Origin of the sequence: Streptomyces sp. XM4193, assembly GCF_023072595.1 — a bacterium.
GTDB lineage: Bacteria > Actinomycetota > Actinomycetes > Streptomycetales > Streptomycetaceae > Streptomyces.
The window spans coordinates 228,314-343,656 of sequence record NZ_JALLGK010000003.1; the positions used below are offsets into that span (position 1 = coordinate 228,314).

General features: G+C 70.6%; 90 protein-coding genes, 3 tRNA genes and 1 pseudogene (2 of these 94 running past the window's edge). 49 read left to right on the plus strand and 45 right to left on the minus strand.

Features of this window, described 5'->3' with window-relative positions; all coding sequences use genetic code 11:
• Nucleotides 1–862, plus strand: partial view of a cell wall metabolism sensor histidine kinase WalK gene (locus tag MTQ01_RS12160; protein ID WP_247489559.1) — the 3' portion only. It extends 392 nt beyond the left edge of the window; the window shows 862 of its 1,254 coding nt (coding positions 393–1,254); its start codon lies beyond the left edge, outside the window; its stop codon occupies nucleotides 860–862.
• Nucleotides 863–1,206: 344 nt separating this feature from the next.
• Here the strand turns inward: MTQ01_RS12160 and MTQ01_RS12165 are convergent, their stop codons facing one another.
• From MTQ01_RS12165 to MTQ01_RS12175, 3 genes are all read right to left on the minus strand, one after another.
• Entirely contained in the window at nucleotides 1,207–1,653 is a 447-nt protein-coding gene (locus MTQ01_RS12165) for a hypothetical protein (protein ID WP_247489561.1), read from the minus strand.
• Nucleotides 1,650–1,916, minus strand: coding sequence for a hypothetical protein (locus MTQ01_RS12170; protein WP_247489563.1), 267 nt, complete (start codon nucleotides 1,914–1,916; stop codon nucleotides 1,650–1,652). Before MTQ01_RS12170 ends, MTQ01_RS12165 begins: the two co-directional genes overlap by 4 nt.
• 349 nt (nucleotides 1,917–2,265) lie before the next feature.
• Nucleotides 2,266–2,368 (minus strand) — tRNA-OTHER (locus MTQ01_RS12175).
• 204 nt (nucleotides 2,369–2,572) lie between these two features.
• On the opposite strand from MTQ01_RS12175, the gene MTQ01_RS12180 reads away from it, so the two are divergent.
• The 4 genes from MTQ01_RS12180 (at nucleotide 2,573) to MTQ01_RS12195 (ending at nucleotide 11,863) form a co-directional block, all read left to right on the plus strand.
• The gene (locus MTQ01_RS12180) at nucleotides 2,573–2,944 is read left to right on the plus strand and encodes a hypothetical protein (protein ID WP_159056154.1); all 372 of its coding nucleotides are present in this window, start codon (nucleotides 2,573–2,575) and stop codon (nucleotides 2,942–2,944) included.
• A 3-nt stretch (nucleotides 2,945–2,947) separates the two neighbouring features.
• Entirely contained in the window at nucleotides 2,948–7,690 is a 4,743-nt protein-coding gene (locus MTQ01_RS12185; RefSeq protein WP_247489565.1) for a caspase family protein, read from the plus strand.
• 605 nt (nucleotides 7,691–8,295) lie between these two features.
• The gene (locus tag MTQ01_RS12190; protein ID WP_247489567.1) at nucleotides 8,296–9,273 is read left to right on the plus strand and encodes an AAA family ATPase; all 978 of its coding nucleotides are present in this window, start codon (nucleotides 8,296–8,298) and stop codon (nucleotides 9,271–9,273) included.
• Nucleotides 9,266–11,863 carry a S8 family peptidase gene (locus MTQ01_RS12195; protein WP_247489569.1) on the plus strand — a complete coding sequence of 866 codons (2,598 nt, stop codon included), beginning with the start codon at nucleotides 9,266–9,268 and terminating at the stop codon, nucleotides 11,861–11,863. The genes MTQ01_RS12190 and MTQ01_RS12195 overlap by 8 nt, the downstream gene beginning before the upstream one ends.
• A 9-nt stretch (nucleotides 11,864–11,872) precedes the next feature.
• On the opposite strand, the gene MTQ01_RS12200 is transcribed toward MTQ01_RS12195, so the two are convergent.
• The 5 genes from MTQ01_RS12200 to MTQ01_RS12220 form a co-directional block, all read right to left on the minus strand.
• Complete coding sequence (locus MTQ01_RS12200) at nucleotides 11,873–14,905, minus strand: type I restriction endonuclease (RefSeq protein WP_247489572.1); 3,033 nt, start codon at nucleotides 14,903–14,905, stop codon at nucleotides 11,873–11,875.
• Nucleotides 14,902–16,107, minus strand: coding sequence for a restriction endonuclease subunit S (locus MTQ01_RS12205; protein ID WP_247489574.1), 1,206 nt, complete (start codon nucleotides 16,105–16,107; stop codon nucleotides 14,902–14,904). Before MTQ01_RS12205 ends, MTQ01_RS12200 begins: the two co-directional genes overlap by 4 nt.
• A gap of 188 nt (nucleotides 16,108–16,295) precedes the next feature.
• Nucleotides 16,296–18,668: a class I SAM-dependent DNA methyltransferase gene (locus MTQ01_RS12210; RefSeq protein ID WP_247489576.1), complete on the minus strand. Its 2,373-nt coding sequence runs from the start codon at nucleotides 18,666–18,668 to the stop codon at nucleotides 16,296–16,298.
• Nucleotides 18,669–18,983: 315 nt separating this feature from the next.
• Nucleotides 18,984–19,523, minus strand: a complete 540-nt coding sequence (locus MTQ01_RS12215; RefSeq protein ID WP_059084018.1) for a GNAT family N-acetyltransferase — start codon at nucleotides 19,521–19,523, stop codon at nucleotides 18,984–18,986.
• Nucleotides 19,520–20,806, minus strand: a complete 1,287-nt coding sequence (locus tag MTQ01_RS12220; RefSeq protein ID WP_079082020.1) for a Tat pathway signal sequence domain protein — start codon at nucleotides 20,804–20,806, stop codon at nucleotides 19,520–19,522. The genes MTQ01_RS12215 and MTQ01_RS12220 overlap by 4 nt, the downstream gene beginning before the upstream one ends.
• A 241-nt stretch (nucleotides 20,807–21,047) precedes the next feature.
• Here MTQ01_RS12220 and MTQ01_RS12225 point away from each other — a divergent pair, with 241 nt between their 5' ends.
• The 7 genes from MTQ01_RS12225 to MTQ01_RS12255 all read left to right on the plus strand — a co-directional run bounded on the left by MTQ01_RS12225 (nucleotide 21,048) and on the right by MTQ01_RS12255 (nucleotide 30,050).
• On the plus strand, nucleotides 21,048–21,494 hold the full coding sequence (locus MTQ01_RS12225; RefSeq protein ID WP_059084017.1) for an ATP-binding protein: 447 nt from the start codon (nucleotides 21,048–21,050) through the stop codon (nucleotides 21,492–21,494).
• A gap of 227 nt (nucleotides 21,495–21,721) precedes the next feature.
• On the plus strand, nucleotides 21,722–21,910 hold the full coding sequence (locus MTQ01_RS12230; protein ID WP_247489579.1) for a hypothetical protein: 189 nt from the start codon (nucleotides 21,722–21,724) through the stop codon (nucleotides 21,908–21,910).
• 189 nt (nucleotides 21,911–22,099) lie between these two features.
• Nucleotides 22,100–22,279, plus strand: coding sequence for an FxLD family lanthipeptide (locus tag MTQ01_RS12235; RefSeq protein WP_030750825.1), 180 nt, complete (start codon nucleotides 22,100–22,102; stop codon nucleotides 22,277–22,279).
• A 218-nt stretch (nucleotides 22,280–22,497) separates the two neighbouring features.
• Complete coding sequence (locus MTQ01_RS12240; protein WP_059084051.1) at nucleotides 22,498–25,452, plus strand: lantibiotic dehydratase; 2,955 nt, start codon at nucleotides 22,498–22,500, stop codon at nucleotides 25,450–25,452.
• A complete protein-coding gene (locus tag MTQ01_RS12245) occupies nucleotides 25,449–26,723 on the plus strand; it encodes a lanthionine synthetase C family protein (protein ID WP_059084015.1) in 1,275 nt (424 codons plus the stop codon). Before MTQ01_RS12240 ends, MTQ01_RS12245 begins: the two co-directional genes overlap by 4 nt.
• A gap of 21 nt (nucleotides 26,724–26,744) precedes the next feature.
• On the plus strand, nucleotides 26,745–28,826 hold the full coding sequence (gene fxlM / locus MTQ01_RS12250; RefSeq protein WP_059084014.1) for a methyltransferase, FxLD system: 2,082 nt from the start codon (nucleotides 26,745–26,747) through the stop codon (nucleotides 28,824–28,826).
• A gap of 87 nt (nucleotides 28,827–28,913) precedes the next feature.
• A complete protein-coding gene (locus MTQ01_RS12255; protein ID WP_199845627.1) occupies nucleotides 28,914–30,050 on the plus strand; it encodes a hypothetical protein in 1,137 nt (378 codons plus the stop codon).
• A gap of 70 nt (nucleotides 30,051–30,120) precedes the next feature.
• Here the strand turns inward: MTQ01_RS12255 and MTQ01_RS12260 are convergent, their stop codons facing one another.
• The 4 genes and pseudogenes from MTQ01_RS12260 to MTQ01_RS12275 form a co-directional block, all read right to left on the minus strand.
• On the minus strand, nucleotides 30,121–31,836 hold the full coding sequence (locus MTQ01_RS12260) for a relaxase/mobilization nuclease domain-containing protein (protein WP_247489581.1): 1,716 nt from the start codon (nucleotides 31,834–31,836) through the stop codon (nucleotides 30,121–30,123).
• Nucleotides 31,833–32,249: pseudogene (locus MTQ01_RS12265) on the minus strand (MobC family plasmid mobilization relaxosome protein); the annotation flags it as partial. The pseudogene MTQ01_RS12265 and the gene MTQ01_RS12260, both read right to left, overlap by 4 nt.
• 294 nt (nucleotides 32,250–32,543) lie before the next feature.
• Nucleotides 32,544–33,710, minus strand: coding sequence for a DUF3631 domain-containing protein (locus MTQ01_RS12270; protein WP_199845629.1), 1,167 nt, complete (start codon nucleotides 33,708–33,710; stop codon nucleotides 32,544–32,546).
• Nucleotides 33,711–34,389: 679 nt separating this feature from the next.
• The gene (locus MTQ01_RS12275) at nucleotides 34,390–34,623 is read right to left on the minus strand and encodes an AlpA family transcriptional regulator (RefSeq protein ID WP_234385856.1); all 234 of its coding nucleotides are present in this window, start codon (nucleotides 34,621–34,623) and stop codon (nucleotides 34,390–34,392) included.
• A 464-nt stretch (nucleotides 34,624–35,087) separates the two neighbouring features.
• On the opposite strand from MTQ01_RS12275, the gene MTQ01_RS12280 reads away from it, so the two are divergent.
• Nucleotides 35,088–35,369, plus strand: a complete 282-nt coding sequence (locus MTQ01_RS12280; RefSeq protein ID WP_247489582.1) for a helix-turn-helix domain-containing protein — start codon at nucleotides 35,088–35,090, stop codon at nucleotides 35,367–35,369.
• 102 nt (nucleotides 35,370–35,471) lie between these two features.
• Complete coding sequence (locus tag MTQ01_RS12285; RefSeq protein WP_059084009.1) at nucleotides 35,472–36,608, plus strand: site-specific integrase; 1,137 nt, start codon at nucleotides 35,472–35,474, stop codon at nucleotides 36,606–36,608.
• Between the two features lie 95 nt (nucleotides 36,609–36,703).
• On the opposite strand, the gene MTQ01_RS12290 is transcribed toward MTQ01_RS12285, so the two are convergent.
• The 3 genes from MTQ01_RS12290 to MTQ01_RS12300 form a co-directional block, all read right to left on the minus strand.
• On the minus strand, nucleotides 36,704–37,048 hold the full coding sequence (locus MTQ01_RS12290) for a hypothetical protein (RefSeq protein WP_247489585.1): 345 nt from the start codon (nucleotides 37,046–37,048) through the stop codon (nucleotides 36,704–36,706).
• A gap of 113 nt (nucleotides 37,049–37,161) precedes the next feature.
• Nucleotides 37,162–37,234 (minus strand) — tRNA-Arg (locus tag MTQ01_RS12295).
• Nucleotides 37,235–37,489: 255 nt separating this feature from the next.
• Nucleotides 37,490–38,290 carry a DUF4097 family beta strand repeat-containing protein gene (locus tag MTQ01_RS12300; protein ID WP_247489587.1) on the minus strand — a complete coding sequence of 267 codons (801 nt, stop codon included), beginning with the start codon at nucleotides 38,288–38,290 and terminating at the stop codon, nucleotides 37,490–37,492.
• Nucleotides 38,291–38,512: 222 nt separating this feature from the next.
• Between MTQ01_RS12300 and MTQ01_RS12305 the strand changes: the two genes are divergently transcribed.
• The 6 genes from MTQ01_RS12305 (at nucleotide 38,513) to MTQ01_RS12330 (ending at nucleotide 46,929) form a co-directional block, all read left to right on the plus strand.
• The gene (locus MTQ01_RS12305) at nucleotides 38,513–39,073 is read left to right on the plus strand and encodes an ArsR family transcriptional regulator (RefSeq protein WP_247489590.1); all 561 of its coding nucleotides are present in this window, start codon (nucleotides 38,513–38,515) and stop codon (nucleotides 39,071–39,073) included.
• 263 nt (nucleotides 39,074–39,336) lie between these two features.
• Entirely contained in the window at nucleotides 39,337–40,317 is a 981-nt protein-coding gene (locus MTQ01_RS12310) for a M23 family metallopeptidase (protein ID WP_247489592.1), read from the plus strand.
• A gap of 754 nt (nucleotides 40,318–41,071) precedes the next feature.
• Nucleotides 41,072–42,082 carry an RNA polymerase sigma factor RpoD/SigA gene (locus MTQ01_RS12315; protein WP_247489594.1) on the plus strand — a complete coding sequence of 337 codons (1,011 nt, stop codon included), beginning with the start codon at nucleotides 41,072–41,074 and terminating at the stop codon, nucleotides 42,080–42,082.
• 650 nt (nucleotides 42,083–42,732) lie between these two features.
• Nucleotides 42,733–43,494 (plus strand): DeoR/GlpR family DNA-binding transcription regulator, encoded by a 762-nt coding sequence (locus MTQ01_RS12320; protein WP_247489596.1) that lies wholly within the window; start codon nucleotides 42,733–42,735, stop codon nucleotides 43,492–43,494.
• On the plus strand, nucleotides 43,491–44,444 hold the full coding sequence (gene pfkB, locus MTQ01_RS12325) for a 1-phosphofructokinase (RefSeq protein WP_247489598.1): 954 nt from the start codon (nucleotides 43,491–43,493) through the stop codon (nucleotides 44,442–44,444). The genes MTQ01_RS12320 and pfkB overlap by 4 nt, the downstream gene beginning before the upstream one ends.
• A gap of 253 nt (nucleotides 44,445–44,697) precedes the next feature.
• On the plus strand, nucleotides 44,698–46,929 hold the full coding sequence (locus tag MTQ01_RS12330; RefSeq protein WP_247489600.1) for a fructose-specific PTS transporter subunit EIIC: 2,232 nt from the start codon (nucleotides 44,698–44,700) through the stop codon (nucleotides 46,927–46,929).
• A 260-nt stretch (nucleotides 46,930–47,189) separates the two neighbouring features.
• Here the strand turns inward: MTQ01_RS12330 and MTQ01_RS12335 are convergent, their stop codons facing one another.
• Nucleotides 47,190–47,432 (minus strand): hypothetical protein, encoded by a 243-nt coding sequence (locus tag MTQ01_RS12335; RefSeq protein ID WP_247489602.1) that lies wholly within the window; start codon nucleotides 47,430–47,432, stop codon nucleotides 47,190–47,192.
• Nucleotides 47,433–47,613: 181 nt separating this feature from the next.
• A complete protein-coding gene (locus tag MTQ01_RS12340; RefSeq protein ID WP_247489605.1) occupies nucleotides 47,614–48,681 on the minus strand; it encodes a P1 family peptidase in 1,068 nt (355 codons plus the stop codon).
• Nucleotides 48,682–48,947: 266 nt separating this feature from the next.
• Between MTQ01_RS12340 and MTQ01_RS12345 the strand changes: the two genes are divergently transcribed.
• Both MTQ01_RS12345 and MTQ01_RS12350 read left to right on the plus strand, forming a co-directional pair.
• On the plus strand, nucleotides 48,948–49,433 hold the full coding sequence (locus tag MTQ01_RS12345) for an AMP-binding protein (protein WP_247489607.1): 486 nt from the start codon (nucleotides 48,948–48,950) through the stop codon (nucleotides 49,431–49,433).
• Complete coding sequence (locus tag MTQ01_RS12350; protein WP_247489609.1) at nucleotides 49,430–49,741, plus strand: hypothetical protein; 312 nt, start codon at nucleotides 49,430–49,432, stop codon at nucleotides 49,739–49,741. The genes MTQ01_RS12345 and MTQ01_RS12350 overlap by 4 nt, the downstream gene beginning before the upstream one ends.
• Nucleotides 49,742–49,756: 15 nt before the next feature.
• Here MTQ01_RS12350 and MTQ01_RS12355 read toward each other — a convergent pair whose 3' ends face one another.
• The 5 genes from MTQ01_RS12355 to MTQ01_RS12375 all read right to left on the minus strand — a co-directional run bounded on the left by MTQ01_RS12355 (nucleotide 49,757) and on the right by MTQ01_RS12375 (nucleotide 54,464).
• A complete protein-coding gene (locus tag MTQ01_RS12355) occupies nucleotides 49,757–50,236 on the minus strand; it encodes an MscL family protein (protein WP_247489610.1) in 480 nt (159 codons plus the stop codon).
• Nucleotides 50,237–50,476: 240 nt separating this feature from the next.
• Complete coding sequence (locus tag MTQ01_RS12360) at nucleotides 50,477–51,088, minus strand: RcpC/CpaB family pilus assembly protein (protein WP_247489612.1); 612 nt, start codon at nucleotides 51,086–51,088, stop codon at nucleotides 50,477–50,479.
• Nucleotides 51,089–51,476: 388 nt separating this feature from the next.
• Nucleotides 51,477–52,322 (minus strand): S-methyl-5'-thioadenosine phosphorylase, encoded by an 846-nt coding sequence (locus MTQ01_RS12365; RefSeq protein WP_247489614.1) that lies wholly within the window; start codon nucleotides 52,320–52,322, stop codon nucleotides 51,477–51,479.
• A 378-nt stretch (nucleotides 52,323–52,700) separates the two neighbouring features.
• On the minus strand, nucleotides 52,701–53,096 hold the full coding sequence (locus tag MTQ01_RS12370) for an FmdB family zinc ribbon protein (RefSeq protein WP_247489616.1): 396 nt from the start codon (nucleotides 53,094–53,096) through the stop codon (nucleotides 52,701–52,703).
• 66 nt (nucleotides 53,097–53,162) lie between these two features.
• Nucleotides 53,163–54,464, minus strand: a complete 1,302-nt coding sequence (locus MTQ01_RS12375) for an MFS transporter (RefSeq protein ID WP_247489618.1) — start codon at nucleotides 54,462–54,464, stop codon at nucleotides 53,163–53,165.
• Between the two features lie 444 nt (nucleotides 54,465–54,908).
• On the opposite strand from MTQ01_RS12375, the gene MTQ01_RS12380 reads away from it, so the two are divergent.
• Nucleotides 54,909–57,767, plus strand: coding sequence for a penicillin acylase family protein (locus MTQ01_RS12380; protein WP_247489620.1), 2,859 nt, complete (start codon nucleotides 54,909–54,911; stop codon nucleotides 57,765–57,767).
• Nucleotides 57,768–57,887: 120 nt separating this feature from the next.
• Here the strand turns inward: MTQ01_RS12380 and MTQ01_RS12385 are convergent, their stop codons facing one another.
• A complete protein-coding gene (locus MTQ01_RS12385; protein WP_247489622.1) occupies nucleotides 57,888–58,472 on the minus strand; it encodes a 5-formyltetrahydrofolate cyclo-ligase in 585 nt (194 codons plus the stop codon).
• A gap of 76 nt (nucleotides 58,473–58,548) precedes the next feature.
• Here MTQ01_RS12385 and galU point away from each other — a divergent pair, with 76 nt between their 5' ends.
• The 11 genes from galU (at nucleotide 58,549) to MTQ01_RS12440 (ending at nucleotide 68,586) form a co-directional block, all read left to right on the plus strand.
• Entirely contained in the window at nucleotides 58,549–59,472 is a 924-nt protein-coding gene (gene galU, locus MTQ01_RS12390) for a UTP--glucose-1-phosphate uridylyltransferase GalU (protein WP_247489625.1), read from the plus strand.
• 4 nt (nucleotides 59,473–59,476) lie between these two features.
• Nucleotides 59,477–60,793, plus strand: coding sequence for a gephyrin-like molybdotransferase Glp (glp, locus tag MTQ01_RS12395; protein ID WP_247489627.1), 1,317 nt, complete (start codon nucleotides 59,477–59,479; stop codon nucleotides 60,791–60,793).
• A gap of 156 nt (nucleotides 60,794–60,949) precedes the next feature.
• A complete protein-coding gene (gene moaC / locus MTQ01_RS12400; RefSeq protein ID WP_247489628.1) occupies nucleotides 60,950–61,426 on the plus strand; it encodes a cyclic pyranopterin monophosphate synthase MoaC in 477 nt (158 codons plus the stop codon).
• Nucleotides 61,423–61,917, plus strand: a complete 495-nt coding sequence (locus tag MTQ01_RS12405) for a MogA/MoaB family molybdenum cofactor biosynthesis protein (RefSeq protein ID WP_247489630.1) — start codon at nucleotides 61,423–61,425, stop codon at nucleotides 61,915–61,917. Before moaC ends, MTQ01_RS12405 begins: the two co-directional genes overlap by 4 nt.
• Entirely contained in the window at nucleotides 61,914–62,624 is a 711-nt protein-coding gene (locus MTQ01_RS12410; protein WP_247490030.1) for a GNAT family N-acetyltransferase, read from the plus strand. The genes MTQ01_RS12405 and MTQ01_RS12410 overlap by 4 nt, the downstream gene beginning before the upstream one ends.
• A gap of 178 nt (nucleotides 62,625–62,802) precedes the next feature.
• The gene (gene glpR, locus MTQ01_RS12415; RefSeq protein ID WP_247489632.1) at nucleotides 62,803–63,888 is read left to right on the plus strand and encodes a gephyrin-like molybdotransferase receptor GlpR; all 1,086 of its coding nucleotides are present in this window, start codon (nucleotides 62,803–62,805) and stop codon (nucleotides 63,886–63,888) included.
• Between the two features lie 74 nt (nucleotides 63,889–63,962).
• Nucleotides 63,963–64,036, plus strand: a tRNA-Ala gene (locus tag MTQ01_RS12420).
• A gap of 558 nt (nucleotides 64,037–64,594) precedes the next feature.
• Nucleotides 64,595–67,192 (plus strand): ATP-binding protein, encoded by a 2,598-nt coding sequence (locus MTQ01_RS25300; RefSeq protein ID WP_374207719.1) that lies wholly within the window; start codon nucleotides 64,595–64,597, stop codon nucleotides 67,190–67,192.
• A complete protein-coding gene (locus MTQ01_RS12430) occupies nucleotides 67,189–67,641 on the plus strand; it encodes a roadblock/LC7 domain-containing protein (RefSeq protein WP_247489633.1) in 453 nt (150 codons plus the stop codon). Before MTQ01_RS25300 ends, MTQ01_RS12430 begins: the two co-directional genes overlap by 4 nt.
• On the plus strand, nucleotides 67,638–67,994 hold the full coding sequence (locus MTQ01_RS12435; protein WP_211041157.1) for a DUF742 domain-containing protein: 357 nt from the start codon (nucleotides 67,638–67,640) through the stop codon (nucleotides 67,992–67,994). The genes MTQ01_RS12430 and MTQ01_RS12435 overlap by 4 nt, the downstream gene beginning before the upstream one ends.
• Entirely contained in the window at nucleotides 67,975–68,586 is a 612-nt protein-coding gene (locus MTQ01_RS12440; protein ID WP_247489635.1) for an ATP/GTP-binding protein, read from the plus strand. The genes MTQ01_RS12435 and MTQ01_RS12440 overlap by 20 nt, the downstream gene beginning before the upstream one ends.
• A gap of 130 nt (nucleotides 68,587–68,716) precedes the next feature.
• Here the strand turns inward: MTQ01_RS12440 and MTQ01_RS12445 are convergent, their stop codons facing one another.
• A complete protein-coding gene (locus tag MTQ01_RS12445) occupies nucleotides 68,717–69,202 on the minus strand; it encodes a GNAT family N-acetyltransferase (RefSeq protein WP_247489638.1) in 486 nt (161 codons plus the stop codon).
• Between the two features lie 44 nt (nucleotides 69,203–69,246).
• Here MTQ01_RS12445 and xth point away from each other — a divergent pair, with 44 nt between their 5' ends.
• Complete coding sequence (gene xth / locus MTQ01_RS12450; protein WP_247489640.1) at nucleotides 69,247–70,059, plus strand: exodeoxyribonuclease III; 813 nt, start codon at nucleotides 69,247–69,249, stop codon at nucleotides 70,057–70,059.
• 73 nt (nucleotides 70,060–70,132) lie between these two features.
• The gene (locus MTQ01_RS12455; RefSeq protein WP_247489642.1) at nucleotides 70,133–70,318 is read left to right on the plus strand and encodes a hypothetical protein; all 186 of its coding nucleotides are present in this window, start codon (nucleotides 70,133–70,135) and stop codon (nucleotides 70,316–70,318) included.
• A 264-nt stretch (nucleotides 70,319–70,582) separates the two neighbouring features.
• On the opposite strand, the gene MTQ01_RS12460 is transcribed toward MTQ01_RS12455, so the two are convergent.
• Nucleotides 70,583–71,440: a MerR family transcriptional regulator gene (locus tag MTQ01_RS12460; RefSeq protein WP_374207720.1), complete on the minus strand. Its 858-nt coding sequence runs from the start codon at nucleotides 71,438–71,440 to the stop codon at nucleotides 70,583–70,585.
• Nucleotides 71,441–71,600: 160 nt separating this feature from the next.
• On the opposite strand from MTQ01_RS12460, the gene MTQ01_RS12465 reads away from it, so the two are divergent.
• From MTQ01_RS12465 to MTQ01_RS12475, 3 genes are read left to right on the plus strand one after another with little or no spacing between them, the layout of a single operon-like run.
• A complete protein-coding gene (locus MTQ01_RS12465) occupies nucleotides 71,601–73,163 on the plus strand; it encodes an NAD(P)/FAD-dependent oxidoreductase (protein WP_247489644.1) in 1,563 nt (520 codons plus the stop codon).
• Nucleotides 73,160–74,209 (plus strand): alpha/beta fold hydrolase, encoded by a 1,050-nt coding sequence (locus MTQ01_RS12470; protein WP_247489646.1) that lies wholly within the window; start codon nucleotides 73,160–73,162, stop codon nucleotides 74,207–74,209. The genes MTQ01_RS12465 and MTQ01_RS12470 overlap by 4 nt, the downstream gene beginning before the upstream one ends.
• Nucleotides 74,206–75,129 carry an SDR family oxidoreductase gene (locus MTQ01_RS12475; RefSeq protein WP_247489647.1) on the plus strand — a complete coding sequence of 308 codons (924 nt, stop codon included), beginning with the start codon at nucleotides 74,206–74,208 and terminating at the stop codon, nucleotides 75,127–75,129. Before MTQ01_RS12470 ends, MTQ01_RS12475 begins: the two co-directional genes overlap by 4 nt.
• A gap of 79 nt (nucleotides 75,130–75,208) precedes the next feature.
• Here MTQ01_RS12475 and MTQ01_RS12480 read toward each other — a convergent pair whose 3' ends face one another.
• Entirely contained in the window at nucleotides 75,209–75,814 is a 606-nt protein-coding gene (locus tag MTQ01_RS12480) for a hypothetical protein (protein ID WP_247489649.1), read from the minus strand.
• 181 nt (nucleotides 75,815–75,995) lie between these two features.
• Nucleotides 75,996–79,370 carry a S41 family peptidase gene (locus MTQ01_RS12485; protein ID WP_282613565.1) on the minus strand — a complete coding sequence of 1,125 codons (3,375 nt, stop codon included), beginning with the start codon at nucleotides 79,368–79,370 and terminating at the stop codon, nucleotides 75,996–75,998.
• Between the two features lie 434 nt (nucleotides 79,371–79,804).
• Between MTQ01_RS12485 and MTQ01_RS12490 the strand changes: the two genes are divergently transcribed.
• Nucleotides 79,805–82,138, plus strand: coding sequence for an MMPL family transporter (locus MTQ01_RS12490; protein WP_247489652.1), 2,334 nt, complete (start codon nucleotides 79,805–79,807; stop codon nucleotides 82,136–82,138).
• Between the two features lie 286 nt (nucleotides 82,139–82,424).
• On the opposite strand, the gene MTQ01_RS12495 is transcribed toward MTQ01_RS12490, so the two are convergent.
• Nucleotides 82,425–83,105, minus strand: coding sequence for an alpha/beta hydrolase (locus MTQ01_RS12495; protein WP_247489654.1), 681 nt, complete (start codon nucleotides 83,103–83,105; stop codon nucleotides 82,425–82,427).
• A gap of 110 nt (nucleotides 83,106–83,215) precedes the next feature.
• On the opposite strand from MTQ01_RS12495, the gene MTQ01_RS12500 reads away from it, so the two are divergent.
• Nucleotides 83,216–83,989 (plus strand): aminotransferase class IV, encoded by a 774-nt coding sequence (locus MTQ01_RS12500; RefSeq protein ID WP_247489656.1) that lies wholly within the window; start codon nucleotides 83,216–83,218, stop codon nucleotides 83,987–83,989.
• Between the two features lie 673 nt (nucleotides 83,990–84,662).
• Here MTQ01_RS12500 and MTQ01_RS12505 read toward each other — a convergent pair.
• On the minus strand, nucleotides 84,663–85,079 hold the full coding sequence (locus MTQ01_RS12505) for an SsgA family sporulation/cell division regulator (protein WP_247489658.1): 417 nt from the start codon (nucleotides 85,077–85,079) through the stop codon (nucleotides 84,663–84,665).
• 357 nt (nucleotides 85,080–85,436) lie between these two features.
• On the opposite strand from MTQ01_RS12505, the gene MTQ01_RS12510 reads away from it, so the two are divergent.
• Nucleotides 85,437–86,372, plus strand: a complete 936-nt coding sequence (locus MTQ01_RS12510) for a sigma-70 family RNA polymerase sigma factor (protein WP_247489660.1) — start codon at nucleotides 85,437–85,439, stop codon at nucleotides 86,370–86,372.
• Between the two features lie 88 nt (nucleotides 86,373–86,460).
• Here MTQ01_RS12510 and MTQ01_RS12515 read toward each other — a convergent pair whose 3' ends face one another.
• A complete protein-coding gene (locus MTQ01_RS12515) occupies nucleotides 86,461–86,877 on the minus strand; it encodes an SsgA family sporulation/cell division regulator (protein WP_247489663.1) in 417 nt (138 codons plus the stop codon).
• A 513-nt stretch (nucleotides 86,878–87,390) separates the two neighbouring features.
• On the opposite strand from MTQ01_RS12515, the gene MTQ01_RS12520 reads away from it, so the two are divergent.
• On the plus strand, nucleotides 87,391–88,545 hold the full coding sequence (locus tag MTQ01_RS12520) for a serine hydrolase domain-containing protein (RefSeq protein ID WP_247489665.1): 1,155 nt from the start codon (nucleotides 87,391–87,393) through the stop codon (nucleotides 88,543–88,545).
• Nucleotides 88,546–88,725: 180 nt separating this feature from the next.
• Here MTQ01_RS12520 and MTQ01_RS12525 read toward each other — a convergent pair whose 3' ends face one another.
• Both MTQ01_RS12525 and MTQ01_RS12530 read right to left on the minus strand, forming a co-directional pair.
• Nucleotides 88,726–89,634, minus strand: a complete 909-nt coding sequence (locus MTQ01_RS12525; protein WP_247489667.1) for an arylamine N-acetyltransferase — start codon at nucleotides 89,632–89,634, stop codon at nucleotides 88,726–88,728.
• A gap of 127 nt (nucleotides 89,635–89,761) precedes the next feature.
• Nucleotides 89,762–91,153: an acyltransferase gene (locus tag MTQ01_RS12530; RefSeq protein ID WP_247489669.1), complete on the minus strand. Its 1,392-nt coding sequence runs from the start codon at nucleotides 91,151–91,153 to the stop codon at nucleotides 89,762–89,764.
• A 131-nt stretch (nucleotides 91,154–91,284) separates the two neighbouring features.
• On the opposite strand from MTQ01_RS12530, the gene MTQ01_RS12535 reads away from it, so the two are divergent.
• Nucleotides 91,285–92,091, plus strand: a complete 807-nt coding sequence (locus MTQ01_RS12535; RefSeq protein WP_247489671.1) for an SDR family NAD(P)-dependent oxidoreductase — start codon at nucleotides 91,285–91,287, stop codon at nucleotides 92,089–92,091.
• A gap of 236 nt (nucleotides 92,092–92,327) precedes the next feature.
• Here the strand turns inward: MTQ01_RS12535 and MTQ01_RS12540 are convergent, their stop codons facing one another.
• The 6 genes from MTQ01_RS12540 to rsmI all read right to left on the minus strand — a co-directional run bounded on the left by MTQ01_RS12540 (nucleotide 92,328) and on the right by rsmI (nucleotide 98,312).
• Entirely contained in the window at nucleotides 92,328–93,317 is a 990-nt protein-coding gene (locus tag MTQ01_RS12540) for a 4-(cytidine 5'-diphospho)-2-C-methyl-D-erythritol kinase (protein WP_247489673.1), read from the minus strand.
• Nucleotides 93,314–94,210, minus strand: coding sequence for a 16S rRNA (adenine(1518)-N(6)/adenine(1519)-N(6))-dimethyltransferase RsmA (gene rsmA, locus MTQ01_RS12545; RefSeq protein ID WP_247490035.1), 897 nt, complete (start codon nucleotides 94,208–94,210; stop codon nucleotides 93,314–93,316). The genes MTQ01_RS12540 and rsmA overlap by 4 nt, the downstream gene beginning before the upstream one ends.
• Before the next feature lie 158 nt (nucleotides 94,211–94,368).
• Nucleotides 94,369–95,601 carry a resuscitation-promoting factor gene (locus MTQ01_RS12550; RefSeq protein ID WP_247489675.1) on the minus strand — a complete coding sequence of 411 codons (1,233 nt, stop codon included), beginning with the start codon at nucleotides 95,599–95,601 and terminating at the stop codon, nucleotides 94,369–94,371.
• A 124-nt stretch (nucleotides 95,602–95,725) separates the two neighbouring features.
• Nucleotides 95,726–96,622, minus strand: coding sequence for a TatD family hydrolase (locus MTQ01_RS12555; protein ID WP_247489677.1), 897 nt, complete (start codon nucleotides 96,620–96,622; stop codon nucleotides 95,726–95,728).
• Nucleotides 96,623–96,690: 68 nt separating this feature from the next.
• Nucleotides 96,691–97,023 carry a hypothetical protein gene (locus tag MTQ01_RS12560; RefSeq protein ID WP_247489679.1) on the minus strand — a complete coding sequence of 111 codons (333 nt, stop codon included), beginning with the start codon at nucleotides 97,021–97,023 and terminating at the stop codon, nucleotides 96,691–96,693.
• Nucleotides 97,024–97,457: 434 nt separating this feature from the next.
• Nucleotides 97,458–98,312, minus strand: coding sequence for a 16S rRNA (cytidine(1402)-2'-O)-methyltransferase (gene rsmI / locus MTQ01_RS12565; RefSeq protein WP_282613567.1), 855 nt, complete (start codon nucleotides 98,310–98,312; stop codon nucleotides 97,458–97,460).
• Between the two features lie 225 nt (nucleotides 98,313–98,537).
• Here rsmI and MTQ01_RS12570 point away from each other — a divergent pair, with 225 nt between their 5' ends.
• The gene (locus MTQ01_RS12570) at nucleotides 98,538–100,295 is read left to right on the plus strand and encodes a dolichyl-phosphate-mannose--protein mannosyltransferase (protein WP_247489683.1); all 1,758 of its coding nucleotides are present in this window, start codon (nucleotides 98,538–98,540) and stop codon (nucleotides 100,293–100,295) included.
• 192 nt (nucleotides 100,296–100,487) lie between these two features.
• On the plus strand, nucleotides 100,488–102,164 hold the full coding sequence (locus MTQ01_RS12575) for a penicillin-binding transpeptidase domain-containing protein (protein WP_247489686.1): 1,677 nt from the start codon (nucleotides 100,488–100,490) through the stop codon (nucleotides 102,162–102,164).
• Between the two features lie 206 nt (nucleotides 102,165–102,370).
• Here MTQ01_RS12575 and MTQ01_RS12580 read toward each other — a convergent pair whose 3' ends face one another.
• Nucleotides 102,371–103,192: a trans-aconitate 2-methyltransferase gene (locus MTQ01_RS12580; protein ID WP_247489687.1), complete on the minus strand. Its 822-nt coding sequence runs from the start codon at nucleotides 103,190–103,192 to the stop codon at nucleotides 102,371–102,373.
• 145 nt (nucleotides 103,193–103,337) lie between these two features.
• Between MTQ01_RS12580 and MTQ01_RS12585 the strand changes: the two genes are divergently transcribed.
• Nucleotides 103,338–103,835 (plus strand): MarR family winged helix-turn-helix transcriptional regulator, encoded by a 498-nt coding sequence (locus MTQ01_RS12585; protein ID WP_247489689.1) that lies wholly within the window; start codon nucleotides 103,338–103,340, stop codon nucleotides 103,833–103,835.
• A 202-nt stretch (nucleotides 103,836–104,037) separates the two neighbouring features.
• Here MTQ01_RS12585 and MTQ01_RS12590 read toward each other — a convergent pair whose 3' ends face one another.
• The 4 genes from MTQ01_RS12590 to MTQ01_RS12605 form a co-directional block, all read right to left on the minus strand.
• Entirely contained in the window at nucleotides 104,038–104,787 is a 750-nt protein-coding gene (locus MTQ01_RS12590) for a response regulator transcription factor (RefSeq protein ID WP_247489691.1), read from the minus strand.
• A gap of 348 nt (nucleotides 104,788–105,135) precedes the next feature.
• Nucleotides 105,136–105,846 (minus strand): LuxR C-terminal-related transcriptional regulator, encoded by a 711-nt coding sequence (locus MTQ01_RS12595; RefSeq protein WP_247489693.1) that lies wholly within the window; start codon nucleotides 105,844–105,846, stop codon nucleotides 105,136–105,138.
• Between the two features lie 215 nt (nucleotides 105,847–106,061).
• Nucleotides 106,062–107,744 carry a PQQ-binding-like beta-propeller repeat protein gene (locus MTQ01_RS12600; RefSeq protein WP_247489695.1) on the minus strand — a complete coding sequence of 561 codons (1,683 nt, stop codon included), beginning with the start codon at nucleotides 107,742–107,744 and terminating at the stop codon, nucleotides 106,062–106,064.
• Nucleotides 107,745–107,993: 249 nt separating this feature from the next.
• The gene (locus tag MTQ01_RS12605) at nucleotides 107,994–109,817 is read right to left on the minus strand and encodes an ABC-F family ATP-binding cassette domain-containing protein (RefSeq protein WP_247489696.1); all 1,824 of its coding nucleotides are present in this window, start codon (nucleotides 109,815–109,817) and stop codon (nucleotides 107,994–107,996) included.
• A gap of 229 nt (nucleotides 109,818–110,046) precedes the next feature.
• Here MTQ01_RS12605 and MTQ01_RS12610 point away from each other — a divergent pair, with 229 nt between their 5' ends.
• Nucleotides 110,047–110,547 (plus strand): hypothetical protein, encoded by a 501-nt coding sequence (locus tag MTQ01_RS12610; RefSeq protein WP_247489698.1) that lies wholly within the window; start codon nucleotides 110,047–110,049, stop codon nucleotides 110,545–110,547.
• A gap of 293 nt (nucleotides 110,548–110,840) precedes the next feature.
• Here MTQ01_RS12610 and ppc read toward each other — a convergent pair whose 3' ends face one another.
• Nucleotides 110,841–113,645, minus strand: coding sequence for a phosphoenolpyruvate carboxylase (gene ppc, locus MTQ01_RS12615; protein ID WP_247489701.1), 2,805 nt, complete (start codon nucleotides 113,643–113,645; stop codon nucleotides 110,841–110,843).
• A gap of 408 nt (nucleotides 113,646–114,053) precedes the next feature.
• On the opposite strand from ppc, the gene MTQ01_RS12620 reads away from it, so the two are divergent.
• A complete protein-coding gene (locus MTQ01_RS12620; RefSeq protein ID WP_247490037.1) occupies nucleotides 114,054–114,737 on the plus strand; it encodes a TetR/AcrR family transcriptional regulator in 684 nt (227 codons plus the stop codon).
• Nucleotides 114,738–114,827: 90 nt separating this feature from the next.
• On the opposite strand, the gene pth is transcribed toward MTQ01_RS12620, so the two are convergent.
• On the minus strand, nucleotides 114,828–115,343 hold the 3' portion of the coding sequence (pth, locus tag MTQ01_RS12625; protein WP_247489703.1) for an aminoacyl-tRNA hydrolase. 81 nt of this gene lie beyond the right edge of the window; only the last 516 of its 597 coding nucleotides appear in the window; the start codon falls outside the window, past its right edge — the gene reads right to left on this strand; its stop codon occupies nucleotides 114,828–114,830.

Consider the following 115,343-nt stretch of genomic DNA (forward strand, 5'->3'; position numbering starts at 1 on the left):
GGGACTCGTGGTCATGGCCGTACTGGCCGGACTGCTCGGCTGGTGGCTCGCCGGACGCGCGCTGCGCCCCGTCGCGTCCATGACCGAGGCCGCCCGCCGCATCAGCGAGCAGAACCTCCACCAGCGTCTCGCACTCACCGGCCCTGACGACGAACTCCACCGCCTCGCCGACACCTTCGACAGCATGCTCGACCGGATTCAGAAGTACGTCGAGAGCCAACGCCGCTTCGTGGCCAACGCCTCCCACGAACTCAAGACCCCCCTCGCCGTACAGCGCACCAGCCTCCAGGTCGGCCTCGTCGACCCGCTGCCCGACGGGCTCGCGGACGTCCGCGAGGATCTGCTCGACGCCAACCGCGACGCCGTACAACTCGTCGACGCACTCCTGCTGTTGGCCCGCAGCGACCGCGGTCCGGACGAGACCGAACCGGTCGATCTCGCCGCCACCGCCCGCCTCGCGACCACCGAACTCACCCCGCTCGCCGACGACCGCGCCGTACACCTCGAACTCGACACCGCCGCCGACCCGCCCCCGACGCTTCGCGGCGACCCCGTCCTCCTGCGCCACCTGCTGACCAACCTGATCCGCAACGCCGTCCAGTACAACCACCCCGGTGGCGACGTGTGCGTACGCCTCGACGCCCGCACCCTCACGGTGACCAACACCGGACCACATGTGCCTCCCGAACGGATCCCCGACCTCTTCGAACCCTTCCGCCGCCTCGACGCCGACCGCACCGCCACCTCCGGCCACGGACTCGGCCTCTCCATCGCCGCCTCCATCGCCGAAGCCCACCACGCCACCCTCACCGCCCACCCCCGCCCCACCGGCGGCCTCACCCTCACCCTCCACCTCCCCTGAGCACCGAGCCCTCGCCCACCACAACAGCGGACCGGCTTCTCAAGCGCCACAAGCGAGGGGACTGCCGTCCACTGCTGCTGTCCAAAGGCCCCGGACCGTAATCGGCCCAGGGCCTTTGCACTGGCGCCCCGGCAGGACGTGTCTGTCGGCGCCTTTCGCTGGTTCAAGACACCTTCTCTTGCAGGCCCAGCGTTTGCCGGCCTGTTGGGGGCGCTGCCTCATCTGTGCAAGACGGCCACGGCCCGCATGACCGCCCGCAGCGGAAGGCGGCCGTTGATGCGCGGTCGGCCTGGCGGTCGGGGAGCAGACGAGTCGCTGCAGGCGTGCGCACGCCGCGTTTCGTATCAGACCTTCTCGACTCGAACGGAGTGTCCCGCGAGGAGCTGATTCATGTCGTCGGTGTCGGAGGTGAAGACGGTTGCCTCAGCTCCCTGCGCGGCTTCCCGTCCGGCCACAGCCGCCAAAACCGCGTCGATGGCGTACTTGTGCCCATGCAGGCCCGCCGTCCTCAACATGTCACGTGCCAGGGTGATCACCCGGTCGTCCGTATGCACGACGCGGATTCGGGACAACGTCCAGTTCCACAGCGCCTGCCTCGACGTTTGGCGAGGGTCCCATGCCTCCAGGGTGGTGAGCGCCGAGGTGACGATCGGGATGTCGAGCCGCGGAGCTGTCTTGATCAGTGCAGCCATCTCCCGGTCGCCCTGAACTGCCTTCGAGAGAGCCTCGGCGTCGAACACGAAGACGCGCTTTCGTGGGCGGTGCAGCTTCGCCTGGGCGGTGCGGCTCACGCGGCCTCGTCCGAGTGTGAACGCTGCCCGTCATGCCAGTCGTCGATGGCGGCGATGCGCTCCAGCGCTGCCTGCTGCTCGTCGTCCGTCACAGCGCCGTGCTCTTCCTCGAGTCGCCAGGCCAGCTCGCGCAGTTGGTCCATGGCGTCCTGGTGCGCGGCAGCGGCTGCGATGTAACCGGACACCCCACGTGCGTCGACACGCTCCTTGATCGATTCCACCAGCTCTTCCGGCACGGTAATGGTGATCTTCCGGGTTGCCATACTTGAAGTATGCCACGTCGATCGACTCGGGGCCCATGGCGGAGAACGCAGATCCTTTGGGGTATTTCGCCGTCCACTCACGCACCGCTGTCGGGTCAGCCGCTGACCTGCTCCGCATTAGGCAGCACGACACCTGGCACGGTTGTGCGTCGCTTCTCTTTGCAGCGGGAGTCGCACCGCGCACGGTGATGGAGGCCCTGAGGCATTCGCAGGTCGGCGTCACTGCGGACGTCCACAGCCGCGTCAGCCGGAGGGGGGCGTCGGTCTCCGAAGCGCCGCAGGCGAGGGGCTGCCGTCAACTGCTGCCGTCAAAAGGCCCCGGATCGTGGTCGGTCCGGGGCCTTTTCACTGGTGCCCCCGGCAGGATTCGAACCTGCGACACCCGCTTTAGGAGTTTTTCCCGGGGGGAGAGCTGTGACCTGCGGAAACGTCGACCGTAGGGCAGCTGGTCTGGAAAAACACCCCTCCGTAGTTCTCGCGATTTCGCGGGGTTTCCCGTCCTCATGTGTGCTGAATCCGTTCTGGCCGGGGTGCCCGGATGTGCTCTCAGGGCATCGCGCTGTTGGTGGCTGGGGAAACCGATATGAAGCCGTTCGTCTCCCGCGTCGTACCTGGTAGCCTGCGGCACTTGGCGGGCTGTTGACTCAGGGGGACAGGTGCAGATCACGCTTCGTCTGGTGGACGCGGATGCGGACGAGTTGGGGGCACTGGAGGACTGGCTTCGGTCTGAACGCGCATTGCGGCGCGTGCTGATCCGGCGCGAGCACGCACCCACACGCCCAGGAGACATGGGAGTGCTGGCAGACTGCCTGCAATTTGCTATAGACGCGGGATTGGTCGGCGTACTGGCGCAGTCACTCATCGACTACTGGAGGTCGAGGGTCGACTCCCGCCCGGCGGAGGACAGGCCGGCGCTCCGTATCGAACGCGTCGACGCTCCCGACGGCACCCGGACGGTCACCATCGAGGCACGCGATCCCGAGGCTGCCGAGGCGGTACTTCGCGAACTTCCCAGTGCCTTTGAGTAGTTCATGAACGCCCAGCTGCCTACCCCGGAGAAGTCACGAGCCGTTTTCATCGCGTCGGGTGTCTTCAACAACAGCGCGTTCACCGACCTCGACGCAGTGGTACGCACGGCCGAAACGCTCAAGGACCGGCTGCGCGATCCTGCCGTGTGGGGGATCAGCAACGCACACTGCAGGGTGATCAAGGCGCACGAGTGGACTCGTGAGGAAATACTCAAGGCCGTCGAGGCGGACTCCGAGGCGGCGGAGGACTGCTTCGTCCTCTACTTCGCGGGTCACGGTGTCAACGAGAACGGACAGCTGCTGCTGCCCCTCCTGTACTCCACGGCCGGTATGCCGAGCTCCATGCTCGAATTCGGCCACCTGATGAGGGAAGTGGGCAAAGGGCGTGCGCAGACCAAGCTCGCGCTGATCGACTGCTGCCATGCCGGACTGGCCATGGGCGACCTGCCCTTCGAGCAGCACGTGGCGGGCGAGGCGCCCGAGGGCTGCTACGTCATCGCGGCTTGCGAAGCGAACCGTACCGCCAAGTCGCCCGAGGACCATGAGTTCACGGCCTTCGGAGGGGCACTGATCAGCTGCCTCGCGAAGGGCGGCCCATCCGATCAGGAGTTCTGGACGCCTGCGCAACTCCTCACGCAAATCGACGGGCTGCTCACGGCCGAGAAACATCCGCAGCCGGTCACCAACGGATCCCCGGTCGGCGAACTGCCCTGGGTGAAGAACCGACGCTACGAAAAACCCTTCAAGGCCGCCGACCTCTCGGGGCCTGCGGCGAGCGGCGACACCCGGACGCCGGCGCAGGCCGAGAAGGTCCGGTACCTGGGCCCCGACCCGTTGCCGCTCCCGATTCCGTTCCTCGGCCGCGACGCGCTGCTGGGCAAGGCGCATCAACTCGTCCATGTGGGCAAGGTCCTGCCCGTGACCGGCCGCGAGCAGGTGGGCAAGTCCGCGCTGCTCACCGCGCTCGTGGCCGAGGCCGACTCGTTGAGACAGCTTCCTCTCCCGCCCGTGGTTCTGGAGATCGAGCCCAGCTCGGCGGCCGAGAGCCCGCTGCTGGAGGCGATCGCCAGAGCCCTGCACCAGACCCTGGACGACAGCGAGCTCTCGGCGACGGTCGAACCCAGGACGGACAGCCTGCTCGGCCTTGTCCTGCCCCGTCAGGTCAAGGGCAGAAGCCTGATCCTCGTCATCAAGGCGTCCCACATCGACCTCACGCGCCCCGAACTCCGCACGGAACTCAACGAGTTGCTCAAGCAGGACGTCTTCAAGCGGGCCGCCGTCATCGTGGAGACCACCGACTCCGTCCAGATCGACGGGGGACTCTGGCGGCCGTTCGACGTGCCCGCGCTGACCCCGCCCGACGCACAACTGCTCATCCGTGACTGGCTCACCGGCGAGAACCTCGTCACGGACGTCGAGGCGCTGGAACTGGTGGGCTACGACGAGATAGTGCGCCGCCCCGGGATCATCGAACGCGCCGTCCGTCTCGTTTCCCGGCAACGCCGCAGCGGCAGCTTCGAGAACTTCCTCGCCGGGCTCGACACCGACTCCGGAACGGCGCAGGAGGTCGCGCCCGAGGAGTTCGACCAGGCCCTCATGGAGGCCGCGGAGCCGACGATCGCCGGCGCACTGGAAAGGGCCTGGTCCACCGTGGGGAGCGCGGACCGGACCAAAGGGCAGGCCGTTCTCACCGTATGGGGAATCGTGGACGAACTGCCCCTCCCCGTGGACGTTCTGCAGCGTGTGGGGCTGCCGAAAGACGCGCTGCGGGTGCTCTTCAACGAGGGCGTCCTAGTCCCCTGGCGCCCGCCCACCGACTCGGCGCCCGCGGCCGGGCGCACCCCCTGCCTGGAGGTCAGCCCGGTCAGCAGGGAGGCGCTCAGGACCGATCTGCTGCGTACCGTACGTCCCGCCGCCGAAGCCGGTGCAGACGGAGCCCTCGACGACCTCGACCAGCGGCTCACCGCCGCGGCCCGGCTGCTGGGGTCCGCCGTGCTGCCGGACGGGAAGGCGGATGGAGCCTCGGAAGACGTGCCCCATGTCATCGAGGTGCTGCGCCGGGCGACGGGATGGCTCGACCGCCATGTCCCCGATGTGCTGGCAGGGCTGCGCTACCGGCTCGGCCTGTACGTCAACAGCCAGTACACGGACGCGCGCCTGCTCCCGGTGGCGCAGACGATTGATGTAGTCACGCCCGCCGAATTGCCGTCGGTCCCACAGGAGACGGCAGCGGCGCCTACGGCCGTGGCGGGCAGCCCGCACACCGGTCAGGACGGTGCGGCGAACGGCAGAGAGGCCAGGAGCGGCGCCGTACAGCCGTGGGAGCGGATCGACGAGTTGTACGCCGCCGCCGGCCGCCTTAATCTGGCGTCCCGTGCATCGGCACGGGAGGCGAACGCCGGGAGGATATTCCTCTCCGTGTTCGAGTACGCCGTATCCCTTCTGGAAGCATGCGACGAGGCCGCACCCTGGCACGTGCTGCGCGCGGTCGACCAGTGCGGCTTTCACGGGGCGCGTCGCCTTCGCGTGCTCGCCGAGATCGTTCCCGCCCGCGAACGGCTGGCGCGGCAACTGACGGCCCACAACGAAGACCGGACCGACTTCCGGCTGAACCACTCGCTCTGGTCGGTGTCCTGGACCCTCAACACGGCCGCCGCCCAGATCGCCGCCGACGACAAAGCCGGCGCTGGTGCCACGCTCCAGCTGAGTGAGCGGCTCCTTGAAACACTCCCCCCGGCGCCGGACGCGCGGGCCCGCCAGACCCGGAACTGGCTCAGCTACCGCATGGCAGGACTGCGCCGGGTGACCGCGGTGACCGCGGACGAGCGGCGCACTGCCCTGCGCTCGGCCTACGACCTCGCCCGCGAGAACACTCTCTTGGCCGCCGACATGCCCGAGCGCCTGCAGCAGTGGACACACAATCTCCTGACGAGCGGGTACTCGTACGCGCAGGAAACACGGGAGGACCGAGAGCGGCTGAACCTGGCCGAGGAGACCCTGTCCACGCTAGAGGATGTCTGGGGGCCCAGGGACGAGTGGGCGATGCCCCTGCTCGCCGAGGCCGCCAGCTTCCTGCGCAGAGTGCACGCCCGGCACGCCGACTCGGAGTTGCAGTACGCGGGCGCCAGGGAAGTCCTCGCCCTCTTGCACGACCGGGACCGGGGCTCCGGCCAGGGGGCGGGACCCGTCACCGCCATGGGCGCGGACAACATGATCGAACTCGCGGAGGCACACGCGTTCCTGGCCTACGTACAGCGAGAGCGCAACGAGCAGTCTGCGGCGCGGCAGAGCCTCCGGCACGGCGTCCAAATAGCCCGGAAGGCGGCGAAGGAGCTCCCCTCCACGCATGCGTACAAGACCTGGCTCCGTCTGCTCCGCACCATGCAGGACTGGTTCGGGGGCGGTCGCGGACGGACCCTGCTTCCGGAGCATGCCAAGGCCGTCGAGGAAATCCGCCGCTGGCTCGACAGCCGTCAGGAGACACGGTACGGGAACCAGTCGATGGCCCTGCTGCACCTGTGGTGCCTGGACAGCGACTGGCGACGGGAGGGCAGCCTGCCAGTCGCGGCGAAGGAGCTGGCCCCGCACACGAGCTGGAACACCGGCCGTTCTCCGGAGCAGGTGCGGGCGGACCAGGTCAACCGGGCGCGCTGGAACACGCTGCAGGCGCACGAGCGGGTCTACGGTCCGACATGGGCCCTGTACGACGCCCGCCTCAGAATCAGGCGTGAGTACCAACGCTGGAGCGCGATCTACGGCAAGCACCCACACGAAGTCGATCACAGACCTGTCTGGGAACTCCTGGACAAGGCCGAGAAGCTGTTCCCGCGGAACCTGGACGTCATGCGGGCCCGCGCGTTCTACCACCGCTACATCTGGGAGTACGGTGAAGCGGCCCGGCTGCACGCCGAGGCGGCCCGGCAGGAGAGGGACGGAGACCGCCGCCGCCGTGGTCTGGTCGACGCTTCTGAGTGTCTGCTGAGCCAGGCGCTCTACCAGGAGGGGATGACGGCCCTGGAACGCGAGTCGGCGTTGCGGACGGCTTCGGAATACCTGCGGGAGGTGGCCGGACTCCACTCGCAGACGCACCGTGTGTCCCTGCTGTCCGCGCGTATCGCCCTGGAACTGGACAGGCCGGTGGACTGGGACCTGGCCGACTCCAAGTTCGCCGAGCTCATCGGCGACAACTACGTCGGCAATGTGGGCCGCTATCTCAATGAGCGCCGGAACCGAGCGGCCGTGGAGACGCGTGGGAATGCCGGCATCGAGGTGGGAGACCACGCGGATGCCGGGGAATGGAAAAAGGCCACGGACCCCCAAGAGTCGTTCGCGGTGGACGACGTTTTGGAAGAGCACTTCACCGACGTCGATGTCCTGAGGTCCTTGGGGAGCCTCTACCTACGGCGTTCCATCCTCAGTGCGGAGCATGACCCGGAAGCGGCCCGTGCTAGTGCTTGGCGTGCCTACAACTGCTTCGACGGACGCAGGGTGATGGAGACGGATCTCAACGGTCAGGAGAAGGTCGACACCGCTTTCCTACGTGGTCAAACCATCACGTGGGCCGCGGAACTCACGGCCTCCGCTTCTCCCTTCCCTGGTGAGAGTGGACGACAGCGTGGATGGCTGCACCTCGCGGAGTCCCGGTTGCAGTCGGCTCGTAGCCGCAGTGCGGGTAGCTTTCACGGACTGATCTGCACATGGGATGAACGCTTGCGGGCGCTGAAGAGCACGCTGAATGACCAATGAGGCACCCCAAACACCAAACCAGGACTGCTGGTCCCGGGGTTTAGCGCCCTTGAAGCAATCCGTGTCCGTATGCGTGCTGTGACCACAGGAGCCCTTCCGCCCATCGGACGGAAGAGCCTCTGACCAGGTGTTTCTCTGTGCCCCGGCAGGATTCGAACCTGCGACACCTGCTTCAGGAGTGGGATCGAATCCTTGCCAGGTGGTGCTCGGTGACGCTGGGCGGTGCCGTCCGTGCACGTCAGCGCCCCCGGCCTTCCGCCTGGCCATGCCTCCTGTCAGCGAGTGCCGCTCCATCCGCTCACGCATCGCTCACGCATCCAGCGCCTCTGACGAGCGGCGCTCCTGGTGATCGGTGAGCCCTGCACTGGTCGCCGAGAGGAGGGACATCTCTCAAGGAGGTCACGTGCCTGGTGTCGACGGCGGTTGAACTTAAGCGACGCCGAGACCTGGATGTCGCCTGAGATGATGGACGAGTCCCGGGTAGGAATCGTCTGGACCAGCGTTGTCACTGGTCTGCACTACCGTCTCGATTCGTGACACCCTGAGGCTGCTCTCCGGTGACCTGTGGAGCGGGCCGGTGACCCAGGAAGGAGTGCCCGAGTCTCATGGCTGCGTCTGCTGAACATGTTAGGGCGCTAGTGGAGGCGCATGCGGCGGGCGATGACCGTGGCTTCTACTCGGTCGCTCTGCAGGTGGCGGCGACAGAAGCACGCCAGGGCCACACACGCGCCGCTGCTTCACTTCGGGACTTCATCGACGCTGCCAGAAAGTCGCGTGTCCGCCGTCTGGAGCCAGTGGCATCGCCACCTCCAGAGGGTGAGCTGGCCGGGATGCTCAGCCACAACCATCCCGAGTATGGCCTGGACCAGATGACCCTCGACCCTGAGGTGCGGATGCATCTCGATAGAGTCCTGTCCGAGCAGCGGCAGCGAGGAAAGCTGGCGGACTTCGGTTTCTCACCTGCCCATCGCATGCTGCTAACCGGCCCGCCCGGAACAGGTAAGAGCATGTCGGCGTCGGTGATGGCACACGAGCTAGGCTTGCCGCTATACACCATCCGGCTCGACGGGCTCATCAGCCGGTTCATGGGTGAAACAGCGGCGAAGCTGCGCATGGTCTTTGATGCAGTTGAGCGCACGCGCGCGGTGTACCTCTTCGACGAGTTCGACGCCCTCGGAGCAGAGAGGATCGCGGGCAATGATGTTGGCGAGGCCAGGCGCATCCTGAACTCGTTCCTTCTGTTCCTCGATGAACTGGAGCCGCGCAGCCTGGTGATTGCGGCGACCAATCACGCAGGAATTTTGGACCGTGCGCTGTTCCGCCGATTCGACCTCGTCGTGGGTTACGACCGACCGAGCCGGAGCGAGGCCGTGGAGATCCTCCGTCGTCGGCTATCGGTTATGGACACATCACGTGTGTCCTGGGCTGAGGTAGCGTCAGGGACAACTGGACTCAGCCATGCGGAACTCGTGGCTGCGGCCGAATCGGCCGCGAAACAAGCGATCCTCGGAGGAAGCGACGTGATCGACCCAGCCGTACTCGATAGGGCCCTGGCCGAGCGTCGTGCCACCGCCGGTGCCTGAGCAGGAAGGCGGGCGGAGATCCCGTCATCTGGAGTTGCCCCCTGCGGCCGACCGTTCATTCAAGGCGTCCGGTAGCGGGAACGGGGGAAAGATTCGGCCCATCACGGATCGCTTCGGTCACGCAAGCCGTCTCAAGGCTGCTCTAAGCGCTGCCCTGGATGCGGGGGACGTCCGACGGGCTCGCATCCCGTCAGGGGAGGCGGCCGACGAGACATTGCTGGCCGTCACTTCGGCCCCCGGATATCCGCTGCCGATCGCCAAGATCGACTCTTCCGGCTGCCGTTTGGTGGCCATGTCGTCCCCGCTCGGCAAGACGCGGCCCGAGGTCGCTGTCGTTGCCGTGAGTGGAACGGGGGCGAACCGGCTCGGCAGGCGCATCGACGCCTATGCGGAATCGGGGCTTGCGTCAGCCGGAGGGCAGCAGCTCTCCAGCAGTAGTGGCGAAGCCGATCTCGTCGCCAATGTCGACGAGATCTCTCTGGCTTCGGTCAGTGACTTATGGCGTGGGCTTGAGACGCCACCCACGGGCGTGCGCTGGTGGCAGGTGTGGCTGGAACGGTCGGCCCTCTATGAGGAAGAGCCCCTGGAGGTCCTGCGGCGGCTCGGACCCGTCCTCGGCCTGACCTTGAGTGGATACACCCTCACCTTCGCAAGGCGAACGATCGTCCATGTACAAGGCTCCGCCTCACAGCTCGCCGGCCTCGTGGGGACTAATGCACTGCCCGTAGAGGTGCGCCCCTCCTCGGCGGCTGAAGCCTTCGTGGAGGCCTCGCTGTCCCTCCGGGAGGACCTCGTTGCGGACCTCCAGGCCCGGACCATTCCGGCACAGCGCGAGGACGCGCCTGCTGTCACGGTCCTGGATGGAGGCATACTCGCCCATCACCCTCTGCTTAAGCACTCTCTGGCCCGGAGCCTGACGCTCCACACTGAAGGACTGGCAGGCGACGTGGACGGGCACGGCACAGCCATGGCCGGACTTGCGCTATATGGGGATTTTGCCGCGGCACTGGGCACCAACTTCCCCGTGCACCTACGCCATCGCATTGAGTCGGTAAGAATTCTGGAACTCGACGGCGAGCCCCGGTGTGCTGGTGACTATGGAACGGTCATGGCAGAGGCCGTTGCGCTCACGGAAATCGATGCCCCATTGACGCGGCGCGTTTACTCCATGTCCGTCACTGACCACACGGAGGTGGCATCGCCCGAAGCGGGCCAGCCCACCGCATGGTCCACCACGGTGGATGCCCTTGCCTACGGACACGACGTAGTCGTGTCTGACGGCGGGGACGTCACCTTGCTGACTCCGAACCGACCTGGGCCAGGACGCCTGTTCCTCATTTCCGCTGGCAACGTACGCGAAGGATACGTCCAAGATCACCTGACCCGCTGTGACCTCACACCGGTTGAGGATCCCGCACAGAGCTGGAACGCAGTCACTGTGGGGGCGTACACCCGAATGGCCCAGGTACCTGCGCAAGGGTCGGCCTACGCCAAGTGGAGTCCTATGGCTTCGGAAGGGGAACTGTCGCCCTTCAGCCGCACGGGAGTGCAACTTGACAGCCGATGGCCGAACAAGCCCGACATTGTGATGGAGGGTGGCAACCTGCTGTGGCAGTCGGCGCCAGGTGGCGAGCTCGACACAGTGGCAGCGCCCAGCCATGGACTACTGACTACGTCCCGGAGCTCCCACCAGCTGGTCCACGCTGTCCACGCCACGAGCCCCGCGACTGCCCAAGCAGCTCGCCTCGCTGCACTGGTCAAGGAACGCTATCCCAATCTGAGCCCCGAGGCGGTAAGGGGACTGCTCGTGCATTGCGCCGAGTGGACTCCGACCATGTGGGGCCACTTTGCGGCCGCGGGCGCCTTCAAGACGAAGGGAAACAAACAGCTCCTGGGCGCGCTGCTGCGCCGGTATGGATGGGGTGTGCCAGGCGAGGAGCGACTCGTGAGCAGCTCCCTCCACGATCTCACCCTCATCGCGGAGGAAGAATTCTTGCCCCTACGCGCCAACAGGGGGCAGCTGACGTTTGCCCAGATGCAGGTCCACTCACTGCCCTGGCCGGTCAAGGAACTGCGGGATCTCGGGGACGAGCGGGTCCGCATGCGCGTCACGCTCTCCTACTTCGTGGAACCTTGGGTTGGTGGCCAGGGCTGGCGAGATCGTTTCGCGTACCCCTCACACGAGCTTCGCTTCGACCTCCCTCGGCACGGTGAGGACGCGGCCGAGTTCCAGTTGCGGGTGTCTAATGACGCGGCAGCGGCCGAAGTGGGCCGAGCGGCCGACGGCCGAAAGCGCAAGACAAAGGCGGATCCCGGCTGGCTCCTCGGCTCTCAGCAGCGGCAACGAGGCAGCCTGTGCTCAGACCTTTGGCAAGGCACGGCAAACGATCTTGCCGAACGGGCCTACCTTGCCGTTTACCCGTCAGGTGGGTGGTGGAAGAGACAGAACGCAATGGACCGGGCCCAGGTACCCGTGCGGTACGCCCTGCTGATCAGCATCCGAGCCCAGGACACCGGCACGGACCTCCTCACTCCCATCCGCAGCGAGATCGAAGCGAGGATCTCCGTCCCGGTGTCCATCGAGCTGTGATGCGGGCCATCAGTCCGGGGAACCGTCCTCAGCCGGTGAGGGCGGCCCATCAAGGTGCTCTTCCTCGCCGGCCTTCGGATCGTATGTCTCGCGGAAGACCATCTCGGTCAGCCACCGCTTGAACGAGGGATCTCCTGCGAACTGACGATACAGTTCGGTGTCCGACTTCAGAAACGCCATGATCGCTCGTAGTACGGCGGCGTCGCTCTCGACACGAGCGTTCTGCTCGTCGTTGAACTTCTGGGCGTTGAGGTACTTCTTGTCCTCGCGGACCTTTGCCGGGATCTCCACCCCGATCAGATGGCGTATCCGGTCCTTGTCGGTCCAGGGGATGTTGCCGAAGTTGCGGTTGAATTCTTCGAAGATGACCGAGGCACGCTTCAGCTCGACGTCGGGGCGCTGGCCTGTGCCTGTCGGTGCGGTGACAGTAAGCTCCGCGTCCTCGTCTCCCAGGGCGATACTGATCGCCGTTTGCTGCTCGGCTCGGTAACTCTCCAGGTCAACCGTCTCCAGGATGCCCCGGGAGAGATCATCTTCGATGGGCGCAGGCAACTTTGGGATGAGGAATGTCAGCAGGATCGACAGCTTTAGCCACTCGGGGTTGCGGTAGGGGAGGATGCCAGCCAGGTAGTCGTAGGTGCGCACGAACGCCTTGGCCGTCCCCTTGAACTCGACCTGCTGGTCTTCGCTGCCGAGTTCACGATACGCCTGCACAAGCTGGTCGAGGAACGTCTCCAGGCGTGCACGAGGTTCCTTTGCCAGGAACATTTCCACGAACCAGTCGATGTCCTCCTGACCGTAGACCCCTACCCCATCGAGGACCGCCCGCAGGTCGTGGAGCGTATTGGGGTCGATCTCGTCAGCGAGCATTGTGGTGCGGTACCACTTCTCGAAGGACTTCTGGATGACCTCGGTCTTGTTGTAGAAATCCAGGACCGCGACATCGCGCTTGTCCGGATGAGCGCGGTTGAGCCGGGACAGGGTCTGGACGGCCCGGACGCCGGACAATGGCTTATCGACGTACATGGTATGCAGAAGCGGCTCGTCATAGCCTGTCTGGAATTTGTCCGCACAGACCAGAATGCGGTATGGATCCTCGCGGAGCGTTTCCTCGATGGCCCTGCTCGGGAAGCCGTTGATACTCGCCTCGGTGACGTTCTTGCCGCTGTGCTCGTGTTCTCCGGAGAAGGCAACGATGGCCCGGTAGGGACTCCCTAGCTTCTTCAAGTACGCGTCGATGGCGAAGTAGTAGTCTAGTGCTCGCTCGACGCCCTCCGCCACGATCATGGCGCGGGCCTTGCCACCCACTTTCCGTGGCCGTATTACGTTGCCCAACAAGTGGTCGACCATGATTGAAGCTTTGGCCTGGATGGCGTGGCTGTTGCCTTCGACATAGCGGCGCAGCTTCTTCGCGGCTTTCTTGGCATCGAACTCAGGGTCGTCTTCGACCGACTTGATGAGTTTGTAGTAGCTCTCGACCGTCTGGTAGGTCTTCAGGACATCGAGGATAAAACCCTCTTCGATCGCCTGCTTCATCGTGTAGACGTGGAAGGGGTACTTCTGTCCGTCTGCTTCAAGACGACCGAAGTAGCCCAGCGTCCTGGGTTTAGGCGTGGCAGTGAATGCGTAGTAGCTGGCGTTGTCGAGCAGCTTCTGGCTCTCGATGATCCTGTTGATCTTGTCCTCGGTCGTCTCCTCTTCCTCGGCGGCCTCGCCGGCCGTACCGAGCGCGCTGCTCATCGCATGCGTCGTTTTGCCGCCCTGCCCAGAGTGCGCTTCGTCGATGATGATGGCGAAGCGTCGTTCCCGATGAGTGTTCCCGATGTCCTGGAGGATCACTGGGAACTTCTGAACCGTGGAGATGATAATTTTAGTGCCGTTGGCGAGGGCTTCGCGCAAGTCCTTCGACTTATCCGCATGCTTGACCAGGGACCGGACCTGTGTGAATGACCTGACCGTACGCTCGATCTGCGTATCCAGATTGATGCGATCGGTCACCACGATCACGGCATCGAATTTGGATGAGTCGTCTCCGCCCAGACTAACCAGCTGATGTGCCAACCAGGCGATGGAGTTGGACTTGCCACTGCCAGCCGAGTGCTGGATGAGGTAGCGCTGGCCTGCGCCGTTTGCCTCACTGTCCTTGAGGAGCGCACGGACGACGTCGAGCTGGTGATAGCGCGGGAAAATCTGCCGCCGCGTTGTCTTCCTGGTCTTGGGATCTTTCTCGACCAGGCGGACAGCGTAGTGCTCGATGATGTCCGCGAGGCTCGCGGGTGACAGGATGTCCTGCCATAGGTAGGCGGTCCGGTATCCGTTCGGATTGAGTGGGTTGCCAGCGCCGCCCTCCCAGCCCTTATCGAAGGGGAGGAACCAGGACTTCTTGCCCGCTAGCCGGGTGCAGAACCGTACAGAGTGCTCGTCCACAGCGAAGTGCGCAAGACAGCGGCCATCAGTAAAGAGCGGATCGCGTGCGTCACGCGAGCTCTTGTACTGCTCGACCGCGTCCTCCACGGTCTGTTTGGTCTGCTTGTTCTTCAACTCAAACGTCGCCAGTGGCAGACCGTTGAGGAAAATGGCCAGGTCCAAGGCCAATTGAGTCTCGTCCTGACTGTAGCGAAGTTGACGGGTCACGCTCCAGCGATTCGCGAGGTAGCGCTGCTCGGCCACCTTGTTACCGGGCGAGGGCGTTGCCCCGTAGAAGAAGACTTCGAAGGATCCAGTGCTGGTGGAGTGGTTCATCCCCTTCCGTAGGAGATCCACGACGCCGTAGTTGGTGATATACCCCTGGACGCGGTTGAGGAACTGGGCGCGGACTTGGGACTGAGGAGAGGCCAGCTCGAATGCCGCGGCGGCCTCCGGCTGGGTCGCCTCCAGGAACGCCTGGAGCTGCTCGGTGTCGATGGCTCGGCCGCGGTCGTATGAGGATGGTGAGCCCTCTCTCCAACCACCTGACGGTGAGGTCATATCTGCGACGATGTCGCGCTCGAGGGCTCCCTCGCTCATGTCAGTGCCGCCGTACAGCCTTGCCGTGCCGCTCACATCGACTCCTCGTTTGGGCCGTCACCATCCATGTCAGCGTTCATCCCGTCCTCGTCGGAGTCGTACGCCGCGAACAAATCGGGATCGCGCGGATCTACATTGGGCAACGCAGCCGTGGCGGCGCGGACGTCGAGCTTGCCGGTGACCACGTCGGCAGTCAATCGCGTCTGGTACTCGCGGAGCAGCGCGATTTCGCGCTCAGCGCGTATAATAGCCAGCTCAATTTGGCGCGTCTCTCGTGTCACGTATCGCACAATCGCTACCTGTGCATCCATAGAGGGCACAGGTACCCGAGTAGACTTTACTTCAGCAAGTCCAAGACCCTGTTTGGTGCCACCGTACTCGCTCATCTTGAATTGCTGCTGGCCTGACTGTGAGTGCAAGGCAAGTGCGAGATACTCGGAATTTACGAGATTTGGGCGGGGTCGAATGAGTGCAACATGTTGGTTCACGTAGGTGGGATGCTGAAGTTCCTGCTGGATGACGCCAACGTTTCCTGTCATTGCCCCAGTGATACACAGAAGCAAGTCGCCGGTTTGGGCGCGAGTGCGAACGCCTTCGGCACTCTTGGGAATTGTGACACACTGGATCTTGTCAAGTTTGAGCTTTAGTCGCCTTCCAATATTTCCGCTCTGCAAGAACCAATGTCCAGTTTCTGAGTAGTACCTTGCCCATCCGCGAGACCCGGACGTAACGAGGCTTGCAACCCGCTTAACTTCCAATTGCATTGGCGCGGTTGAAGTCGCAAGATCGGGTACGCGGCACGTCACGGCATTTTCGATCACTGATGCACGCTGTTCGTCCAGTAGGGCGATGAGTTTACGTTTGGCAAGAACTGCTGCCCCTACTCCTCGCTCGATATGGTGTGCGTACTTGACGATAGCGTGCTGTTCTTCCAGTGGGGGAACGGGAAGATACTGTGAGCCGAACTGGCTGAATCGGAAGTCTGTGGATCGCTCCCGGATTCCTTTAGCCAAGGCAGTGATCCAGCCAGAAATAGCCATGTGTCGGACGAGTAGCGCGTAGTATTCTGCTACGACGCCAGGACGAGGCTGGCACACTGCGTAGACGGGGGTGGACTTTCCGTCGGAGTCGGATACTCCAACGGCACCAGCGAACGCGTCCATTGCATGAATAACCAAGTCGCCTTTGCGGACTCCTTGGTATCCGATTTCCTTGACGGATTCAGTGAATCCTGTCATGCGCCGATTCTTTCGCAATGTGACAGTTCCGTCTCGGAAGCAAGTTACAACTTCGTCGCCCGGTGTGACGCTACGCGACATGAGTGTGAACAAGTTCTTCCCGCGACACGTTCCCCAATGTGCAGGGGTGCGGCCCACCCATGGCTGCGCGGAGTCTGCGTAGTGCGAGTACGCGGTGAGTTTTGCCTTCACTCGGATCCCTCGTCAAACAGGTCGCCGAGCAGTCCCTCGGTCTCCTTTTCTAGCTTTACGATGTCAGCCTGAATCTTCTCAAGACTGCGCAGCTTCGGTGGCTTGTAGAAGTACCGGGAGAAGCTGATCTCGTAGCCCTTCTTCGTTGCGCTCTCGTTAATCCACGCATCTTCCGCGTACGGCAGGACCTCACGGCGGAAGAATTCCTCGATGCCGCCGGGTTCCAGGAGTGGAACCTGCTCCGTGTCGCGTAGTTCGCTGTCGGACTCATACTCGACGACAAGAGGCTGCAACTTCCCCGACTTCGCCGGCATCGGCTCATCAGTCTCGTATAGGCCGTACAAAGGGCACGCATCCGCATCTGCCTTGTGGCGCTTGAGGATCACCGGCTTCGCGGTCTCGTCACGCCAGCTCACGCCACGCAGCAAAGCCTTTCGATTGGCAGCGCTGAGCTTGAGACCGAGGCGGCCCATTGCCGCGCCGGCCTGACGGTCGAACTCGTTGTAGTTGTCGAAGATCTGTTCACCCAGCTCACTAAGCAGAGCGATGCCCACCGTGACCAGTTGACCGTCGCGCTCCCACGTCACAGGGTTCAGTAGCTTCTTGCGCGCAGCTTCCTTAAGCACTGGCACATCGGCGTCCGCCTCGTCATCGTCAGAACCGGTCGCGCGGGCCCACTGCTCCAGTTGCTCCCGCACTTGCTTGGCTACAGTCACGAAGTTCGTGTGCAGGTCATCGCCGAACTTCTCGTAGAGCAGCTCTCGCGCCTCCGCGTCGCCCGAGGCGAAGCGCAATGCTTCCACACGTTCTTTCGTGAACTGACTGCGCAGCCGCAGGGGGCGCTCCACCGTGATTTTCCAGTAGCCGAACTCCTCGTTCGGGAAGATCTTCGAGTGCTCGGTCTGCGTAAAGTCCCGGAATTGCTGAGTGACGTACTCGGCGTCGGCAGGGGATAGTTCGCAGTTCTTGCTGCCCAGGTTCTTGCGCAGAGGCGTAGACCAGCCAGTAGCGTCGATCAACTGCACCTTTCCCTGGCGAGCTTCGGATTTTCGGTTGGTGATCACCCAGATGTATGTGGCGATGCCTGTGTTGTAAAACATGTTCAACGGGAGCGCGACGATCGCTTCGAGCCAGTCGTTCTCGATGATCCAGCGACGAATGTTGCTCTCGCCGCTGCCAGCCTCTCCGGTGAAGAGGGACGAGCCGTTGTGAATCTCGGCGATCCGGCTACCTAGCCGCGAGTCGGTCTTCATTTTCGAGACCATGTTTGCCAGGAACATCATCTGGCCATCGCTGGAGCTGGTGACCAATGAGGACGGTGCTGTCTCGCCTTTGAAGGTCACATTGAATCGAGGGTCAGAAATGTTTGCCTTACCGCCAAGGCGATCCTGGTCAGACTTCCAACTCTTGCCGTAAGGAGGATTGGCGAGCATGAAGTCGAAGCGCTTATCGGGGAAGGCATCATTCGAGAGTGTGGACCATTCGGGTCCGCCCTTGATGTTGTCGGCTGCCTCGCCGTCGCCCTTCAAGAGCATGTCAGCCTTGCAGATGGCGTATGTCTCGGAGTTGATTTCCTGGCCGTACAGCCGGGTAACGACGTCTTCCCAACCATGTTCGGCCGAGAGCTTACGCAAAGTCTCTTCTGCGACCGTCAACATTCCGCCGGTGCCACACGCGCCATCGTAGAGCAGGTAAGTGCCGCCCTTGATCTGGCCTGCGACGGGAAGAAACATCAGCCGAGTCATGAGCTTGACAACGTCACGAGGAGTCCAGTGTTCGCCAGCCTCCTCGTTGTTCTCTTCGTTGAACCGGCGCACTAGGTTTTCGAAGATTGTTCCCATGGCGTGATTGTCGAGACCCGGCAGGCGAACCCGTCCGTAGGCATCGAGTACAGGCTCCGGGGATAGGTTGATCTCCGATGACAGCAGCTTGTTGATCAGCATGCCCAAGGTGTCGTTACGGGACAGCTTGGGGATCTGGTTGCGGAACTCAAAGTTTTCGAGGATCTCTTTGACGTTCGGGGAAAAGCCGTCCAGATACGCCTCGAAGTCGATGCGGAGCTGCTGCGCCGTGGTCCGCTTCGCCAGCTTCTGGAGGGTAAAGGGCGAGGTGTTGTAGAACGCCTCCTTGGCTACCTCTCGCAAAGGAGGGTCCAGCTCCGCAGGATCGATCAGTCCCAGGCTCTTGAGGTCTTCGTAGGTCCGCAGGACGTCTTCTTTCGTTTTCTCGAGCACTGCATCGAAGCGCCGGAGAACAAGCATGGGGAGAATCACATCGCGGTACTTACCGCGTACGTATACATCGCGCAGAACATCGTCCGCGATCCCCCAGATGAAGCTTTCGATGCGACTCTGCTGCGAGCTGTACACCCTGTAACCGTCTCTCCCCGGCCGTGCGGACTCTGCTCAGGTCCGTACGTCACGTCTTTCCCAATGACATCGATGAGCGTAGTCGAGGAGCCCCATGCGTGAGGGGCGTCTGCCTCTGCTGCTTCGGCCATCAGCTGAGGGCCTGGCGGTGGGGCGGCGTTGGCGGGCCAAGTGGAGGCAGGCTGGGATGCCGCAACCGTGCTGCCCGAGATGCTCAGCCGAGTATTACAGCGTTGACGTACGCGTCCCCTGCGGAGCAGACGGGGCCGCGATACCCCCGGGTCAGGGCCAGCGTGTGGCGCCGCGTCGTGTCGGTCAGCAGCTGGTGCGGATCATTACGGTGAGGACCGGCGACGCCGGTGACGGCTGGCTCTGCCCGATGTCCTCATACCCCCACGACTTGTACAGCGCGTGGACCTTTCCGTCGCCAGCGGCCGGGTTGACCATAAGGGTGACGTACGGCTCGTCGCGTGTGGCGAGGAGGGCGTCATGAATGCGCCGGGCGGTGCCGGTCTTTCGCCAGGCTGGCCGGACTCCGATCTCCTTCAGGGCCGTGGCCGGGCGTTCGGTGTACTTCTCGTCCGGCGGCGGGCTGGTGCGCTGCCAGTAGCGGTCGCCGTGCTCGATGGTGTTGCCGTAGGCGTAGCCGACCGGATGCCCGTCCGCGTACGCGAGGACGGCAGTGAACCCCGGCTCGGTGCTGTGCCGGTCTAGGCGTTCGCCGAATGCCGTGACGGCGTAGTTCGGCAGGTGGAGGAGTGGGGCGCGCACGTCGGCGTAGACGTCAAGGAGGTCGCCGCGGGCGGTGTCGAGGGTGGTGAAGGTGCGCAGTTCGATGGCGGGCGCCGTGGTCATGCGGCCATCCTCCAGGTGGCGGTGTGCTCGGTCCAGGTCTGCGCGATGGAGCTGCCCGGTGCGGTGGCGCGCAGTGCGGCCCCGAACTCCTGCAGCATGCGGGTGACCCGGGCGTGCTGGGTGGCGGCTTCGGCCGGGACCTTCATCGCGGTGGCCGTCGCGGCGTCGGGGGCGCCCTGGGCGAGCTGGGCGTGGGCGAGCCGGGTGGTGGCGATGGCCCGGGAACGGATCATGTGGGGCCGAAGGGCGGACAGGCAGCGGTGGGCGTGGTACTCGGCGGTCGAGTAGTCGCCGAGGGCCAAGTGCGCGGAGAGGGCCAGGGAGTCCAGCTCGGCCTGGTCGTAGAAGGCGAGCATCCACATCGGCCGGTAGTCGGTGGGGTCGGCGCGCAGCATGGCGTCCTGCGCCTGTTCGAAGGCGCGGCGGGTGCCGGTGCGGTCCTGTGCCGTGCCGTGGATGGCTCCCTGGCGGGCAAGCCCGAGGGAGGCGAATAGCGGGTCACGGCGGGTGAGGTGCAGGTTGCGGGCGACGTCGTTAGCGGCGGACGCGTCTGCCGGTCGGCCCATGTGGCGGTACATGGTGCCCGCGTGGCTCCAGATGCGGAACTTGATCGCCTGTTCGCCGGACATCTCGGCGAGGGCCTGGGCCTCGCGCATGTGCGCCTTGGCGACGTCGTAGCGCCGGCCGTCGATGGCGGCCCACATCGCGGAGGAGCGGAAGGCGGCTGCTGAGGCGTAGAGGTTGCTGCGTACCCGCTGGGTGGCGCTGCCGGCGTTCTGGAGGTTGAGCGCCTCGTCGGCGAGGGCGGCGGCCCGCTGCTCGATGCCGAGTTGTCCGCCGTGACGGTGGTCGCTGGCGATGATCTCGGCGAAGCGCTTGTTGAGGCGATTGACATCGCTCATGCCGATACGGCGCGGCGAAGCCGTGCCGGGTGCGGCTGCTGCTGCGGCGGCAGCCGCCGCGATACTGCCGACGAGGGTGCGGCGCTTCATGTCGGGGTCCTCCTGCTGCGGTGGTGCCGGGGTGGACGAAGGCCGGCCCCGTGGCACGAACCCTAAAGCGACGGCGGGTAGCCCCGTGACGTCCTCAATTGCCTGGCGGGCAGCTGACTTTGGCCACGTGACCCGGCCCGCTTTCCATGCCCGGACCGATGAGCCGTCGAGTCCTCCAGGGCGTCCGGTCAACCGTCCAATGGCCCTGTTCACGGCCTCGGCGAGGCTGTTGGAGCTGTAGCCGTGTTCGGTCATCCACGCCTCAAGAACGGTGTTGCGGGTGGTGTCCATGCGGGCACGGTAGCCCTCGCTATCCCCGCCCGCCAGGTAAAGGAGAGGTCAAAACGCCCTAGGTCGGGCCGTCGGCTGAGCGCCTGAACGCCCTAACCAACCTGCTGGCAAAGGGAGTTGTCTGGGTGCTGGTCGCCCGCCGCGCCCCACCGTGCGGGCGGCTGTTGACGGCCCGGCCCGCCCCTGAAGTTCCACCGCGGGGGTGGGCCGGGCGCCGAGACGACACGAAGGCTCCACCCCAATGACGAGTCTGAGAACACCAGTTGAGGCCCTCTCCGCCGGCCACCCCACGTACAGCCAGACCTTCCCGTGCGAGCCGTCCACGGCTGAGCTCGGCCGTGAACTCGTCCGGGATGTCCTCGGCGTGTGGCACCTCGACGGTCTCGCCGACCGTGCCGCGCTGATCATCACGGAACTCATCGCGAACGCCTCCAGGCATACGCCGTGTACCGAGATTCGCCTCACGGTTGGGCGGCCGAGCGCGACTCGACTACGTGTCGGGGTCGTGGACCGGGAACCGTCGCGTCTTCCCGTACTCAGCCAGGCGGCTGACGACGACGAGTCGGGGCGCGGGCTGCTCCTCGTCGATGCTGTCGCCGACCGCTGGGGCTACGACCTGCACGGCTCGGGCAGACGCCCTTGGGGCAAAGAGGTCTGGGCGGAACTCCGTACCGAGGCCGGCAAGTGAGCATCCCGGCCACGGCACCCTCGCCCCTTCCGGATCTCGCCCGACTCCGGCCCCGCCAGCAGATGGCCATGGACTGCGCCCTCTGCGCCCGGCGACTGGGAGCGAGCGGTCGACGACTGGGGGAGATACGCCACCGGGGCCTGCCGTTCCAGCTCTGGGCCTGCGCTCCCAACTGCCAGGCCGCCAGATCGACTATCCCGACCAGCTGAGAAAGGGGACGTTCTTCCATGGAGCGGCCATGGATCACCGGTGACTGCTGGCTCGGCTGCGGGCGTACCGGCGTCCTGGTGATCTGGCTCGGCCCGGTGCAGTGGGACGGGCAGCACGCCCCTTTCTACACGTGCGAGCCGTGCCTCGATCGCCTCAAGGCCCAGGCACTCACCTACTTCATGGAGCGACGACCGGCATCCGCTTGATCAGAATCCCGGCACATGACTTCCCGGCGTGAGGCAGGCACCCCGCGAGGACTTCCTACGCGGAGTACGTCCCCTCCTTCCGGGCAGCCAGGCGCCGTCCGGTGAGCAGCCGTCTGGCAACGCTCCTGCGGCGGCACCTGGTGGGCGCTCCAGCCCAGTAACACCACAACGTTTACAAGGAGTTGAAGCATGACGCGCAGCACCGTAGTTCCCAGCCGCACCGAGGTACGCCCGCACATCCCTGGGGCATCGGACGGCTTCGACCTGGACGTCTCCCTCGTCGAGATCGCCGACCCGGCGGGCCTGGTCAACCTCACCGACGACAACTGCGGGTCCACCTGCGGCGCCTGCACCACCAACGTCGCCTGACCCGGTCCCGAGATCACTCCGGTCTGGTGCCGCTGCGTCTCCGCGCGGCGGCACCAGCCGCCCGTCCCCTCGCCTTACGGAGGTACTCGGTGGTTGCTCCGCCCGCAGCGTTCCGCACCGGTTCCACTGCTCTCGTGCGTGCCGTGGTCCGGCCCTCGCTGCCGTTTCCTCCGTGCCCTGACCTTGATGACCGCTCGCCCAGTGGTGCGTCTGCCCGTCTGACGTGGCTACGCGCGGTCTGGGCGAACACGGACGTCGCCGAGGCACTTCAGCACTCCAGCCCGGTCCTGGCCGCGCAGGTACGGGCCCTGTGTACGGCCGAGCTCCCCGCCCTCCGGAGTATGCAGCGCGCGGCGCTGTCCGTGGCCCGCTACCTGCTGCGGGCCCAGCACCGGGCTACGCCCTTCGGCCTGTTCGCCGGCGTGGCCACCGCGGAGTTCGGCCCGCAGGTGCGGTCCGACTGGGGCGAGGAGCACGTGGCCGTCGGCCGCGCCGGCGCACAGTGGCTGGCTGCCGTGGTCGAGCGGTTGGAGTCGTCCCCGGACCTCCTCCAACGACTGCCCGTCGTCATGAACAACACCGTGACGTTCCGCGGAGACCGCCTCATCGTGCCGTTCCAGCCCGACGTCTACGACGACCGGACTCGCGCGGTCGAGGCGTCTCTGGGCCTGACCCGACCGGTGCGTGCGGTCCTTGCCGCGACCCGACTGCCGATCCGGTTCGCCACCCTCGTGGACAAGCTCCAGGCGGAGTTCCCCGAGGCCGGTCCCAAGAAGGCGCGTCAACTGCTGACGGAACTGATCCGGCGGCGGGTGCTGATCACGTGCCTGCACGCTCCGAGCACCGAGACCGATGCCCTCGGGTATCTGGTGGGCCAGCTCGACGTCATCGACGCCGGAAGCCTCGCCTCGGTCGCGGAGACCGTGCGCGAACTCCACGCGGTCCGGGCGGGCATGAAGGAATGTGCCACGTACGGCGGCCGGGACAGCGTCGCGGCGCGGATGCGAGACGTCGTCCCTGGCCTGCGCCGCCACCCCGTCGCGCTCGACCTCCGCCTGGACGCACAGATCGTTCTGCCGGAAGCGGTCGCCCGAGAGATCGAGCGCGCCGCTCTCATCCTGACCCGCTTAAGCAGCCGCCCGTACGGGACCGCCGCCTGGAACAAGTACCACCAGAAGTTCTACGAACGGTACGGCATCGGCACGATGGTGCCGCTCATGGAGGCCGTGGCGGACAGCGGCACCGGCTATCCCGACGGCTACCCAGGCGCTCCGGCCAGCGCACGCAGGCCCCGCGTCTCCGCTCGCGATGACGCGCTCGTACGGCTGGCTCAGGCCGCCGCGCTCGACGGCTATGACGAAGTGATCCTCACGGACGAACAGATCGAGGCCCTCGACGTGGGTCCCGACGAGCTCCGGCTGCCGCCGCACTTGGAGATCGGCGTACGGGTGCACGCGGCCAGCCTGGAAGAGTTGCAGCGCGGGCACTTCCGGCTGGAGGTCGCGAGCGTGTCCCGTGGTGCCGGCGTCTCCACGGGCCGATTCCTCAGCGTGCTAACCCCCACCGACCGCGAGGCCCTGGTCGCGGAGCATTCCGACCTCCCGGCCGCAGACGGCAACACCACGCCCGCGCAGCTCTCTTTCCCGCCCCTGCTCCCCGAGAGCACCCACATCACCCGCTCCCCACAGGTCTTACCCACAGTGATCAGCCTCCAGGAGCACCGCGCCCCGCAGGACACCGTCCTCACCCCGGAGGACTTGGCTGTGGGGTGCGACGGCCGCCGCATGTACCTCGCCGTCCCCGAGCGAGGCCACCGCGTTGAGGCCGTCGGGATGCATGCGCTCAACCTGCGCACCCACACCCCGCCACTGGTGCGGTTCCTCACCGAACTGTCCCGCGCCCAGTGCGCGCAGGTCACCGTCTTCGACTGGGGCGCCGCAGCGGCCATGCCGTTCCTCCCACGTCTGCGGTACGGCCGGACCGTGCTGGCCCCGGCGCGCTGGCGGCTGGAAGCGTCCGAACTGCCCGGCCATGCCCGCCCTCGGGCCGAGTGGGACGCCGCGCTCAGCGACTGGCGTGCCCGCCGGAGGCTGCCGCGCCGCGTCTACCTCGCAGAGGACGACCGGCGCCTCTTCCTCGACCTCGACGAGGCCAGCCACCGTGCACTCCTGCGCAGGCACCTCGACCATTCGCGCCTGGCCGTGCTCGTCGAGGCCCCGGACCCGGAGGCGTACGGCTGGTGCGGTGGGCGAGCCCACGAGGTCGTGGTGCCCCTCAAAGCAACCGGACCGTCGGCATGGCCGCCACTGCCGGCCCCCAGCCGGGCCCGTGCTCTGTCTGCGGCCCAGAGGCAGACGCCTGCCGCTTCCTCGGTTCTTCTGGCCGCCCTGTACGGCGATCCCCGCCGCCAAGACGTCTTGGTCTCCCGGCACTTGCCCGGCCTCCTCGAACAGCTCGGCAACCCGCCGTGGTGGTTCATCCGCTTCCGCGACCCGGATCAACACCTCCGCGTACGCATCGCCCTCCCCGACCCGCAAGCCTTCGCCGACACGGCCCGAACGGTGAGCGCCTGGGCCGACGAGGTACGAAGCGTCGGCCTGCTGGCCGACCTGCGCTATCCCACCTCCTACCGCGAGATGGGCCGCTGGGGCTCCGGCACTGCGTGGGAGGCGGCCGAGGAGGTGTTCCGGGCGGACTCGCGCGCCGTCCTGGCCCAACTTGTCCAGCCACGCCGTCCGGTCCAGCGCACGCTGGTGGCGGCCCACACGGTCGCCATCGCCTCCGCGTTCCTCGGCACCACCGAGGCCGGGATGCAGTGGCTGATCGACCACATCCCGCCGACTGCCCCCGTGCCCGTTCCACGCCCGCAGTTCACCGACGCCGTACGGCTCGCTGACCCGAGCGACGAATGGTCGGCCCTGCGCAGCGTCCCGGGCGGAAACGCCATCGTGTCCGGATGGACTGACCGGGAAGCGGCACTCGCCGCGTACCGGCCGCACCTGCCCGGCCCGGACACCCAGGGCATCGCCGTCGACGACGTCCTGACCTCCCTGCTGCATGTCCACTTCGTGCGCCACGTCGCCGTGAATTTCCCGGAGGAAGAGGTGTGCCTCTACCTGGCGCGTGCCGCCGCCCTGGCCTGGACCGCCCGCACCAAGGGGAGGGCCTCGTGACCACCCACCACGCGCTCGCCCTGGTCGACGCCATCGCCGTCCGGCTCGCCGACCCCGACACCGTGCCCATCGGCTCCAGAACGCTGTCCTCGGACCGGCAGCACCTTGCCTACGGCCCTCCCGGAATCGCGCTCCTGCACATCGAGCTGGCGGCGAACGGCCTCGGCCCGTGGCACCGCGCCCACGACTGGCTCGCCGCCGCCTCCCGGCAGCCGCTCACCAGCGGCCCGGACAGTCACCCCTTCTACGGAGTGCCTGCCTTCGCCCACGCCCTGTCCTGTGCCGCCGACCACCTGCCCGGCTCCTACCAGCGCGCCCTCGACGCGATGGACGCCCAGATCGCAGTCGACGTCGGACGCCGTCTCGACGCGGCACACCGCCGCATCGACGCCGGACGCCTGCCGCAGCTCGCCGAGTTCGACGCCATCCGGGGCCTCACCGGATACGGCGCCTACTTACTGCGCCGAAACCCCGGCAGCTCCACGACGCACGCCGTTCTCGACTACTGCGTGCGCCTCACCGAACCGATCACCCACCACGGCGAGAGCCTGCCGGGCTGGTGGGCGGAGACCGGGCCCTCGGGCAACCCGGACGACCGATTCCCCGGCGGGCACGCCAACACCGGTATGGCCCACGGCATCGGCGGCGTGCTCGCGCTCCTGGCCCTCGCCGCCCGGAACGGCACCGTCACCGATGGGCACCACGCAGCACTGCGCACCATCCTGGCCTGGCTGGACCGCTGGAAGGAGAAGGCCGACGGCGGACCGGTCTGGCCGTACTGGGTCACTCAGGGCGAGCTGCGAAGCGGGCGTCTCGCCTCGTCCGCGCCCCGGCGGCCATCCTGGTGCTACGGCACCGCCGGCCTCGCCCGCGCCCAGCAACTTGCCGCGCTGGCCCTCGGCGACACCCGCCGCCAGATCGACGCGGAGAACGCACTCGTGGCCGCCCTCACCGATCCCGAGCAGCTGAAGGCCACGACGGACACCGGCTTCTGCCACGGCTTCTCCGGCATCGCCCACGCTGCCGCGCGCACGGCCGCAGACGCCCACCCCTCGACCGCGGAGAAACTCCACGCCGCGATCCCGGCCCTCCTGGCTGCGGTCATCCCACCGGGCACCGACCCCGAACTCATGGCCACGACGCTCATCCAGGACGAGAAAGGCGGCCCCGGCCTACTCGACGGCGCCGCCGGCATAGCCCTGGCCCTCCTCGCAGCCAGCACCACCGCCCCACCCCAGTCCGCCTGGGACGCCTGCCTCCTCATCGCTTGATTCATCAACCGAAGGACCTCAATGCCTCCCGACCGCTGGCAGCAGCACAACATCACCTTTGTCGACCGGGAGATTGCCCGGCGCACCATCGCCGAACGCCTCGGTCCCACCCTCATCGAGGCCGAGGCCGACGGGCAGCTCACCGGCTGGTGGTTCATGAACAAGCAGCCCTGGCCGCTGCGTTACCTCGCCGACAAGCCCTCACCAGCCATCGAGTCGCTCCTGAGCGATCTCATCGGCGACGGGGTGGCCGTGTCGTGCCTGCCCTGTGTCTACGAGCCCGAGACCGACACGTTCGGAGGACCGGAGGCCATGGACGCGGCTCACGAACTGTTCCACAGCGACTCCCGCCACCTGCTCACCTACCAGCCGAGCCCGATGCACCTGGGACGCCGGGAGACCGCCGTCCTGCTGGCGAGCGTCATGATGCGCGGTGCTGGACTCGACTGGTTCGAACAGGGCGACGTATGGGCGAAGGTCGCTGCCCTTCGACCGGCCGCCGCTCCGCAACCGCCCGAACGAGCCGCCGAACTGGCTCCGGCCATGCGCAAGCTCATGACCGCCGACGCCCACAGCCTCTGCCGCTCGGCTGGCCCACTCCACGCTCACGAGGAATGGGCGACCGCCTTCGAACGGGCCGGTGCCACGCTCGCCGACCTCGCAGCCCGCGGCGCCCTCACCCGCGGCCTGCGAGCCGTCATCGCCCACCACGTGATCTTCCACGCCAACCGCGCCGGTCTCCTCCGGGACGACCAAAGCGCCCTGTCCCACATCGCACGAGAGGTAGTCATGGGAACGAGTGACCACACCGAGTCGCCCACCGAGGCAACGGCCGACGCCGATAGCGTCAGCGCGGTGAACACCGACACGATCACCACCCCCACGGAGGACGCCGAGCGCCTCCGCAACGCCCTGGTCGACCAGCTCCGCGCGGACGGACACGCCCGCACGCCCGCCGTCGAGACCGCGTTGCGGACCGTACCCCGCCACGTGTTCGTGCCCGACGCGTCACTCGAAGACGCCTACGCCAACGCACCGGTGCACATCAAGTACGACACCGACGGCACGTCCATCTCCTGCGCCTCCCAGCCGGGCGTCGTCGCCCTCATGCTGGACCAACTCGACGCCCAGCCCGGCGAGCGCATCCTCGAACTCGGCGCCGGCACCGGCTACAACGCCGGTCTCCTCGCCCACCTGGTCGGCGAGAGCGGACACGTGACCACCCTCGACGTCGACGACGACCTCGTGGAAGGCGCCCGCGCGCACCTCGCCGCCGCCGGGATCACCAACGTCCAGGCAGTGACCCGCGACGGGGCACTCGGCTACGCCGAAGCAGCGCCGTACGACCGGATCATCGCCACTGTGGGCGCGCACGGCGTGCCGCATGCCTGGCTGCAGCAGCTCGCCCCCGGCGGCCGGCTTCTCGTCCCCCAGCGCCTGAAGGGCACCGTCTCCCGTTCCATCGCCTACGAGCAGCGCGATGGCCGATGGGTGTCCCTCGGCAGCGAGATGAACACCTTCATGCCGCTCCGGCGGGGCATTGCCGACGACGACCGCCGCGTCATCCCGCTCAGTGGGGACGGCACTGTCCGGCTTCAGGCCCCCGCTGGGCAGCACATCGACACCGACGCCCTTGCCGGTGTGCTGGAGCAGCCCCGCACCGAGGAATGGACTGGCATGACGGTCCAGGCCATGGAGTCGCCGGAGTGGATGGAACTGTTCGTGGCCTGCTCCCTTCCCTCCGGCCTGATCCGGATGCTGTTCCCTCAGAGCGCCAAGGGCACTCTGCTCACCGAGGATGCCTACCCCTCGTCGACCGCCGTCGTCGACAAGGGCGCCGTCACCTACCTGGCGCGGCGGCTGACGGAGAAGAGGACCCCCGAGGGCGGCAAGCTCTGGGAGTTCGGCGTCATCGGCCACGGTCCCGGCAGCGACGAACTGGCCGCGAAGGTCGCCGACGCCATCCGCACCTGGGACCGGGAATACCGCAGCCGCGAAGCCACGTTCGAAATCCAGCCCCTCGACGCCCCCAGCATCGAGCGGCGCCCCGGCCTCTTCGCTCTCGACACCCCGCTGACCCGCATCGTCGTCGACTGGCAGTGACGCCCCACGTATAGCGGACGGTGCCCGCCGACGTACGGCCGGCGGGCACCGTCGCCTCACCAGTTCTCACTCATTTCTGGGGGACCCATGGATCCGCACGGACCCACAGCCCAACGCTTCCCGCTCGTTGCCCGATTCCGGCCCGCCTGCCTGCCCCTGCCCGAGCGTGTGCGCGCTCTCGTCGACCTGGCCGACACCGCGGTGAACAAGACCGACCAAGGGCTCGCATCAGCTGTCTACAACCAGGCCGCGCTCATAGCCTCCGATCTCGACCTTCCCGACCTCGCACGCCAGATGTGCCACCAGCACGCCGCCGCCTACCTCCACGCCTGCCCCCTGCCCGGCATGAGCGCAATCCGAGGGCTGGAACCAGTCGTCAACCTCGCCCGCCTCCAGATCCGCGCGGGCCGCGCTGATGAAGGCCGCCAGCGACTGCTCAACCTGTACGGGGCCGTCGAGGCGGGCGCAGATGCCCGGTTCGAGGGCATCGCGGTACCGGCGTACCTCACTGCGACCGACGAGGACCGTCACGAGGTCCGTGCGTGGCTGTGGCGCGTTCTCCTCGCCGACGGCACGCGCACGCTCACGACCGAGGGACGCTGGGCCGAGGCCCTGACGCACATCGAAGCTCACCGAGGCGTAGGCAAGCGGATGCTCGACGGGCGCCAGGTCGCCGTACTCGCCGCTCTCGTTGAGGGAGACACGGCACGGGCCGCTGTCCTCCTCGCCGACACGATGCCTGGCGATCCGTGGGAGCAAGCCGTTACGGCATGCCTGACCGTCCTGTGCCGCCGCGATGCCGGGCAGACGGTCGACGGCCACCTGGCGGACCTGGCGGCCGCCTATCTTGAGCGCCGGTCTGAACCTGGGATGACTGTCTTCGATGCCCGGCTCGGCCTTACCGTCCTCGACGCGATCGGTTCCGCTGATTCGCCCGCCGCGCACCGCATCGTCGAGGACCTCCACCGCAGGACGACGGAGGCCGAAGACGGCTACGCGGCCCGCGAGAACCTGGCTCACCCTCTGTGCACCGCGATCGCCACGGACCTGCAAGCACAGGACTGCCGCGCACTGGCGCGTTCCTGCGCCCTCGGGGCAGGGACCATGCCGGACGAGTTGAAGGGCGAACTGACGGCGGCACTCCGCGCCAGCGACAGCGTGATCCGGGAAAGCCTTGCGCGCCCTTCAGATCTCGGGCGTGCAGCCCATATGGAGAGAGCCTGATGGACCCACGAACCTGGGAGCTCGTCGAAGGGCTGGAGCTGCGTGCCCCCGGTTGTCCACAAGGGCGTGATCAGCTCCGTCGCGAGCGCTGCGGTTGCGGGGCTGGGACGGCGGCTGCCGGGTGGGCCGGGGCGGTGGGGCGCTGTGTGGTGCTCCGGGCCTGTGCTGTTTGAGCCTGTGCTGCGCGGGCTTGTGCGCTGGGTGCCGGCCTTGCGCTGAGGCGTTGGATGCGCCAGGTCAGGACTCGTGCGGGGCGGCGGGCGTCGTCCAGGGCACGCTGGTCGGCGATCTGCTGGAGGAGCTGTTCCGGGTCGTGTCCGGCTGCTTCTGCCTCGGCGAGGGCGGTGGTGAGGGCTGCGAAAGCGGGGTCTTGGATGACCTGTTCCGCGTGCGCGGGTACGACCTGGCGTAGGCGGCGGATCTGCCGCTCCACGGCCTGCTGGGGCGGCTGGCGCTGTGCGAGAGCGGCCAGGGGTGCGGCGGCTGCTTGGTCGTAGGCGGCCTGGAGGTGGAGCAGTGTCTGCTGGGCGGCGGCGACTTGCTGGTCGTGGTGGCGCAGCTCGTGCCAGCGGGCGGCGGCGATCACGACGAGGATCGCGGCGTCCAGGAACATCGCCAGGATGGCGCCGTCCTTGGGGGCGGGCTCGCGGACCATCGCCCGCACGGCGCCGCGCAGAGCGCGGGCATGGTGATGTTCGGCCTGGATACGGGAGCGAGCGGCGCGCTCGAACGCCGTTGCTGCTGTACGAAGTTGGGGCCACAGTATCTGTGGGGCGAGGAGGGGGAGGGCGTCGAGGGCTTCGCCGAAGGCGGCGAGGTGGGCCTGGGAGGCTTCGTCGTCGGCCTGGTCGAGGTGGTGGGGGATGCGTTCGGCTGCGGCGGTGGCCTGGTACCAGGGGTTGGGCCTGCGTTGGCCCGGCTGCCCAATGGGCTGCGGATCGCTGTTTTCCAGGCGCGCTTGGATCTTGGGGAAGGACAGGTCAGGGGCAAGTTCGGAGCCGGAAAACCACACGGGCTCCTTGCCAGCGGTGGTGGTGTCTTCGGCAGCGACCTTGTAGCCGCGTACGTCGCCGGAGGGGAAGTACACGACTTCCACGAGTACACCGTCGATGTGGCTGAGCAGGTGGACGAACTCCTCCATGCTGGAGGCGGCGGCCACGGCGGTCCGCACGGTGGCGCGCAGCCGTTCGCGGGCGGGCTTGTCCTGGCCGGCGCGGCGGGCCTTCTCCTGCTCGGCGCGGGTGGGCCGCTTGGCGGCGGTGCGGTCCCCGCGGACCACTTGGAGCAGGCCGTATTCCTTCTCGATGGCGGCGAGTTCACGGTCGGCGGTGTGGTAGTCGTTCCAGTGCCGCGCGGTGCGCAGGTCCGCCCGGACCTTGGTGGCGGCGATGTGGATGTGGTCGGCGGCGTGGCGGACGGCGACCCAGCGGCAGCCGTCCGGGTCGCCGTTCGGCGCGATGCCGGTGGCCGCCACAATACGGCGGGCGATGTCGGCCCACTCCTCGTCGCTGAGGCTGCGGTCTTCGGGGGCGGCACGGAGCGAGCAGTGCCACACGTGCTGCTCGGGGGCGCGGCCGAGCCGTCGGGCTTGCTTGACGTGCAGGTTGAGGTCGGCGACGAGGAGCTTCCTGGTGGTGTCGGGGTCGTCACTGCGGCCGGGGTCGGGGGCGAAGCCGTCCCAGGAGGCGACCAGGTGCGGGTCGGTGTGGTCCTTGGCCTTCTTCGTGTCGAACAGGTACCGGATCAATCCGGCGGTCTCCTTACCACTGCTGATCTTCGCGATCACCGGACCGCCTTCGTGGCGACGGTCTGGTTCGCGGCGGACGCGATGTGGCGGACCGTGGCGCCGACTGCGGTCAGGGTGCGTTCGGCCTGGGCCAGGACGGCGGTGTCCCCAGGCTGTGAATGACCGCCGGAGTTGAGCTTCTTGGCGATCTGGTTGATGTTGTGGCCGATCTTGGCGACCTCGCCACGGAGGGCGGTCAGCTCGTCTATGTAGTCGTCGAGTTCGGTTCGTTGGCCGGGCAGGCCGAGATCACCGTGGACGTGGGCCATGACGACGGCGCCGACGTAGTGGGCACCGGCGATGTTCAGCGAGCGAGCCTCACGGAGGATGTCGGCCTTCTCGTCGACGCTGTAGCGCACATCGACGCGTTCTTTGCGTTGCACGGCTTCGCGCTGGCGGCGGCGGGCGACGCGTTGAGCCGGCCCTTGGACGGTCCAGCGGGATACCTTGCTGCGCGTGTGACGGGGGTGGTGGTCATCTGTTCCTGGGGCATGGGGTGTTCGGCGTGCGGGTCGCGCATCGGAGTGCTCCGGTGGTGAGGGGCGGGAGGTGTGTCACGTGCGTCGCATCCGTCCCATGCCTGGTCAGCACAGGTACGGACACTCGGGCAGGTACGGAGAAGTCCGTCCCGGCGAGTACATCCGTCCCCGCGCTGACCTGCGCGGGGACGGATGCGACGCAGTGATACGGACCCAGGGGGAGGCGGGTCAGCGGGCGCGGTTGGGGCCGGCGAGGCCGCCGGGCGGGCCGATGGGCAGCTGGCCCGCCGGGGCGGCGGGCGGCTTGCCCTGGGCCGGGCGCGCGGGTGTGGCGTCGTGCGCGAGGGCGGGCGCGGTCTCGGTGAGGTCGGGGCAGTGCCGGGCCCAGCTGTCGAGGAACCGGTTACGGGCGTAGCCCTTGGCCTGCCTGCCCTTGTCGAACCGGTAGTTGGCCGGGCGGATGTCGAAGTCCCGCAGCAGTCTGCCCAGGTGGTAGACGCTGAGTCCCTTGGTGCCGTGTTCCGCCCAGGGGGCGTCGGGGTCCTGGAGCAGGGTGGTGACCAGATCCAGGGATGACAGGGCCTCGGGGTTGCCGTGTGCCTGGAAGATGCGGTGGATGTCGCGCAGCAGCCGCGTCTTCAGGTTGGTCTGCTCGTCCTGGACGGCTTCGTAGCGGGTCATCGCCACGCAGGCCGCACGGGCATGGGCGGGCCAGTGGCCGCCTGCCAGGTCGGCGATGATGACCAGCGGTTCCCAGGTGTCCGCCGCCCGGTCCTCCACCGGCATGGTCGGCGCCATGCGGCCGGCCGTGGCGCCCAGCGGTTCCAGCCAGGCGGCCAGCTTGTCCCGCAGCGCGTTCAGTTCCGGTGTGGCGTAGCGCGAGCGGAACGGGGTCACCTTCTCGCCCGGCTTGCGCTTTTGCATGCGGAGTACGACCGCCCGGTCCGTGATCGTGTCGGGCAGGTCGCCGATCGAGGCCAGCGCGGCCATGGCGAAGGTCGGATACGGGGTCGGCTTGTGCTCCGGACCGGAGATCCGCCAGGCGGGCCGGTTGCGCTGGTGCCCGGCGTTCAGCAAGCCGCGCAGTTCCTCGTTCTCGCCCGCCTTGCTGAAGATGGTGTCGGCCTCGTCCACCAGGATGGTGCGCGGGTTCTTGCCGATGACGCGGAAGAGCACGGCCGTGGACATGTTTACCGTCATGATCGGCTGGTGCACGGTCTCGTGGAGCACGTCCAGCACCCGGGACTTGCCGCAGCCCTTCGTCGGGCCGACGACCGCCAGGCGCGGCGCATGCTGCAGAACGCTCTGGATGTGCGTGGCCGCCACCCACAGGGTGACCGCGGTCAGCGCCTCGTCACTGGGTAGCACGATGTACTTGCCGATCGCCGCCCGCAGCTCATCAAGCAGTTCCGCACCCTCACCGGAACCCCGTTTCACGGGGTCTGCCGGTCCCCGAGGAGGCCGGGGACCGACGTTGTGATCCGGTCCCCGTGCGTCGACGGGACCGGTCCCCTCCTGCTGGGCGGTGTCCGCCACGGGGGTGTCGGTCCCCAGCGACTGGCGGGGACCGTGCTCACGGTCCCCATTCCGGTCCCCTGGTGCAACTACCGCCTCTTGGGGACCGGTCCCCGATTTCGCGGCGTTGGCCTGCGGGTTTGCATGGGATGTCGATTCGGGGACCGGGACGTGCGGGGACCGAGCAGCGGGCACGTCGCGGGCACGGTCCCCAACAACGGCATCAGCAGACGGCTGGGGACGGTCCCCGGGCGCTTCCGTATCCGCCGGGTGTTCGACGGTCCCCGACACGAGGGACCGTGTGTCCTGCTGATCCTGGCGGCGCCAGGGGATGCCCTCGCCGGGGACCGCGGGAGTGGGCCAGCCGGTGAGGGAGGCGTTCGTGGTGTTGGGGGACGTAGAGTCCTCCATAGGCGTTCCTCTCCGGTGAGAGGCAGGACGGGCAAGGTCCCGCCCCTCACCAGCTCGTTCGTTCAGGGATGGGCAATCGGCAGGGGAGTCTTCGGCCCTCGGCGTTGGCGCGCCGGGGGCCGTTCCGTTGTCCGCGCCGGGCGCGGGGTCAGGCCGTGAGCTCGTACGACGTCTGGGCGTCCAGCCACGCGTCCACCTCCCGCCAGCGGTAGCGCAGGTGACGGCCGACCTTGTGGACGCTGGGGCCGATGCCCCGGTACTTCCACTGGTAGAGGGTCTTCACCGGCACCCCGAGGTAGGCGGCCACGTCGGTGGGAGTGGCGAGCTGGTCACGCTCGGCGCCGGCAAGGCGCGGGGAGTGGTTCGGCAATGAGGTCTCCATATCGGAATCAGGGTTTTGGATGGCAGGCGTGGACAACACAGCCACGCCATCCGTTGAAGCTTCGGGCTGGATTCTGAACCCCCGGCTACTTCTCTCAGCGTGGCCGGGGAAGAGCAAAACAGTAAAGGCGGATCCCTGGTTGCCGAAATCGCTCGCGCGGAAGCGGAAATTTTCTGTGGAGAAGCGACCGTCTGAGGTGCCGGAATTCGATACCTCGGCAGCTCAGAGGCGTCGTCCTACAGTCAGAAGTGACGCGGCCAGCTCGCCGGGCACTGCATCCGATAGCCGCTCAAATCGCCCACAGTTTTGACGCGAAGGGAAGGTAGCACAACCTCCCTGCTGAAACGGCTCGTGATGTATCGGAATTCGGCGTGACGAACACCACTTCGCCCTCGCGTGTCTTTTGTCGAGTTTAAGAACTAACTCTTGCCATGACAGTCGGGAGCAAGTTACAGCTATCTGTCATGCCCAACCGACCTGTCGAAATCGGCCCCGCCAGCCTCCACGCCGCCCGCGCCATCGAGCACCTACGTCTCGTGCGCGGCCTGACCCAGCAGCAGCTCGCCGCCCGCTGCACCGCGCTGGGCCTTCCAATGGCCAACACCGCCCTCAGCCGCACCGAACGGGCCCGCCGCCGATGCGACGTAGACGACCTCGTCGCCCTCGCCACCGCGCTCGGCGTTTCTCCCACGACCCTGCGCCTGCCGCTCCCGTCGGTGTGCGGTGATGATCGGAGGGGGTGCTAGTTGGCGCGGGTCTGGATTGAGGACCGCATAGGGCACGCGGCGTACGTGCGGGCCGTGGCGGACGCCAAGCGAGCGGGGCGTACGCCACCGGGGCGCTACCGCGTGCGCTGGTATGACCCTGACGGCAAGCCGAAGATGAAGACCTTCGCCCGCAAGGTGGACGCCGAGGCGGAGCGGACGAAGATGGAGTCGCGCCTCAACGACGGCTCCTACCGCGATCCTGCAGCCGCGCGGGTGAAGTTCGCCGAGGTGGCGAAGTCCTGGCTGGCGGCGCAGCTCCACCTCAAGCGCTCAACCCGGGCTCGGTACCGCGGTGTTCTCGACGTCCACGTGATCCCCAAGTGGGGCACCACCCCACTGGACCGCATCCACTTCGAGGACATCGCCGAGTGGCTCGCGGATCTGCTGTCCAGCGAGGCGACCGGCGGCAGGAAGCTCAGCCCCCGGTCGGTCCGCAAGGCGTACGTCGTCCTCAGCCGGGTTCTCGGCTATGCGGTCAAGGCCCGTCGTCTGGCGGCCAACCCGGCTGTCGGCGTGCCCCTGCCGAAGGTGACGCCCGCTGACCACGTGTATCTCGACGACATGCAGGTCGACGCGCTGGCCAACGCGTCAGGCGGCTACCGGGTATTCATCCTGCTGCTGGCCTACACCGGCCTGCGCTGGGGCGAGGCGTCCGCGCTGAAGGTGGGCCGCGTCGACCTGGACGCCTGCCGGGCCCACATCGTGGAGGCGTACGCCGAGGACAACGGCAAGCTCTACCTCGACACCCCCAAGAACCACGAGCGCCGGTCCGTACCGATCCCGCGGTTCCTGGCCGAGGAGCTGAAGCCCCACGTCCAGGGGCGGGGAGATGCCGACTTGCTCTTCACTGCCCCGCAGGGCGGACCGCTGCGGGCCCGCAACTTCCGTCAGCGGTTCTTCGCGCCGGCGGTCGTGAAGGCCGGGCTCGGGCATCTCAAGGTCACCCCGCACAAGCTGAGGCACACGGCAGCCTCGCTCGCCATCGCCAGTGGCGCGGACGTCAACGTCGTACAGACGATGCTGGGCCACAAGTCCGCGACGCTGACCCTGGACACGTACGGGCACCTCTTCCCGGACCGTCTGGACGAGGTCTCGAAGAAGATGCACAAGCGCCGCGCCAAGCAACTCGCCAAGGCGAAGGCCAAGCTGGAGAAGGCGGAGCGGAAGGCCCGTGAGGCCGCCGAGGCAGTAGCAACCCTGGAGGACGATGCCGCGTGATGTGTGCCTGATCCGTGCCGGGGAGCTGTAACCGAGGGCGCCGCCCCACCGCGCTGACCTGGTGGGGCGGCGCCTTGCGTATCCGCCGGATCAGGTCAGCCGCGCGGTCGGTGGCTTTCCTGCCGGGCCCGGTCGATCGCGGCAGCGGCTGTATCTCCGCCCAGCCGCTCGATCTCCTCGGGAGCCTTCCGCTCGTCGAGGATAAAGAGCCGTTCACCGACGAGGCGGGTGGTCGTCTTCCAGCCGAGACGCCGTCCAGCCTCCCTGGCGGCACGCCGGACGTCCTTGAGGTCGCCCATTTCAGCAAGATCGTCCGTGCCGAGGATCAGCTGCCCGTAGTAGCCCTCGTACTCCGGCGTTAGAGCGGCCTTCATCAGCGACTCAAGCCGGTCGACCAGCTTCCTGTACCGGCGCCGGGCCAGCTCGTCCTTCGCGGGCATCTCGCACAGCTCCCCACCTTTGCCCGCAGCCCCATGTGTGCCATATGTGTGCTGCGAGTACGAAGGCCCTCCCGTCCGTTGGACGAAAGGGCCTCTGACCAGGTGTTTCTCTGTGCCCCCGGCAGGATTCGAACCTGCGACACCCGCTTTAGGAGAGCGGTGCTCTATCCCCTGAGCTACGGAGGCGTCGGCTGTGAGGCCGATGGTCGGCGGGTCCGTGGCGCGGTGTGTGCCCGGGTGTGCGGGCGGGACCGCGGGTGGGAGCCGCGTTGACCACTGACAGGGTAGCGGATGCCCGTGGTGGTCCTCGCCCCCGATTCGACGGCCGGCCGGGGGTTCGCCGGGTGGGTGCGGGCGGGCGGCTGCGCGTATGTGGTGCCGGGCCCGTCGCGCAGGGGGGGGGCGGGGGTGAAGTGCGGTGCGGGCGTGGGGAGTTCGCGGTCAGTCGCCGGTGATGGTGACGTCTCCCTCGGAGGTGGACGCCTGCACGGTTGCGGGGGCGGCGGCGTCCCGTTCGACGTCGACGGTGCGTCTGCCGGTGCCTCCGCGGGCCTCGACCGCGTAGGGGCCGGAGCGTCGCGGCAGGGTCAGCACCACGTCGCCGGTGTGGTTGAGCGCGCGGAGGCGGGTGAAGCCCGAGGTGCTGACGACGCGTATCTGGCCGCGCTCGGTGGCGGTGTCGGCGGTGCGGAAGCGTACGTCGCTGAGGGTGACGTTGCCGGTCTGGCTGCGGGCGGTGATGGTGCGTCCCCGTACGTCGATCATCCGTACGTCGCCCACCTCGACGCGGGCGGCGACGGAGGCGCGCAGGCCCTTCGCCGACACATGGCCGTGCGCGGTGCGTACGGTCACACGGGTCTCGGCGGGCACCGTCAGCTCGTAGTCCGTCGAGCAATCCCCGGTCAGGCGCCCGCAGTTGGCGTTGACGCGGAGGGTGTCGCGGACCTGTTCGACGGCTTCGGCGGGCGGGCGCAGCCCCGAGGTGAAGGTGGAGCGCAGGCTTGCGCGGGCGGTGTCCTCCTCAGTGACGTTCACGGTCACCTTGCCCACGTCGACCCGTACCTCGACAGCGCGGACGTCCTCGCCGACCGGGCGTGAGCTGTGCTCGACGGTGCTGATCAGCTGACTGAAGAGGAAGAGGCCGGCCAGTCCGACGAAACCCGTGCCCATCAACCAGACGGCGCTCCGGGGGAAGCGCTCCGCCGCTGTGGGCTGCTGCGGCGTCCTGGGCTGGGCAGGCACGGTACGGGCCCCGTTTCTCGTTCGGATGGCGTCGATGCGCCATGGTGGTGTGCGCGCGGGCGTTCGCGCCGCTGGTGCGGCGCGCGGTCGGGTGCGCCCGCTCTGGAGCGTACGCAACGGTCGGTTGTCACGAGAGTGCGGGGCGGAACGGTCGACGCGTGGCGGGATCCGTGTATCCGTAGGCTCTTGCAGAATTTACGTAATTGCGTAATGCTGTTCCGTGTGACTGACTCAACCGATCCGACCGAGCCCGGTGAGCCGAGCGAGCCCGCGGGACTTGTCGAGCGGGTGGCCGACCTCGGAGCCCGGGTGGAGGCACTGGAACGGCGTCTCGCGGATGCGGGAGCCGCGGACGAGGCCGAGTTCGCCCAGCAGTTCTGGGCGCTCAACCGGCTGCGCGAGGAGATCGCCCGGCACGAGCTGCCCGGCGGTGCCGCGATGCTCGTCGGCAGCGTGGAGACGCCCGCCGGCGTTCGCGCCGAGTGGCAGGAAGGCATCGCGGCCGGACAGCTCTTCGAGGAGGACTGGACCGAACTCGCCGACGCGCTCGCGGCGTTGGGCAACCCGGTGCGGCTGCGACTGATGAAGGCGCTGCTGGAGGGGCACTCCACCGTCGCCGAGCTGGTCGAGCTCGACGGCGTGGGGACGACCGGCCAGATCTACCACCATCTGCGCCAGCTCACCGCCGCCGGTTGGCTGCGCGGGGCCGGTCGCGGACGGTACGAGGTGCCGGTCGCCCGGATCGTGCCGCTGCTGGCCACTCTGCTGGCGGCGCGGCGCTGACCGCGTGCCGCGCACCGTGTCCCTCACCGCGCACCGCTCATGCGCGGGGACGGGTGCCCGGTCGTTCGCGTTCGGCTCTTCCGTGCGCAACGGAACGTCTCCGCGCGCGAGTTGACCGCACGACCGCGGGAAGCGGGCGCCGGCGCTGGGCGAACGCGGGCGTGGACGAATGCGTACGAGCGCGAATGCGGACGAGTACGAACAGGCGACAGGCGGGTGCCGGGCCGGAAGGCGCGGAGCCCACGGGCAGTGAGGGGAACGTCATGTGGTGGAAGGCGCTGCGGAGGCGGCAGGGGCTGGTGTTCCTGGCGGCCGTGGTCTGCATTGCGGTGCCGACGACGCTGGGGCACGGCATCTCCCCGGTGTATATGGCCGGAATCGCGCTGCTGGTGCTGTGGTTCGTGCTGCGCGTGCCCTCACGAGTCCGCGACGCCCGGCCCGTAGGCGAGGGCGGGGGCGTACTGGTCGCGCCGCCCATGGCCGGCCGCTGGAGTGCGCTCAACGGCCCGGCGGAGAAGGTGCCGAGCCATGGAACGCACGATCTCGGCCAGACGTACGCCATCGACGTACTGCACGAGCCGGACGGACTGCCCGAGGACCGCAAGCGGCGCTTCCACCTGCTCTGGCCGCCGACCCGTACGCCCGCGCACTACGCCTCCTTCGGGCAGCCGCTGTTCGCTCCCGCGGACGGCGTGGTCGTACGGGCGGACGACCGGCAGCGCGACCATCTTGGCCGGATGTCGACGTTGGGGCTGCTCTATCTCCTGCCGGAGGGCCTGGTGCGCTCGATGGGCGGCTACCGCTTCGTCCTCGGCAACCACGTGATCGTCCGCCTGGACGTCCACCGCACGGGTCCGCAGCAGCGGACGGGGGGCCACCCGGGAGCGGCGGACGCAGGAGAGAAGACGACGGAGAGTGCCGACGGGGGAGTCGAGGGCGGCGAGGTGTACGCGGTGCTGGCTCATTTGCGCCGCGGTTCGCTGACGGTCGCGGTCGGGGACAGAGTCGCCGAGGGGCAGCAGCTCGGGCAGTGCGGCAACTCCGGCAACTCCTCCGACCCGCATCTGCACTTCCACCTGATGGACGGCGAGGAGCCGACCACCGCCAGGGGCGTGCCGTTCAACTGGTGCTACCGGGACGAGGACGGGACGGAGCGCGTCGGCGTTCCGCGCAACGGCCCGGCGTTCCGCGTGACGACCGCCCAGCCGGGCACGGCAACCCCGCCTCCGGGCGCTCGCCCCTGACGCGAGGGGGCTGCGCGGGGCGGCGCCAACCGCGGGGCGGTGCGCGGTGCGGGTGCCCGGTGCCGCGGGGGCGAACAGCCCTGCGCCGCCCGGTGGTTGAAGCGTACTGAGGGTGGGGTCCCGGGGAGGGGGCGCTCCGGGAGGCCCGGGGGAGTGGTCGACCGTTCCGTGTCTCCTCGCCCTGGGTGTCCCGCCCCGGGCCCCTTGGCTTGCGCCGATCGATTCGGCTGCCGGCGGCTCCGCCGGTGGCCCCTTTCGCTGTCGACTGGATGTGTACCTCGGCGCACATCGGGAACCCGGCCGGTAGGCAGCAACCGGCCGTCGCGGCCCCGGGCATCGGTCGGGGGTGCGAGCGGCGACGAGCGCTCGGGCGGAAGCCCGTTCCACTCGGTGGGCAACCAATTACCGGGTCGGCATCGTCCTATCGGGTGGAGAGCAGCCGAAGACGTCACTCTCCACGGGGGCAGCGCACAGGAACGGACTGTGACAGCCGTCTCACAGGGCGGCGGGGACGCGGCCCGCGGCGGACGCAGTCGGCCGTCCCGCATCCGGCTTGACCTGGAGTTCCGCGCGTCGCGAAGACGCCCGGCCGGGGAGCTGTGGGGACGCAGGGTACTGCACGTTCCGAAAAATGATGCGCCGGTTGGGAATTCTGTCCCGATTCACGTCGTTGTGATGTGCGTGGGCAGAGGCCAGTCAGGAGGGTCGCGGCCCGCGACCGACCAGTAGTCGAACCACTCGCAAGGGAGCACGCATGGCAACCCGTGCCGTCGCCCGTCGTCAGTCCACCGCCCAGGGTTCTGACACGGCCAGCAGTGCGCGCGCAGGCGGCGAGACTGCCGACCGCGACCTGGTCGGCATGTACCTGGACGAGATCGCACGCACCCCGCTGCTCGACGCCGCGAAGGAAGTGGAGCTCTCGCTCGCCATCGAGGCCGGTGTGTACGCGCACCGGATTCTCGACGGGCTCGAGGAGCCGACCGCCGAGGACGCGCCGAGCGCCACCGCCGGCAGAGACGAGCTGGAGCTCATAGTCGCCGAGGGGGAGCGCGCCAAGGAGACCTTCATCCGTTCCAACCTGCGGCTCGTCGTCGCGGTTGCCAGGCGCTATCCGCGCAGCGGGCTGCCGCTGCTCGACCTGATCCAGGAGGGGAACGCGGGCCTGGTCCGCGCGGTGGAGAAGTTCGACTACCGCAAGGGCTTCAAGTTCTCCACCTATGCCACCTGGTGGATCCGGCAGGCGATCACCCGGTCCATAGCGGACCAGTCCCGGACGATCCGGCTGCCCGTCCACCTGGTCGAGGAGCTCGGCCGCATCCGGCGCGTGCAGCGGGAGTTCAACCGTGAGCACGGAAGGGACGCCGAGCCCAACGAGATCGCCGCCGAGCTCGACACCAAGCCCGAGCGCGTCGTCGACGTGCTGGACTGGGCGCGCGACCCGGTCAGTCTCAACATGGCCGTGGACGACGCGGGCGAGACCCAGTTCGGCGACCTGCTGGAGGACAGCGGGGCGATCTCGCCCGAGCAGTCGGTGCTCACACTGCTGCGCAGCGAGGAGTTGGAGAGCCTGATCGGCCGGCTCGACCAGCGCACAGCCTCCATCATCCGCGCCCGCTACGGCATCCTCGACGGCAAGGAGCGCACCCTGACGGAGGTCGGCAAGCAGCACGGCCTGACGCGTGAGCGGATTCGGCAGATCGAGAAGCACGCGCTGCTGGAGCTGAAGAAGCTCGCGCACGACACCGGCTTCGACGCGGCGGCCTAGTCCGCGTCGGAGTATCGGCGCCGGGAGTCGGCCGGCTCCGGTCCTCGTCGGCAGCCACGCAGAGCCGTACCGCGCGGGCGGTGCGGAGGAGAAGTGAAGAGCCAGCGGGTCGTATCGCGGCCCGCCTCGAGGAGCCCCCGGTGGCGGACCCCCGCCGTCCCCGGGGGCTCCGCCCTGTCCGGGGTCCGGTCGGACGCCCGGGATTCCGCTTCCGTCCGGGGATCTGCGGCGGTGGTCGGTGCGTCGACGGCCGGTTTGGGGCGGGAGATCGCGGGGTCGTCCGGTCGCCGTCGCGTGGCGGGTGGTCGCGGAGTACCCCTCTCGTGCTGCTGGGGTCGGGCGCGTCCTCGGCGTGGCTGGGCGGGCGGCGCGAACGCCTGCGCCTCCGTCCGCGCCGTCACGTCTCCGTTCGTGCCACCACGTCTCCGTCCGTGCCACCACGTCGCCGTCCCGCCGCCGCGTCGCCGTCCGTGCCGTCCGCGTGGCGAGTGAGCGAAGGTGGCGGAGAGACGGGCGGGCTCGGGTCGCCGTGTGTTCGGCGATGCCCGAATGTGCCCAGTTGGATGTCCGTACGTGTTTACTTCGATCGGGACCGGGCGTAGCGTGACGCCTCCATCGGAGTCGGGCGGGGGAAACGGACCCAGTCACAGATGTACGCAGCCGAACGTCAGCAGGAGATCGTCCGCATCGCCAGAGAGAGCGGGCGGGTGGATGTGGTGTCGCTCGCAGCCGAGTTCCGGGTCACCGCCGAGACCGTGCGGCGCGACCTCAAGACGCTCGACCGTGCCGGGATGCTGCGGCGGGTGCACGGCGGCGCGATCCCTGTCGGGCATTTCGATCTCGAACCCGACCTCAGCGAACGCGAGAGCACCGCGGGTGAGGAGAAGGCCCGGATCGCGCAGGCCGCGCTGGAGGAGCTTCCGGCCGACGGAAGCGTCGTGCTCGACGCCGGCACGACCACCGGACAGCTGGCCGCGGTTTTCCCGCTCGCGGCCGAACTCACGGTACTCACCCACGCGTTGCCGCTCGCCGCGCGTCTGGCCGACCACCCCGCGATCGATCTCCACCTGGTCGGCGGACGGGTGCGGCACCGGACCAGGGCCGCGGTCGACGACTGGGCGCTGCGCACCTACCGCGAGATCAACGCCGACGTGCTCTTCCTCGCCACCAACGGGTTCTCCCTCGACGGCGGGTTGACGACTCCCGACCTCGCCGAGGCGGCGGTCAAGCGGCAGTTGATCGCCGCGGCCCGCCGGGTCGTCCTGCTCGCCGACTCCTCCAAACACGGGCACGTGCACTTCGCCCGGTTCGGGCGGCTCTCGCAAATCGACCTGCTGATCACGGACACCGGCCTGGACCCCGCGACCGCGCGGGACATCGAGGCGCAGGGCACGGAGGTGGCACGCGTATGACCGTCCTGACCGTCACGCCCAACCCGAGCCTGGACCGCACTTACGAGGTGCCCGCGCTGGACCGCGGCGCGGTGCTCCGCGCGGACACCGACCGGGTGGAGCCCGGCGGGAAGGGCGTGAACGTCTCCCGCGCGGTGTACGCGGCCGGCCTGCGCACCGTCGCCGTACTGCCGCTCGGCGGCCCCGAGGGCGAGCAACTCCGCGCCCTGCTCGAAGGCGAGAACATCCGGGTCGCGGGCGTACGGGTCGCGGGTGCCACCCGCGTCAACGTGTCGGTCGTCGAACCCGAGGGCACGGTCACCAAGCTCAACGCGCCCGGACCGGAGCTGACCCGCGACGAGTCCGAGGAACTGCTCGAAGCCGTACGCGACGAGGCGGCGCGGCACGCGGCCCGCTGGGTCGCCTGCTGCGGAAGCCTTCCCCGCGGGCTGCCGAAGCAGTGGTACGCCGGTCTCGTCGCGCGGGTGCACCGGGCCGGTGTGCGGATCGCGCTGGACACCTCCGGGCCCGCCCTGCGAGCCGCGCTCGCGGAGCGACCCGACATCGTCAAGCCCAACGCACTGGAGCTTGCCGAGACCGTCGAACGCCCGCTGCTGACGGTGGGCGACGCGGTCAAGGCCGCGGAGGAACTGCGGCAGTCGGGCGCACGCGGTGTGCTCGCCAGCCTCGGCGCCGACGGCCAACTGCTCGTCGACGCCACCGGAACGTACTTCGGCCACGCACCCGTCACCGCCGTACGCAGCACCGTGGGCGCCGGGGACGCCTCGCTCGCCGGCTTCCTGGCGGGCGGTGGCGCCGGGCCGGACGCGCTCGCCGCGGCCGTCGCCCACGGCGCCGCGGCCGTACAGCTACCCGGTAGCCAGATGCCGCGTCCCGAGGACCTGCTCACCAGCGCCGTGACGGTGACCAGCGACGTTCCGTTGGACCGGCCGCTGCGGGACACGACGTAGCGCCGCCCCCTCCCGCGACCGTCCGCCCCGCGATCGGGCGCCCCCGGCGAGCGGCACACCCCGCCGCGACAGCCGGAGTCCGTCTGCAAGCGCAGCCCGCACCCCGGCAGCTGCCCCGGGACCCGCGCCACAGCGCACCCACGGGCACCACGAACACGGCAGGCCCCCACCTGCCACCCCGACAGTCCCCGACTCGTACCCAGCACCACGCCAGCACCAGTCCCAGTCCCCTCAGCGCCATCGGAGCCGTGCGATGAGTGAAGTGATCACCGCGGATCTGGTCGATCTCGACCTTTCCGCCACCACCAAGGACGAAGCCGCTCGCGCCCTCGCGGAACGCATGGCCGGGGCGGGGCGCGTCACCGACCTCGAAGGCTTCCTCGCGGATGTGGCCGCCCGCGAGGCGCAGATGCCGACCGGGCTCGACGGCGGTATCGGCATTCCGCACTGCCGCAGTGAGCATGTGGCAGAACCGACGCTGGCCTTCGGCCGGCCCCGTACGCCGATCGACTTCGGTGCCGCCGACGGGCCGGCGGATCTGATCTTTCTGATCGCGGCGCCGGCCGGCGCCGACAGCGACCATCTGACGATGCTGTCCGCCCTGGCCAGGGAGTTGGTGAACACCGACTTCACCGACGCACTCCGCGCCACCGACGACCCAGCCCACGCCGCCGCCCTCATCCGCGGCGACCGGGACGAGGACGGGGACGAGCGCGAGGGCGAGGACCGACCGGCGCCCGAGGGCGAGGAAGGCTCGCAGGACGGGCGCTCGCAAGGTGGGGACGAACGGGACGGGGACGACGAGCCCACGACCACCAGCGCCCCGGGCGCGACCGACGAACCGGCGACGCCGGACACCACACGAACCACCGGCGGTGCGGCTCAAGTCAACTCCCCGGCAGAACCTGCCGATTCGACACCGCGCCCTGCGGCCACCACCGAGGACGACACCCGGGCGGCTGCCCCGTCCGCTGCCGGCCCCGAGCCTGCCGCCGAGCCCGTCGCCCCGTTCCGTGTCGTCGCCGTCACCTCCTGCCCGACCGGTATCGCCCACACCTACATGGCCGCCGAATCGCTGGAGAACGCGGCGGCCGAGGGCGGATACGAGATCCACGTGGAGACCCAGGGGTCAGCCGGATTCGAGCGCCTGGACCCCGACCTGATCGCGCGGGCCGACGGTGTGGTCTTCGCCCACGACGTCGAGGTGCGCGAGAAGGAGCGCTTCGGCGGGAAGCCCACTGTGGACGTCGGTGTGAAGGCCGCCATCAACCGCCCGACCGAACTCCTCGACGAGGTACGGCAGAAGGCGGCTCGCGGGGAGCCGACCGCCCCCGCCGCCGCGTCGGAGAACGAAGCCGGCGCCGACAGCGACCACTTCGCCACCCGGCTGCGCACCTGGCTGATGACCGGCGTCAGCTACATGGTCCCCTTCGTGGCGGCAGGCGGTCTCCTCATCGCCCTCGCCTTCGCCATCGGCGGGTACGAGATCACCGACGCCAAGTCGGTCGCCGACCACTTCGCCTGGCTGGAGGCCGACAGCTGGGCCGCGCTGTTCCACCAGATCGGTTCCACCGCCTTCGACTTCCTGGTGCCCGTGCTGGCCGGCTACATCGCCTACGGCATGGCGGACCGGCCGGGCCTGGTGCCCGGATTCGTGGGCGGCGCGCTCGCCCTGTCGATCGAGGCCGGGTTCCTCGGCGGACTCGCTGCCGGTCTGCTGGCCGGTACGGTCGTACGCCTCATCCAACGGGTGCGCATACCCGCTGCGCTGCGCGGCATCATGCCCGTCGTCGTCATCCCGCTGATCTCCTCCGCGGTCGTCGGTTTCCTGATGTTCGTCGTCATCGGCAAGCCGATCGCGGGCGCCCAGTCCGCTCTGACGGACTGGCTGGGCAGCCTGGACGGCAACAACGCGATCCTTCTCGGCGCACTCCTCGGGCTGATGATGTGCACCGACCTCGGCGGCCCGGTCAACAAGGTCGCCTACGCCTTCGCCGCGGGCGGAATCGCCGTGGCCAACCCGAGCGACGGCGCGCTGAACGTCATGGCGGCGGTGATGGCCGCCGGTATGGTCCCGCCGCTGGCGATGGCGCTGGCCACCACCGTGCGTGCCCGGCTCTTCAGCCGCACCGAACGCGAGAACGGCAAGGCCGCCTGGGTCCTCGGAGCCTCCTTCATCACCGAGGGAGCCATCCCCTTCGCCGCCGCCGACCCGCTGCGGGTCATCCCGTCCGCCATGGCCGGCGGCGCGGTGACCGGTGCGCTGAGCATGGCCTTCGGCGCCACCCTGCGCGCACCGCACGGCGGAGTCTTCGTCGTGCCGCTCATCGGCAGCCCGCTGCTCTACCTGGTGGCGATCGCCGCGGGTACGGCCGTCACCACCACGCTCGTGCTGCTGCTGAAGGGCGCGCGCAGGACCTCCGCCGCTGGCTCGGCGGCCCCTGCCGGAGCGGTCGAGCACGCAGAGGCCCGCACCACGGCCTGAACGCCCGACCGCAGGCCCCGACAGGTCCTTCACCGCGGGCCCCGCGAGACCCCGGGCACCGGCCTGGGGCGACCCAGGAGCAGGCACCGGCACCGCGGCCCCTGGTACCCGGCGACTCGGCGCGGTTCTCGGCGTACGGACTCCCGTACGCCGAGAACTGCGTCCGCGACGCCCCCGCCGTGCCCGCTCCCTGACGACGGCCCGCCCCGCCGCCCGCACGCCGGGCGCTCCCGCGGAACGACCGTCGTGCGCTGCGGAGTTCAGGGCTCGGGCGGCCCGGGCTCGGACGCTTCGAGGCGTATGGACGCGGCGCAGTCGGCCGGCAGCGGAACGAAGAGCGCGGGACGGGCGGACCAGCTGAGCGAGGTCCCGCCCAGTCGCGCCCCGAAGTCGTACGCCTCACCGGACTTCAGTCGCATCACCGCCTCCCACTGCCCGTACTCCAGCCAGGCCTGCGCCCGGGCACCCTCGATCGCCCCGAACCCGTACACCAGCGTCCGCACCGACGCCTGCCCTGCGCCCGGCTGGCGCCCGAGAGCCGCAGGGCGGACTCCGGGGCCCGGCCCGGCGCAGCCCGGCTCGAGCACCCGGCTGCTCCTGATCCCACGCACTCGGCGGCAGACTTCGTGCCCGGCGGACTCCCGGCGGCCCCGCTGTGCGCGCCGCTTGCCGGCCCTCGCTTCCTCAACTCCTCCCGTAGAGCTCGCGATAGGACAGGAACTCGCCGCCCGGCACGGTCACGCTCTCCGCCGCCAGCGCGGCGTTCACCACCGCGCGCATCAGCACGTCCGCGCCGGCGGCCAGTACCTCGTTGACCTCCTTGATCCGGGCGAAGCCGTCACCGCCGGGGGCCGCCTCCTCGCGCTGTCCGCCACCACCCGTGCCTCCGGAACCGCCGGACCCACCCGGGTGGGTTCCGGTGGCCATCGCGAACACGCTGTCGCCGTCGTGCAGCAGATGCACCGGTCGTACGGACCGCGCCAGCCCGTCGTGGGACGTGCCCGCAAGCTTCTGCGCCTGCGCCTTGGTCAGCACGGCGTCGGTCGCGACCACGGCGATGGTCGTGTTCAGCGGCGAGGAGCCCGACCGCCGCTGTGCGGCGCACACACGCTCCTGTGCGCGCCGGTGCCGCTCCTCGCTCGGCAACTCGGTGCGCCCGTCGAGCAGTTCGCCGTAGAGCGCGCCGGTCGCCGGATCGAGGAAGGAGCCCACGGCGTTCACCACCACCACGGCGCCCACGGTCGCTCCGGACGGCAGCACGGTGGCGGCCGTGCCCACGCCGCCCTTGAGACCGCCGGCGACCGCGCCCGCACCGGCACCTGCGTTCCCGACCCGGACGGTGGTCGCGCGGGCGGCGTCCTCCACCGCCGCTCTGCCGAGAGCCGCGTTCGGCCGTGCTTTCCAGTCGCCGCCGCGTCCGAGGTCGAAGAGGCAGGCCGCGGGGACCACCGGTACGACCTGGCCCGGCTCGGGCCCCACCGGCACGCCGCGCCCCTGCTCCTCCAACCAGGCCGCGACACCGCTTGCGGAGTCCAAGCCGTAGGCGCTGCCACCGGTGAGCACGACGGCGTCCACGCGCTCCACCAGATTGCGCGGGTCCAGGGCGTCGGTCTCCCGGGTGCCCGGGCCGCCACCTCGCACATCCACCGCGACCACCGCGCCGCCCGGCGGCGCAAGCACCACCGTGGTGCCGGTGAGCCAGCCGTCACCGATGCGCTCGGCATGACCGACGCGTACACCTGGAACTGCCATGATCGAACGGGCTGTTGAACTCTGTTTGTCTGCCACACTCCAAGGGGTATCAAGTCTCCCGGCCGCAGGCCCCGCCCACTCGCGAACGGGCCGAACCGGTGGCCGTACCCGCGCAGCACCGGCCTGCTCCGGGCGCTGCCCCCGAGGACGGAACAGGCCCGACCCGACCGCGTCGTGAGGCACCGAACCGGCCCTTCTCGCGGCTCCTGCGTGGGCATCAATGAGTCATTGATCGGACGTTCATCGGCTCGGCGGAGGCTGGGAACATGTCGGCCGATCACTCCGCACCACCGCCACCGGACTCCTCTGACAACCTGCCGCCCACACCTGGAGCGGAGTTCATCCACTTCCAGCTGGTCGCGCAGGCCAAGCAGGCCGCCGGGACGCTGCGCAGCCTCGGCGTCACCGCAGGCGAACGCGTGGCCGTACTGCTGCCGATGGCGCCCGAATCGGTGGTGGTGACGATGGCCTGCGGCCGGCTCGCGGCGATTCGCAAGACTCTGCCGCTCGGTGAGCCGGCCGGAATGCTGCGGCGACGACTTGTCGAGAGCGGCGCCCGCATGGTCATCACGGCGGACAGCTGCTACCACAACGAGCAGCGCTATGCGGCGAAGAAGGTGTTGGACGCGGCGCTTGTCGGCTGCCCGGCGGTGGAGAGAGTGCTGGTGGTCCACCGGCTTCCCGGGCCCGTGCCCTGGAGCCCGGGCCGCGATCTCTGGTGGCACCAGGCGCTGGATACCCTGGAGGAATGAGCGCCTCAGCAGACCGAGCGGACGAACCGCGAGACCCCGCGACGCCCCCGTCGGTGAGCGGGGCCACCAGGGCGGACGACCGGGCCGGCTCGCAGCCGGCGGACCACCGGGCTGCCGAGGTGCCGGGCGACAGCTCGCCCCCGACCTCCGCGGGCGCCGCCGCTGCGGCGCTGGACTTCGGGGATCCGCTGGCCGAACGCTCCTCGGACGACTCCGACAGCGGCTGGGGCGAGCAGAGCAGGGGCGGCAACGACAGTGCGGCGGACCTCGCCAGGTTTCTGGACGAGAAGCCGCCGCACCATCTGTGAGCCCTACAGAACCCGTCAGCGGGCGTCCGGCTCCCCGCGCGGCGGCGCGACGCCACCACTGACCGACGCCTCCACGGGCTGAGCCTCGCCGTCCTGAGAAGCGCCCTCGGTCTTCTTGGCGAGCAGCGCGTCGCGGATCTCGGTGAGCAGCTCGATCTCGGTCGGCTCGGGCGGAGTCTCGCCCTGCTTGGCCAGCTGCCGCTCCTTGTACTTGTTCATCGGAACGATCATGAGGAAGTACACGACGGCCGCGGTGATGAGGAAGGTCAGCGAGGCACTGAGCACGCTGCCCCACTTGAACAGCACGCCCGTCGTCTCGCCGGCGGAGTCGACCGTGCAGGGGCTCTTCAGACAGGCCTCGTACTCGTCGAGGTTCTTCGGGCCGAGAGCGCCGACGATCGGGTTGATCACGCCGTTGACCACGGCATCCACGATCTTGCTGAAGGCGGTGCCGACGACCACGGCGACAGCCAGCTCGACCACATTGCCGCGCATGAGGAATTCCCTGAATCCCGCCAGGGCGCCCGGCTTCTTCTCCGCCGGCTTCTCCTCCGGTGTCGCCTCGCTCACTCGTCTGCCCTTCTGATCTCTTCAACGCACAGTTACGGAAACAGCAAGCGGAACGCTGCACGAGCGAGAGGCGAGCTGTCCAATCCGATGACCCCATACGGACTGCCACCAGCGCAACTGTGCGGAAGTGAATTGGGCGCTTCGTCACAACCGGCTCCTCCGCCCTCACCACAGGGACACCGTCAATCGGGAGTGTGCGGCGGCGCCGGCCAGCGTTTTCGCAGTGGCCGGTGGCACCGCAAGGACGACGAGCCCGCCGTCCTCCTTCTGCGGCCCGGCGGCGCCCGAGGCGTCCCCGCCCCCGGCAGGCGTCGGCAGCTGGGCCACCCGCACCCGGTGGGCGACCACGCGCGCCTGCCCGCCCGGACTTCCCTCGGCGCGACTGGCCAGCACGTCCACCCGGTCTCCTCTTCTGAGCAGACCCACGACCTCCGCGTCGGCGAGCCGGACCGGAGCGGACACCAGGCGCCCGGAAGCGCCCTCGTGCCGGCCGCTGCCGGAGGAAGCGCCGGTGCGGTCCTCGCCCGTGCTGCCGGCAGAAGCCGGCCCGGGGCCGCCGCCCACCGAGCTTTCGGACTCCGGCGCGGCGGCTTCCTGGCGGGCTGCGGTCGCGGGGCCGGGAGCCTCCGCGCTCCGCCCCCACTGGGGAAGGAGCAGGGCCAGCGCGATCAGCGCACCCAGCAGGCCGGCTGCCGTGGATCGCCGGGACGGGGCCAGACGCGAGAGAGGCCTGAAGCGGGACAGCAGCCCCGCAGGGCCCTCCGTACCCGATATCACCGGGGCGAAGTCGGCGACCCCCGCGGGTGGGGGAACGAAGGGGCTCGGCGGGGGCGCGCCGGGCGAATCCGACCGGCGGGGGAGTGGGTCGAGGTGTGAGGAGGAGTGTGCAGCGGACATCACGGTCACCGCCCTGAGCAGGTGAACAGCAGAGGTGGTCGGTGGCCATCGACGTGACCACCAGAACCACGGTGCACCGAGAACGAAAATCCTGCTGACGCCTGTGGACTACTGCAGAGTTGTGGACAACTCCCTCACCCCTGAGGGGCAGTGACGGGGCGTTGGATCCGTGTCAGGGTGAGTCGTGGGTCGGAAACCCCGGCTCGTCCACGGCGGTTGGGTCCACCGCGCCCCGCCCCGCGCCCCGCCCGTCCGCGCCCCGCTCTCGCTACGGGAGCTTGATCCCCAACTCCAGCCCGTCCAGAGCGTCCTGGCACGCACACACGCGTTCCACCGGCAGCCTGCCCACCGCGTCGAACAGCACGGACCGCAGTTTGCCGACGTTCTCCTGAAACACACGCAGGACCTCGGCGTGCGAGACACCCTCGCCGCTCTCTGCACCCGCGTCCAGATCGGTCACCAGCGCCATCGACGTGTAGCAGAGCGCGAGTTCACGAGCGAGCACCGCCTCGGGATGGCCGGTCATCCCGACCACGGCCCAGCCCTGGGCCGCGTGCCACTGGGACTCGGCCCTGGTGGAGAAGCGGGGCCCCTCCACCACGACCAGCGTTCCGCCGTCGACCGGCTCCCAGTCGCTGCCGCGGGCAGCGGCGAGGGCGGCCTCGCGGCCGTGCTCGCAGTAGGGGTCCGCGAAGCCCACGTGGACCACTCCGGGGCGCTGGCCGTCCGGCAGCGGTTCGCCGTCGTAGAAGGTCTGCGTACGGCTCTTCGTGCGGTCCACCACCTGGTCCGGCACGACCAGCGTTCCCGGTCCGTACTTCGCCCGGAGCCCGCCGACCGCGCACGGCGCGAGCACCTGGCGTACGCCGAGCGAACGCAGGGCCCAGAGGTTCGCCCGGTAGTTGATGCGATGAGGAGGCAGGTGGTGCGTACGACCGTGACGGGGGAGGAACGCGACGCGGCGGCCTGCGAGTTCGCCGACGAACAGGCTGTCGCTGGGCTCTCCGTACGGAGTGCGGATGCGAAGCTCGGTCACCTCGTCCAGGAACGAATAGAAACCGGATCCGCCGATCACGCCGATCTCGGCCCGTACGTCCTCGGTCACCTGGCTCACCTGCCTGTCGTTCGACCCGGCCCACCGCGCGGCGGCGGGATGCAGTCAGCCACCCTAGCCGGACCTTCGGGCGCCGGGGGCCCGCATGTTCGGGCGCCCGCCCGCGCGAGAGCCCGTATGCCCGAGAGCTCGTGTGCCCGAGCAGCCGCACGCCCAAGACCCTGCGTGCCCGGGCGCCGACGAACCGCGACGTCACGAGAGCGAGGCCCGCCGGGCACCCCGGTGTGGGGGCCGACGGGCCTCGTCATGGACTGCTGCGACACGTGGGGCCGCGTGGGCCGCCGCGCGTCGGGATGATCCGGGCACGAGCCGTGCGGCGCGTCGGGCGCGCGTCACAGCGCCCGCCCCGCGCCGGCCCTCGGATCAGGCCGGACCGGATCAGGCCGCGGAGGTGCTCGCCTTCGCCGCCTTGCTGCCGCCGTCGGACGAGGACGAGCCGCCGCTCGAACCACCGGAGGACGAGCCGCCGCTCGAACCGGAGGACGCGGTGGACGAACTCCCGCTGGAGGACCCCGAGTCGGAGCCGCCGCCGGAGGTCGAACTCGAGCCCGAGGACGAGCCGGAGCTCGAGGAGCCCGGGCTGCTGCTGGACGACGAACCGCGGCTGTCGTTCCGGTAGAAGCCGGAACCCTTGAAGACGATGCCGACCGCGGAGAACACCTTCTTCAGGCGGCCCGCGCAGCTGGGGCACTCGGTCAGCGAGTCATCGGTGAACTTCTGCACCGCCTCAAGGCCCTCGCCACACTCGGTGCACTGGTACTGATAGGTCGGCACTTGCTCCTCCTGGCACTCTTCCCTGTGGAGTGCTAACGACGCTCCATGGTGCAGTATTCCATCGCCCTAGTCCACTGCGAGCGGCAGACGGTGACCGGGGCCACGTACGACCACCGAATCCTCCGGTCCCTGCGGCGCGGGGACGAGCCGCCCCCGGAGGCCGGCGAGGGTCAGCGCGGCCAGCGCCGTCCCGACCAGCGGTACGAGGAACCCGGCCTCGGCGCCGAGGCCGTCCGCCAGCTGCCCCGCCGCGGTCGCCGCGACGGCCTGTCCGAAGGCCACGGCCCCGGTCAGCCAGGTGAACGCCTCGGTGCGGACCTTCGCCGGGACGAGCTGCTCGACCAGGGTGAATCCGGTGATCAGTGCGGGCGCCACCGTGAGGCCGACGACCAGGCCGACGGCTCCGAGCAGCACCGGCGAGCCCGCAGAAGCGGCGAACCACAGCGGCACGCTCGCCAGCGCCAGGATCGCGTAGGCGCGCGGCAGGCGCCGTCGGGGCGAGGAGCGCCAGACGATGACGCCGCAGGCCACGCCCGCGAGCATGTTGCCGCAGGCGAAGACGCCGTACAGCACGCCGTTGATGGCCGGAGCACCGATCGACTGGGAGAACGCGGTCAGGGAGACCTGCATCCCGCCGAACACCGCGCCGATGCCGAGGAAGCCGACGATCAGGACCCGCACGCCGGGTATGGCGAGGGCCGAGGACCGCGGTCCGGTGCCCGGTCCGTTCCCGGCGGGCGGCGGTGCGGTGCGGGCCTGGGCCGCGAACAGCAGTCCGCCGATCACCGTCAGCATCGCCTCGGCGCCCAGGCCGGCCGCCGGGTGGACTCCGGTGCACAGTGCGGTGGCCAGCACCGGGCCGACCACGAAGGTGAACTCGTCGGTCACCGACTCGAACGCCGCCGCGGTGGGCATCAGCGGCCCGCCGCCCAGGCGGTGGGCCCATCTGGCGCGCACCATCGGCCCGACCTGCGGTACGGAGGCACCGGCGGGTACGGCGGTCGCCAGCAGCGCCCAGAGCGGGGCGTCGGCCAGGGCGAGAGCGAGCAGTGCACAGACGGCGGCGGCGTGCAGCAGGGCGCCTGGCACGATCACGGCCCGTTGGCCGAAGCGGTCGGCGAGCCGTCCTGCCTGGGGCGCGCCGAGGGCCATCGCGATGCCGGTGACGGCGGAGACCGCTCCGGCGACCGCGAAGGAACCGGTCGTGTGCTGGACGAGCAGGACGATCCCGATGGTGAGCATCGCGAACGGCTGCCGGGCAAGAAAGCCGGGCAGCACGAAGGACCATATGCCGGGGGTGCGGAGGAGCTGGCGGTAGCCGGGCCTGGTCGCCACGGCCGAGCCTTTCTGCCGTCTGGTAGCGCCCACTCGCCGGTGGTCGCCGAGAGCCGTCCTCGTACGCCGGCCCTCGTCGCGCTCCGTCTCGCGGTGGCGTCCGGACGACCGGTTGCGGTCGATCGGTGGGCAGTGGGCGTCGGCTCTGCATCAGACAGGGTCGGATACGAACGTACGTCTGAAGTCTAGCGACCTCCGCCGGTGTGGCGCCCGGCCGTTCGCGGTGATACACGACACCGGCGGTTCGTCCCATGGTGTTTCGGTCACTCGGGGGCCATTTCCAGTCAAGCCGACCGGCTCCGACGAGGCCCCGGCGGACCTCTCGCGCGACCTCGACCCCACCCCCGCGCGCAGGGGCGGGCCGCGGCAACGCTGACTCCCCGTCCGGACCGTCAAGTCGGCCGCCTACAGTTGCTCCATCACGGATCAGCCATTCAGCCGATCCGAAAGTCCCACCTGCCCCGCATAAGGACAGCGATGCCCGCCAAGAAACGGTCCCGCCGCACCCGCTTCATCGTGATCACTGTCGTCCTCGTGCTGGTGGCGGGTCTGGGTGCGGGCACCTTCTGGTCCGTCAGCGCCGTGCGCGACTCCTTCCCGCAGACGACCGGTTCGCAGAAGATCGAGGGCCTGTCCGGCACCGTCAACGTCAAGCGCGACGGCAACGGCATCCCGCAGATCTACGCGAGCAACGCCCAGGACCTGTACCGGGCGCAGGGCTTCGTGCACGCCCAGGACCGCTTCTGGGAGATGGACGTACGGCGCCACATGACCGCGGGGCGGCTCTCCGAGCTCTTCGGCGAGAAGCAGGTGGAGACCGACGCGTTCCTCCGGACGCTCGGCTGGCACGACGTGGCCGAGAAGGAGTACGAGACCAAGCTCTCCGCAGACACCAAGCGCTACCTCGACGCCTACGCGGCCGGCGTCAACGCCTACCTGGACGACCACAGCGGATCCGGAATCTCGGTGGAGTACGCCGCGCTGGACTTCGTCAACAGCGGCTACGAGCCCAGGAAGTGGACGCCGATCGACTCTCTCGCCTGGCTCAAGGCCATGGCCTGGGACCTGCGCGGCAACATCAAGGACGAGATCGACCGCTCGCTGATGGCGGGCCGCCTGAGCGAGAAGCAGATCGAAGAGCTCTACCCCGGCTACCCCTACGACCGGAACAAGCCGATCGTCGAGGAGGGCGTCGAATCCGGCTCCGGCGAGGGTCAGGGCGCTCCGGACGGTCAGGGGACTCCGGACGGTCAGGGGACTCCGGGCGGCCAGGGCGACGGGGCCGGCGGGGACACCCCGCCGCCCGCGGGGTCGCCCGAATCGGGTCAGCCGGGTGCGGGCCAGCCGGGCGGCGGACTGCCGGGCACCGAGCAGCCGGGCGTGGGCCAGGGCGGTGAGGGCTCTGTCGCCGGCGGTCAGGCGCAGGGAGTGCGCACCCAGCTCTCCTCGCTCGCCAAGTCCCTGGACGAGCTGCCCGCGCTGCTGGGCCCGAACGGCGGCGGCATCGGTTCCAACTCCTGGGTCATCTCCGGCAAGTACACCACCAGCGGAAAGCCGCTGCTCGCCAACGACCCGCACCTCGCGCCCCAACTCCCGTCCGTCTGGTACCAGATGGGGCTGCACTGCACCCAGGTCAACGACAAGTGCCCGACCGATGCGGCCGGTTTCACCTTCTCCGGCCTTCCCGGTGTCGTCATCGGCCACAACCAGGACATCTCCTGGGGCCTGACGAACCTCGGCGCCGACGTCACCGACCTCTATCTGGAGAAGATCCAGGACGGCAAGTACCTCTACGACGGCAGCTACACCGAGTACAAGACCCGCCGCGAGACGATCAAGGTGGCCGGCGGCAACGACCGCAGCATCACGATCCGTTCCACCCGCAACGGCCCGATCGTCTCCGACCGCAACACCCAGCTGGGCCAGGTCGGGGACACCGCTCCGGTGGAGGGCGCCGCACCCGACCGCGGCAAGGGCTACGCCGTCTCGCTGCGCTGGACGGCGCTGAGCCCGGGCAACACGATGGACTCGCTCTTCGAGCTCAACCGGGCGAGCAACTTCAAGGAGTTCCAGGCCGCGGCCCGCAAGTTCGAGGTGCCCTCGCAGAACCTCATCTACGCGGACACCAAGGGCAACATCGGCTATCAGGCACCCGGCCGCATCCCCGTGCGTGGCAAGGGCGACGGACGTTACCCGGCTCCCGGCTGGGACCCCGACCACCGCTGGACGGGCTACATCCCGCAGGACGAGCTGCCCAGCGAGTACAACCCCAAGCGCGGCTTCATCGTGACGGCGAACCAGGCCGTCGTGGACAAGCGCGACTACCCGCACCACCTCACCGACGACTGGAGCTACGGCACCCGCAGCCAGCGCATCAACGACCTCATCCGGTCGAAGATCAAGGACGGCGGCAAGATCTCCATGGACGACATGCAGTCCATGCAGCTGGACAACAGCAGCGAGATCGCCAAGCTGCTGGTGCCCCATCTGCTGAAGATCGACATCGGCGACTCCTACGTCCGCGAGGCGCAGCAGCTCCTGGAGGGCTGGGACTACACCCAGGACGCCGACTCCGCGGCGGCGGCCTACTTCAACGGCGTGTGGCGGAATCTGCTGCTGCTCACCATCGGCAACAAGCTCCCCAAGGAGCTCCGGGTCAAGGGCGAGTGCCTGATGGTCCGTCCTGCCGACGACTCGGGCCCCATCGAGGATCTGGACGGCACCGCGCGCACGATCCGCGAGTGCGGCCAGCGCGAGAGCGAGACCGCCCAACCCGACGGCAGCGACCGCTGGTTCGAGGTGATGCGCGGTCTGCTGGAGGACCCGAAGAGCGAGTGGTGGCAGGCCCCCCGCAAGGACCTGGACTTCGCCGCCGCCGAGGGCCGCGACCAGATGCTCGCCCGGGCGATGAAGGAAGCCCGCTGGGAGCTGACGTCCAAGCTCGGCAAGGACATGAACTCCTGGAGCTGGGGCCGCCTGCACAGGCTCATGCTGCGCAACCAGACCCTCGGCACCAGCGGCCCCGGCATCGTTCAGCGGCTGCTCAACAGAGGCCCCTGGGAGATGAGCGGCGGCAAGGACGCGGTCAACGCGACGGGTTGGAACGCGGCCGGCGGTTACGGCGTGACCTGGGTTCCGTCGATGCGGATGGTCGTCAACCTCGAGGACTTCGACAAGTCGCGCTGGATCAACCTCACCGGCGCCTCCGGCCACGCCTTCCACCCGAACTACACCGACCAGACCGATCTGTGGGCCAAGGGCGAGCTTCTGCCCTGGGCCTTCAGCAAGGAAGCCGTCGACAAGCGCACCGACGACACGATGGCGCTCACTCCCTGAGTCCGCGAGGACACCCCCGCCGGACGCAGCCGCGCGCCCGTACCCGTACCCGTACCCGCACCCGTACCCGGGGCCGACGAGCCTCGGGTACGGGCGTACGGGGCTCCCGCGGCGCCCGGATCAGAACCGCAGCAGACCCGAGGGCGTCACCACCGCGTGCACCGGCCGGTCGTGCGGTTCGGCCGGCACCCGCGCCAGCACCTCGTCGTCGTACAGCAGAACCACCAGCGCAGGATCGGCGCCGGCCGCCGCCAACCGCGCCAGCACCCGGTCGTACGATCCGCCGCCGCGGCCCAGCCGCAGCCCGGACCGGTCCACCGCGAGCCCCGGCAGCAGCACCACCTCGGAATCGGCCACGGCCTCGGCGCCCAGCCGCTCACCGGCCGGCTCCAGCAGTCCGCGCCCCGCGGGCAGCAGCCGCTCGGGGCCCTCGTACGCCGCCCAGTCCAGGTCGTTGTCCGGCAGCAGCACCGGCAGCAGCACCCGTGTGCCCCGCTCCCGCAGCGCGTCGAGCAGGGCGCGGGTGCCCGGTTCGGTGCCGACCGAGACGTAACCCGCGACCGTCCGCGCCTCGGCCAGCCGGTCCCACCGTGCTGCCGCCGCCGCGATCCGCTCCGCGCGCAGACGCACGTCATCCGGCGTCAACTTCCTCCTCACCGAAAGGAGTTCTGCCCGCAACGCACGCTTGCTACCTTCACTGCTCACTGTCGATGAACCTTCCTTTGTCCGCGTGGAGCAACAGAAGTAGGCAGAGCCTCACTTCGGTACAAAGCGACCGGTTATGGTGCGGGGCATGACTACAGCGCCCGCCTCCAAGGCCAGGATCAGCAAGGCTGTCATCCCCGCAGCCGGGCTCGGCACGCGGTTTCTCCCGGCGACCAAGGCCACTCCCAAGGAGATGCTGCCCGTCGTCGACAAGCCCGCGATCCAGTACGTCGTCGAGGAGGCCGTCGCCGCCGGTCTTTCGGACGTGTTGATGGTGACCGGCCGCAACAAGCGGCCTCTGGAGGACCACTTCGACCGCAACTACGAGCTCGAAGAGGTCCTGCGCCACAAGGGCGACGAGAAGAAGCTCAGCAGGGTCCAGGAGTCCAGCGACCTCGCCACCATGCACTACGTGCGCCAGGGCGACCCCCGCGGACTGGGCCACGCGGTGCTTGCCGCCGCTCCGCACGTCGGCGACCAGCCCTTCGCCGTGCTCCTCGGCGACGATCTGATCGACCCCCGCGATCCGCTGCTGATGCGGATGACCCAGGTCCAGGAGGAGCTCGGCGGGAGCGTCATCGCGCTGATGGAGGTCGCGCCGGAGCAGATCCACCTCTACGGCTGCGCCGAGGCCGCGCCCACCGCGGAGGGGGACGTGGTGAAGGTCTCCGGCCTGGTCGAGAAGCCGGACACGCAGGAGGCGCCGAGCAATCTGGCGATCATCGGCCGTTACGTGCTCGACCCCGCCGTCTTCGACGTGCTGAGCAAGACCGAGCCGGGCCGCGGCAACGAGATCCAGCTGACCGACGCGCTCCAGACACTCGCCGAGAACCCGTCCCTCGGCGGCCCGGTGCACGGCGTCGTCTTCCGCGGACGCCGCTACGACACCGGCGACCGGGGCGACTACCTGCGCGCCATCGTCCGTCTGGCGTGCGAGCGTGAGGATCTGGGTCCCGAATTCCGGGACTGGCTGCGGGACTTCGTCGGCAAGGAGCTGTGAGGCGTTGAGCGAGACCTGGTCGGTCGACGAGCATCTGGACGACATTCTGGCGTCCGTCCATCCGCTGGAGCCGCTGGAGCTGTCCCTGCTGGAGGCGCAGGGCTGTGTGCTCGTCGACGACGTGCTGGTGCCCGCCGCGCTGCCGCCCTTCGACAACAGCTCGATGGACGGCTACGCGGTGCGCACCGTGGACGTCGAGGGCGCGGGAGAGGAGTTCCCCGCGGTGCTCACCGTCGTCGGTGATGTTGCCGCCGGCAGCGGAGCCCTGCTCACCGTCGGTCCCGGCCAGGCGGCGCGCATCATGACCGGCGCTCCGCTCCCGACCGGAGCAGAGGCCGTCGTCCCGGTGGAGTGGACGGACGGCGGCACCGGCAGGGGGCCGGTCACCAGCATGACGGCCCACAGCAGCGACCCCTCCGGCGCGACCGGCGAGGTGCGGGTCCACCGTCCGGTCAGCGCCGGCCAGCACGTACGGGCGCAGGGCAGCGATGTGCGCGCCGGCGCGGTGGCGCTCACCGCCGGCACGGTGCTGGGGCCTCCGCAGCTCGGGCTGCTGGCCGCGATCGGCAGGCGCACCGTTCAGGTGCGTCCCCGCCCGCGCGTGGTGGTCCTGTCCACCGGCAGCGAACTCGTCCAGCCCGGCGAGCCGTTGGGGCCGGGCCAGATCCACGACTCCAACAGCTTCGTGCTCACCGCGGCTGCCCGCGACGCCGGCGCGCTCGCCTACCGGGCCACCGCGGTCGCCGACGACGCCGATTCCTTCCGTGAAGCGGTCGAGGACCAACTGGTGCGCGCCGATGTGCTGGTGACCAGCGGCGGAGTCAGCGTGGGCGCGTACGACGTGGTGAAGGAGGCCCTCGGCGACAGCACGCTCTGGGACGGCGCGGCGGTGGACTTCCGCAGGCTGGCGATGCAGCCGGGCAAGCCGCAGGGCTTCGGTCTGATCGGTCCGGACCGCACTCCGCTGCTCGCGCTGCCGGGCAACCCGGTGAGTTCCTATGTCTCCTTCGAGTTGTTCGTCCGTCCGGTCATCCGCAAGCTGATCGGGCTGGACTCGGTGCACCGCCCGATCGTCCGCGCTCGGGTCCAGGCCGACAAGCCGCTCGATTCCCCGGCCGGCAAGCGCCAGTTCCTGCGCTGCCGCCATCTTCCGGCCGCCGAGGGCGAACTGCTCGGCACCGCCGAGCCGGTGGGCGGCGCGGGCTCGCACCTGGTCGCCTCCCTCGCGCACGCGGACGCCCTGCTCGTCGTGCCCGAGGACGTCACCGAAGTGGTGCCCGGCGCGGAACTGGAGGTCGTACTCCTCGCCGGCCCGGCCTGACGACACCCGCCCCTGCCCGACGACACCCGCCCCGCGTCCTGCTCCCACCCCGACGGCAACCGGTGCCGCGCCCGTGTCCCGCACCTCCGCCGGCGCTCCGTCCGCCGTCGAGGAGCCGCGGGAGGGGGTGTCGCGGCGCCCGGTACCGTTCTCGCCATGAGCAGCCAGCACCTCACCCACATCGACGAGCGCGGCGACGCACGCATGGTCGACGTGTCCGCGAAGGACGTCACCGCGCGCACCGCGCGTGCCACCGGCCGGGTGCGCGTCACCCCGGAGGTCGTCGGCCTGCTGCGCGGGGAGGGGGTGCCGAAGGGGGACGCGCTCGCGACCGCCCGCATCGCCGGGATCATGGGTGCGAAGAAGACACCCGAACTCGTGCCGCTCTGCCACCCGTTGGCCCTTTCCGGCGTACGCGTCGAACTCTCCGTCGCCGACGACGCGGTCGAGATCAGCGCCACCGTGAAGACCACCGACCGGACCGGGGTGGAGATGGAGGCGATGACGGCGGTCTCCGTCGCGGCCCTCACCCTGGTCGACATGGTCAAGGCCGTCGACAAGGGCGCGGTCATCACCGACATCCGGGTCGAGTCCAAGACCGGTGGCAAGTCCGGCGACTGGCAGCGCTCGTGACCGCCCCGCGCGCCCTGGCCGTCACCGTCTCCAACCGTGCGGCTGCGGGTGTCTACGAGGACACCGGCGGACCGCTGCTGCGCGACGGGCTCGCTGCGATGGGCTTCCATGCCGACGGCCCGACGGTCGTCCCCGACGGCGAACCGGTCGAGAGGGTGCTCCGGGAGGCGGTGGCCGCGGGGTACGACCTCGTCGTCACCACCGGCGGCACCGGGCTGACCGCACTCGACCTCACCCCCGAGATGACCCGGCGGGTGCTGGACCACGAGGTGCCCGGAATCCCCGAGGCGATCCGTGCCGCGGGGCGCACGAAGGTGCCGACCGCGGCGCTCTCCCGTGGCCTGGCGGGGGTCGCCGTGCGTACTCTGATCGTGAACCTGCCCGGCTCCCGGGGAGGAGTGAAGGACGGCATCGCCGTTCTGCAGGAGATCGTCCCGCACGCTGTGGACCAGCTCAGAGGCGGCGACCATCCACGAGGAGACGACAGCTGAACGCGCCCTGGCCGGTGGAGCTGGCGGACGGCGACATCGCCCTCCGTCCCGTGCGGGTGCGCGACCACCGCGCCTGGCGCGAAGTGAACCAGCGCAATCGCGCCTGGCTCAGTCCCTGGGAAGCCACGATTCCACCGGCACCGCCGGGCCATCTCCCGGCCGGACGGCCCTCGTTCCGGCAGATGGTGCGCAATCTGCGCGCCGAGGCGAGCGCGGGCCGAATGCTTCCTTTCGCGGTGTTCTACCGCGGGCGTCTGGCCGGTCAGCTGACGGTGGCTGGAATTACCTGGGGCTCGATGTGTTCCGGCCATATCGGCTACTGGGTGGATCAGGCGGTGGCCGGTCGCGGGGTGACCCCGACCGCCGTCGCGCTCGCCGTCGACCACTGTTTCCGCACCGTCGGGCTGCACCGCATCGAGATCTGCATCAGGCCGGAAAACGCCCCGAGCCGGAGAGTCGTCGAGAAACTCGGATTCCGCGAGGAGGGGCTCCGGCCCCGCTATCTCCACATCGACGGCGACTGGCGCGACCACCTCGTCTACGCGCTCACCTCGGAGGAGGTGCCGGAGGGCCTGCTCGCACGCTGGCACTCGCTGCGGTACGACCGTCCCGGCGAGTCCGATCGCGGCGCCCGATCCGAAACCGAGGTCCGTCCGCATCGCGACGACCGGCCCGACCGGCCGGGCCCCGCCCGGGAAATGCGATAAACGTTCGATTCTTTCGCTTGGGTCGCCTTCGAGGTCGGAAAACGGTCACAGGGTGCCGCAATTTGTGCGTACTTGGCGACTCTTCATCACAGAAAATTCTCGGTTTATCAGCGAGCTGACGCGACACGCCGCGTCAATCGGCTGAACCTGATACCAAAACCCCTCTACCGTGTGACCTGTGAGCAACAGCGGCCTCATCTACGCAGTCATCGTCGGGGCCTGGGCCGCCTATCTGGTACCGATGTGGCTTCGACGTCAGGACGAGCTCAACGACGCCCGTCCGACGGAACGCTTCAGTACCGCGATCCGGCTGCTTTCCGGCCGGGCCGCGATGGAGCGGCGCTACACCAGGACCCGGGCCAAGGCGCCGGAGTCCCCGGAAGACGATGACGACAGCGCGCGACCGGACGAGTCGGGCAGCCCCGAGGGGGACACCTCCTACGAGGCGGCCGACCTCCGGTCCTTCGCCGACCCCGTGACCGAGATCGGGCCCGTCCCGACATCTTCGGACGAACCCCACGACGAGGCGGGCGACTCTCGCGGCCGTCCCGAACAGTCCGAGCTCCCGGCGGAGTTCGAGGAGCCGGAGACGCGGAAACCGGTTGTGGCGAAGGTCGAGCGCGCAGTCGCCAAGGTCGGAGCCGGTGACGCGCGGACCAAACGTGCCCGTGTCCTGGCTCGCCGCCGTCGGACGACGATGCTCCTCTTCCTGTGGTTCACCGCGGCCAGCGTGCTCGCGGCCGTCGGCGGGCTCGGCCTGCTGTGGGCTCCCGCGATTCCGGCCCTGCTGCTCAGTGCGTACATCGGCTATCTGCGGGCCCAGGAGCGCCGGCGGTTCGCCGTGCGGCTCGACCGGCAGCGCGCGGAGGCCGCCGCGCGTCGGCTTCAGGAGAAACGGCGCCTCGCCCAGGAGGCCCGGAACGCCGAGTCGGACGCCGGTCCGGCGCTGAGCGAGGACGGGCAGGCGATCGTCGAGCAGACCGACCACGCCGAGTGGGTGGACCAGCAGCGCGCACGTCGCCGCGACGTACCGGCCGCCGGCAGCTGGGACCCGGTCCCGGTGCCGCTGCCGACCTACGTCAACGCGCCCGTCGCGCCGCGCAGCGCCGAGCGGGTCGACTTCGACGCGGCCGACGCCTGGAGCTCCGCCCGCTCCACCACCGCGGGCCCCGCGCAGGCACCGGCCGCCCCGCGGGCGCAGCGCCGTACCCCGCTCTTCGACCAGGACGCCGACGTCGACCGCCCCCGCGCCTCCGGCGAGTGAAGCGCGACGGCTGAGCGGGCGGGAACGGATTTCGCTCCACCGCGGGGTTGGTGCTAATGTTTCAACCGTTCCGAGGGCCTGTAGCGCAGCCTGGTAGCGCATCTCGTTCGCAACGAGGGGGTCAGGGGTTCAAATCCCCTCAGGTCCACAGAGCATGTGTCGTTCACGATTCCAGGTGTGAACGGTTTGACGAAGGTCCCGCAGATCATTTCGATCTGCGGGACCTTCGTCGTTCCGTGCCTCCGTCCCCGGTGGGCTCGGACGCGCGGAGCGGGGCGGGTGCGTCGGGCGGCGTATCGGTGACCACTGTCATGTGGCGGGTTTCACCCGGAGGTTGGGGGTGTGGGGCGAACTCCGCTGTGCGGTGCGGGGGCGGCGCCGCGGCAGGGTCGGCGAGGCGTGGGTGGGCACGCGGGGTTCGGGTGTCCGGTACGGGGAGTGAGGTGCGGTTTCGCCGCGGCGCGCTGTGCGGGGGAGGAGCGCGTGGTGGATGAAGGGATGGTGAATGTCGGCGGAAGGCAGGGGCGCTGGGGTGGGGGAAGTTCGCCGTTTCTGTGCGTTCTCTGCCGATTCGGGGGCCGGTGGAGTACGGGTGTGGACGCCGAGTATCGCTCTATAGTGACCAGAGGTTCACCTATAGTGTTATCGAATTGATCAGGAGTGCCGTCCTCGGAGGCTCCTGCCGATCCGTCCAAGGACCCCACAGATGACAGCGCAGATAACCAACGCGCGCCAACGGACGGAGCGTTCGCCGCTGCGGTCAGCACTCGTCCCGATGTTGGTCACCGCACTGCTGACCGGCGCCGGTGCGGCTGTCACGACATGGTGCGCGCCGGCCGACTACCGGACGCAGGTGGCCTTCGCCACCGGGCTCTCGGCCCTGCTGCTGTGCACCGCCGCCGTGGTGGTGGCCGTTCAGCGTGCGAGGCAGCGGGCGCTGCTGGCCCGACTCGCGGAGAACGAGGCGGGTTCCCGGAGCTTCGCGGAGCAGACGCTTCCCGCTCTGCTCGACCGGCTGCGGTCCGGTTCCGCACCGGACAGCGCGCTGAAGGCCCTGCCCCAGCCGTCCAGCGCCTCGCACCAGCAGGTACTGCGCACGGTGGCGCAGGAGTTGGGGCGCAGCGAGGCCGGCAAGGCGGCGGCGCTGACGGCGTGCGCCGACGCCGCGAGTCGTATGCAGGCGCTCTCCACCAGCATGCTGGCCGACCTCCGGGAGATGGAGCACCAGCACGCGGACGAGGACGTGCTCGCCGACCTGCTCCATCTGGACCACCGCACCGCGCAGGCCGGTCGGCTCGCGGACAGCATCGCGGTGCTCACCGGGGCGCGTTCCGGGCGGCGTTGGGCAAAGCCGATCGTGATGGAGTCCATCCTCCGGGGCGCGATGGGACGCATCGCGGGCTACCAGAGGGTGCGGCTGCACACCACGGTGGACGTGGCGATCGCCGGCCACGCGGCCGAGGGCGTCATGCACGCGCTCGCGGAACTCCTGGACAACGCCGCGAACTTCTCGCCGCCCACCGCCGAAGTGCATGTGTACGTCGAGGAGGTGCCGGCCGGGCTGGTCGTCACCATCGAGGACAGCGGCCTGGTGATGGGCGACTTCGCGCTCAGGCGTGCCGAACGGGCCGTGTCCGGCGAGTCGTTGGACCTGACGACGCTCTCGGGCACCCGGCTGGGCCTCCCGGTGGTCGGCTGTCTGGCACGCAAGCACGGGCTGGCCGTCTCCTTCCGCCCCTCGGCGCGCGGCGGCACCGGGGTGATCGTGCGGATCCCGCAACTGGTCATCCACCGGGCGCAGGAGCATGGCAGCCAGAGCGGTGCGCGCTACGTACCGGTCGGCCGGGGCGCGGAGCCGGTGGGTGGCTCCGCCCGGTGGGCCGGGCCGCGGGACGTGACCGCGCCGGACGCCGAACGTCCCTCGGACGGCACGCCGTTGGGCCCCGACGGGGTCCAACCGGTGGGTCGGCAGCAGACGTCGGGCGAGCAGGAGGCGGTGCCGGGCGCCGCTCCCGCGACGGGGCCGGGGTCGGTCACGGCGCCGGGGGCCGGCTCGGGTCAACAGGCCGACGAGGACCCGCTGTTCGGACCGCTGCCGGGCCGCCGCGCCGGTTCGGTGCCCGGGGACGGGACCGCGGTCCCGGGCGCTCCCGGCCCGGTCGACGAGTCCGCCGCTCCCGGTTCTGCGGAGCCGGACGAAGCAACGGACCGGGCCCCGGGCGGAGTTCCGGACGAGACATCTGACGGGGCGCCGAGCGAGGACTTCCCGCTCGTCCTCCCGAAGCGCGTCAGCACGCTTCGCCGCCCCCGCCCGGCCGGCGGCGCACCGGCCGACGGCGCACCGGCCGGCGGCGCACCGGTCGAACCCGCGGGTCCCGCGGAGCCGGACGACGAGCACGCGCGTGCGCACGATCCGCTGTACCAGGACCACGACGGGCTGGCCGCCGGCTCGTCGCCGGACGAGCTGCCGGGCACCGGCGGGCCGCCGTCCTCCGGCCCGCTGTACGAGCCCCCGGGCACGGGCGCAACCGGCCCGCCCCCGGCCGCCGCGAGCGGTACGGGGGGTACGGGCGGTACGGGCGAGGCAGGCCCTGCCGGGAGCAGCGGCGCCGAGCCGTACTCGCCGCACTGGTTCCGCGAGGAGGCGGAGCGCATCCGGCGGCAGACCTTCGGCGGCGTCGAGCCGCGCAGGGACGACGTCTGGGCGGCCGGCGCCCCCGCTTCCGCGCAGGACCCGCCGTCCCGGGACCCCTCGGACCGGTCCGTGCCCCCGCAGGGCGGCAGTACGGCGACCGGTCAACCCGCTGCCGGGAGCGGCGAGTTCGACTCCGCCACGCGGTCCTTCGACCCTCCCTCCGATCGGGCCCTCGGCTCCGCCTCTGCGCAGTCGGCGGTCCCGTACGGCGGTTGGGCGCCGGCGGGGGAGTTCGCCGCGGAGCCGGAGTACGGCCCGAGCGGGCTGCCCAAGCGCCGTCGCGGCCAGGCTCTCTCCGCTGCTCGTCCCGCCACCCCGCCTCCCGCACCGCAGCCCGGGCCCCGTCGTACGGCGGCGGAGTCGGCGGCGCGGTTCGGCGCGTTCCGCAAGGCGGTGCGCGGTGGCGAGCGTTCGGTCGGCGAGGAGTCGGTCGGCGAGGCGTCGGCCGAGCAAACGCGGCCCGCCGGGGCCGAGGGGCGGCCCGCCGCAGGTGCCGAAGCGGCGCCGGACGCACCACCGTACGATCCCCCCGCCGCACCGAACAGCGCGGCACCACAGCCCCCCGCCCCTCCAACCTCGTACTCGCAACCGGAGGATGACGTCCGATGACCGCCCCCTTCCAGGGCTCGCCCGCGACCGGCCCGCAGCACACCGACACCGCGGACCTGGGCTGGCTGCTGGAGCGGCTGCTCCAGCGCACCGCCGGTGCCCGGCACGCCCTGGTCCTGTCCAGAGACGGCCTGAAGCTGTGCCACACCCCTGAGCTGACGGTGGACCAGGCCGACCAACTGGCCGCCATCGCCGCCGGAATCCAGAGCCTGTCCCAGGGCGCCTCGCTGGAGTTCGGCGACGGTACGGGCGGCGTACGGCAGGCGATGACCGAGTTCTACGGCGGCATCCTGTTCATCGTGGAGGCCGGGCAGGGCGCCCATCTGGCCATCGTCGCCGACGACTCGGCGGACGTCGGGCTCGTCGGCCACAACATGAACGAACTCGTCGAGCAGCTCGGCGACTACCTCAGCACACCGCCCCGGAACTCCGGCGGCGGTGCGGTATGAGCAGGCCCGGCAGGGACGACAGTCCCGACCGGCTCTACACGGTCACCGGAGGACGGAGCCGGGCGAACTCCACGGCGTTCGACCTGGTGACGCTGGTGGTCAGCGAGTTCGATCCGGCGCCGGGCATGCAATCCGAGCACCGGGCGATCCTGGCGATGTGCCGCAGGCCCACGGCGGTGGTCGAGATCGCCGCCGAGCTGCGGCTGCCGGTCAGCATCGTCAAGATCCTGCTGTCCGACCTGCTGGCTGCGGGTAGGGTCACCGCACGCCATCCACAGCCGCTCCCCACGGCGTCAAGTCTCCCCGATCCCCTCGTACTTGAGCAGGTACTCGTTGGACTCCGCAATCTCTGACAGCGCGGCGGACCGCACTCCGCTGCTCAGCACCACCACCAGCGCGCTGAAGATCGTCGTGGTGGGCGGCTTCGGCGTCGGCAAGACGACGATGGTGCGTTCGGTGAGCGAGATCCGGCCGCTCAGCACCGAAGAGACGATGACCCAGGCCGGCCAGGACGTGGACGACAACTCCGCGGTCCGCAGCAAGACCGCCACCACGGTCGCCTTCGACTTCGGCCGGATCAGCCTCAACGCGGAGACGGTCCTCTATCTCTTCGGCGCCCCCGGACAGGAGCGCTTCTGGTTCCTTTGGGACCGGCTCTTCGCGGGCACGCTCGGCGCGGTCGTGCTGGTCGACACCCGCAGGCTGGCCGACTCCTGGTACGCGATCGACCGCCTGGAGCAGCACGGCACCCCGTTCATCGTGGCGCGCAACGACTTCGGCGGCCCCGAGCACAGCCTGGAGCAGATACGCGACGCGCTCGACCTCCCTCCGCACGTGCCGCTGATCGACTGCGACGTGCGTCAACGCGAGTCCAGCAAGCATGTGTTGCTCACGCTCGTCCAGCATCTGTACACGCTCTCCACCGGGCACGCCCCGCGCCCGTGACGCGTGACCGGCCCCGCCCCGACGGCGGCGGCGGGGCGTGCGCGTGCCGGGGCCGCGGGGCTGCCGGGCGTCGCGGGGCCGCCGGGCCGCGGGACGCCGTACGGCGGGGCGGCGCGCGGCGTACGGCCGGTCAGGCGCGCAGGTCCTTGACGTAGCAGCGGCTGTCCTCCTCGAACCGGTACACCCCGAACTTCCGTGGTGCCGGGGTGTACGCGCTGGAGCGGTAGAGCTCGATCGCCTCGGGCTGCGCGGTGCCGGTCTCCAGCACCATCCGGCGCCGACCGGCGGCGCGGGCGTCGTCCTCCAGCATCGCCAGGATGCGGCGGGCGAGCCCTCGCCCGCGGGCGGCGGGTATGACGTACATCCGCTTGATCTCCGCGTCGCCGTCCTCGTACTCCTCCTCGTCGGTGCTCTCGCAGCTGCGCCAGGCGCCGGTGGCGACCGGCAGCCCGTCGTCGAGGGCGAGCAGGAACAGACCGCGCGGCGGTTGGAACATCTCGGGATCGAGCGGGGTGACGTCGCCCCCGCTCTGGTAGCGGCGCACGTACTCCTGCTGCACCTCGGCGACCAGCTTCTGCACGTCGGGGTGGTCGTAGCGCACGGTCAGGATCTCCATTCCGGCATCGTAGGCAGCACCGCGGGGCTCGGTAGGGTGCGGGGATGCTGAAGGTGACCTCCGTGAACGTGAACGGGCTGCGGGCGGCGGCCAGGAAGGGCTATCTGCCCTGGCTCGCCGCGACCGACGCCGACGTCGTCTGTATGCAGGAAGTGCGCGCCGAGCCCGAGCAGTTGACCGCCGAATCGCGGCACCCCGAGGGCTGGCACGCCGTGTACGAGCCGGCGCGGGCCGAGGGGGCGAAGGGCCGGGCGGGTGTGGCGATGCTCACCCGCAGGGAGCCGGACGCGGTGCGCACGGGCTTCGGGGTGGCCGAGTTCGCCGACTCCGGACGCTATCTGGAGATCGACCTGCCGGGTGTGACCGTCGCGAGCCTCTATCTGCCCGCCGGGCAGGTCGGAACCGAGCGCCAGGAGCAGAAGGAGCGCTTCATGGCGTCCTTCCTGCCGTATCTCAAGGAGTTGCGCGCCCGTGCCGCGGCCGACGGTCGCGAGGTGCTGGTCTGCGGCGACTGGAACATCGCGCACCGCGAGGCCGATCTGAAGAACTGGCGCAACAACCGCAAGAACTCCGGCTTCCTCCCCGAGGAACGCGCCTGGCTCGGCCGGGTGCTCGACCCGGCGGACGGCGGCTATGTCGACGTGGTGCGCGCGCTCCACCCGGACCAGGAGGGCCCCTACAGCTGGTGGTCCTACCGCGGCCGCGCTTTCGACAACGACACCGGCTGGCGGATCGACTACCACCTGGCGACGCCGGGACTGGCGGCACGGGCGTTGAAGGCGGAGGTCGAACGCGCCCCGAGCCACCCGGAACGCTGGAGCGACCACGCCCCCGTCTCGGTCGTCTACGGGCTCTGAGTCGGACGCGTCGGATCACCGGCTGGTGCGCTTGTCGGCGTAACCGAGGGGTGGGGACGGTCGTTGCGTTGGTATGAAGAAGCGCAGCATGCTCGCCATCGCCTCGTTCGCCGTCGGTGTGGTCGCGTCCCTGGCCACTCCGACAGTCCAGCCGCCCGCCGAGGCGGACGCCCGCGGGGAGAGCGGCGGCACCTCCGCGCCCGACCTCGCGGCGGGCGCCGCGGACGAGCTCCGGGAGGACGACACGACCGCCCGCTGATCCGGGCGGCTCACCGTCCCGAGCGCCGTACGACGCCCGGCCGCGACCGAACGGTCACCGGCCGGGCGTCGACGCGTTCCCGCCCCGCCGCATCCCGCCGCATCCCGCCGCATCCCGCCGCATCCCGCCGCATCCCGCCGCATCCCGCCGCATCCCGCCGCACCGCCCCGCTCGGCGTGCGCACCGCGTCCCGCTGCCCCGCTGCCTGCGCGCGCCGGCGGGACGGGCCGGCCGCCGTGCAGAGCCGGCGCCCGGCCCCTCGTGTCAGTCCCGGGCGTCGCCCTCGGACGGGCCGCGCCGCTCCTCCGGGAGATTGAAGAACTCCTCGATCTCGCGGCGCAGTTGGCGGTCCATCGCCATCGACAGTTCTGCCTCCACGACCTGTTTCGCCGACGGGCGGAGCGCCTCGATCGCGTCCGAGATGTCCTCGAACCTGCCCTCGGTCAGCAGATGCTCCTTGATCAGCCCGGCGAAGTCGGCGCTGATCGCCTCGACATGGCGCCGCATCCTCCGCCCGGCCTCCAGCACCGCGGAGAGCGGTACGCCTCTGTCGACCAGCATCGTCGAGGCGTCCAGCAGCCGTTGGCTGATGTGGGTGATCTCGTCGCCCTCGATCGAGAGGTAGCCGAGTTCGATGGCGGTGGAGAGGTTCTCCGGGGTGTCCTCCTCGGGGAAGAGCGCGGCCAGCTGCTCCGGGGTCAGCCGCACCGTCGTCTCCTCGGAGAATCGCGGGGCGAGGGCGCGGGAGACGCCGAGGAGTTCGGCGGCGCTGTCGGAGTCCCGGCCCTTCTCGAAGGCGACGATCAGCTCGGCGATCCCGCCGAGGGTGTGGCCGCGGGCGAGCAGGCCGGCGATGGTGTGCAGCCGGGCGAGGTGGCGCTCGTCGTACCAGGCGATGCGGCCTTCCCTGCGGGGCGGCGGGAGGAGCCGGCGTTCGCGGTAGAAGCGCAGGGTGCGCGGGGTGATGCCGGCGGCCTCGGCCAGCTCGGTGGCACGGTACTCGCGGCCCTGCGGTTCCGCGGTCCCGGCGCCCGTGCCGGTCCCGGTGCCGGACGCGGACGCGTCGGCCGGACCGGCCGGTGGCCGGTCGGTCTGGCGCTGGTGTTCCTCGAACTTGCCCACGCCGTAAGCCTATGCCGGAGGGGGAGCCCGAAACGCGGGGTACAACCGCCGGTAACTTTTCCCGCTCTCCCCCTACCGCTCGGTATGTGAGCTGGCCTACTCTGCGGACCATGCCAGTGATTACTGGCATGGTCGGAGGCGAACAGTCGGGAGGCAGCGCATGACCGGACGTGGGAACGAGCGCGAGCACGTACGGGTGGCGGTGATCGGATCGGGCTTCGGCGGCCTGGGCGCCGCGGTGCGTCTGCGCCGCGCGGGTGTCACGGACTTCGTGGTGCTGGAGCGCAGGGACGCGGTCGGCGGCACCTGGCACGACAACACCTATCCGGGCTGCGCCTGCGACGTGCCCTCGCACCTGTACTCCTTCTCCTTCGCGCCCAACCCCGAGTGGCCGCGCAGCTTCTCCGGCCAGGCCCACATCCGGGCGTACCTGGAGCGGGTCGCGGACACCTTCGGGCTCCGGCCGCACCTGCGGCTGGGCACGGACGTCGAGCAGATCACCTGGGACGAGCAGGAGCTGCGCTGGACGATCGAGACCAGCCGGGGCTCGTACACCGCCGAGACCGTCGTCTCCGCGGGCGGCCCGCTCTCCGACCCGAAGGTGCCGGACATCCCCGGCCTCGACGGCTTCACCGGCAAGGTCTTCCACTCCGCGCAGTGGGACCACGACTACGACCTGCGCGGCAAGCGCGTCGCCATGATCGGCACGGGCGCGTCCTCGATCCAGATCGTCCCCTCGATCCAGCCCGAGGTGGAGCGGCTGACCGTCTTCCAGCGCACTCCCGCCTGGGTGATGCCCCGAGTGGACCGCCGGATCAGCAGGGCCGAGCACTGGCTGCACGACCGGGTGCCGCTGACCGGCTCGCTGCGCCGCCAAATCCTGTGGGGCGTACGGGAGTTGCAGGTCAGCGCCTTCACCAAGCGTCCGGGGATGCTCGGGCTGGTGGAGAACCTCGCCTCCTCGCACATGCGCAGGGCGATCAAGGACAAGGAGCTGCGGCGCAAGCTCACTCCGGACTACCGCATCGGCTGCAAGCGCATCCTGCTCTCCAACGCCTACTATCCGGCGCTCGCCCGCGAGAACGTCGACCTCGTCGCCTCCGGTCTGCGCGAGGTCAGGGGCAACACCCTGGTCGGCGCGGACGGCACCGAGGTGGAGGTCGACGCGATCATCTTCGGCACCGGCTTCCACGTCACCGACATGCCGATCGCCCAGCGGGTCAAGGGCGCGGGCGGGCGGCTGCTCGCCGACGTCTGGAAGGACGGCATGGAGTCGCTGCGCGGCTCGACCGTCTCCGGCTTCCCCAACTTCCTGACCGTCATCGGGCCCAACACCGGCCTGGGCAACAGCTCGATGATCCTGATGATCGAATCGCAGCTGAACTACCTGGTGGACCACCTGCGGCACCAGGATAGTCTCGGCGGCCGGGTGGCCCTCGACGCCCGCCCCTCCGCGGTCAGGGAATGGAACGACTTCGTCCAGAAGCGGATGGAGCGCACCGTCTGGACCACCGGCGGCTGCGACAGCTGGTACCTGGACGCCAACGGGCGCAACACCACCGTCTGGCCCGGAACCACCGGCGAGTTCCGCAGGCTCACCCGCGAGGTGCGCCTGGAGGAGTACGAAGTGCTGCGGCCGACCGCCGACGGCTCGGGGGACACCCCGGGCGGCGGCAGGAGCCGGCGCGGCAACAGGAACGACAAGCAGGAGGCATCCGCGTGACCCGTCCCCACCACGTGACCCAGGGCCCGTTCGCGCCGCCCGCGCCGGTCCGCGAGCAGGCGGTCGCCTCGGCCGACGGCGTCGAGCTCTACGTGCAGGTGCACGGCCCCGAAGGCGGACCGGCGGTCGTGCTGGCGCACGGCTGGACCTGCTCCACCGCGTTCTGGGCGCCGATCGTCCGCAGCCTCGTCGCCGAGGGGCACCGCGTCGTGGTCTACGACCAGCGCGGACACGGGCTGACCACCGCGGGCCTGGAGGGCAGGCCCACCGGTTACAGCCCGGCGACCCTCGCCGACGACCTGTGCGCCGTGCTCGACGCCACCCTCGAACCCGGCGAGCAGGCCGTCGTCGGCGGCCACTCGATGGGCGGCATGACCATCATGGCCGCGGCCGGACGCGCCCAACTGCGGGAGCACGCCGCGGCGTTGATGCTGTGCAGCACCGGCGCGCGGTCGCTTCCCGGCACCTCCACCGTCATTCCGATGCCCGGCGCCAGGGCCCGGGAGCTGGCCCATCGGGCCACGCTGGGGGCGGCAGCGCCGTTCGGGCCGATCACACCGCTGTCCAAGGCGCTCATCCGCTATGTGACCATGGGCGCCGGAGTGGGCCCCGAGGCCAGGGACGCGGCCGTGCGCATCGTGCACAGCGCGCCCCGCCGCCCCCGCGCCGCGTGGGGTCGGGTGCTGAGCGGCCTGGACCTGCACGCCAAGCTGCGCGACCTCGATGTGCCGACCGCGGTGGTGCACGGTACGCACGACCGGCTGACGCCCTTCGCGCACGCCGTGCACCTGGCCGAGAACCTGCCGCACCTCACCGAGCTGCACAAGCTCAGCGGGCTCGGCCACATGACCCCGATGGAGGCGCCGGAAGCCGTCGCCGGCGTACTGCGGAGGCTGGCCGCCGCGCACCTGGCCACCCCCGCGTCCCCCGCCGACACCTCCACCACTTCCGCCACCTCCGCCACTTCCGCCACCGAGCCGTCCGCCACCGAGCCGGCCGGCGGTGCGTCCGCCGGCGGTTCGTCCGTCTCCGAGGAGGCCGCGTGAGTCGTCATCCGCTTCGGGGCCAGGTCGCCGTCGTCACCGGTGCGGCGCGCGGCGTCGGCGCGCTGCTCGCCCGCAAACTCGCCGCCCGCGGTGCGCGGATCGCGCTCGTCGGCCTGGAGCCGGACGAACTCGCCCGCGTCAGCGACTCGTTGGACACCGACTCGCGACACTGGCACGCCGACGTCACCGACCACGAGGCGATGGCCCTGGTGGCGCACGAGGTCCGCGAGCACTTCGGCCGGGTGGACGTGGTGGTCGCCAACGCCGGTGTGGCGGGCGGCGGCCCGTTCGTGGACAGCGACCCCGTCACCTGGCGCCGAGTCATCGAGGTCAACCTCATCGGCGGCGCCGTCACCGGCCGGGCGTTCCTGCCGCTGCTCACCGAGTCGCGGGGCTACTTCCTCCAGATCGCCTCGCTCGCCGCGATCACACCGGCACCGATGATGACGGCGTACTGCGCCTCCAAATCGGGTGTGGAGGCGTTCGCCCACAGCCTGCGCGGCGAGGTCGGCCACCAGGGCGTACGGGTCGGCGTCGGCTACCTCAGCTGGACCGACACCGACATGGTGCGCGGCGCGGACGCGGACGAACTCCTGCGCGACGTACGGCAGGAGCTGCCCTGGCCGATGAACAAGACGTACGAGCTGGGCCCCGCCGTCGACCGGCTCGTCGCCGGTGTCGAGCGCCGCTCGGCGCATGTGTACGGGCAGTGGTGGCTGCGCGGGTTGCAGGGCACCCGCGGGTATCTGCCCTCCGTGGTCGCGCTCGGCGCTCGCCGGCAGCTCGCCAAGTTCGAGCCCCGGCTCGCCGCGGCGCGCGGTCGGCTGCCCACCGGGCTGGTCGGCGCGGGCGGCGCGGCCGACGAGAAGGCCCGTGCGGACCGCGGCGCGGTCAACGGCGTTTCCGGCGACCGCGGTTGACCCGAGCGGCACCCAGGAGGGGACGCACCCGGCGCGGGTGCGTCCCCTCCTGCTCTCTGCTCCGGGGCGGGCGCAGGGGTCAGCGCTTGTCCCAGTCGTCGCCGACGTCGTCCAGGCTGTCCTGCTGGTAGCCCTGGCCCTTCTCCTCGCGCGGCTGCGACCGGTCGACGTAGTGGACCCGGTCCGTCTGCCGCGGCCCGACGGTCCGGTCGCCGGACCCGGCATCCTCCTCGCGCATGCCGGTCCGCTCCTCGCGCATCCCGGTCCGTTCGGTGGTGTCGCGGTCGTGCTGCGGTGCGCGGCCGGGGTCGTCCCCGCGCGGGCGCTCGCGCATGGTGTCGCGCGAGTCGCCGGGCCGGGCCTCGCGCGACATTCCGCCCTCGCTCGCGCGGCGAGTGCCGGTGTCGTACTCCTGTGTCCCGCGCTGCCGGTCGGCGTCCCGTGCGAAGCCGTCCTGCGCAGCGCCCTCCCGGGTCCCGCCCTCCCGGGTTCCGCGGTCCTGCTCGTGCCGGCCCGACCGCTCCGAGCGCTCCGGCCGGCCGGACCGCTCGGAGTGCGGGGAGCGCTCGGACTGCTCGGACCGCTGGGACTGCTCGGAGTGCTTCTCCTCGCCCTGGCCCTGCTGCATCGCGTCCTTGGCGCGCTCCGCGGCTTCCTTCGCCTTGTCCTTGAACTGGTCTGCCATGCCCATGGTCTGGTCACTCCAAGCGGATGTGGGTGGTGGGGGCAGTGACCAGCGTGACATGCTTCACAATTCATTGCATTTCCGGACAGGGATGATCAGAACTCCCGGGCCCCGCCGCCCTCCGCGCCGCCCCGCTCCCCAACTCCCGTACACCCCGAGGCCGTTGCGCGGCCGGTCCCGGCTACCGGTATTCGCCCCGCCCGCGCGGCGGCAGCGGCGGCCGCCGTCGGTCGGGGACTCCGACGTCGCTCGGCGGGGCGAGCGCGGGGTGGCGGTCCAGCAGCTCAAGTGCCGTGCGCACCGCGGTCGTCAACACCGCGTAACGGCCCTCGGCCCAGTCCAGCGGGCTGCGCAGCGCCTCGATGTCCGGTTCGACGCCGTGGTTCTCCACGTCCCAGCCGTACGCGTCGAACCAGGCTGCGTTCATCGGCACGGTGATCACCGTGCCGTCGCCCAGCCGGTGGCGGCCGGTCATTCCGACGACGCCGCCCCAGGTGCGCATCCCCACCACCGGACCCAGGCCCAGCAGTCGGAACGCGGCGGTGATCATGTCGCCGTCCGAGGAGGTCGCCTCGTCGGCGAGCGCGACGATCGGCCCGCGCGGGGCGTTGCCCGCGTACGAGACCGGCTGGGCGTTGCGGGTCACGTCCCAGCCCAGGATGGTCCTGGTCAGCTTCTCGATCACCAACTCGCTGATGTTTCCCCCGGCGTTGCCGCGCACGTCCACGATCAGCGCGGGGCGCGAGACCTCCATGCGCAGATCGCGGTTGAACTGGGCCCAGCCGGAACCGCCCATGTCCGGGATGTGCAGATAGCCGCAGCGTCCGCCGCTCATCTCCCGCACCACCTGCCGCCGTCCGGCCACCCAGTCCTGGTAGCGCAGCGGACGGTCGTCGACCAGCGGCACGATCGCCACCCGGCGCGGCGGCCCGCCCTGCGGGGAGCGCACGGTCAGCTCCACGGTCGTGCCGCCCGCGCCGTCCAGCAGCGGGTACGGCCCCGCCACCGGGTCGACCGGCCGCCCGTCCACGTGGGTGAGCACCACGCCCTCCCGCACCCCGGAGCCGGCCAGCGGCGAACGCGCCCTGGAGTCCGAGGAGTCGCCGGGCAGGATGCGGGCGATCTGCCAACCGCCGTCCCTGGTGCGGGCGAAGTTCACCCCGAGCATCCCGATGGGCCGCTGGTAGTGCGGCGGGCCCTCGTTGCGGCGGGAGGGGGCGACGTAGGCGTGCGAGGTGCCGAGTTCGCCGAGCACCTCGCGCAGCAGGTCGGCGAACTCGTCGGGCGAGGCGACGCGGTCGACCAGCGGGCGGTACTGGGCGAGCACGGCGTCCCAGTCGATGCCGCACATGCCCGGCTCCCAGAAGTACGCCCGTGTGATGCGGCCGGCCTCCTCGTACGCCTGCCGCCACTCCGCGCCGGGATCGGCGACGTGCAGCACCCGGCGCAGGTCGATGTGGACGACGGAGTCGGCGTCCGGGGAGTCGTTGGCGGGTGCGGCGCGCAGATCGCCGTCGTCGTTGACGACCAGCCGTCTGCCGTTGCCGCTGATCGCGAACCAGTCGACGTCACCGGTGAGTTCGGTGCGCTTGGCCTTCACCAGGTCGAAGTGTTCGAGGGTGGGGCGGCCGGAGGTGTCGGCCGGGTTGGCGAAGGTCTCGCCGAGGGCACCGGAGATCGGGTAGCGCAGCCAGATCAGCCCGCCGCCGGCGACCGGGCACAGCGCCGAGTACTTGGACGCGGTCACCGGGAACGGCGTCACCCGGCTCGCCAGCCCCTCGGCCTCGACCGACACCATGCCCTCGCCGCCCCCGCCGTCGGCCGGGTCCAGACCGCCGCCCGCCGGCCGGCCCTCCGGGGTCAGGGCGAACGGCGAGTGGGTCGCCGAGTTGAGCGGCACCAGGTACGGGCGGCAGCCCAGCGGGAAGGAGAGGTCGCCGGTGTGCACGTCGTACACCGGGTCGAAGCCGCGCCAGGAGAGGAAGGCGAGGTAGCGCCCGTCCCTGGTGAACACCGGCTGCTCGTCCTCGAACCGGCCGCCCGTGACGTCCAGGATCGTCACATCGCTCAGCCGCGCGATCTTCACCTGGCGCAGCGAGCGGCCGATGCCGGGGTGCGCCCAGGCCAGCCACGCGGAGTCGGGGGAGAAGGCGAGATCGCGGACCGGCCCGTTGATGGAGCGGATCAGCTCGGTGACCTCGGTGTCCTCGGTGTCCTCGGTGTCGTCGGGGCCGTCCGCACCGTCGGCCGCCTCCCGGTCGTCGGCCTCGGGGTCGCCCGGACCGTCGTCGGAACCGGTGGGCACCAGGAGTAGCCGCCCGTCGTGCGAGGCCACCGCGAGCGTGCGGCCGTCCGGCGAGGCGACCAGCTCGTGCACCCGGCCGAGCTGCCCGGTGGCGAGCCTGCGGCGTCGCTGCTCGCCGCTGGCGCGCGGGAGTTGGGCGATCTCGATGCCGTCCTCGCCGTCGGCGTCGGTGATGTAGGCGACCTCCCCGGTGCCGCCCAGCATCTCCGGAAGGCGCACCCGTACGCCCGGTTCCTCGGTGATGGTGCGCGCCGGGCCGTCCCGGTGGGTGAGCCAGTACAGGCTGCCGCGCACGCACACCGCGCTGGCGCGGCCGGTGGCGTCGACGGCGAGCGAGTCCAGATTGCTTGCCGCGGGCACCTGGTGGGTCCGCCGCCCCGAACGCGGTCCGGCGAGGCGGATGTCGAGCCGACGCGGCACGGAGCCGGCGGCCAGGTCCTCCGCCAGCCAGATGTCGCCGCCGCACTGGTAGATGACCCGTCTGCCGTCGGTGGCGGCGTGCCGGGCGTAGAAGTCGGCGTGGTCGGTGTGCCGGCGGAGGTCGGTGCTGTCCGGGCGGCAGGAGTAGAGGTTGCCGATGCCCTCGTGGTCGGAGAGGAAGGCGACGCGGCCCTCGGCGTCGGCGCCGCAGACCGCGCTCGGCACGATCATCGGGCAGTCCAGGTGCCCGGCCAGGTGCGGAAGCATCCGCTCGCCGTGCAGCCACAGGCGCCCGGTGGCGCCGCCGCGGTACCGCTTCCAGGCGGCCGGCTCGTGCGGCGGCGTACCGGTGAGCAGCAGCGTTCGGCGCACGCCCGCCAGATCGCTCACCGCGATGCCCGCGCACGGGCCCCAGGGCAGCCGGCTGCCGGTGCTCCCGTCCAGCGGCAGCCGGTAGGCCCACGAGAAGTAGGAGAACGGCTGGCCGTGGGAGGCGACGGCGAGGATGTCGCCCTCGGGCGTCCAGCCGCACACCCGGGTGTCGGTGGCGCCCCAGTGGGTCAGCCTGCGCGCGGGGCCGCCGTCGGCCGGTGTGAGATGGATCTCCGGATCGAGGCTGCGCCAGGTCGTGTACGCGATCTGGGTCCCGTCGGGGGAGTAGCGGGGAGGTCCGAGCCGGGTGCGGTCGGCGGTCAGCCGCCAGGCCCGTGCGGGCCCGCCGCCCGGCTCGGGGATCCGTGCGACCCAGAGGTCGTCCTCTGCCACGAAGCAGAGCTGATCGCCGTTGAGGTGCGGAAACCGGAGGTACGCGCCGTCGCTCACCCCACCCATGGTTCGGCCGGTGCGCGGGGGCGGCAAGTCGTGCCCGGGGCGCGGCGGCGGGGCCGGCGGCACACGGGCTTCGGCGGCCGTCGGCGCTTCGGCGGCGGCACACGGGGGTCGGTGGTCGGGGCGCCGGGGGCTGCTTCAGGGACGTCGATACCGCGGTGCCGCCTCACCCGTTCGCCGGTACGCTCGTACACGGGCGTTGACCGGGGGGTCAACCGCCCGGTCACGGGGGTGACCTGTGAGGGTGAGTGACGAACGCGGGGGCGGGTTCCACCGGTTCTGTGTGATGTGCGCCTCAATCGGCTGACCGGAGCACCGGGAAGGGCCTCGGCGGCGTCTTCTGTCATGAGCTGTCAGATTCAGCTCGACCGCCCAGCAGAGCTACCGACCGATGGCCCGTCCGTGCCCGCACCAAGCATCTCGAACCGGAGAGATTCGTGGCAACGTTTCTGTACAAACTCGGCAGACTCGCCTTTCGGCGACGCCGCATCGTCGCCCTGCTGTGGGTGGTGCTGCTGATAGGTGCCGGCGCGGGCGCATCGACGGTGTCCAGCACCGTCGACGACGACTTCGCACTGCCCGGTACGGAGTCTCAGCAGGCCTTCGACCTGATGGACGAGCGGGCCGAGGCGAACGGCGAGAAGTCCAGCGCGCAGAACGCCAGCGCCACCGTCGTTTTCAAGTCGCCCGACGGCGAGAAGCTGACCGACAGCGAGCACCGCGCCACGATCGAGAAGGTCGTCGGGCAGCTCAAGGGCGGCCAGATCGCCATGGCCGTCAGCCCCTTCCAGGTCGAGGGGACGATCAGCCAGGACCAGACCATCGCGTACGCGAAGGTCAACTACACCACCGATGCCATGAGCATCGAGGAGAGCGACCGCGAGAAGCTGAAGGCGGCGGTCGAGGACGGCCGTGACGCCGGCCTCAAGGTCGAGATGAACGGCGACGCCACCATGGTGGAGCCGGACATGGGCAACGGCGAGATCATCGGTATCGGTGTCGCCGCGATCGTCCTCGTTCTGACCTTCGGTTCGCTCGTCGCCGCCGGTCTGCCTCTGATCACCGCGCTGATCGGTGTGATCACCAGCATCATGGCGATCGGGGCGCTCGGCCCGGCGCTCGGCCTCTCCACCACCACCGCCACGCTCGCGATGATGATCGGCCTCGCGGTCGGTATCGACTACGCCCTGTTCATCGCCTCCCGCTACCGCGCGGAGCTGATCGAGGGGCACAGCCGCGAGGAGGCGGCCGGCCGTGCGGTCGGAACCGCGGGTTCCGCGGTCGTCTTCGCCGGCCTCACCGTCGTGATCGCGCTCGCCGGTCTCGCCGTGGTCAACATCCCGCTGCTGACCAAGATGGGCATGGCGGCCGCCGGCGCCGTCGTCGTGGCCGTGCTGGTCGCCATCACCCTGGTGCCCGCGGCGCTCGGCATCGTCGGCAAGCGCATCTTCGGCAAGAAGGTCCGCAAGGCCAACCCCGAGACCCTGGTCCCCTCCGCCGAGGAGGAGAACGCCAAGCAGGGCGCCGGTGTCCGCTGGGCCCGCTTCACGCTGCGTCGCCCGGTGATCGTCCTGGTCACCTCGGTGCTGGCGCTCGCCGCCGCCGCGCTGCCGGTCTCCAGCCTGAGCCTGGGCCTGCCGGACGACGGCAACCAGCCCGAGTCCACCACCCAGCGCCAGGCGTACGACCTGATGGCCGACGGTTTCGGCGCCGGCTTCAACGGACCGCTCGCGGTCATCGCCGACGTCAAGGGCAGCGACGACCCGAAGGCCACCGCAGAGCAGGTCTACAAGGCCGTCTCCGGCGTCGACGGAATCAAGATGGCCGCACCGCCCGAGCTCAACAAGGGCGGCGACCTGGCCACCATCGCCGTGATCCCGGACTCGCGTCCGAGCAGCACCGAGACCGAGGACCTGGTCCTCTCGCTGCGCGACGAGGCCAAGACGCTGGAGGAGAAGACCGGCGCGACCGTCCTGGTCAGCGGCATGACCGCGGCCACCATCGACTTCTCCAAGGTCATGGACGACGCGCTGGTTCCCTACCTCACGCTGGTCGTGGGTCTCGCCTTCCTGCTGCTGATGATGGTCTTCCGCTCGATCCTGGTGCCGCTGAAGGCCGCGCTCGGCTTCCTGCTCTCGGTGCTCGCGGCGCTCGGCGCAGTGGTCGCGGTCTTCCAGTGGGGCTGGCTCGCGGGCCTGATCGGTGTGGAGCAGACCGGGCCGATCATGAGCCTGATGCCGATCTTCATGATCGGTGTGATCTTCGGTCTCGCGATGGACTACGAGGTCTTCCTCGTCACGCGGATGAGGGAGGCGTACGTCCACGGCGAGCGGGCGAGCGAGGCCGTCGTCACCGGCTTCAAGCTGGGCGGACGTGTGGTCACGGCCGCCGCGGTCATCATGATCAGCGTCTTCGCCGGCTTCATCGGCGCGGGCGAGCCGATGATCAAGATGATGGGCTTCGGTCTCGCCATCGCGATCCTCTTCGACGCGTTCGTGGTCCGTATGGCCATCGTCCCGGCGGTGCTCGCGCTGCTCGGTGACAAGGCCTGGTGGCTGCCGAAGTGGCTGGACCGGATCATGCCGAACGTCGATGTCGAGGGCGAGAAGCTCCAGCAGTTCCTGGACAGCCGGAAGGGTTTCGGCGGCGGGACCGACGGCCCGGGCGGCTTCGGCGGCGGCGACGGCGGCAACGGCCCCGGCGACGGCGGCCCGCAGGCGGGCGGCCCCGGCGGTTCCACCGCCGCGGTGCCCACCGGCGCCGGAGTCTGACGGAGCCGGATTCCGACTGAGCCGGAGCATCCGGCCCGGAGCATCCAACCGGAGCAAGGGGCGCCCGGCGGAGGTCACCACCTCCGCCGGAGCCCGGCGGGGCCGGTCCGAAGCGCGAGGAGCGCTCGGACCGGCCCCGCCGCTCTGTGCCCCCGAGGTCGGCCCGCCGGGCCGACCTCGGGGCCAGCCGCCCCGCGGTCGGCGTCCTCGGCTCCCGGCGCGGGGTTCCGGCTCTCGGCTCCCTGTCGCGGCGACGGCGTGCGGCGAGCGGCAGGGCGGGCGCGGGTCAGCCGCGCAGCAGTGCGGCCAGCTCGCCGGGCCGGCTCAGCATCGGCATGTGGCCGGTCTCCAACTCCTCCGGCACGACGCCCAGTCGCTCGGCGACCATCCTGCGGGCGAACTCCGCCGGCATGAAGCGGTCGCCGGTGCACAGCACGTACCGGGTGCGCACCGCGGGCCACCGCGGCAGCGGCCAGGGCCGGCCCACCGGGGCGCCGGACTGCTGCCGGGTGGCGGCCAGCGCTCGTTCCGCGATCGGCCGCGGAACGTCGTGGTAGAAGCACACGAAGGGGTCCTCGTTGCCGGTCAGCCCGCCGTCCTCGCGGGCGGCGCGACGCACGGCGTCCTCGAAGCCGGTGTTCTCCCACCAGTCGCCCGGCGGCTCCATGGGTGCCGGCACCATCGCGGAGACCAGCACCAGCTCCTCGGCCTCCAGTCGCTCGGCGACCTGGGGTGCGGTGAAGCCGCCGAAGGAGTGCGCCACCACGACCACCCGCCCCCGCACTCCCGCCGATTCGACGGCGTCGACCACCGCGTCCGCGTACTCGCCCAGTCCGGCAAGATCGTCGTCGCAGGGCAGATCGGGGGCGACGGCGGTGTCGCCGTACCGCTTCAGCTCCGCGGCCACCGCCCGCCAGCAGGAGCCGGACTCGCCCGCGCCGTGGATCAGTACGTAGGTCGTGGCCATCGCCGATTCCGGTCCCTCTCGCCGCGGGTGGCTGTCGTCGGACCGAGGGTAGGCCCGGCTTGCGCGTCTGCCTCTGGGACGGGGCGCGAGGTGGTGAGATCCTGCTGCACATGGCCGAGTTGAACGGGGAACCTGTCAGCAGCGCCGCGCTCACGGCGCTGGCGCTGACCAACTATGGGCACTTCACCACCCTTCGGATCACCGACGGGCGGGTGAAGGGGCTCGGGCTCCATCTGGAGCGTCTGAACCGGGACTGCGCCGCGCTCTTCGACGCGGAGCTGGACCCGGACCGCGTACGGCGGCTGGTGCGACGGCTGGTCCCGCCCGTCGGCACGCTGACCGCCAGGGTGACGGTCTTCGACCCGTCGCTCACGCTCGCCTCGCTGGGCGCCCCGGCGCAGCCGCAGGTGCTGGTCACCACCCGGCCCGCGCCCGCGGTGCCGGCCGGGCCGCTGGCGGTGCGCACGGTGCCCTTCGTCCGCGACTGCCCCTCGGTCAAGAGCGTCGGGCTCTTCGGCGCGCTGCGCCACGGGCGGGCCGCGCGGCGGGCGGGCTGGGACGACGTGCTGTTCACCGACGAGGCGGGCCGGCTGAGCGAGGGCGGGACCTGGAACGTCGGTCTGGTGCGCGGACAGGAGGTCGTCTGGCCGTCCGCCGCCTCGCTGCCCGGGGTGACCAGGGCACTGCTCGCGCAGCTTCCCGGCCACCGGTACGCCCCGGTGGCCGACGAGCAACTCGTCGAGTACGACGCGGTGTTCGCCACCAACGCGGTCACCGGGGTACGGCCGATCAGCCGTGTCGACGACCGGGAGTTCCCCGAACTCCACCCGGTGTTGCGGGAGTTGCGTGAGGCGTACGAGGCGATCGAGGGTGATCCGCTGTAGGCCCGCGGTGCGTGCCGCCGCCGCGCTCCGGCCGCCGTCGGCCGTTTCCGGCCCGCCGCCGGGTCACCCGCCGCAGCGCGCGGCGGCGAGCATGACGAGCATGGCGGTGACGAAGGTGGCGACGCGCAGCAGGTTCAACGCAGGCTCCGGGAGCGGTAAACGAGACGTGGGCCGGGCGGAGGCGTGCGCACGCAGCGGCGCCGCCCCGCGGTGGCGGAGCGACGTCGTTGGGTACGTCCGACCGGTCGGCGGGCGTCAGTGGCCGGCGCCGACCCGGGCGGGCGGAGATGTGCGGAGTTCACCGCCCAGGCCGCGCCCGTGCACGGGTGGCAGCGGCGGTGGCCGCGCGCCCGCGTGTTGATCAAGAGGGTAAGCCCGCGGAGCATGTGCCGGTGACCGCGCGGGAGGGGCCCGGAACCGGGCCGACCTGGGCTGTTGTCGCCGGTCGGCGGGTTGCCGGAGGCGATTGCGCGGTGTGCGCCGCCCGCCGCGTTCAGCTGTGGCGAGCCGTGGCGTTCGATGGTGTTCGGTGGCGTTCAGCGGTGTCCGGGGCTGTACGGCGTTGGTGCGGGCGCCGACCGCGGGGCGCGACGGGCGGTCCGGCGAGCGCGGCGGAGCGTCGCGCGTTGGTGGTCGCGGCGGGTGTGGTGGGCCGCGGCGGGCGGCCCGTCGGTCACTGCGCCTCGTCGAAGAGCTCGAACAGGGCGCCGTCCACGTCGAGTTCGAGGTGCTCGTCACCGCGCGGGGTGAGCCGGTAGCTGTGCCACAGGAAGCGGCGCAGCGCGGTGGTGTCGAACTCGACCATCGCGGTCGCGTCCGGGGTGCGCAGCTCGACGACGGTGCAGTCCCTGCCGCTGGGCCACAGACGTACGTCGCCCTCGCCCTCGGGCGCGCGCAGACCGGACTCCAGCAGGTCGCGGGAGAAGATCCAGACGACCTCGCTGCCCTCCATGGTGCTGCGCGGCGGGAAGAGGACGCTGACCGCGTAGGGGTCGGTCCGCTCGTAGCGCAGGGTCACGGTCACCTCGGAGGGGGTGTGGGCCGCGGCGACGATGCGGGCTTCCAGCCGTTCTTCGATGTGTGCGGTCATGGGTGGTGCTCCTTGGCTCTGCCCTCGTGGGGCTTCGTCCGGTCCCGTTCGGAGGCCGGTTTCCGGGCGTTCGCGGGCTGCTGTCGCGGCGCCTGGACACGCCGCGGCGGGCTCGGTCCCGCACATGTCAGACACGCGCGACGCGGATTGTTCACGCTTGGTTCGCGAATCAACCAAGTGAGCTATCACACAACCCATGGATAAAGCGGACATCAAGGACATACGCTCGAAGTGTCCCGGCTCGTCGATGTCGTCCGCCACACCCCCGGCGGTGACGCGTGTAGACCCCTGCAGCGAGCCAGTCTCCCGACACCGGAGAGTGCTTTTCTGATGCCGGAAACCCCGGAGAACCCGCCCGTGTCCAGCGCTCCGCCCTCGGGGCCCACGGACGCCGAGCGCTTCGCCCGCGTCTACCGCGAGGAGGAGCCCCGTCTCGTGGCCTACGCCCGCTCGCGCTCCGGACACGGCTGGTCCGCCGAGGATCTGGTCGCCGACGCCGCCTTCCGCGTCTGGCGAAAGGTGGTGGCCGGCCGCGAGCACGTCGACGACATCGCCTCCGAGCTGGCCGCCGGTGTGCGGAACCTGGTGGCCGGCCTCGCGCTGACCGCCGTCGCGGGGCCGGCCGGGCTCGGCCCGGGAACCCGCACCGCCCAGGTCGGGCTGTTGGCGAAGGTGCTGCGGGAGATGCCCGAACGCCAGGTCAAAGCGGTGTGGCTGATCGAGGTCGAAGGTCTGCCGCTGGCCGCGGCGGGAAGCCGCCTGGGAACCCACCGCAACGCGGCGGCGGTGCTGATGCACCGGGCGCGGGAGAACATGCGACAGGCTTTTCTGCGCGCCCAGCCCGACGACGCACCGGACGGCGCCTGCGGTCGGCACCGGGCGCACATGCCCGCCCACATCAGGGGAACCGACACGGTCGAGGCCGCGCGGGAACTGCGGGACCACATCGAGGACTGCGGCGGCTGCCGGTCGCGGCTCGCCCGCCTCGTCGCCCTCGACGGCAGGCTGGCAGCCCTGGTCGGGCCCGCGCTCGTCACGCTCTTCGCCCACGGCCAGGCACCGCATCTGGCCGCACTCGCCGGTACGGGGTCGACGGCCGCGGTGCCGGAGCCCGCTGCTCCCGACGGCGGCAGTGTGACGCCGTTCCGCCTGGTGCGGCGGCTCGCCGACCGCGCCTTCGGCCCGCACACCGCACTCGTCGGCGTCGCCCTGGTCGCCTCCGCCTCCTTCGCCGGGCCGGGCGACGAGAGGAACGCCCCCGACACCGGACGCCCCGGAACGCACCACGGCTGACGCCGCCCGGGCCGCGCGCCGCCGCGCACCGGGGGCGGCGCGCACGTCGGCAGCGGTCGGACAGGGGCGGACATCGGTCGGGCAGGGGTCAGCTGCGGTGCAGCAGCTCCGCCAACTCGCGCTCGATGTCGACCTCCGAGACGGACGCCTCCGCCTCGGCCGACAGCAACTCGTAGCTCTCGCGCAGGAATTCGCGCACCGCGATCGCGGACAGGTCGACGACCGCGACACCTTCGGGGGCCTGAAGCTCCAGGAAGACGGTGCCCTCTCCGCGCGGCCACAGCCGTACGGAACCGGTGCCGGTCGGCCGGTCCACCCCGGTGGCGAGCAGCTCCCGGGCGAAGAACCAGCTCGTCTCCACGCCGTCGAGCGCGGCCTCGGCCGGGAAGACGACGCGCACGGCGAGCGGGTCGGCGGTGTCGTAGTGCAGGCCGACGAGGAACGGACGTGTCTCGTCGGCGATCATCTGCGCGGGCACGACGTGCTGCGTCGTCACAGTGGCCATCGAACGCTCCTCCAGCGGTGTTTCGCCTTCACCCGTTATGACGATCGGGAGGCCGCGGGGTAGCCGGAAAGCGTGTGTGAGGTCGCTCACCCGTACCGCCGGACGCCCGCCCGCGCGCCCCGCCGTCGTACGGGCCCCGTGCGCTCGCGCTCGTGCGCGGCGCCCGGGAGGGCTGCCCGTGCGCCCCGCAGACCCCGGCGGGTGGCGCGTCCAGGGTCGAACCGCCGTTCCGGGAGGGGCAGTCGGGCCCGCGGCTGTTCGTTCCCGACGCGCAGGCGACCCCAGATCGTCGGCGCGAGTGGCTGCGTAGCACCATGGGGTCAGCAACGACCGGCCACACCCGTCCTCCGTGCGCAGCACCGGGCCGCGCGCCCGGTCGTGCGCACGACCGACGCCGCCCGACGGCACGACCGGGCGGTGTGTGACGCCTCCTCGGGAGGCGGGGGAACGACAACGGAGATCAGGGCGGACACCCCGGCCGAGATCCAGAACGACGACAGGAGTACGGGGCTCGTGGTGGATGTCCAGGGCAGCGTCGCGGACGGCTTCGAACCCGTACGGGAAGCCTTCACGAGGAACTTCACCGAGCGCGGCGAGGTCGGCGCCGCCGTCACGGTCTACCGGGACGGCCGCCCGGTGGTGGACCTGTGGGGCGGCGAGGGCTGGCACCGGGACACCGTCCAGGTGATCCGCTCGGCCACCAAGGGCCCGGCCGCGGCGGTGCTGCATCTTCTCCAGCAGCGCGGAAAGCTCGACCTGGACGCACCCGTCGGCACGTACTGGCCGGAGTTCAAACCGCACGGCAAGGAACGCGTGCTGGTGCGTCACCTCCTCACCCACCGCGCGGGGTTGCCCGTGCTCGACACCCCGCTCAGCCCCGCCCGTGCCGCGGACGGCGAGAGCGGACCCGCCGCCCTCGCCGCGCAGCGCCCCCAGTGGGAGCCGGGCACGGCGCACGGCTACCACGCGCTCACCTACGGGTGGCTCCTGGACGAACTGGTGCGCCGCATCACCGGGTTGAGCCTGGGCCGGTGGCTCGCACAGGAGATCTCCGCACCGCTGGGACTGGACCTGTGGATCGGCCTGCCCGAGGAGCAGCACCACCGCGTCGGTGAGCTCCGGGAGATCAGCGCTCCCGAGGCGCCGGCCGGCCAGGGCCTCCGGGTCCGCGCCAAACCACAGGTGGGCGCCGCCTATCGGGACCCGCAGTCGCTGACCCGCAGGGCCTTCGCCGCCATCGACCCCTTCCCGGAGCAGAACTCCCCGGCCCACTGGTCCGCCGAGCTGCCCGCCACCAACGGCATCGCCACCGCCCGTTCGCTGGCCCGCTTCTACGCCGCGCTGCTCGACGAGGTGGACGGCGTACGGCTCTACACCCCGGCCACCCTGACCGCCGCGCGCAGCGAGGAGTCGCAGGGGCCGGACCGGGTGCTGGTCGTCCCGACCCGCTTCGGACTCGGCCACATGCTCCACTCGCCCGCTTCGCCGATGCTCTCGCCGAGCTCCTTCGGCCACCCGGGCCGCGGCGGGTCGCTGGCCTTCGCCGACCAGGACGCCGGAATCGGCTTCGGGTACGTGACGAACGGGCTCCAGAAGTCGGTCACTTCGGACCCCCGCGCGCAGTCGCTCGTCCGCGCCCTGCGCGCCAGCCTGCACGCCCCGAGCTGACCCGACGCGCCCGAGCCGGGCGTGGCTGTCGCCGACGCGCCCGACGCATGGCCTGTCGCGTGACGAACCGGCGGCCACGTCCACGTCCACAGCGGCGGCCACGTCCACGTCCACGGGTACGCGCGACGGCGGGGCGGGGCCGGGCCGTGCGCCCCTCGCCCCGCCCCGTCGTCCGGGCCGCTACCGCTCGGCCCGTTCCCGCAGGTGCCGGACGACCGCGGACGCGTCCCGGTCGTCCAGTTCCACGCCGAAGACCCCCTCCAGTGCCGTCGGCACCTCCTGCGGGCTGTATGTGCGCTCGTCGGTCACCGAGCCGTCGGGAAGGGTGACGCGGTGGTTCAGGCCGTCGAGGCTGTGGACCACGCCCTCGGCGGTGACGCGCGTGACGAACGGCCGTGTCACGAACGGCGATCGGGGCCAGGTCGAGACGTAGAAGTTGCCCACCTCGTAGTCGACCGGACGCCGCGGCGAGAGCGTGAAGGCGTGCTGGTCGACGGCCTCGACCACCGCGCCGCTGCCGTCGTCACCGCCGGAGCGGCTCCCGCTCCCGTCCGTGCCGCCGACCGCGACGAGCTGCTGCAGGACCCAGTGCCACTCGTCCTCCTTCCGCAGCCGCCACCGTCGTCCGCCGGCCGAGACCTCGGCGCCGTCGGCGAACTCCACGGGCGCCAGCGCCGCGCTGCCGAACCCCACGTCGCTGAGCCAGCGTTGGCCGGTGTCGGGCGTGGTCACGCGCAGCACCGCGTGTGTCTCGGAGAGGTCCGGACCGTCGCCCTGGCCCAGTCGTACGCGGCCGATGAAGCCCTCCACGCCGAAGCCGAGCGCCTCCAGCGCGGCGCCGAAGAGAAGCACGTGCTCGAAGCAGTAGCCGCCGCGGCGACCGCGGACCATCTTCCGCTCCAGGCTCGGCAGATCGAGCCGCACCGGTCGCCCGGCGATGATCTCCAGGTTCTCGAACGGAATGTGCAGCATGTGCGCGCGGTGCAGTGCGTGCAGGGTCCCGACGGTGGCGGCGCGCTCGCCGTGATGGTCCACGCGCCGCAGATAGGCGTCCAGGTCCAGCAGGTCGGAGTCCCACGAGGTGTCCATGGGGCGAACCTAGAACTTCAACCGCGGTTCAGGTCAAGCGCGCGCCGGGCTCCGCCGCACGGCGCCTGCCGGTGGCGACGGCGGCGCGGCGGCGACGTTGCGGCGGGCGGCAGCGACGGGTGGTGGCTCAGCCCTGCCGAGCCGGATCGGTGACGCGTCGCCGCGCGCTGCCCGCGCGCTCGACCAGCAGTCGGCCGACCAGCACCATGCCGATCGCCACCGGCGCGCTGATGTCGACCGCGACCAGGGTCGCCGTCCGCCCCTCGGTGATCTCGCCGAAGCCGACCATGGAGAGGCCCAGCACGCCGAGCAGGGTCAGCGTCGCCCCGATCGCGGCGAGCGGGCTCGCGCCGCGCGGAGCGGCGCTGAACGGCCGTGCCGGGGGCGGGAGTTCGAAGCGGCGGAAGAGCGCCACAAGTACGGCCGTCAGTACCAGCGCGCCGCCGATCCGCACCGGGAGCTGCGCCCACCAGGCGGCGCTCGCCGGCTCGGGGAAGGGCACGTCGAGCGCGAGCAGCACGCCGTACACCCCGAGCAGCGCGGTCAGATGCCACAGGAACGCGGTCATCGCCAGGCCGTTGGCGGCGACCACCGCGCGCCACACCCGGGGGCGGGCCAGCAGCCGGGAGGCCGGTCGGCGCAGCAGCTCGACCGCGCCGGCCAGCCAGACCCCGTGGCAGAGCAGCGCCAGCGTGGGCGGAGCCATATTGCTGACCTCCTCGCCGGGCATGCCCACCATGGAGACCGGATAGGGGCCCAACCACACCAGTGCGGCCGTGGACAACAGCCCGCCGAGCGCCAGCGCCGCCGGCACCCCGGGCAGCCGCAGCGCTCCGTCGGCGCGCAGGAAGCCCAGTTGGTGCACCGCGAGCCAGACGAAGGCGAAGTTCAGGAACTCCACGTGCGGCACTCCGAGGGCGAACCGCAACACGTCCACCGCCGCCGCGCCGGCTAGCAGCGCACCGAAGGCGCCCCAGCCCCAGCGCTCGTGCAGGCGCAGCAGCGGCGGGGTGAACGCCACCATCGCCAGATAGATCCCGATGAACCACAGCGGCTGGGCCACCAGTCGGGTCGCCGTCGCGGTCAACGGCCCCTCGGCGAAGAGGAGTTGCAGGGCCAGGGCGCCTGTAGCCCACACCGCGACGAACACCAGCACGGGCCCCAGCAGCCGGTGGAGCCTGGCCCGCAGGAACGCCGGGTAGACGCCCGGCCGCTCCCCGCCGGCCCGTCGGACCAGGGAGCGGTAGGACAGCGCGTGCGAGAAGCCGCCGACCAGGAAGAAAACCGGCATGATCTGCAACAGCCAGGTGATCGGCTGGAGTCCGGGCACCTCGGCGAGCAGATTGCCGGCCTGCGCGGAGCCGTCCGGGCCGAGCGTGACCACCGCCATCGTCCAGTGGCCGAGCACCACGGTGGCGAGCGAGGCGACGCGCAGCAGATCGACACAGCGATCCCTGGAGTCGGGGGTGGCAGCGGCGAGTTCGGCCGCGCTCGCGGGAGATCCGAGGGCTGTGGTCATGAGCCCAGACTCGTCCACGGCCGACCGCCGCCACATGCGCCCGGATACTCATATCCGGCCCTGAGTACCCGCGCCCGAACCTGTGCCGGGGCGGGGTGACCGGCGGCGCGGTGCGGTCATACGCTGGCGGCATGGCTGACCAACTCCGCAGGTTCGACGGCTGCTCCGCACTGCTCACCGGCGCGGGCAGCGGCATCGGCGCCGCCGCCGCACACCGCCTGGCCGCCGAGGGCGCACGCGTCACCGTCACCGACCTCCTGCCCGACCGGGCCTCGGCGATCGCCGAGGAGATCCGTCAACTGGGCGGCACCGCCGAGGCGTTCGGCTGCGACGTGGGCGACGCGGCCTCGGTCCGGGCCGCCGTCGACCACGCCGTACAGACCTTCGGCGGACTGGACGTGCTGGTCACCGCCGCCTTCCGGAACGACCCGCGGAGCATGAACGCCGAGCACCTGGACGACATCGCGGACGACGCCTGGATCGGCGACTTCGACATCACCCTGCACGGGGCCTTCCGCACCGCACGCGCCTGCCTGCCGCACCTCGCGGCGGCCGAGGGGCGGGGCGCGATCGTCTTCATCGGCTCGGTCAACGGCGAGCAGGACTTCGGCGGCCACTCCTACAGCGCCGCCAAGGCGGGCCTCGCCGGCCTCACCCGCACCCTCGCCGGCGAGTCCGCGCGCCGCGGCGTACGGGTCAACCTGGTCGCGCCCGGAACCGTCGACACACCGTCCTGGGACGGCCGATCCGAGAGCCTCGCGCGCGCCGCGGACTGCTATCCGCTGGGGCGAGTCGGCCGCCCCGAGGACGTCGCGGGGGCGGTGGCCTTCCTCGCCTCGCGCGACGCGTCCTGGGTCACCGGCGTCACGCTGCCGGTCGACGGCGGCGTGCTGATCAGCAACCTCGACCTGCGCCGCGCCCTCGACGCCGGCCGCTGAACCCGGGCCGCAGACGGACGCACGCGGGCGCACGCGGCGCCGTACGAGCCGGGCACGCGGGGCCGGGCACGCGAGCTGGGCACGCAGGGCCGGGGCCGACCCGTACGACCCGTACGCGGGGCCCGCACGGGCCCACCGCGCCCGGTCCGCCGCGTGCGGCACGGCGTCGACCCAAGGCGTCGACCCACGGCGTCGACCCACGGCGTCGACCCACGGCGTCGGCCCGCTGCGTCGGCCTACGGCGTCCGGTTCGTCGCCGTCCGGTCCGTCCGGTCGTGGAGCACCCGGGCGCCCGATGCGGGGCCGGTCGCGGTGCGGGCCGTACGGCAGACTCCCGCCTCGCGCAGTGCACCGGCGACGTCCTCCGCGGTCTGCGCGCTCGTCGCGAGGAACGCGCAGGTCGGTCCGGAGCCGGAGACAAGTGCCGCTGCCGCTCCCGCACTTCGGCCGGTCTCCAGCGTCCGGGAGAGCTCGGGCCGCAGCGAAAGCGCCGCGGGCTCCAGGTCGTTGGCCAGACAGGCCGCCAACTGCTCCGCGTCGCCCCGGCGCAGCGCCGCCAGCAGCGCCTCGGACGGCTGCGGCTCGGGCGCCGCACTGCCCGTCAGACGGTCGAACTCGCGGTAGACGGCGGGGGTGGACAGTCCGCCTTCGGCTGTCGCGAAGACCCAGTGGAACTCGGCGCCGACCTCCAGAACGCTGAGTCGCTCGCCCCGGCCGCGGCCGAGCGCGGCGCCGCCGACCAGCGAGAACGGTACGTCCGAACCCAACTCGGCGCAGATCTCCAGCAGTTCCTCCTGCGGCGTCTGCAGACCCCACAGCACGTCGCAGGCCAGCAGTGCGCCCGCGGCGTCCGCGCTGCCGCCGGCCATGCCGCCGGCGACGGGGATGTCCTTCTCGATGTCCAAACGCACGGCGGGCTCGATGCCGTGCCGTGCCGCGAGCGAAGTCGCGGCGCGCGCCGCGAGGTTGGTGCCGTCCAGCGGCACCCGGTCGGCGTCCGGCCCGGTGCAGCCGAGCTCCAGCCGCTCCGCCGGTCGCGCGGTGACGCGGTCGTACAGGCCGACGGCGAGGAAGACGTTCGCCAGCTCGTGGAAGCCGTCCGGGCGCGGCGGCCCGACCGCCAGTTGGACGTTGACCTTCGCCGGCACCTGCACCGTCACGGCGGCCGATCCCGTGTCCGGCTCGCCGCCCGGGTGTGCTGTGCTCGTGTTCGGGTCCGGGCTCATGCCGCACCGCCCCCGGTGGAACCGCCGGAGGTGCCCTCCGGGGCACTGCCGGCCGCGCCGTCCGAACGCTGCTCGGCGATGGCCGCGAAGTCGGCCACCGTCAGCGCCTCGCCGCGGGTGCGCGGGTCGACACCGGCGCCGGTCAGCGCCGCCTCCGCCTGTGCCGCGGAACCCGCCCAGCCGGCCAGCGCGGCCCGCAGCGTCTTGCGGCGCTGGGCGAAGGCGGCGTCGACCACGGCGAACACCTCGCGGCGGCTCGCCCGGGTACGCGGCGGCTCGCGCCGCACCAGCGAGACCAGCCCCGAGTCCACGTTCGGTGCGGGCCAGAAGACGTTCCGGCCGATCGAGCCCGAACGGCGCACCTCCGCGTACCAGTTGGCCTTCACCGACGGCACCCCGTACACCCGGGAGCCCGGGGCGGCGGCCAGTCGGTCGGCGACCTCGGCCTGGACCATCACCAGGGTGCGCTCGATCGTGGGGAAGGTCGCCAGCACGTGGAGCAGCACCGGGACCGCCACGTTGTACGGCAGGTTGGCCACCAGGGCAGTGGGCGGCTCGCCCGGCAGCTCGGTCACCCGCAGCGCGTCGCGGTGCACCAGCTCGAACCGGTCGGCGCGCTCCGGCAGCCGCTCGGCGACTGTCCCCGGCAGGGCCTGGGCGAGCACGTCGTCGATCTCGACCGCCGTCACCGCGCGCGCGGTCTCCAGCAGCCCGAGCGTCAGCGAGCCGAGGCCGGGACCGATCTCCAGCACGGTGTCCTCGGGACGCACGCCCGCGGTACGGACGATGCGGCGCACGGTGTTGGCGTCGATGACGAAGTTCTGGCCGCGCTGCTTGGTGGGCCGCACCCCGAGCGAGGCCGCCAGCTCACGGATGTCGGCGGGCCCCAGCAGCGGGTCCGAGCCGGTCCCCGGCGGCTGCTCCGGCGGTACGTCGGGGCGCGCGTCGGACGAGAGGCCGGACGGCCGGTCCGGCGCCGGGTCCGACGGCTGGTCCGACGACTGGTCTGAAGGAGGGCCGGCCGGCGGCTCGGAGGCGGTGCTCACTGGACTCACTGGTGCAGTTTACGGCCGCACACCGGCCAGGGACTCGCCCCCCTCTGGGCGTAGAGCTTCTGTGCGCGCAGCGTCTGCTCCTGCGCGCTCGCGTCCTGGGGCCGGCCCGCGCCGCCGACGCTCTGCCAGGTGCGGACGTCGAACTGGTACAGCCCGCCGTAAGTGCCCGAGGGGTCGACGGCGTTGACCCGGCCGCCGGACTCGCAGCGCGCCAGCGCCGCCCAGTTGAGCCCGCCCGAGCCGCGTACGGTCGCCACGCTCGCGGGCTTGGGCCGCGTGCCGACCCGTACGATCTGGCGCCGCGGCTCGCGCACCACCTCCGACCCGAGGAGCCTGGGCTTCTGCGCCCTGCCGTCCACGGTGCGCAGCTCGTACGTCACCCGCCGCACGCCCTGCCGGCCCTGCTGCTCCACCACTTCGGTGCCCTGGTGGAGTTCGGAGGTGCGGCGCCGTTCGACGGCGAAGGGCAGCATCTCCTCGGTGACCTTCTTGTCGGCGCGCACCCGCTGCACCGAGATCTCCTGGCCCTCGCGGGGGAAGCTCCGCAGCGGCACCGACACCGTGTCCCGGTCGCGCAGCCGGAGCCCCGCCTGGGCCAGCGCCCCGCGGACGGTGGGTGCGTTGGTGCGCACCCGGTGCACCTTGCCGTCGGCGAGGAAGGAGACGCTGCGCTCGGTGCGCACCGCGAGCCGCAGCCCGTCCAGACCGATCCGCTTGCTGCGCGAGGTGGACAGATGCGCGCCCTCCGCCCGTACGCCGAGCTGTCGCAGCGCGCCCTCCACGGTGCGCTCGGTGGTCCACATCCGCTGGGCGCGGCCGTCCACCGTGAGGTTCATCGGACGGCCGTAGCGGACCGCGATCCGGTCGCCGTCGGAGAGCGACTCATGGGCGCCGGGCGCTACCAGATCGCGCGGGCCCACCTCGACGTCCTCGTCCTCCAGCAGTTCGGAGACGCTGGAGGCGAAGGTGCGCAGCGAGGTCGTCTCGCCGTCCACGCTCAGCTCGACGACCTTGTCGTGCGCCACGAAGGCGGACGTCCCGCCCGCCAGCACGGCCAGCACCAGCGCCTGGGGGAGCAGCTTGCGCAGCGTCTCGCCGCCGGCGCGCGCCGCCGGCGAGACGCTGCGCCGCCGCTCCCCGCCGGTATCCGGCTCCTTCGACGGGCCCGAGCCGGCCGAGTGGCGTCCGCCGCCGCGTGCGGCTCGGTGGCTTGCCTGCGATGAGTTCACGGTCGCTCCCAGCGCTCACTGCGATGTGGGCCGGGAGGCTAACCGAGCGATGACTACTCATCAAAACTGTCTCGACACGGAAAGTGACTATCGGTGGCGTCGGGGGGTGGACTGGCGCTCTCCGTCAGGCGTCGGGGTTGCGCGCGGTGACCGGCGACCGGTCGAGCTCCGGCGGGCGCCGGTAGCCGAAAACGCGCGCCGAGTTGGCCGCGATGTGCTGCGCCAGCTCGTCCTCGGGCACTCCTTTGACCTCAGCCAGGCAACGCAGCGTGATCGGCACAAGATAGGACGCGTTGGGCCGTCCGCGGTACGGCGCGGGGGTGAGGAAGGGCGCGTCCGTCTCCACCAGCAGCAGCTCCGCGGGGACGTGCGCCAGGGCGTCGCGCAGCGGCTGGGCGTTCTTGAAGGTGACGTTGCCGGCGAAGGACATGTAGTAGCCGCGCTCGGCGCAGTGGCGGGCCATCTCGGCGTCCCCGGAGAAGCAGTGGAAGACCGTCGTCGACGGCGCCCCCTCCTCCTCCAGCAGCCGGAGCACGTCGTCGTGGGCCTCGCGGTCGTGGATGACCAGCGCCTTGTCCGTCTCGCGGGCGAGCGCGATGTGCCGGCGGAACGACTCCTGCTGCGCGCCGACGCCCTCGGGGCCGGTCCGGAAGTAGTCCAGTCCCGTCTCGCCGATCGCCCGAACCTGCGGCAGCTCGGCCAGCTCGGCGATGCCCTCCAGCGCTTCCGAGAGCGCCGCCTCGCCGTCCTCCAGGGCGAGCCTGGCCGCTTCGTTCGGGTGGAGTGCCACGGCCGCCCAGATCGCCTCGTGCTCGGCCGCGATCCGCGCCGCCCACTGGGCGCGCTCCAGATCGCAGCCGATCTGGATCAGGGTGCTCACCCCGACCTCGGCGGCGGACTCCAGTGCCTGCTCGACCGTGGTGTCCTGCATGTCCAGATGGGTGTGGGAGTCCGCGACCGCGACCCGGAGAGCCTCCGGCAGCGGTGGCGGCGCCTGTCCCTTGCGTCCGTCGTGGGCCATGGGGCGATCCTAGGGTCGGGCCGTCCTCGCCCCGACCCCAGGCCTTGCCGCCCGCGGTCCCGCGCCGGTCAGCGGCGACGCCGGGTGCGCGGTGCGCCGGCGCCGGAATGCGGAAATGCCGACCGCACCGCGGATATCCGCGCCGTTCCCGTGATGCGCACCTTGTGCTCGCCGCAATTCAGGCAGGTCAGTGTGGACAGCGGCGACGGTACGCGTTCTTCGCCGGTGTAGTAGTAGAAGAAGGGTTTGTTGTCGCGGTCGAGGTGGTGCTCGATCTCGTAGGTCTGCTCCCAGGTGTGCCCGCAGTGCAGACACGCGAACCCGTACGACTCCTGGACCCGGTCGAAGCGGGGGCGCCGCTGGGTGCCCGGTTCCTCACCCGATCCTCTGATGTCCGTCACGTCAGCTCCTCTCCACTCCCCAGTGGACGCCTCGACGGCGGAAATAGCAGCAGCTGATTCCGAAAACGGTGTGATTCTTGGCCCGTTGCTGAAATTTGGCGCCGACAACGCAGGAAGTGCCGCCCGAGCTTTACCCGAAAGTGTAACTCTTTGCCGCTTCTCGTGAATCGGTCGGCAATCCCTTTGCCGACGGCCATTCGCACCGGCCGTCGCTGTCGCCAACACCCGTTCCGTCCGCGCCAACCGCCACTCCGGTCACCCGCGCCCGCAGCCCCGCCTCGGCCTCGCCACAGCCCGGGCCGCCGCGCTCAACCACGCCCCGCCGTCCGCCGCGCCCGCACCACCCGTGCCGGCCGGCCGCGCCGGCATCGCCCGCGCCCGTTCGCCGGCGGGCCGGTCACCCACCCGGTCACCCGCCGCCTCATCGCCCGCGCTCAGCCGTCGCGGCGTTTGGCGGCCACCACCGCGTCGAAGACCTCCCGCTTCGGCAGCCCGGCCTCCTTGGCCACCGCCGCGATCGCCTCCTTGCGGTGCTCGCCGGCCTCCTCGCGGACGGCGACCCGCCGCACCAACTCCTCGGCGTCGACCGCGTCCCGGGACTCCTCGGCGCCCGCGACGACGACGGTGATCTCGCCGCGCACACCCTGCTCGGCCCAGGTCACCAACTCGTCGAGCGGACCGCGCCGCACCTCCTCGTACGTCTTGGTCAGCTCGCGGCACACCGCCGCCCGCCGCTCGGTGCCGAACGCCTCGGCCATCGCGGCCAGGCTGTCCGCGAGCCGGTGCGGAGCCTCGAAATAGACCAGTGTCCGCCGCTCCTCGGCCACCTCCCGCAGCCTGGCCAGCCGTTCCCCGGCCTTGCGCGGCAGAAAGCCCTCGAAGCAGAAGCGGTCCACCGGCAGCCCGGAGAGCGCGAGTGCGGTCAGTACGGCGGAGGGCCCCGGTACGGCGGTGACGCGCACGTCCCGCTCCACCGCGGCGGCCACCAGCCGGTAGCCGGGGTCGGAGACCGAGGGCATGCCCGCGTCGGTGATCAGCAGCACGCGTTCGCCGGCGACGAGTGCGTCCGCCAACTCCGGTGTGCGCGCGGCCTCGTTGCCCTCGAAGTAGGACACCACCCGGCCGCCGGTGCGCACCCCGAGCGCCTGCGTCAGCCGTCGCAGCCGCCGGGTGTCCTCGGCGGCGACGACGTCGGCCTCGGCCAACTCCTGGGCCAGGCGCGGCGGCGCGTCCGCGAGGTCCCCGATGGGTGTTCCGGCGAGTACGAGCGTTCCAGTCACGTTCCGCATCCTTCCACCTGCCCGCCCCGGCTCGCGCACCCGCCGCCGCGCCCGCACCCGCGCACCAACCGCCCGCCGCGTCCCGCCCGTCGCCCGCCCCGGCCCGCGTCGCCCGCCCCGGCCCGCGTCGCGCGCGTCGCGTCCGCCGGTCGTACCGGTCGCGGGCGGGCAGAACGGGCAACTCGCCGCTTCACAGGACCCGGTGGCCCCGCGCCCGAAGGGGCGTTCCCTACGATGGCCGACGTGAGCAGCGACACCGTGCCGTCGACGCACCAGGATCAGCGGGGGGACTCCCGCACGGATCAGTCGTCCTCCTGGCAGGGCCGGCTGCGGAGCTACGGCTACCGGCCGCGTCCGCGGATGTCCACGCGCGAGCGGTTGGTGCCGCCGTTCTCCGAGCGCTCCGGTGCTTCCCCGGGGAGCTGGTCGGCGCTGGCCTCGGAGTTCCGGGGCTGGGCCTGGGGCGGGCCGCTGCTGGTCACGTTCTTCGCCGGGCTGCTGCGCTTCTGGCAGTTGGGCACGCCGAACGCGGTGATATTCGACGAGACCTACTACGCCAAGGACGCCTGGTCGCTGCTGGAGCAGGGGTACGAGGGCTCCTGGGGCGAGGACGCCAACAAGGCGATCCTCGCCGACCGGCCCAGCACACCGCTGGGCGAGGACCCGTCGTACGTCGTGCATCCGCCGGTGGGCAAGTGGCTGATCGCCGTCGGACTGCGCCTCTTCGGGCTCGAACCGTTCGGCTGGCGCTTCATGATGGCCGTGCTCGGCGTGCTGTCGGTGCTGATGGTCTGCCGCATCGGCCGCCGCCTCTTCCGGTCGACCGCGCTGGGCTGCCTGGCCGGCGGGCTGATGGCCGTCGACGGGCTGCACTTCGTGATGAGCCGGGTCGCGCTGCTGGACCTGGTGCTGATGTTCTTCGTGCTGGCCGCCTTCGGCTGTCTGCTGATCGACCGCGACCGCACCAGAGCCAGGCTTGCCGCCGCACTTCCCGCCGACCGGCCCGATGCCGCCGTGGGCCGGATGAGTCTGGGGCTGCGACCGTGGCGCATCGCCGCCGGTGTCAGCCTGGGCCTGGCGATCGGCACCAAGTGGAGCGGTCTGTACGTGCTCGCCGCCTTCGGGCTGCTCGCGCTCTTCTGGGACGTCTCCGCACGCCGTACGGCCGGGGCCGCCAGGCCGTGGCGCACGGCGCTGCGCCGCGACTCCGTCCCCGCGTTCCTCTCGCTCGTGCCGGTGGCGCTGGTGCTGTACGTCGTCGGCTGGGTCGGCTGGTTCGCGACCAGGGGCGGGTACTTCAGGGACTGGGCCGCCGGGCGGCAGGGGCAGTCGCCGAGCGAGGTGAAGCTTCCGCTGCTGGGCGAGGTCTCACTGCCGGTGGTCGACCTGACCTGGGTGCCGGAGTCCCTGCGCAGCCTGTGGCACTACCAGGCCGAGGTCTACTCCTTCCACGTCAACCTCACCTCCGACCACAGCTACCAGTCCAGCCCGTGGAGTTGGCTGATCGTCGGACGTCCCGTCTCGTACCACTACAAATCGCGGGAGCTGGGCGAACGCGGCTGCACGGAGCAGAGCGGCTGCGCCCGTGAAGTGCTGGCGCTGGGCACCCCGGTGCTGTGGTGGCTGGGCATCGCCGCCCTGGCCTACGCCCTCTACCGGTGGGCGATGCGCCGGGACTGGCGCTCCGGCGCCCTGCTGTGCGGACTGGCCGCCGGCTATCTGCCCTGGTTCCTCTACTCGGACCGGACGATCTTCTACTTCTACGCGATCGTCTTCGTCCCGTTCCTGTGCCTGGCGGTCGCCCAACTGCTCGGTGCGATCGCCGGTCCACCGGGCAGTACGGAGTTCCGCAGAACGGTCGGACTGATCGTCGCGGGGGCGCTCGCGCTCCTGGTGGTCTGGAACTTCGTCTATTTCTGGCCCCTCTACACCGCGGGCGAGATCTCGCTGGACCAGTGGCGGGCCCGCATGTGGTTCGACACCTGGATCTGAACCGGCCCCGGTTCGTCCCCCAAGGAGTCCGCTCGGCCCCGACACCCCTGTGAGCAGCGGGAGTTCGGCGGCGGAGCGCGGGAGGCCGTCGACGGCCGGGCGGGTGGCGGTGAGCGCGTTCACGGGAGTGCTCTAGGGTGCCTCGCAGGCCCCGTGGCTGTCGGGGTTGGGGTGGAGAGTCAGGAATACGTTATGCGTGAAGGTCAGAGAATGGCGGTGATCGGTGCTGTCGCCGCTGCGGTGGTCGGCGCCGCGGGTTTCGGGGCGTACGCCCTCGTCGGGAGTGGGGACGACGAGTCGTCGGACCAGTCCCGGAGCAGTGGTTCGGACGCTGGGGAGAGCAAGTCGGAGTCGGTGGAGACCGGCCCGCCCAGCACCGAGGAAGTGCGGGCCACGGCAAAGAAGTTCCTGACGGCGTGGGAGGCCGGCGACATAGCCGACGCGGCCGCGCTGACCGACGACAAGGCCGCCGCCACCAAGGCGCTGACCAGCTTCGCCAAGGACGGCAAGGTCGGCACCGTCACCACCAGCGGCAGCAGCGCGAGCGGTGGGACGGTCGCGTACTCCGTGGTCGCCGAGATCTCGCACGGCGAGCTGGCCACCACCCTCGACTACCGGACCAAGCTGAAGGTGGAGCGCGACACCTCCAGCGGCAAGGTCGTCGTCGACTGGCAACCCACCGTGCTCCACCCGGAGTTGAGGAAGGGCCAGACGCTCGTCACGGACGCCGCCGGAGACCCGCCGATCACCGCGGTCGACCGCAACGGCAAAGAGCTGACCAAGCAGGCACACCCCGAACTCGGCGACATCCTCGACGACTTGCGCAAGCGCTACGGCGACAAGACCGACGGCACCGCCGGCGTCGAGACCCGCATCGTCACACAGCCCAAGGGCGAGAAGGGCGAGGAGAGCGAGAAGGCGAAGGACGCCAAGACGCTCAAGGTCCTCTCCAAGGGCACTCCGGGCCAGCTGAAGACCACACTGGACGCCGATCTCCAGAAGGCCGCGATGAAGGCCCTGGACGGTCGCGCCAAGGGCTCGGCGGTCGCGATCAAGCCCAGCACCGGCGAGCTGCTGGCCATCGCCAACACCCCGGCGACCGGCTTCAACTCCGCGATACGCGGCTCGCTCGCGCCGGGCTCGACCTGGAAGATCGTGACCGCGGGCATGCTGCTGGACAAGGGCCTGGCCGAGAGCGCGGCCAAGCACCCGTGCCCGAAGTACTTCACCTACGGCGGCTGGAAGTTCCAGAACCTCGACAAGTTCGAGATAAAGGACGGCACTTTCGCCGACAGCTTCGCCGCCTCCTGCAACACCGCGTTCATCAGCCGCGCACCCAAGCTGGAGAACGGCGACCTCGGCTCGTACGCCCGCAACACCTTCGGCCTCGGCCTCGACTGGCAGGTGGGCACCGGGACCTTCGACGGAGCCGTACCCACCCAGTCCGACGCCCAGATGGCCGCCTCGCTGATCGGCCAGGGCGCAGTGCGGATGAACCCGATGACCATGGCCTCGGTCGCTGCCACCGTGAAGGACGGCAGCTTCAAGCAGCCGATCATCGTCTCGCCGTCGCTGGACAACCGTCAGGTGGCCAAGGCCCCGAACGGTCTGTCCGCCGGCACCGCGGGCGAGCTGCGGGCGCTGATGAAGCGCACCGCGACCAACGGCACCGCGGCCGAGGCGATGGCCTCGGTGGGCGGTGACAAGGGCGCCAAGACCGGCTCCGCCGAGGTGGACGGCCAGAAGAAGCCGAACGCCTGGTTCACCGCGTACAAGGACGACCTCGCCGTCGCGGCCGTGATCCCCAACAGCGGGCACGGCGGCAAGAACGCCGGTCCGGTGGTCGCGACCATCCTCAACGCGGGCTGAGGCAGCCGCCGTTCAGTCCCGCGGCCGTGCGCACGGCCACGGCGCGCAAGGGCCCGACGCGAGATCTCCGTGATCCGCGTCGGGCCCTTCGCCGTGGTGCGGCGGCCCGCTCCGTCCGGCGCGGTCCCGGTCGGCGCGTGCCCGTCTGCCGCGTGCCCGTCAGCCGCGGCCCCGGTCGGCGCGTGCCGGCGTCGCCCTCGAAGTGCTCAGCCATCCCGTTTGCGTGCCGTCGCGAAGATCCGCCGGAAGGGGAACGTCGTCCCGTGCGGGCCCGTCGGGTACGCCTCGCGCAGCCGGTCCCGGTACTCCGCCAGGAACTCCTCGCGGGCCTCCTCGTCGCCCTCCAGCGCGGTCAGCACCGGCCGCAGCGCGGTGCCCCGAACCCAGTCCAGCACCGGGTCCCGCCCCTGGAGCAGCTGGACGTACGTGGTCTCCCAGGCCTCGGTCTCGCAGTCGAGCTCGGCGAGGCGCTGGAGGTACTCGTACGGCTCCAGGATGTGGACGTACCGTCGCCCCTGCTCGCGCAGTCGCTCGCGCCAGCGGGGGGAGTCGCACAGCTCGCCCAGCAGCGCGTGGCTGGGGGCGTTGAAGTTGCCCGGCACCTGGAAGGCCAGTACGCCGCCGGGGGAGAGCGCGTCCAGCCAGGACTTGAACGAGTCGGCGTGGCCGCGCACCCACTGGAGCGCGGCGTTGGAGACGATCAGGTCGTACGTCGTGTCCGGCTCCCAGTCGGCGATGTCGCCCCTGGCGAAGTCGAGTGTGCCGCCGCCCGGGGTGGGGCCGGCGTGTGCGGCGGCGCTGCGCAGCATCTGGGGCGAGCTGTCGAAGCCGGTGATGTGTGCGGTGGGCCAGCGTTCGGCGAGCAGCGCGGTGACGTTGCCGGGCCCGCAGCCGAGGTCGGCGATCCGTAAGGCGGCCCCCCTGCCCGCGGGCTCGGGCGTGCGGGCCAGGAGGTCGAGGAAGGGGCGGGTGCGATGACCTGAGTGGCGCAGATAGATCTGGGGGTCCCATTCGGGGGCGGTTGGCATGAGCGTCCTCCTTGCCGATGCGGGCCCGCTGCCTGTCAGGCGGGCCCCGCGGTCGAAGCCTTCCACCCGGCGGGCGGCGACATCCCTGCGTTTTTATCTTGACGTGAAGAAACTTCATGCCGACAGAACTACTACACTGTCCGCCATGGAGGACGAGGTCGATCGACTGGTTTCAGCATGGCGTCGCGAGCGCCCCGATCTCGACGTGGAGCCCCTGGAGGTGCTCAGTCGGGTCAGCAGGCTCGCGCGTCATCTCGACCGCGCCCGCCGGATCGCCTTCGCCGAACACGGCCTGGAGTCCTGGGAGTTCGACGTGCTCACGGCGCTGCGCCGGGCCGGCGACCCGTATCAGCTCTCGCCCGGACAGCTTCTCACCCAGACCCTGGTCACCTCCGGCACCATGACCAACCGCATCGACCGGCTGGCCAAGAAGGGGCTGGTCGAGCGGTTGCCCGACCCCAGTGACCGGCGCGGGGTGCTCGTCCGGCTGAGCGCCGAGGGCCGGGACCGGGCGGACCGGGCGCTGGCCGGGCTGCTCGCCCAGGAGCGCGCCATCCTCGTCGAGCTCTCCACCGCTCAGCGTGCCGAACTCGCCGCACTGCTGAGGCAGTTGACAGCGCCGTTCGACAACACCCCGCACTGACGCCCCTGCCGCGGCCCACCCGCCCGGCGCACAGCCACCGGTACGGGCGTCGCTGCCGACGTGGACGCCGCCGCGAAGGCCGTCACGAAGGCAGCCGCGCCCGACGCCGCGAAGGCCGCCACGGACGCCGCCGCCGGTACGGGCCGGGCGGCCGGTACCGGCGGCGGGGTCGCTTACGGCACCCGGTGCCGGTACCGGCGCATCAGACGGCTGCACGCTCCGCCGTGTCGACCGGGCTCACGCCGGCCCTGCGGGCGAGTGCCACCGCGGCCAGCGTGGAGTGCACGCCCAGCTTCCCGAGCACGTTCTGCATATGGGTGCGGACCGTGTGCGGCGAGAGGAAGAGCCGTTCGGCGACCGCCTTGCGGCCGAGCCCGCCGACCATGCAGCGCAGCACCTCGTGTTCGCGAGGGGTGAGCATCGCCACGAGTTGTTCGCTCTCGGTCCGGTGCCGGCGGGTGGTGGTCAACTCCCGCAGTACGCCGGTCAGCAGAGCGGGCGGCAGGTGGGTCTCCCCGCGCAGCACGCCGCGCAGCACCTGGAGCAGTCGGGACAGTGAGCAGTCCTTGGCCACCCAGCCGCAGGCGCCCGCCTGGAGCGCGGCAGCGGCCTTCCCCGCGTCGTCGCGCTCGGCCAGGATGACCGTGCGCAGTTCGGGTGTGGCGGCCACCAGTGCGGCCAGTTCGGGGCGGCCCGCGCTGTCGGCGGCCGGTTCGGCGCGGGACTGTGCGCCCGGGCCGGTCGTACCGCTCAACTCCGCGTCGATCAGCAGGATGCCGAACGGTCTGCCCGCGGCGCTCGCCTGGTTCAGGCAGCGTACGGCGGCCTGTGTGCTGCCCGCTGCGGCCACTTCGACGTCCTGTTCCGCTGCGAGAGCGGCGGCCAGCGATTCGGCGAAGATTCTGTGATCGTCGACGACCAGGACTCGAATACGTTGCACGTGCACCCCCATTTGTGCCGGAGATCGGATCAGGTTCGCGCGGGCGCGCCCACCGCCGGTAGTGACTGGTCGATGACGTGCGGCCACGGATGTGCACCGTGGTCGGACTTCTGTCCTGCGCATTCCCCTCTGAACGACTCCGGCCCCCACCGGCGTCGTTGAACAGCGTACGGATCGACGGCCCTTGGGGAAGGGGATTGGCAAAAGATCTGACACGCAGTGTCGTTGCCCCAGCTATGTACTTCGCAACTGCCATCGCGTGCAGGGGTACCGCCGGTAACTTCCAACTGCCGGGTAGGTCACCGGTGTTCGGCGGGCATCGCAGGATCGTTTCGGCGAAATCCCGACACCGTCGATCCGCTACGAACCCCCTGCTCCGCCGGTGTCTCCCGGGCTGCCGCCGGGGTGGCCCGCCGCCCGCTCCAGGAGCCCCGTACGGGCCGCCAGGGCCGCCGCCTCCAGGCGCGAACCGACGTCCAGTTTCATCAGAACCCGCTGCACATGCGTACGTGCGGTGCTCGGTGCGATCCGCATCCCGTCCGCGATCGCCTGGGTGTCCTCGCCCTCGGAGACGCGCAGCAGCACCTCCACTTCCCTGCGGGTGAGCAGCGCGAGCAGCCGGGAACCCTCGTCGTCCGCCTGCGGAGGAGGGTTGAGCAGCGCGTCGAACGCCTCGCTCAACAGCTGCGGGGCGACCGCCACCTCGCCCGCCCGGGCACGCAGCGCCGCCCGCTCCACGCCGTCGATGCGCTCGTCCTGCCGTACGTAGCCGCAGGCGCCCGCGGCGAACGCGGCGGCCACTCCTCGGGTGTCGGGCACCGGGCCGAGCACCACCACCGCGGTCGCGGGGCGCTCCTTGCGGATGCGCAGCACTCCCTCGAACGCCCCCGGTGCGGACGGGGTCGAGGTGCCCCACAGACAGACCTCCGGCGATCGGGCCAGGGCCAGTTCGGCCGCTCCCGGGCCCGGGGCCGCGGCTGCGACCACCCGGTGCCCCCTGAGCTTGAGGGCCGAGGCGAGGGCCTCGGCGAGCAGTCTGTGGTCGTCCACGACCATGAGTCGCACAGTCATCACTCCCCCTGTTTTCGAGTTCGGTCCGGCGCCACGTCTCGCCCCCCGGCGCGATGTTCCCGTGCCGGGGAAGCTACACGCACCACTGGCCCGATGTGCTGGAACCGGACAGAAAGCGGTCGTGCGGGGCCCGCGCCCGTATTGTTGTGGACACGACGAAGCCGGGTGGTACGCGCGCTCGCGTACCACCCGGCTTCGTCGTCCGTCCCGCGGCCTCAGCGGATCGCGACCAGCCAGGTCGTGCGGTCGTCGATACGGCTGGGCAGCCGGGTGTTGACGAGGAAGAGGGTGTTGTCGGCCCAGTAGAGTGCGTTGGAGTACGTGTCCCTGGCCTTCTCCCGCTCGTCGGCGCTGAACTCCAGGACCTGCTTGGGAGTTCCGCCCTTCTTCGGGTCGAGCGACATGACGCCGCCGCCGCCGTCGTAGTTGCCCTGCTCGAGGGTGAGGAGCTTGCCGTCGTGCATGCCCACCGGGTTGGTGCGGCCCTCGACGCTCGGCTCGGCCGTCCAGACCATCTTGCCGGTCTCCAGGTTGAACCCGGAGACGGCGTTGGTGCTGCGCTCCTTGCCGTCGTAGGTCTCGGTCTCCAGCATGATCATGCCGCTGTCCTTGTCGACCACCGCGTTCTGGCAGGAGTCCAGCGCGTGGCTGGGCTGGCAGGTGATGCGGTAGCGCTCGGGGTCGATCTTGATCCGCTTCTTGAGCTTGAGGGTCTCCTCGTCGAGCACCGCGATGTTGTTGAGCTTGGAGCTCAGACCCTGCGGCGAGAGGCCGACGACCAGGGGGCTGGTCGAGAAGACGCGCTTGACCTCGACGCCCTTGGGCACCTTCCACTCGGCGGTCTGCTCGCCCTTCTGGTCGAACTTGCGCAGCTTGCCGTCGGTGCCGAGCAGGCACTGGTGGAGCACGATGAAGTTCTCGCCGCCGGCGTATCCCTGGTCGGAGCAGCCGGCCTCGGTGCTGGACCACAGCTCCTTGCCGTCGCTCAGCCGGTAGCCGACCCGGCCGCCGGTCCACGACATGCCCGCGAGGTCACCACTGACGGCGAGGTGGGCGTAGTCCGCGTTGGGCAGATCGCTGGTCTCGCGGCTGGGCAGGTCCTTCTCCCAGAGCTTCTTGCCCTTGGTGATGTCGAAGCCCATCACCTTCTCGCACTTGGCGCCCCACTGGACCAGGGTCTTGCCGCCGCTGCTGGTGGAGGCCATGCTGCAGCTGTCGCCGCGGATGAACTTCTCCTTCCAGTCGGGCTTCCCGGTCTTGATGTTGTAGGCGACCAGGCCGTCGGGCTCGTACTTGACGATGTTGCCGCCGGAGAAGAGCACGCCGTGCGCCTGCTTGCTCAGCTCGCCCTCGAAGCCCTTGGGGACCGGGGCCTCCCAGGCGATCTCCGCGTCCGAGTCCTGCTTGGGCACGGTGCTGGGGGGCTCGTCCCCTCCCGCATCCGGGTCGCCGCCCTTGGGCTCGGACTGGCCCGGCTTGTCCGCCTGGGAATCGCCGTCGTCCTTGGTGACCACAAAGACCGTGCCGACGGCGATCACCGCGACCGCGACGACCGCGGCGCACACCATCAGGATCTTCTTGTTGTTGTTCCCCGGCTGCGGGCCGCCCGGCGCCTGCTGCATCGGAGTCGTGGGCTGCTGCCCGTACGGGCCGGGGCCGCCGGCGTACGGGTTGGGGCCGGTCGGCTGTCCCGGCGGGGGAGTCTGCGGGTAGCCGTAGCCGCCGCCGGGCGGGGTCTGCGGATAGCCGTACCCGCCGGAGGGCGGCGGGCCGGTCGGCGGCCCGGGAGGAGGAGAGGGCGGGCCACCGGGCTGCTGCGGGTAGCCGTACGAGGGGTCCTGAGGACCGCCGAAGCCGCCGGAGGGCGGCTGGTTCGGAGGTGGAGGCGGCTGCGACATGGAGATCCTTCGTCAACTGTCACGGACCGATTTGCCCCATCCCCGCGTTCCCCCGTAGGGACGAGCGAATCGGACAGCAGGCCCGCCGGCGTGTGGACGGCCCAACTCTGTTGAGCCCAGGCATTTGTATCAAAGGACGGAGTTGACCCGACTACTGGTTCCCGGCGAAGGGTTGAGCCCGATATCGGCTCGGAACGACTCCGTTATCACCCGGCTGCAAAGTGGCGGACCGTCAGCGGATTCGCCGGTTCAGCTGTCGTCTGCCAGCTCCAGCCAGCGGCCCTCCAGCTCCTCCTGCTGAGAGGCCAGTTCGCGGAGTTTGCCGTCGAGTTCCGCGACGAGCGCGAAGTCCGTTGCGTTCTCCGCCATTTCCGCGTGGAGTTTTGATTGATTTTCGGTGACTTTGTCCAGCTGGCGTTCGATGCGCTGGAGTTCTTTCTGCGCCGCGCGGGACACCGCGGCCGGCTTGCCGGAACCGCCGGACTTCTCGGCGGGCGCCGCGGACTGCGCGGGCGCCGCGACCCGGTCCGCCTCCTGCCTGGCCTGTGCGCGCCGCTCCAGATACTCGTCGATACCGCGCGGAAGCATCCGCAGTCGGGAATCGCCGAGCAGGGCGAACACCCGGTCCGTGGTGCGCTCCAGGAAGAAACGGTCGTGGCTGATCACCACGAGAGAGCCGGGCCAGCCGTCCAGCAGGTCTTCCAACTGCGTCAGGGTCTCGATATCCAGGTCGTTCGTCGGTTCGTCGAGGAAGAGCACATTCGGTTCGTCCATCAGCAGTCGAAGGATCTGCAACCGGCGGCGTTCTCCGCCGGAGAGATCGCCGACATGGGTCCACTGCTTCTCTTTCACGAAACCGAAACGCTCGCAGAGCTGCGAGGCCGACATCTCCCGGCCCTTGCCCAGGTCGACGCGCGAACGCACCTGCTCCACCGCTTCCAGGACCCGCAGCTGCGGCCGCAGTTCGGCGACCTCCTGGGAGAGGTAGGCCAGCCGCACCGTCAAACCTGTCTTGATCCGGCCGCCCGAGGGCTGCACCCGGCCCTCGCTGCCGGCCGCGTCCGCGAGCGCGCGCAGCAGCGAGGTCTTGCCCGCGCCGTTCACCCCGACCAGGCCCACCCGGTCGCCCGGGCCCAGCTGCCAGGTCAGCCGCTCCAGCAGGACCTTCGGCCCGGCCTTGACGGTGACGTCCTCCAGATCGAAGACGGTCTTGCCCAGCCGGGAGTTGGCGAAGCGCATCAGCTCGGCGCTGTCCCTGGGCGGCGGCTCGTTCGCGATCAGCTCGTTGGCCGCCTCGATGCGAAAGCGCGGCTTGCTCGTACGGGCGGGGGCGCCGCGGCGCAGCCAGGCCAGCTCCTTGCGCATCAGGTTCTGCCGCTTGACCTCCTCGGTCGCGGCGATCCGCTCGCGCTCCGCACGGGCGAAGACGTAGTCGCTGTACCCGCCGTCGTACTCGTGCACCTGACCGCGCTGCACGTCCCACATCCGCGTGCAGACCTGGTCGAGGAACCACCGGTCGTGGGTGACGCAGACCAGGGCGCCGCGGCGGTTGCGCAGATGGCCGGCGAGCCAGGCGATGCCCTCGACGTCCAGGTGGTTGGTCGGCTCGTCGAGCACCAGCAGGTCCTGCTCGGCGATCAGCAGCTTCGCCAGCGCGATGCGCCGGCGCTCACCGCCCGAGAGCGGGCCGATCACGGTGTCCAGGCCCTCGGCGAAGCCGGGCAGCTCCAGCCCGCCGAAGAGGCCCGTGATGACGTCCCGGACACGGGCGTCGCCGGCCCACTGGTGGTCGGCGAGGTCGCCGAGCACCTCCTGCCGCACGGTCGCAGCCGGGTCCAGGGAGTCCCGCTGGCTGAGCGAACCGAGCCGCAGCCCGCCGGAGTGCGTCACCCGCCCGCTGTCCGGCGCCTCCGCCTTGGCGAGGATCTGGATCAGGGTCGTCTTCCCGTCGCCGTTGCGCCCGACGACGCCGATCCGGTCCCCCTCGCTCACGCCGAGGGAAACGCCGTCCAGCAGTGCGCGCAGCGCGTACGCCTTGCTGACGGCTTCCAGATTGACGAGGTTGACGGCCATGAAGCTCCTATCCGGCGAACGGGTGCGCGGTCCAGCTTATTTCGTCCCGGCGGCGCTCCGTGCGGGCCCCCGAGCCCGCCGGGGGCGGACCCGCCGGACCCGCCGGACGCACCGCGAACCCGCCGTGAAATCAGGCGAATCCGCTCCAAAGTGCGAAAAGAGGGGCAAGGCGGGTGATCGGTCAAGCACAGGTTGACCAGCGTCCCGGGCATGGCCAAGGATCGCCGCCATGCCCACCAAAAAGCGCAGCCGCACCCGACGCGCGGGGGAGAGCGCGTACGGTGCCCTGCTGCTCGGCCGCAACATCCTGATTGGACTCGTCGCGGTCGTCCTGCTGGTCGCGGGTGTGTGGACCTCCTGGGACAACGCGCAGCACGCGATGTTCCCCAAGGACGGCAACACCGGGACCATGACCGTCGAAGCCTGCTCGGACGGCAGGTGCAGCGGCCCCTTCGTCTCCGAGTCCGGCGGCTCCGCCCCCTCCGAGGTACGGATCAACGAGTCGGCCACCCGCGACCTCGGCGACACCCTCGCCGTCAGCATCAAGCCCGGTACGGACGAGGTCGTCCGCACCGGTGCGGGCGGCATCCTGCACTCCTGGATCCCGTTCGGCGGCGCGCTGGCGCTGGCGGCGGTGGTCGTCGGCGGCGGACTGCGGATGAAGCGCACGGGCTGGACGCTCGGTGTCTCGGGGATCGCGTTGATGGTCGGCGCCTTCGTCGCGCTGTAGTCCCGCATCGCGCTGTCCCGCGCCGTACCCCTCGCCGTCCCCGAGCGCGCGCCCGCGCCCGCACCACCGAGCCGTGTCCCCGCGCGCCGTGCCGGCATACGCGCCCCCGTGCCCGCATACGCGTCCCGTGCCGGCATACGCGCCCTGTGCGCCCGTACGTGCCACGCGCCCGCGTACGGGCCTGCTCCGCCGCTCGCGGGCCGCGCGCCCCGTGCCCGCCGCGCGGCGCGGGCCGCCCGCGCCGCCCCGGGGGACGGCCGCGAACGGCCCGCGCGCGGCGAACTGCCCTGCGGTCAGCCGGTGTTGCGAAGCCCCGCCGCGACGCCGTTGACGGTCAGCAGCAGCGCCCGGGAGAGCAGCGGGTCCGGCTCGTCACCGCGGTCCTCCTCCAGTCGCTGCCGGTGCAGCAGCGCGACCTGGAGGTAGGAGATCGGGTCCAGATAGGCGTCCCTGATCCGCAGCGTCTGCCGCAACACCGGGTTGGACTCCAGGAGTTCGCTCTCGCCGGTGATCCGCAGCACCTCGCGCACCGTCAGCTCGTGCTCGGCCTCGATGGCCTCGAAGATGTGCCGGAGCTCGCCCGGAACCAGGGTGTCGACGTAGTGGCGCGCGATCCGCAGATCGGTCTTGGCGAGCGTCATCTCCACGTTGGACAGGAAGTTGCGGAAGAAGTGCCAGTGCTCCTGCGCCTCGCCCAGCACACTGTCCAGCCCGGCCTCCCTGGCCGCCTTCAGCCCGCTGCCGACGCCGAACCAGCCCGGCACGATCTGCCGCGACTGGGTCCAGCCGAACACCCAGGGGATCGCCCGCAGCCCGTCGAGCCCGGCGCCGCTGTCCGGACGCCGGGACGGCCGCGAACCCAGGTGCAGTTCGGCGAGCTGGCCGACCGGGGTGGAGGCGAAGAAGTACGCCGGCAGGTCCGGGTCCTCCACCAGCCTGCGGTACGCGGCGTGAGCGGCGTCCGAGACGGTGTCCATCGCCGCGTCCCAGCGGGCGAGCGCCTCGTCGGACTGGCGCGGCTCGGTGTGCAGCGCGGAGGCCCGAAGCGTCGCCGAGACGGTCAGCTCCAGGTTCTCCCGGGCCAGCGAGGGCACCAGGTACTTGTCCGAGATGACCTCGCCCTGCTCGGTCACCTTGATCTCGCCGTCCAGCGTGCCGTACGGCTGCGCCAGGATCGCGTCGTGCGTCGGCCCGCCGCCGCGTCCGACGGTGCCGCCGCGGCCGTGGAAGAGCCGCAGCCTCACCCCGTGCCGGTGCGCCACGTCGCGCAGCCTGCGCTGGGCGCGGTGGATCTCCCACTGCGAGGTGGTGATGCCGCCGAACTTGGAGGAGTCGGAGTAGCCGAGCATGACCTCCTGGAGGTCGCCGCGCAGCGAGACCAGCTTGCGGTAGGAGGGATCGGAGAGCATCGCGTCCAGCAGCTCGTCCGCGATCTTCAACTCGTCGGTCGTCTCCAGCAGCGGAACGATGCCGATCCGTGCCCAGCCGGCGTGCAGGTCGACCAGACCGGCCTCGCGCGCCAGCACCAGCGCCGCCAGCACATCGTCCGCGCCCTGGCACATCGAGATGATGTACGACTCGATGACCTCGGGCCCGAAGGTGTCCAGCGCCCTGCGGACGGTGCCGAAGACGCCGAGCGTCTTGGCGCCCGCCTCGTCCAGCGGCGCCGGGGTCGGTGCCAGCGGGCGGCGCGAGCGCAACTCCTTGGCCAGCAGCCGGTGTCGGTAGTCGCGCGGCATGTCCTCGTAGCGCCAGGACTCCTCGCCCAGCCGGTCGAAGAGCTGGCCGAGGGCGTGGTGGTGGGCGTCGGCGTGCTCCCGCACGTCCATGGTGGCCAGCTGGATGCCGAAGGCGGCGATGGTGCGCAGCACCCGCGCCAGCCGTCCGTCGGCGACCAGCCCGCCCCGGTGTGCGCGCAGCGACTCCTGGACGAGGGTGAGGTCGGCGAGCAGCTGTCCGGTGCCCAGGTAGTCGCGGCCCGGCACGTGCGGACCGTCCTTGGCGAGGCGGGTGCGGGTGTTGAGGAGCTTCTGCCGGATGCAGGTGACCTTGAGCCGGTAGGGCTCCTCGGCGTTCAGCCGCTTGTAGCGCGGGGTGATCTCCGGGAGCCGGTCGAGGTCGGTCTGGAGGGAGTCCAGCAACTCCTGGGTGGCGCCGCAGTTGCGGATCGAGTTGGACAGCGCTCCGCGCAGCTGGTCGATGTGGGCCAGCGCCTGGGTGATGCCGTGCTCGTGCTGGAGGATCAGCACGTCCCAGGTGACCTGCGGGGTGACGTTCGGGTTGCCGTCGCGGTCGCCGCCGATCCAGGTGCCGAAGGTCAGCGGGCGGGCGTCGGGCGGCAACGGGGCCCCGGCGCGCTCCAGTTCGTCGGCCAGGTCCTCCAGCAGGTCGCCGACGGCGCCGCGGTGCAGCTCGCTGAGGTAGTACACCGCGTTGCGCGCCTCGTCGGCGGGCTCCGGGCGGGCCACCCGCAGCTCGTCGGTCTGCCAGATCAGGTCGATGTTCTCGGCGAGGCGCAGATCGGTGCGGCGGCTGTCGGCCGCGCCCGGAGTGCCCGCGCCCTCCAGCAGCTCGGCGACCTTGCGCAGCTTGGTCAGGACCGAGCGGCGCGCCGCCTCGGTCGGGTGGGCGGTGAACACCGGCCGTACGCCGAGGTTGTTGGCCGTCTGCCGCAGATGCGCGGGGTCGGCGTCCTTGAGCATGTCCGCGGTACGGGCCAGCTGCCCGCCCTCGGTCGCCCGGCGCTCGCGCAGCTCGCGGCCGCGGTGCACCTGCTCGGTGACGTTCGCCAGATGGAAGTAGACGGAGAACGCGCGGACCAGCTTGGCCGCCGTCTCCAGGTCGGTCTCGCCCAGCAGGGCCGCCGCCGCCTCGCCGTCGCTGCGCGTCAACGCCCGTACGCGCTCGACGAGCTCCAGCAGCTCGGGTCCCTCCTGCCGTACGAGTGTCTCGCCGAGCAGATCGCCGAGTCTGCGGATGTCCGCGCGCAGCGCGGTGGTGTCCTCGACGGTCTCCGGGTTCTCCGGACCGTCCGCCGGGTCTGTGTGCTCTCGATCGCGCGGGTCGGGGAAGCTCTGCGTGCGGTCGGCACTGCTCATGGGGTGCGGCTCCTTGCGCATATCGACGGCTCAACGGCACCCGCGCGGCCGGCCGTCGGAGGTGCGCTGCGGGCCGTACGCCGGAAAGTGCCGCCCGGCGTACCCCGGAACGCGCCTCCCGGTACCTCCACCGGGCGCCACGGGTCGCTTCGTTCGCTTGTGGCAGGTCGCGGACCGCGCTGTCCGACGCCCCAAGGTCCCAAGGATAGGCGGCGCGTCCCGCGGACACCCCGGCAGTCCATCAGGCGGTACCCGCCCGCGCCGCCACGACACGTCCCCGGGCCCTATGACCTGCCCGTCGAGCCGCCCCGCGACCGAAGCCGGTGGACCGTCCCGGAGGCGGCGCGGCGGCCCGGTGTCCGGACGGCGGGGGAAACCGGCTGGGACCACGTACCGGCAGACGGCATGATGAGACCTGTGGCGAGTGACGACAGAGGAAGCGGCAGCACCGACATGACCAAGACCTCCTCGCGGCGCGCCAGAAGGCGCATGACCGGCAAGGAGCGGCGAGAACAACTGCTGGACATCGGCCGGGTCCTCTTCTCCGAACGCGGCTTCGAGGGCACCTCGGTCGAGGAGATCGCGGCCAAGGCCGGGGTCTCCAAGCCGGTGGTGTACGAGCACTTCGGCGGCAAGGAGGGCCTCTACGCGGTCGTGGTCGACCGGGAGATGCGGCAGCTCCTGGACATGGTGACCGAGGGGCTGACGGCCGGCCATCCGCGGGAGCTGCTGGAGCAGGCGGCGTTCGCACTGCTGGACTACATCGAGCAGCACACGGACGGTTTCCGGATCCTGGTGCGGGACTCGCCCGTGACCCAGACCACCGGCAACTTCGCCTCGCTGATCAGCGATATCGCCACCCAGGTCGAGGACATCCTCGGTCTGGAGTTCAAGGCGCGCGGCTTCGACGCGAAGCTCGCGCCGCTGTACGCGCAGGCGCTGGTGGGCATGGTGGCGCTGACCGGCCAGTGGTGGCTCAACGTGCGCAAGCCCAAGAAGGCCGAGGTCGCCGCGCATCTGGTCAACCTCGCCTGGCACGGGCTGGACGGGCTGGAGCCCAAACCGAGGCTGATCGGCCACCGCAAGGCATGAGCCCCGCGCGGGCGGCGTCGCGTGGCGGGTGCGCGGCGGGGCAGGTACGTGTGCCGCACGCGCGGGCGGGGGCGCCTGGCCCGCTGCCGCTCAGGAGTTGTAGGTGCTCTGGGCCCGTTCGAGGCCGGCGGTGAGCAGCGTCTCCACCGCGTCCGCCGTACGGTCGACCAGGTACTCCAGCTCCTTGCGCTCGGCGCCCGAGAAGTCCTTGAGCACGTAGTCGGCGACCGCCATCCGGCCGGGCGGCCGGCCGACGCCGAACCGGGCGCGGTGGTAGTCGGGGCCGAGGGTCTTGGTGAGCGAGCGCAAACCGTTGTGCCCGTTGTCGCCGCCGCTCTTCTTCAGCCGCAGCGTGCCGTACGGGATGTCCAACTCGTCGTGCACCACGACCAGTCGGGACAGGTCCACCTTGTAGAAGTCCAGCAGCGAGGCGACCGGGCCGCCGGAGACGTTCATGAAGGACATCGGTTTGGCGAGCACCACCCGTGTGCTGTCCACGCCCGGCGTGCCGATGCGGCCCTCCAACACCTGCGAACGGGAGGCCTTGTGCGATTTGAAGGCGCCGCCCATCCGCTCGGCGAGCAGGTCGGCGACCATGAAGCCGAC

What these genes read in the sequence shown, in the direction of transcription:
- MTQ01_RS12170 (WP_247489563.1), bottom strand. Translation starts at nt 1,916, where the DNA reads ATGGCAACCCGGAAGATCACCATTACCGTGCCGGAAGAGCTGGTGGAA.
- MTQ01_RS12185 (WP_247489565.1), top strand. Translation starts at nt 2,948, where the DNA reads ATGAACGCCCAGCTGCCTACCCCGGAGAAGTCACGAGCCGTTTTCATC.
- MTQ01_RS12190 (WP_247489567.1), top strand. Translation starts at nt 8,296, where the DNA reads ATGGCTGCGTCTGCTGAACATGTTAGGGCGCTAGTGGAGGCGCATGCG.
- MTQ01_RS12205 (WP_247489574.1), bottom strand. Translation starts at nt 16,107, where the DNA reads ATGACAGGATTCACTGAATCCGTCAAGGAAATCGGATACCAAGGAGTC.
- MTQ01_RS12215 (WP_059084018.1), bottom strand. Translation starts at nt 19,523, where the DNA reads ATGACCACGGCGCCCGCCATCGAACTGCGCACCTTCACCACCCTCGAC.
- MTQ01_RS12220 (WP_079082020.1), bottom strand. Translation starts at nt 20,806, where the DNA reads ATGGACACCACCCGCAACACCGTTCTTGAGGCGTGGATGACCGAACAC.
- MTQ01_RS12225 (WP_059084017.1), top strand. Translation starts at nt 21,048, where the DNA reads ATGACGAGTCTGAGAACACCAGTTGAGGCCCTCTCCGCCGGCCACCCC.
- MTQ01_RS12230 (WP_247489579.1), top strand. Translation starts at nt 21,722, where the DNA reads ATGGAGCGGCCATGGATCACCGGTGACTGCTGGCTCGGCTGCGGGCGT.
- MTQ01_RS12235 (WP_030750825.1), top strand. Translation starts at nt 22,100, where the DNA reads ATGACGCGCAGCACCGTAGTTCCCAGCCGCACCGAGGTACGCCCGCAC.
- fxlM (WP_059084014.1), top strand. Translation starts at nt 26,745, where the DNA reads ATGCCTCCCGACCGCTGGCAGCAGCACAACATCACCTTTGTCGACCGG.
- MTQ01_RS12255 (WP_199845627.1), top strand. Translation starts at nt 28,914, where the DNA reads ATGGATCCGCACGGACCCACAGCCCAACGCTTCCCGCTCGTTGCCCGA.
- MTQ01_RS12275 (WP_234385856.1), bottom strand. Translation starts at nt 34,623, where the DNA reads ATGGAGACCTCATTGCCGAACCACTCCCCGCGCCTTGCCGGCGCCGAG.
- MTQ01_RS12280 (WP_247489582.1), top strand. Translation starts at nt 35,088, where the DNA reads ATGCCCAACCGACCTGTCGAAATCGGCCCCGCCAGCCTCCACGCCGCC.
- MTQ01_RS12290 (WP_247489585.1), bottom strand. Translation starts at nt 37,048, where the DNA reads ATGCCCGCGAAGGACGAGCTGGCCCGGCGCCGGTACAGGAAGCTGGTC.
- MTQ01_RS12310 (WP_247489592.1), top strand. Translation starts at nt 39,337, where the DNA reads ATGTGGTGGAAGGCGCTGCGGAGGCGGCAGGGGCTGGTGTTCCTGGCG.
- MTQ01_RS12315 (WP_247489594.1), top strand. Translation starts at nt 41,072, where the DNA reads ATGGCAACCCGTGCCGTCGCCCGTCGTCAGTCCACCGCCCAGGGTTCT.
- MTQ01_RS12320 (WP_247489596.1), top strand. Translation starts at nt 42,733, where the DNA reads ATGTACGCAGCCGAACGTCAGCAGGAGATCGTCCGCATCGCCAGAGAG.
- pfkB (WP_247489598.1), top strand. Translation starts at nt 43,491, where the DNA reads ATGACCGTCCTGACCGTCACGCCCAACCCGAGCCTGGACCGCACTTAC.
- MTQ01_RS12330 (WP_247489600.1), top strand. Translation starts at nt 44,698, where the DNA reads ATGAGTGAAGTGATCACCGCGGATCTGGTCGATCTCGACCTTTCCGCC.
- MTQ01_RS12340 (WP_247489605.1), bottom strand. Translation starts at nt 48,681, where the DNA reads ATGGCAGTTCCAGGTGTACGCGTCGGTCATGCCGAGCGCATCGGTGAC.
- MTQ01_RS12345 (WP_247489607.1), top strand. Translation starts at nt 48,948, where the DNA reads ATGTCGGCCGATCACTCCGCACCACCGCCACCGGACTCCTCTGACAAC.
- MTQ01_RS12350 (WP_247489609.1), top strand. Translation starts at nt 49,430, where the DNA reads ATGAGCGCCTCAGCAGACCGAGCGGACGAACCGCGAGACCCCGCGACG.
- MTQ01_RS12355 (WP_247489610.1), bottom strand. Translation starts at nt 50,236, where the DNA reads ATGCGCGGCAATGTGGTCGAGCTGGCTGTCGCCGTGGTCGTCGGCACC.
- MTQ01_RS12380 (WP_247489620.1), top strand. Translation starts at nt 54,909, where the DNA reads ATGCCCGCCAAGAAACGGTCCCGCCGCACCCGCTTCATCGTGATCACT.
- galU (WP_247489625.1), top strand. Translation starts at nt 58,549, where the DNA reads ATGGTGCGGGGCATGACTACAGCGCCCGCCTCCAAGGCCAGGATCAGC.
- moaC (WP_247489628.1), top strand. Translation starts at nt 60,950, where the DNA reads ATGAGCAGCCAGCACCTCACCCACATCGACGAGCGCGGCGACGCACGC.
- MTQ01_RS25300 (WP_374207719.1), top strand. Translation starts at nt 64,595, where the DNA reads ATGACAGCGCAGATAACCAACGCGCGCCAACGGACGGAGCGTTCGCCG.
- MTQ01_RS12430 (WP_247489633.1), top strand. Translation starts at nt 67,189, where the DNA reads ATGACCGCCCCCTTCCAGGGCTCGCCCGCGACCGGCCCGCAGCACACC.
- MTQ01_RS12435 (WP_211041157.1), top strand. Translation starts at nt 67,638, where the DNA reads ATGAGCAGGCCCGGCAGGGACGACAGTCCCGACCGGCTCTACACGGTC.
- MTQ01_RS12445 (WP_247489638.1), bottom strand. Translation starts at nt 69,202, where the DNA reads ATGGAGATCCTGACCGTGCGCTACGACCACCCCGACGTGCAGAAGCTG.
- xth (WP_247489640.1), top strand. Translation starts at nt 69,247, where the DNA reads ATGCTGAAGGTGACCTCCGTGAACGTGAACGGGCTGCGGGCGGCGGCC.
- MTQ01_RS12455 (WP_247489642.1), top strand. Translation starts at nt 70,133, where the DNA reads ATGAAGAAGCGCAGCATGCTCGCCATCGCCTCGTTCGCCGTCGGTGTG.
- MTQ01_RS12465 (WP_247489644.1), top strand. Translation starts at nt 71,601, where the DNA reads ATGACCGGACGTGGGAACGAGCGCGAGCACGTACGGGTGGCGGTGATC.
- MTQ01_RS12480 (WP_247489649.1), bottom strand. Translation starts at nt 75,814, where the DNA reads ATGGCAGACCAGTTCAAGGACAAGGCGAAGGAAGCCGCGGAGCGCGCC.
- MTQ01_RS12485 (WP_282613565.1), bottom strand. Translation starts at nt 79,370, where the DNA reads ATGGGTGGGGTGAGCGACGGCGCGTACCTCCGGTTTCCGCACCTCAAC.
- MTQ01_RS12495 (WP_247489654.1), bottom strand. Translation starts at nt 83,105, where the DNA reads ATGGCCACGACCTACGTACTGATCCACGGCGCGGGCGAGTCCGGCTCC.
- MTQ01_RS12500 (WP_247489656.1), top strand. Translation starts at nt 83,216, where the DNA reads ATGGCCGAGTTGAACGGGGAACCTGTCAGCAGCGCCGCGCTCACGGCG.
- MTQ01_RS12505 (WP_247489658.1), bottom strand. Translation starts at nt 85,079, where the DNA reads ATGACCGCACACATCGAAGAACGGCTGGAAGCCCGCATCGTCGCCGCG.
- MTQ01_RS12515 (WP_247489663.1), bottom strand. Translation starts at nt 86,877, where the DNA reads ATGGCCACTGTGACGACGCAGCACGTCGTGCCCGCGCAGATGATCGCC.
- MTQ01_RS12525 (WP_247489667.1), bottom strand. Translation starts at nt 89,634, where the DNA reads ATGGACACCTCGTGGGACTCCGACCTGCTGGACCTGGACGCCTATCTG.
- MTQ01_RS12530 (WP_247489669.1), bottom strand. Translation starts at nt 91,153, where the DNA reads ATGACCACAGCCCTCGGATCTCCCGCGAGCGCGGCCGAACTCGCCGCT.
- MTQ01_RS12535 (WP_247489671.1), top strand. Translation starts at nt 91,285, where the DNA reads ATGGCTGACCAACTCCGCAGGTTCGACGGCTGCTCCGCACTGCTCACC.
- MTQ01_RS12540 (WP_247489673.1), bottom strand. Translation starts at nt 93,317, where the DNA reads ATGAGCCCGGACCCGAACACGAGCACAGCACACCCGGGCGGCGAGCCG.
- MTQ01_RS12555 (WP_247489677.1), bottom strand. Translation starts at nt 96,622, where the DNA reads ATGGCCCACGACGGACGCAAGGGACAGGCGCCGCCACCGCTGCCGGAG.
- rsmI (WP_282613567.1), bottom strand. Translation starts at nt 98,312, where the DNA reads ATGCGGAACGTGACTGGAACGCTCGTACTCGCCGGAACACCCATCGGG.
- MTQ01_RS12570 (WP_247489683.1), top strand. Translation starts at nt 98,538, where the DNA reads ATGGCCGACGTGAGCAGCGACACCGTGCCGTCGACGCACCAGGATCAG.
- MTQ01_RS12575 (WP_247489686.1), top strand. Translation starts at nt 100,488, where the DNA reads ATGCGTGAAGGTCAGAGAATGGCGGTGATCGGTGCTGTCGCCGCTGCG.
- MTQ01_RS12580 (WP_247489687.1), bottom strand. Translation starts at nt 103,192, where the DNA reads ATGCCAACCGCCCCCGAATGGGACCCCCAGATCTATCTGCGCCACTCA.
- MTQ01_RS12585 (WP_247489689.1), top strand. Translation starts at nt 103,338, where the DNA reads ATGGAGGACGAGGTCGATCGACTGGTTTCAGCATGGCGTCGCGAGCGC.
- MTQ01_RS12590 (WP_247489691.1), bottom strand. Translation starts at nt 104,787, where the DNA reads ATGGGGGTGCACGTGCAACGTATTCGAGTCCTGGTCGTCGACGATCAC.
- MTQ01_RS12595 (WP_247489693.1), bottom strand. Translation starts at nt 105,846, where the DNA reads ATGACTGTGCGACTCATGGTCGTGGACGACCACAGACTGCTCGCCGAG.
- MTQ01_RS12600 (WP_247489695.1), bottom strand. Translation starts at nt 107,744, where the DNA reads ATGTCGCAGCCGCCTCCACCTCCGAACCAGCCGCCCTCCGGCGGCTTC.
- MTQ01_RS12605 (WP_247489696.1), bottom strand. Translation starts at nt 109,817, where the DNA reads ATGGCCGTCAACCTCGTCAATCTGGAAGCCGTCAGCAAGGCGTACGCG.
- MTQ01_RS12610 (WP_247489698.1), top strand. Translation starts at nt 110,047, where the DNA reads ATGCCCACCAAAAAGCGCAGCCGCACCCGACGCGCGGGGGAGAGCGCG.
- ppc (WP_247489701.1), bottom strand. Translation starts at nt 113,645, where the DNA reads ATGAGCAGTGCCGACCGCACGCAGAGCTTCCCCGACCCGCGCGATCGA.
- MTQ01_RS12620 (WP_247490037.1), top strand. Translation starts at nt 114,054, where the DNA reads ATGAGACCTGTGGCGAGTGACGACAGAGGAAGCGGCAGCACCGACATG.